This window comes from Methylobacterium sp. 285MFTsu5.1, from assembly GCF_000383455.1.
Taxonomy (GTDB): domain Bacteria; phylum Pseudomonadota; class Alphaproteobacteria; order Rhizobiales; family Beijerinckiaceae; genus Methylobacterium.
Map to the genome: position 1 here is coordinate 1 of NZ_KB911278.1, position 109,504 is coordinate 109,504.

Genomic DNA, 109,504 nt, shown 5'->3' on the forward strand with positions numbered 1-109,504 from the left:
GCGGGACTTCGCGGTGGTGGCGGAGGCCGAGACGGTGACGCGGGCGATCGCCGACCGGGCGCTGCAGCTCTTGGACGTGGACGGGGCGGGTCTCGACGTGATGGACCGCAAGTACCTGAGCCTGATCGCGCGCGCGTTCGGGGGCGGGCCCGTGGGCATCGAGACGATCGGGGCGGCGCTGTCGGAGCCGCGGGACGCGATCGAGGACATCATCGAGCCCTACCTGATCCAGCGCGGCTTCGTGCAGCGCACACCCCGCGGACGCGTCCTCACCCGACACGCCTACCGGCACATGCAGATGCCGGAACCGAAGCGCGAGACGCCCGGGCAGTTCGGCTTCTTCGGTGACGGAGAGCCCTGAGGACCGATCAACGCGTCTCCATGCATTGAATTCGGACCAGCATTTCACCGGGCACATGCGCGGGACGCACAGTGCTGCGCGCGGCAGCCGGGTGAGTTCCGCGTCGCGATCTCGGCAAGTCGCTGCGGTAACAGCCGTTTTGTCGATCGTCTCGGAACAATATTGCCAAGCTTAGGCGGGGATCTTGTCGATCACGTAAGTGTAAAAACTGCCGGATCGCGTGGAACAGCGCCGAAACGCGACAGTTGGGGAGGCGACCGCGCCGGGTCCGCTCGGCGCCGGCAAGGCTGTCCCGATCAGGGTCCTGCCCTCCGATCGCGGCAGATCTTCGCGATCTCAAGAACAACGTCAGGGATAAACTTCCGCCATGAAGAAACTCACGCTCGCCGCGCTCGGCCTGTCCGTCGCCGCCATCTCGGCGCCCGCCTTCGCGCAGGACGCCCTGCCGATCCGCGTGCTGCCCTTCGCCAATCAGGACGGCGTCGGCGTCGCCGCGACCGAGACGCCCGCTTTCCGGGCCGAGGCGCTGCGTTCGGACGCCGCCAGCATCGAGGCGAGCCGGATCGCCCTCCAGCGGTCGCGCAACCCCCGGGTCCGCAACTACGCCAACCGCGTCCTCGTCGAGCGCAAGGCGACCACCGACGCGCTGCTGCCGCCGAACACCTCCCTCACCCGCAACGGCTCGGTGGTCTCCGACAACCAGGGCATCCGCACCGACCTGAGCAACCCGGTCGGCCTGGTGCTCGCGCCGGTGACGGTGGCCGCCAACATCGGCACCGGCATCGTCGGCGGCGCCCTCGGCGCGGTCGGCATCGTCGACAACAGCCCGGCCGAGCCGGGCCGCCGCGTGGCCCTCGGCGAGCGCGGCCAGGCGCGTCTGGCGCAGCTCCAGGCGGCCCCGAACGGCCGGGCCTTCGACCGGACCTACATCGACCAGCAGGCCCGCTCGGACGCCCGCACCCTGGCGCTCTACGACGCCTACGCCAAGCAGGGCGACAACGCCCAGGGCCGCAAGTTCGCCACCGAGGCCCTGCCCTACATCGCCGACGAGCACGCCCACTCGGCGAGCCTCGCGGCCCGCATCGGCGGCTGAGCGCCGCGCATGGCGTGATCTGCACGAGGGCCGCCCCAGGGCGGCCCTCGTCGTGTTGCGCCGTCGCACCGCCCGTCGCTAAAGGGGCGCATGAGCGCGATCGAGCCCGCCAGTGACGGACCCGCGGAGGACGGTGCCCCGCCCCACCGGATGGGCGTGCGCGTCTACTACGAGGACACAGATTTCTCCGGCTTCGTCTACCACGCCAGCTACCTGCGCTTCCTCGAGCGCGGCCGCACCGAATTGCTGCGGGAACTCGCCGGCGACCAGTCGGACCTGCACCGCGATGCACGCGGCCTCGTCTTCGTGGTGCGGCGCATGAGCCTCGATTTCCTCCGGCCGGCCCGGATGGACGACCTGCTCACCGTCGTGACCCGCACGCGCGCCCTGCGCGGCGCGTCGATGCAGCTCGCCCAGGACGTCCGACGGGGCGACGAAGTGCTGGTCTCCGCGGAGGTCACGGTCGCCTGCGTGCGGGACGGCCGCGCCGTCCGCCTCCCGGACGCGCTGCGGCGGCGGCTCGCGCCCGGCGAGACCGCCTAGACCTCAGCCGGCCCGCGCCGGGTCGGCCTCGCAGAGCACCCGCGCGAAGGCGTTGACGATGGTCAGCGCGTCGTACTCGACCGAGACCAGCTGGTAGCCCATCCCGACCATCTCCCGGGCGCGCGCCGGCGACGGCGCGAAGGCGCAGGGAATCTTGCCCGCCGCCCGGGTCTTGCGCGCGATCTCCCCGAGGGCCGCCGTGACCGCCGATCCCAGCGGGTCGATGGCCGCCCCCTTGGACAGGGCGATCGACAGGTCGGCGGGGCCGACAAGGACGCCGTCGATGCCCGGCACGGCGAGGATCGCCTCCAGGTCGGCGATCCCCGCCTCGGTCTCGCACATGGCGATCGTGAGCGCCCGATCGTTGGCGCCCGCGAGGTAGTCCGCGCCGTTCCGGAGCCCCGAGAGCCACATGGCCCGGTCCGGTCCCCAGCTCCGCTGGCCGACCGGCGGGAATTTCGCGGCCGCCGCCAGGGCCTCGGCATCCGCGACGGTGTTGATCATCGGCGCCACGACGCCGGCGGCGCCCGCGTCGAGCATCCGCGAGACCATGGCGAAGTCGCCCACCGGCACGCGCACCAGGGTCGATTTGCCGGCCAGGGCGACCTCGGTGATGGCCGCACACGACGTCTTGTAGTCGTAGGTGCCGTGCTGCTGATCCAGCAGGACGGCGTCGAATCCGGCGCGCGCCAGGAAGCCGGCCAGCATCGGGTCGGCGATCATGGACCAGCCCAGGAACCGGGCCGGGCCGGTGGGCAGCAGATCGGGCAGGCTGGGAACGGGGAGGGTCATGCGCGTCCTGCGTATCTCAGGGCTGTCGACTCGGCGCCGTGGGCCGCGACCATACGGGAGGCGCTTTCGGCAGGTCCAGCCCGGACGGCCCGTCGGACGGCGGCACATGCCTCAGGATCGCCCGGATCGAAACCGATCCTTAACCCTGCCGCGCCCTTAACGGAGGCGATGCCACGGCGGGGCGCGGGGGCCGTCGACGGCCCTTACTTTCGACAGATTCGCGGGCGACAGCGTTGATATCGCTCACGGATCCGGCGGACGCGGGCCTCGCCCGGCGCATCGCGATCCGGAGCAGGAGACCTCGACGGATGAACCCAGCCGACGCGATGCAGGCCGCGCCTGTCGCCGACATGACGCTGCTCGGCCTGTTCCTGCAGGCCCACTTCGTCGTGAAGATCGTGATGATCGGGCTGCTCAGCGCCTCGATCTGGTGCTGGTCGATCATCGTCGACAAGACGCTGCTGTTCCGCCGGACCAAGGCCGAGATGGACGCGTTCGAGGACGCCTTCTGGTCCGGCCGCTCCCTGGAGGAGCTGTTCCGCTCGTTCAACGACCGGCCGGCCACGGGCCTCGCCGCCGTCTTCGTCGCCGCCATGCGCGAGTGGAAGCGCTCGTTCGAGGGCTCCGGCCGGCAGATCCAGTCGCTGTCGCAGCGCATCGAGAAGCAGCTCGACGTCACCATCCACCGCGAGGTCGAGCGGCTGGAGTCGCGCCTGCTGTTCCTCGCCTCGATCGGCTCGGCCGGCCCGTATATCGGCCTGTTCGGCACCGTCTGGGGCATCATGACCGCGTTCACCTCGATCGCGGCCTCGAAGAACACCTCGCTCGCGGTCGTCGCCCCCGGCATCGCCGAGGCGCTGTTCGCCACCGCCATCGGCCTGTTCGCCGCGATCCCGGCGGTGCTCGCCTACAACAAGCTCCAGGCCGAGGTCTCCAAGGCGCAGTCGCGGCTGGAGAGCTTCGCCGACGAGTTCTCCGCCATCCTCTCCCGCCAGATCGACGAGCGCCTGCCGCTCGCCGCCTGAACCGGCTGATCCAGAGGAGACCGATCCATGGGCATGGCAGCGGGCGCATCGCAGGGCGGCAAGCGCCGCCGGCGCCGGGGCCGCCGCGGCGGACCCATCAACGAGATCAACATGACGCCGTTCATCGACGTCGTGCTCGTGCTCCTGATCATCTTCATGGTCGCGGCGCCGATGATGACCGTTGGCGTCCCCCTCGACCTGCCGCAATCCAAGGCCTCGCCGCTCAATTCCGACGTGAAGCCGATCACCCTGTCGATCCGCCAGACCGGCCAGGTCTTCCTCGGCGAGGACGAGCTCACCGACGACTCGATCGTGCCGAAGCTCATGGAGACCGCCAAGACCGGGACCGAGGAGCGCGTCTTCGTGCGCGGCGACAAGCGGGTCGATTACGGCCGCGTGGCGCAGGTGATGGCGATCGTGACCGGCGGCGGCTTCAAGAAGGTCGCCCTCGTCACCGAGCCTGAGCATCAGTAGGGCCGTCCCGTGGAGTTCCGCTTCGACCGCAAGGAACCGGGTGTCTGGATCTCCGCCGGCACCCACGTCGCGCTCCTCGCGCTGGCGCTGGTCAGCGTCGCGGCCCCGGCCCTGCCGGAGGCCCAGGAGGGCGTGCCCGTCGAGGTGATCACCGAGAACCAGTTCTCCGAGATCACCAAGGGCGAGCGGCAGGCCGACAAGCCGATGCCGAACGCCACGTCGCGGGCCGACCGCAAGGCCGAGAAGTTCGAGGACCGCGAGCCCGAGAATTCCAAGCAGGACGCGCCCACCGCGCCGACGCGCACGGCCGAGATGAAGCTCGCCAACGCGGACGAGATGCCGCTGCGCGGCGAGCCCGACCCGCAGGAGGCCGCCCAGGCAGCCAAGGCGGCGGAGAAGGCCGCGCAGGAGAAGCGCGACGCCGAGAAGGCGGCCGAGAAGGCAGCAGAGAAGGCGGCCGAGAAGGCCGCCGCGGAGAAGGCTGCCGCCAAGGCCGAGGCGAAGGCCAAGGCCGAGGCGGTCGCGAAGGCCGAGGCCGAGAAGCGCGAGCAGCTCGAGAAGCTGATCGAGAAGCAGGAAGCCGAGGCCGCGGCGGCCGCCCAGAAGGCCGCCGCGAAGAAGGCCGAAGCCGCCAAGGAGGCGGCCAAGGAAGCGGCCAAGAAGGCCGCCGACGCGAAGGCCAAGGCCGAGGCCGAAGCCGAGCGTCAGAAGGAGATCGCCGAGGCCAAGGCCGAAGCCGAGCGCGAGAAGGCGGAGGCCGCCGCCAAGGCGAAAGCCGAGGCCGCGAAGGCCGAGGCGGCCGCCAAAGCCGAGGCCGCCGCCAAGGCGAAGGCGAAGGCCATGGCGGACGCGAAGGCCAAGGCCGATGCCGAGGCCAAGGCGCGCAAGCAGGCCGAGCTCGCCGACAAGTTCAACGCCGGCGACATCCGCTCGATGCTCGCCTCGAAGGCGCCGTCGCAGTCGACCGGCGCCACAGGCCACGCGGTGCAGAAGGTGGCGGCGCTCGGCGCCGCGACCGGCAACGCGCAGCGCCTCTCGCCGTCGCTGCGCGACGCCCTGGTCGGCCTGCTCCAGCAGCAGATCGAGCGGTGCTACTCGGCGCCGCCCGGCGCGGCCCAGGGCGTGGTCCTGCCGGTGCTCGACATCCGCCTGAACCCGAACGGCTCGCTCAGCACGGAGCCGCGGATCATGCGCGGCGGGGCTAGCGCGGTCGACCAGTCGATCGCGCAGGCCGCGCTCCGGGCGGTCCGCCGCTGCGCGCCGTACAACATTCCGGCCACCTACGCGCCGTACTACAACGACTGGAAGGCCATCAACGCGGAGTTCGAGTTCACGGCGACCTGAGGTCTTCCAGCCAGTGTCCCGCCGTCCCCGCGTTCCCGTCTGATCGTCACTCGGATCCGACCCACCATGCTGCACCTCCCCTCCGTCGGGCGCCTCCCGACGTCCTATGCCGCGCGCCTGCTCGCGCTCCTCGTGATGCTGACGGGCTTCCTGGCGGGGCCGGCCCAGGCGCAGCTGCAGCTGCGCATCGGCGGCGGCAACTTCCAGCCGATGCCCATCGCCATCGCGGATTTCGGCGGCGACCCGAGCCTCGCGGGCCTCGTCTCCGGCGTGGTCACCAACGACCTGCGTCGCTCCGGCTACTTCACGCCGCTCGACCACGCCCGCTTCCCCGAGCAGCCGAACTTCGACGCCGCGCCGAACTTCGAGAAGTGGCGCGCCACCGGCGTGCAGGGCCTCGTCACCGGCCGAGTCGTCCGCGAGGGCGGCCGGGTCAAGGTCGAGTTCCGGCTCTGGGACGTGACCAACGGCCAGCAGATGACCGGCCAGCAATACGGCACCGACGCCGCCAACGTCCGGCGCACCGGCCACCTGATCGCCGACGGGGTCTACACCAAGATCACCGGCCTCGGACCCTGGTTCGATAGCCGCATCGCCTTCGTGGACGAGACCGGCCCCAAGGAGAACCGCCGCAAGCGCCTGATGGTCATGGACCAGGACGGCGCCAATGTCCGGGCGATCACCACCGGCGAGATGTCGATCGTGGCGCCGCGCTACTCGCCGGCCACGCAGGACATCGCCTTCATGGCCCAGGCCACCGGCCACCAGCCGCGGGTGCAGATGATCAACCTGGAGACCGGATCCCGCCAAGCGCTCGGCAACGTCGATTCGATGAGCGCGAGCCCGCGCTTCTCGCCGGACGGCCGGAAGATCGTGATGAGCGTCCAGCAGGGCGGCAACGCCGACATCGTCACGATGGACCTCGCCTCGAAGGCCCAGCGCTCGATCACCAACGGCATGGCGATCGACACCTCGCCGACCTACTCGCCGGACGGATCACAGATCGCCTTCGAGTCCGACCGCGGCGGCTCCCAGCAGGTCTACGTGATGGGGGCGGACGGCTCGAACCCGCACCGGATCACCTTCGGCCCTGGCTCGGCCTCGCAGCCGGCCTTCTCGCCCCGAGGCGACCTGATCGCCTACACCCGCCAGCGCAACGGCGGCTTCGCCATCTGCGTCTCGAAGCCCGATGGCTCCGGCGAGCGCGTGCTCACCGAGGGCTTCCACAACGAGGGCCCGACCTTCGCGCCGAACGGCCAGTACGTGCTGTTCTTCCGCGATCCGGGCGGCCAGGGCGGCGGCAAGCTGTTCATGGTCGACATCACCGGCAAGGTGGAGCAGCCGGTCCCGACGCCCGCCTACGCGTCCGACCCGACCTGGTCTCCGCTGCTGTCGGGCCGCTGAGCGCGTCGCGGAGCCCGGCTCACGGGGCGGGCTCCGGGGCCGTTCCCGATTCTGGTGCAACGGTTCGGCAGGACGGCAGCTCCGGTCGAGAGAGCTGCGCCTTACCCCTCTCCCCCACACGGGAGAGGGCACCCGCGTTTCGTGCGGCGCCGGCTCGCGGGGCCACGATCGCCACGGCCGTCATCCGGGACGCGTCGCGTCCCGAGCCGCGCGATGGCGCGCTATCCCTGCACCATCAGCCGGTCGCGGGCCCTCAGCGCCGGGAAGAGCCTGCCCCAGAGCAGTGCGACCCCGACCGTCGCGGCGCCGCCGACCACCACCGCCGGGACCGCGCCGATCGCGGCGGCGAGCAGCCCCGATTCGAACTCGCCGAGCTCGTTCGAGGCGCCGATGAACACCGTGTTCACCGCCGAGACGCGGCCGCGCATCGCGTCCGGCGTCTCGCCCTGCACGAAGGTCTGGCGCACGTAGACCGAGATCATGTCGGCGGCGCCCGTGACGAACAGGCAGGCCATCGATAGCGGCAGCGACGTCGACAGCCCGAACGCGACCGTGGCGGCACCGAACACCGCGGCGGCGCGGAGCATGCGAACGCCCGCGTGGCGCCGCAGGGGGTAGTTCGCCAGCAGCACCGCCATGGCGACAGCTCCGAAGGCCGGCATGCTCCGGAGCGCGCCGAGGCCGAGCGGGCCGACGTGCAAGACCTCCGCGGCGTAGATCGGCAGCAGCGCCGTGGCGCCGCCGAGCAGCACCGTGAACAGGTCGAGGCTGATCGCCCCGAGCACCACCGGCTGGGAGCGGATGTAGTCGATCCCGGCCGAGAGCGCCGCCCAGGTGATCGGCGGCCGCTCGCTCACCGCCGCCGGCCGGTAGCGGATCAGCAGGGTCAGGGCGCTGGCCAGGGCGAAGCTGCCCCCTGCCCCGCCGAACACGACGGCGGGTCCGAGGGCGTAGAGGAAGCCGCCGAGCGCCGGCCCCATCACCGACGCGCTCTGCCAGAGGGACGCGTTCCACGCGATCGCCGAGCCGAAGAGCGGCCCGGGCACCAGGGTCGGGAGCAGCGCCTGCAGGGCCGGGTTGGCGAAGGCCCGGGCCGTGCCGACGACGATGACCAGGGCGTAGATCGGCCAGACGGAGTGCACGCCCGCGAGGGCGCAGGCGAGGAGGCCGAGGCTCGCCGCGCTCTGGAGCGCGAAGGCGGCGGCGCCGACGAGGCGCCGGTCGTAGGCGTCGGCGACGTGGCCGGTGATCAGCGCGCACAGCACCGCCGGCAGGAAGCCCGCGAGGCCCACGAGGCCCAGTGCCAGGGCGGAATGGGTCAGGTCGTAGACGTACCAGCCGATCGCCACCGCCTGCATCTGGTAGGCGAGGCCCGTGAGGAACCGGGCCGAGCCGAACAGGCGGAAGTCGCCGATGCCGAAGACGGCCCAGCCGGAACGATCATGCGCGGACATGCCTCCTGCTGCGCGGGACCGGCCGCGGAATCAAGCGCTACGGTGACGTTCGCCGGTCGGATGTCGGCGGCTCCGGCCTGCTCGACTGCAGTGTCAGGGTCGGCTTGCGCGGCGGCGGCGGCGGCGGAGGAGGAGGCGGCGACAGGACGGGCGGCTCGGGTTCGAGCGGCGGCGCGCGCCGGCCCTCGCCCGCGAGGTCGGTGGGAAACGTGCAGGTGACGCGGGTGCCGCTGCCCGGCGCGGTCTCCAGCTGCACCCGTCCCCCGTGCAGCTCGACGAAGGAGCGCACGATCGACAGGCCGAGGCCGACGCCCCGGTGGCGGGTTCCGAGGGTGTGGCTCTCGAAGCGGTTGAACACCGAATCGGCGATCTCGGGGGGCATGCCCCGGCCGTGGTCGCGCACGCTGAGGAGAAGCTCCTGCGCGGTCCGGCGGGCATGGACCTCCACGCGCTGGCCGGCATCCGAGAAGCCGACGGCGTTCGAGAGCAGGTTGAACAGGATCTGGCGCACCCGCTTCCCGTCGGCGTGGACGCTGCCGATATCCTCCGGCACGTCGAGGGCGAGGGTGATGTGCGATTCGGCGAGCCGGTCCTCGATGCCGCGGACGGCGGCCTCGACGGTGGCCTGGACGTCAACCTCCTCCCGCTGCAGCTCCAGCGAGCCGGCGTCGATCGAGGCAAGGTCGAGGATGTCATTGATGATGACGAGCAGCGCCGCCGAGGAGCGCATGATGTGGTCGGAATACTCGCGCTGGCGCTCGTTGAGCGCGCCGACGGTCTCGTCGCCGAGAAGCTGGGTGAAGCCGATGATGTTGGTGAGCGGGGAGCGCAGCTCGTAGGAGACGTGGTGCACGAAGGTGTCGCGCAGCTGCGCGGCCTTCTCCAGGGCATCATTCTTCTCGGTGAGCGCCCGCTCGACGTTCACACTCGCCGTGACGTCGATCAGGGTCAGGAGCGTCGCGCCCTCCGGGAGCGGCTGCGCGGCGCAGTCGAGCACGGTGCCGTCGACCACCTCGAGACGGCACGTCCGGGCCGTGCGCGATTCGAGGCCGACCACCGCGTCGCGGATGTCGAGCCACGGCTCCTCGACGGGGGCGAGCGCCCGGCAGGCGGCGATCACCGCGTCCACGTGCGGGCGCTCCTCGATCATCTCCGGGTCGAGCCGCCACACGGTGAAGAAGGCGCGGTTGGCGAGGGACAGGCGCCCGTCCGCGCCGAACACGGCCACCGGCTCGGCCAGCGTGTCCAGGGTCTCGGCCTGCAGGCGGCGCAGGGCGTTGTAGCGGGACTCGGCGTTCAGGCGGTCGGAGACGTCGTCGAACAGGTAGGTCAGGCCGCCTTGCGGGTTCGGGTCCGCGACCACGCGCAGGGTCCGGCCGTCGGGCAGGTACCACCAGGTCTGGTTCGCCTCCGCGGCCCGGTAGGCGGACAGCACGCCCTGCTTCCAGCCGCGGAAATCCGCGTGCTCCTCGAGCTTCCGCTCCGCCCGCAGGTGGTCGAGGATCTCGCCGTCGGAGGGCCGGCCGTCGAGGAAGGCCTGATCGAGGTCCCAGAGCTGCCGGTAGGCGGCGTTGTGGAAGATCAGCCGCTGCGACACGTCGAACATCGCGACCGCGGTCGGCAGCTGGTCCAGGGTCCGCACGTTGGCGTTCATCTGCCGCTGCAGGTCGGCGCGGACGCTCTCGAGTTCCGACACGTCGATGGCGATGCCGACGCGGCCGGTCTCCAGCCCGGTCTCGAACACGTCGAGCATCCGCCGGTTCCCGGCCACGATGGCGGAGAGGCGCGGGACGCTCCGGGTCAGGCCGGCGAACCGGGCCGCCTCCTCGCGGGCGATCGTCTCGCGGGCCGGCCGGTCGAACAGCTCCAGGCCGGCATCGAGGGCGGCCTCGCGGCTCTCCGCCTCGACCGCCGCCACGTAGGCGGCGTTGATCCAGCTCAGGCCACCGTCGCGGTTGCGCCGCCAGACCGGCTGGGGGATCGCGTCGAGGAGCCCCGACAGGGCCGAGAGTCCCCGGCGGGTCTCGTCCAGGGTCGCGCGCAGGTCGGCGATCTCGCAGCGCTCCTGGCTGGTCTCGCGCAGGCGCAGGAGCGCCCGCCCCGCCACGGCCTGCCCGTGGGCCTCGATGTTGCGGCCGGTCTGGGTCCGCAGGCTCAGCGCGAAGCTGGTGCCGCGCGCCCGCAGGGTCTCCACGGCGGTCTCGACGGCGGCCGCGTCCGCGGCGACGAGCCACGTGCCGAAGGCCAAGACGCGGCGGGCATAGCCGGAGGTCGGCCGCTCGCCGTGGATCGCGAGGCTGATGTCGCCCTCGACCACCGGCTCGCTGCGATGATCCCAGGTGACGATGATCTGCCGCTCGGCGTTGAGGAGCATCTCGGCCCGGTCATGGGCGCCGCGCAGGACGTCGAGGGTCGCGGCGAGCTCGCGCTCGCGGCGGGTCCACCGGCCGCGCTCGTAGAGGTGCAGGAGCGACAGGATCACCGCGAAGGCGACGAGGCCGCCGAAGATCGCCAGGGCGGCCACGCTGTGGATCTCCCGCGCGGGATGCGCGGCGGCAGCCTCCGGCAGCTCGGCGAAGGCCGCGCTCGCCGTCGTCAGCGCGAGCGCGCCCACGCCGATCCGAACGTGTGTCGCACGACCGACACCCATGGTTTGCCCCGCCCCCGTACCCGATGGCTGTCCGACCGGCGCGCGTCGCCGCGCGGCGCAGAAGGCACCGTTCCCGCGGCGATTCTCCCGAACCGCCGCAGCCCCATCGATCTAAGATTCGCCCGCACTCTAGGTGCGGCGGAATCGCCCCGGAAGGGGAACGAAGCGTGGCTTTGGGCAAAGTCGGCATAATCAGCCGTTAACGACACACAGAAGACACAGTTCGATTCGGCCGTCTGCGCTTGACAAACGAGAAGGCCCGGCGCAGCGCGCCGGGCCTCCAAATCTCTCCACCGGGCCGCGTCGCCGGATCGCGGCGGCGCGGTGCCGGCCCCGGGAACGAGGCCGTCCGCGCCAGCGATGATGCAGGCTCAGTAGCGGTAGTGCTCGGGCTTGAACGGGCCGCTCTCGGAGACGCCGATATAGGCGGCCTGATCGGGGCGGAGCTTCGAGAGCTTCACGCCGATCTTCTCCAGATGCAGGGCGGCGACCTTCTCGTCGAGGGTCTTCGGCAGGGTGTAGACCTGCTTCTGGTACTTGCCCGGGTTGGACCAGAGCTCGATCTGGGCCAGCGTCTGGTTGGTGAACGAGGCCGACATCACGAAGGACGGGTGACCGGTGGCGTTGCCGAGGTTCACCAGGCGGCCCTCCGACAGGAGGATGATGCGGTGGCCGTCCGCGAAGGTGATCTCGTCCACCTGCGGCTTGATGTTCGACCACTTGAGGTTCTTCAGGCCGGCGACCTGGATCTCATTGTCGAAGTGGCCGATGTTGCAGACGATCGCCCGGTCCTTCATCGCCCGCATGTGGTCGATGGTGATGATGTCCTTGTTGCCCGTGGCGGTGACGAAGATGTCGGCGCGCGGGGCCGCATCCTCCATGGTCACGACCTCGTAGCCCTCCATCGCGGCCTGGAGCGCGCAGATCGGGTCGATCTCCGACACGAGCACGCGGCAGCCGGCGTTGCGCAGAGACGCGGCCGAACCCTTGCCCACGTCGCCGAAGCCCGCGACCATCGCGACCTTGCCGGCCATCATCACGTCGGTGCCGCGGCGGATGCCGTCGACCAGCGACTCCTTGCAGCCGTACAGGTTGTCGAACTTCGACTTGGTGACCGAGTCGTTCACGTTGATCGCCGGGAAGAGCAGCTTGCCCTCCTTGGCCAGCACGTAGAGGCGGTGGACGCCCGTGGTGGTCTCCTCGGAGACGCCCTTGATGCTGTCGGCGAGGCCGGCGAACCATCCCTTCGGCTTCTCGGCGAGCTTGCGCTTGAGGAGCGCGAAGAAGACTTCCTCCTCCTCGCTGGCCGGCTTGTCGAGGAACGCGGTGTCGCCGTTCTCGGCGCGCAGGCCGAGATGGACGAACATGGTCGCGTCGCCGCCGTCGTCGAGGATCATGTTCGGCATGCCGCCGTCGTGCCAGTCGAACAGGCGCGAGGTGTAGTCCCAGTACTCCTCCAGGGTCTCGCCCTTCACGGCGAAGACCGGGATGCCGGCAGCCGCGATGGCGGCGGCGGCGTGGTCCTGGGTCGAGTAGATGTTGCACGAGACCCAGCGGATGTCGGCGCCGAGCGCCTTCAGGGTCTCGATCAGCACGGCGGTCTGGATCGTCATGTGGAGCGAGCCGGCGATCTTCGCGCCCTTCAGGGGCTGCGCCGCGCCGTACTCCTCGCGGACCGCCATCAGGCCCGGCATCTCCGTCTCGGCGATCGAGATCTCCTTCCGGCCGTAATCGGCCAGCCCGATATCCTTGACGATGTAATCCTTGGCCATGAGTCGATGGCTCCGTGTTCGCGTTGCGGGTCGGGGCAACCCCCTACCACCGCGCGGCCTACGAAGCAATCAAGACATAAAGATGTCTTTATGCGTTCTGATCGGCGGGGCGGCCGCGCGAACGCCCGCCCCGCTCCGGATCAGGTCCCGCCCGCCGCTCAGCGGGTCGGCCGCGCCAGCCACCCGAGGCCGAACGCGACGGCGGCCACCAGGGCGAGGGTCGTGCCGCGGTTCTCGTCCGCGCGCGCCGCGAGGGTGCGCCCGTGGCGCACGGCGCGGTCGCGGTAGTGCTGGCCGCGCTCGAGCGCCTCGTCCGCCAGGGCGTGCCCGCGCTCGCTGGCGTCGCGGAACCGGGCGCGCCCCTCCTCGACGAGGTGCTCGCCGCCGTGGCGCAGGTCGCGGACCGTATCCCGGGCCTCGCCGTAGGCGTACTGGGCAGCGCCGGCGGCCTGATCGTAGGCGCCGTCGAGCTGGTCGACGGCCCGGCCGCGCACCGCGCCCGCCGCCGTCTTGATCCGGCCGCGCAGATGGCGGACGCCGCCCTCGAGATGATCCCTGTTCATGCTGTCTCTCCATTCCGGCGCGCGCCCCGGGGGCCACGACGCCTGCGTCGGGGCGGAACGACGGCGGAAGGCTACGGTTCCCTGAGGGGCGGCGGAACGGCCTCAAGTTTCCGTGCATCGGCGAGCCGGCGCTGGAAACAGGTCCGGACCGGCGCAGCGTCCAGGGGCGCCGCGGCGCCAATCGCCGGGACCAGATCGAGGCACATCGCGGCCGGGCGGGTGCTCCGATCTCTGCGCACGACTCGGCCTGTTCTGGACCGCGCCGCCGCGGTGACTTGCCGGGCGGCGGGAATGTCTCGGGCCGAGGCCTAGATCTCGATCTCGGTGCCGACCTCGACGACCTGCCGCGTCGGTACCCCGAAGAAGGCGCCGGTGCGCTCGGCGTTGCGCTGCATGAAGGCGAACAGGTTCTCCCGCCAGGGGGCCATGCCGCGCTTGTCCCGTCGCGGGATGATCGTCTCGTGCCCGACGAAGACGGTCATGTCGTCGAGGACGTGCGGCGGCAGGTGGCGCGATTCCACCGCGCAGGCCAGCCCCTCGGGGATCGAGGCCTCCTCCATGAAGCCGTAGCGGAGGATCACCCGGTAGAAATCCGGCGCCAGGATCGTCACGTGGGCGCGCCGGTCCCGCGGGACGTTGGGTGTCTCCTCGTAGAGCGCCGTGATGATCAGGATCCGCTCCATCAGGGCGTGGTTGCGCTCCACGAAGCGCGAGAGATGCAGCGGGATGCCGTGCTCGGCCGCCGAGAGGAACGCGGCCGTGCCCGGCAGCCGCAGCAGGTCACGGTGCTGGAGACCGCCGAGGAAGACGTCCTCCGGCAGGCGCAGGGCGGCCCTCGCCTCCTCGACCAGCTCGTTTCCCTTCTTCCAGGTCAGCATCATCGCGGCGACGAGCCCGGCGAGCACCAGGGGAAACCAGCCGCCCTCGAGGATCTTCACGCTGTTGGCGGCGAAGAACACGAGGTCGATGGCGAGGAAGAAGCCGTTGACCGCGAAGACCAGGATCGGGTTGTAGCCCCAGCGGAGCGCGATCAGCGCGGCGAGCAGCGTGGTGATGCCCATCAGCATCGAGACCGCGATGCCGTAGGCGCCGGCCAGGGCGTCGGAGGAGCCGAACACCACCACGGCCGTCAGGGTCGCCACGGCGAGCAGCCAGTTCACCGCCGGCACGTAGATCTGGCCGCGCTCCTCGTGCGCCGTCTGGACGATGCGCATGGCCGGCAGGAAGCCGAGCTGGACCGATTGCTGGGTCAGGGAGAACACGCCCGAGATGATCGCCTGCGAGGCGATGATGGTCGCCATCGTGGCGAGCGCGACCAGGGGCAGATGGCCCCAGTCGGGGCTGAGGCGGAAGAACGGGTTCTCCAGGGCGTCGGGCGCGGCGATCAGCAGGGCGCCCTGGCCGAAATAGTTGAGCACCAGCGCCGGCAGGACCAGCGCGAACCACGCGATGCGGATCGGCAGGGCGCCGAAATGGCCGAGATCGGCGTACATCGCCTCGCCGCCGGTCACCGCCAGGAAGGCCGCGCCGAGCATCGCGAAGCTGACGTGCCAGCCGGCATGGAGCATGAAATCGACGGCCCGGAACGGGTTGGCCGCCGCCAGGATCTCGGGCTTGGCGACGATCCCGGCGATCCCGAGGAGCCCGAGGACGACGAACCAGACGAGCATGACCGGTCCGAACACCCGGCCGATGGCGGCGACGCCCTTGTGCTGGACCAGGAACAGACCGACCAGGATCACCAGCGTGATCGGCACGACGTACGGCCCGAGTGACGGCGCGTCGACCTTCAGGCCCTCGATCGCCGACAGCACCGAGATCGCCGGCGTGATCGCGCCGTCACCGTAGAGCAGCGCCGCGCCCACCAGCCCGACCACCAGGAGCAGCGCCTTCCACGTGCCAGGCCGGGCCTGACGGGCGCCGAGCAGCGCCAGCATGGCGACGATGCCGCCCTCACCCCGGTTGTCGGCGCGCAGGATCAGCACCGCGTATTTCAGCGACACGATCAGGATCAGCGACCACAGGATCAGCGACACCGCGCCGGTGGCCGCCGCAGCAACCGAGGCGCCGCCGGCGGTCGCGGCCTTCACCGCCTCCTTGAACGCGTAGAGCGGGCTCGTGCCGATGTCGCCGTACACGACGCCCAGCGCGCCGAACACGAGGGCCGGCCGGAGCCTGTCGCGCGCCGCTTCCGCGTCGACCGCGCCGGTCTCGGATCGGGGACTCGCCGCCGGGGCAAGGGTCTGGCTCACCGCAGGATTCCCCCACGGCGCCACCCGGCCTCGACCATCCGGGCGCCGGGCGCGACGCCGTGGCGGTAAAGCTAGGGGCCACGGCCGCGCCGTCCAGCGACGCTGTCGCGGCGCTCAGATCGAGCCGGTCAGCTCCTCCGGGCAGGCGTCGCCACGGCGCAGACAGAATACGGGCGCGCCGGCATGACGGGCGATGGCCGCGGCCACGGTCGCGGCGGGCGCCGGCGCGCCCAGGCTCTCGCTGACCACCACCGCGCGCAGCGGCACATCGTGGAGCCGCAGGGTCTCGCAGGCCGTGAGCGCGTGGCTGATCGCCCCGAGATAGCTCCCCGAGACGAGGAGCGCCGGGACGCCGAGCGCGCGGAGCCAGTCCAGGCCGGTGGCGGCCTCCGTGACCGGGCTCATGAGCCCGCCGACACCCTCGATCAGCAGCGTGTCCTGGGTGCAGGCGATCTCAGCCCGGCACCAGCCGACAAGGTCGGCGAGGTCCAGGGTGCGCCCCTCCAGCACGGCGGCCTGATCCGGCGAGAGCGGTGCCGAGAACCGCCAGGGCGAGCAGGCCTCCACGGCCTCCTCGTCCAGGGCGAGCCCCTGCGCGTCCAGCAGCCGGGCGGTGTCGCTCTCGACGAAGCCGGGATCGCTCAGCGGCGGGACGCCGCTCGCGAGCGGCTTCACCGTCCGCACCGTCCGGCCCTGAGCCCGCAGGCGGCGCGTCAGGGCGGCGGTGACGTAGGTCTTGCCGATCTCGGTCCCGGCCCCGGCGATGAACAGCGCCCGCGCGGGCATCCCCGCCTCAGGCCTGGAGGCTGCCGTGGCAGTGCTTGTACTTCTTGCCCGAGCCGCACGGGCACGGCTCGTTGCGGCCGACGCGGCCCCAGGTGGCGGCGTCGGTCGGGTCGCGCTCCAGCACGGCGCCGTCCGCCGCGAGGCCCTGCGCCGCGAAGCCGTAGGCCGGTCCCCCGCCGCCGTCGCTGCCAGAGCCGAGACCGGCGTAGTCCATCTCGTTCTCGCCGGTGACCGGGTCGAGATGCTGGGCGAACATCGGCGGCAGCGCCGGACCGCCGGGCGGGTACTCCTCCTGCGGCTCCTGCATCATGATCTCGACCCGCGAGAGCTGCGCGGTCACCTGCTCGCGCAGGGCGGTCACGAGACCGTTGAACAGGTCGAAGGCCTCGGACTTGTACTCGTTCAGCGGGTCTCGCTGGGCGAAGCCGCGCCAGCCGATCACCTGCCGGAGGTGGTCCAGCGTCACGAGGTGCTCGCGCCAGAGATGGTCGAGCGTCTGCAGGAGGACCTGCTTCTCGATATAGGCCGTGACCTCGGCGCCGTTCTTCTCGGTCCGCTCGGCGTAGGCGGTCTCGGCCGCCTTGAGCAGGCGCTCGCGCATCTCCTCGTCGGCGATGCCCTCTTCCTTGGCCCAGTCCTCGACCGGCACGTCGAGGTTGAGGATCTCCTTCACCTGCTCGCGCAGACCGGCGACGTCCCACTGCTCGGCGTAGGCGTTTTCCGGGATGTGGCGGGCGACGAGGTCGTCGATCACGCCCTCGCGCATCTCGTCCACGGTCTCGCGGACGCTGTCCTGGCCCATGAAGTCGCGGCGCTGCTCGAACACGACCTTGCGCTGGTCGTTCATGACGTTGTCGTACTTGAGCACGTTCTTGCGCATGTCGAAGTTGCGCGCCTCGACCTTCTGCTGCGCCTTCTCGATCGCCTTGTTGATCCAGGGGTGGATGATCGCCTCGCCCTGCTCCAGGCCGAGCTTCTGCAGCATCCCGTCCATGCGGTCGGAGCCGAAGATGCGCATCAGGTCGTCCTGAAGCGACAGGTAGAACTTCGAGCGGCCGGGATCGCCCTGGCGGCCGGAGCGGCCGCGGAGCTGGTTGTCGATGCGCCGCGATTCGTGGCGCTCGGTGCCGATGATGTAGAGGCCGCCGGGCAGCGCCTTCTTGCGGCCCGCCTCCGGATCGGCCGGCTCGCCCGAGGCCAGCACCTTGGTGCGGTTCTCGGCGATCTCCGCCTTGATCGCCGCGATGGCGGCGTCGCGCTCCGGACCGTCGGCGAGGTGGCCCAGCTCCTTCTCGATCCGCATCTCGAGGTTGCCGCCGAGTTTGATGTCGGTGCCGCGGCCGGCCATGTTGGTGGCGATGGTGATCGCGCCCGGCACGCCGGCCTCGGCCACGATGTAGGCCTCCTGCTCGTGGAAGCGGGCGTTGAGCACGGCGAAGCGCTTGGTCACCCGGCCCTCGCGGGCGGCGGCGTAGACGTCGGTCAGCGCGTTCGGGTCGGAGTAGTCGAGCAGGCTGTAGCCGGCCTTCTTGAGCATCTCGGCGAGGTGCTCCGACTTCTCGATCGAGCCGGTGCCGACCAGGATCGGCTGGTGGCGCGCATGCGCCTTGTCGATCTCGGCGATGATGCCCTCGTACTTCTCGCCGACGGTCCGGTAGACCTCGTCGTCCTCGTCGACGCGCTCGACCTCCTTGTTGGTCGGGATGTCGACCACGTCGAGTTTGTAGATCTCGGCGAACTCGTCGGCCTCGGTCGAGGCGGTTCCGGTCATGCCGGCGAGCTTCTTGTAGAGGCGGAAGTAGTTCTGGAAGGTGATCGAGGCGAGCGTCTGGTTCTCGGGCTGGATCGTGACCCGCTCCTTGGCCTCGAGCGCCTGGTGCAGGCCTTCCGAGTAGCGCCGGCCCTGCATCATGCGGCCGGTGAACTCGTCGATGATCACCACCTCGTCGTTCTTGACGATGTAGTCCTTGTCGCGGGTGAACAGCGTGTGGGCGCGCAGGGCCTGGTTCACGTGGTGGACCAGCGTGACGTTGTGGGCGTCGTAGAGGTCGCCCTCCTTCAGGAGGCCCGCCTCGCGCATCGCCTCCTCGATGAATTCGTTGCCCTCCTCGGTCAGCGAGACGGTGCGCTGCTTCTCGTCGAGGTCGTAGAACTCCTTGCGCAGGCGCGGCATCAGCGCGTCGACCGCCACGTAGAGTTCCGACCGGTCATCCACCGGCCCTGAGATGATCAGCGGCGTGCGCGCCTCGTCGATCAGGATCGAATCGACCTCGTCGACGATCGCGAAGTTGTGCCCGCGCTGTGCCAGCTGGGACAGCTCGTACTTCATGTTGTCGCGCAGGTAGTCGAAGCCGTACTCGTTGTTGGTGCCGTAGGTGATGTCGCAGGCGTAGGCCTCCTTGCGCTGCGCGTCGTCGAGCCCGTGCACGATCGTGCCGACGGAGAGGCCCAGGAACCGGTAGACCTGACCCATCCACTCGGCGTCGCGCGAGGCGAGGTAGTCGTTCACGGTGACGACGTGGACGCCCTTGCCCTCCAGGGCGTTGAGGTAGACCGGCAGCGTCGCCACCAGGGTCTTGCCCTCGCCGGTCTTCATCTCGGCGATGCCGCCCTCGTGGAGCACCATGCCGCCGATGAGCTGCACGTCGAAGTGGCGCTGGCCGAAGACGCGCTTGGCCGCCTCGCGCACCGTAGCGAAGGCCGGCACGAGGATGTCGTCGAGGCTCTTGCCGTTGGCGAGTTCGGCCTTCAGCATGTCGGTGCGGGCGCGCAGGGCCTCGTCCGAGAGGGCCTGGATCTCCGGTTCCAGCGCGTTGATCTGCGCGACGCGCGGGCGGTAGCCCTTGACGCGGCGGTCGTTCGAGGAGCCGAAAATCTTCTTGGCGATGGAGCCGAGCATCATAGACCTGCGGACGCGCGAGCCCGCCCACGGGTGAGCGTGGCGGGCCGGCCTGGACGGAGTTGGCCGGGCTTATAGAGGTAAACATCGCCCGGCGCACCTGGAAGGGGCAGCCCTCAACGCATGCCGGTACGGTCACGGTTCCGGCACCGGTGAAATGGCCGCGCTTGCCTTCTCGCCCGACGCGGGCCACCTGTGCCGCGGCGCGACGCCCGGCCGATCCGGCGCGGCGCCGAGACGTGAGCCGAGGACTTCGCCCGTATGCCGAACACCGCCCTTCTCCGGCGCGTCAGCGCGCTCGCCGTCATGGTCGCGATGCCGGGACTGGCGCTGGCCCAGGCACCCCAGAAGGCCCCCACGCCGGCCGCCAACACGCCGGCCGCCGCCTCGCCCGCCGCGCCGGCCGCGGCGCCGAGCGCCGACGCGGTCGTGGCGAGCGTGAACGGCAAGCCGATCACGCAGGGCGACCTCGCCATCGCGGCCGATGACCCGGCCCTGTCACTGCCCGGCGTCGACGAGGCCCAGAAGAAGAGCCTGCTCGTCGACTACATGGTCGACCTCCGCGTCGGCGCGCAGGCCGCCGAGGCCGCCAAGGTCGGCGACACGCCCGAGTTCAAGCGCAAGCTCGCCTACTTCCGCGACAAGCTCCTGCTCGACGACTACCTGGAGCAGGAGGCCAAGCGCGCGGTCACGCCCGAGGCGGAGCACGCGATCTACGATCAGACCGTCAAGCTGATGAAGCCCGAGGAGGAGGTGCACGCGCGCCACATCCTGGTCGACAACGAGGCCGAGGCGAAGAAGATCGCCGCGCGCATCAAGGGCGGCGAGGACTTCGCCAAGGTCGCCGCCGAGGCGTCCAAGGACCCGGGCTCGAAGGCCGAGGGCGGCGATCTCGGCTGGTTCACCAAGGAGCGGATGGTGCCCGACTTCGCCAACGCCGCCTTCGCGATGAAGCCCGGCCAGGTCTCCGACCCGATCAAGACCCAGTTCGGCTGGCACGTGATCAAGGTCGAGGAGAAGCGGACCAAGCCGCAGCCGACCTTCGACGAGCTCAAGGAGCAGATCGACCAGCACCTGATCCGCAAGGCGCAGCAGGACATGATCCTGAAGCTCCGCTCGGAGGCCAAGATCGACCGCGCCGACGCGCCGCCGGCGGCTCAGACCGCGCCCGAACCGAAGAAGTGACGGTTCAAGGCTGACAGGCGCGGCCCCGCGGGGCCGCGCCCCGTCGTCAGTACGGCCGATCCGGGACGAGGTAGCTGGATCGCGCCGGGGCCGGCTGGGGCGTGATGCCGAGGGCCGAGAGTTCGGCGCCGCGGCGCCCCTCGGCGATCCTGTCGAGCACCGCGATCAGCAGCCACGGACACGCGATGCCGATGAAGAACGCCATGTGATCCTCCCGCGCCGAACCGATGGGCCCGTTCGGCTTAGGAAAATAATAGGCGGGCCGGGCCGCGCCGCAAGCGGCATCCCGGCCGGGATCTCAGATCCAGCCCTGGAGCTCGCGGCGCACGACGTGCTCGATCACCCGCATGCCGAGGTCGCTGTCGTTCAGGCAGGGGATGTAGGCGAAGCGCTCGCCGCCGTTCTCCTCGAAATAGTGCCGGTTCTCGCCGTCGAGCTCCTCGAGGGTTTCCAGGCAGTCCGCCGTGAAGCCCGGGGCGACGATCGCCATCCGCTTCACGCCCGACTTCGCGAGTTCCATCACCGTCTCGTCGGTGTAGGGCTTCAGCCACTCCTCGTTGCCGAAGCGCGACTGGAAGGTGACCCGCATCTTCTCCGGAGACAGGCCGAGCGCCTCGCGGATCAGGCGCCCGGTCTTGTGGCACTGACAATGGTACGGGTCGCCCTTGAGCAGGTAGCTCCGCGGCACGCCGTGGAACGAGGTGAGGATCACCTCCGGCTCGAAGTCGAGCTTGGCCAGGCCCTCGCGGATCGAATCGGCCATGGCGGCGATGTAGACCGGGTCGTCGTGATAGGGCGGCGAGACCCGCACCGTGGGCTGCCAGCGCATGTCCATCAGCGCCCGGAAGGCCTGATCGCAGGCCGTGGCCGAGGTCGCGGCGGCGTATTGCGGGTAGAGCGGCACCAGCAGGATCCGGTCGCAGCCCTGGTCGAGCAGCGCCTGGATCCGGCCGGCGACCTCGGGCTTGCCGTAGCGCATCGCCCAGTCGACGACCACCGACTCGCCCATGGCCGCCTGGAGGCGCTCGCTCTGGCCGCGCGTGATCGTCTTCAGCGGCCCCTCGTTGAGCGCGTTGTTCCAGACGCTGGCGTAGTCGCGGCCCTTCGGCCCGGGGCGCTTCGTCAGGATGATCAGGTTGAGGAGCGGCCACCAGATCAGCCGCGGCACCTCGATCACCCGGCGGTCCGACAGGAACTCCTTGAGATACCGGCGCATCGGCCAGTAGGACGTGCCCTCGGGTGTCCCGAGATTCATCAGGAGCACGCCGACGCGGCCCCAGGCCACCTTCGGGTGGTCGGCCGGAAGGGTGTTCGCCGCGGGCTGCAGCGGTGCGAGGGGCCGGCCATTCGCCAGCGCGGCGGGTTCGACGCGTTCGTTCATGGCAGCGTTCCGGCGCCGCGCGCCGAGATCCTTCCTCTGGCTTCCGATATCCGGCGGCCGGCGCGTACGCCCTGGTACGCCTCGGCTTGGCCGGCGCTTAAACCCCGTCGGGTGCGCTTCCATGTAGGGTGCGAAGCCGCCCGGCGAAGGGCGGACGCGACATGCCGCACCGCGACAGGCCGCGCGCTCGACCCCCGTCCCTAAACACGGGCGGCTCCCGGCCGCAACCGCCGCGCCGATGACGGTGCGCGTCCGCCTCCTATCTCGGCGTGGAAACCGATCGCGAGAGACCATGGCCACCACACCCGTCGCCGACGCCCTCACGGCCTTCCGCGCCTCCGGTTCGCCCTGGCTGAGCCTGCCGTTCTTCGCCGGCGGGGAGGCCGACGCCGTGGCGGCGCGGGTCGATGCCCGAATCGCCGCGGGCGCCCGCGTCCTGCCGGCACCGGACCGGATCTTCCGCGCCTTGGCCGAGACCCCGCTGCAGGACGTGCGGGCCGTGATTCTCGGGCAGGACCCCTACCCGACACCGGGCGACGCCAACGGCCTCGCCTTCTCGTTCGTCGGCTCCGGTCGCCTGCCCGCCTCGCTGAAGGTGATCCTGGCGGAGGCGGGATCCGACCGCGCCGCCGGCGGCGACCTGACGCCCTGGGCGCGGCAGGGCGTGCTCCTGCTCAATAGCGCGCTCACCGTCGAGTCCGGCAAGGCCGGGGCGCACCTGCGCTACGGCTGGGCCGCGCTGACCGATCAGGCCGTGAGCGCCGTCTCAGCCCGCGCGGAGCCCGCCGTGTTCCTGCTCTGGGGCGCCCAGGCGCGGGCCAGGGCCGCGCTCATCGACGCGACCCGCCACGGCGTGTTCGAGAGCGGACACCCGTCGCCGCTCAACCGGGCGCGAGATTTCCCCGGCTCCGACCCGTTCGGCCGGGCCAACCGGTGGCTCGCCGCGCACGGGCGCCCGCCGATCGACTGGCGCCTCGGCTGAGGCCGGCGGCGATCCCGCGAATGGGCTATTGCGGCTTGGCGGGCTCGGCGGGCTTCGCCGGCGCGGCGGGGTCCTGGCCGGCGGGCAGGAGCACGTTCTTGGCCACCGTGCCCTCGGGCCCGTACTCGCCGGCCACCGCGAGGCAGGCCTGGTCGCGGTTCTGCGCCATCTGGTTCGACATCAGCGTGAACATGGTCTGCACCCGGTTGCCGAACGGTCCGCGCGGCTGGACGTCGCCGATCTGCACGTTCTGCTTCGCCAGCAGGGCCTCGAACTGGTCGCTGCCGATCCGGTAGCCGCAGACGTTCGAGGCCGCGAAGATGTAGGCGGCGAATTCCAGGGCCCGCGGCGACGGGGCGTTCCGGATCTGCGCCTGCGCCGGCAGGGCCGCGAGCGTGACGGCGGCGAGGAGTGTGATCCGGGTCGTAGTGGGGCGCATGCGCGGCGGTTCCTCGATCGGGGGCGGCCTCTCGCGGGCCGCCTCTGGCGGGCGGGACATAGGCCGGACCCGCGCGCGCGCCAATGCGACCGAAGATGCGACCCGAGATGTCGGCAATTCACCCGTCCCGGTTCACGGCCCGTTCGCCATAGGTCCAGTCGCCGGCCCGCGCGCCGACGAAAAGACGGTCGTTTTTCGACGGAACGCCCGGGTGAGAGAGAGTGTTAACCTGCTCGCGTCACGCCAGGACCTGCAGTGTGTCCAGATTCAGGCGGTCCGCATCGCATGTACGGCGTCCATCACCCGGCGGCCTCCATCCCACTCCCGGCTCGCGACGCCGACCGGCGCGCCCGGCCGGGTGCGCAAGGAGCCGCCAGCGCGGAGCGGCGCGGCGCGCCGGCGATGCCGGTCGCGGCGGTCTGTCCGCACCGCGTCTCGCGCTGGGCCTGGGGCGAGGGGCTGCGGGCCGGGCAGGCCGTGGCGCTCCTGGTGCAGGATCTCGGGCAGGTCGAGGCCATGCGCCTCGGCCTCACCCGCCTCGGCCTGCGCGTCGTCTGCCTCGACTGCGCCGGCCGCGACGCGGCGCTGGCGGAAAGCCTCGCGCAGTCGGGCGCCGTGCTGGTCGTCGTCGATACCGCGCTCGCCGACGCCTATGCCGGCGTGATGGGCCGGCTCACCGCCTATCCGGCGGTGTGGTGGAACGGTCCGGGCGCCGACTACGCGAGCCTCGACCTCGCCCTGGCCGAGCACGCCTGACAACCGCCGCATCGCGGATCGCGAGTCGCGGCACCGTCGCGGACCTGAACCCTGCGTGCTACCGTCCGGCGACGCGACCGGCCCCGTGCCAGGGAGGCCGGCGCCGGGAGACGCCGCCATGACCGCAGCCCTTGCCACGGCCCACGCCGCCAGCCCGGAGGCGCCGGTGCTGTTGCGCAGCGATGCCGACGGGGTCGCGACGCTGACGCTGAACCGGCCGCAGGCCCGCAACGCCCTGTCGATGGCCCTGATGGGCGCGCTCCAGGAGCAGCTCGACGCGATCCGCGCGGATCCGTCCGTGCGGGTGGTGATCCTGGAGGGGGCCGGCCCCGCCTTCTGCGCCGGGCACGATCTCAAGGAGATGCGCGCCGATCCGTCCCGCGAGGCGACCGAGGCGGTGTTCCGCACCTGCGCCCGGCTGATGCTGAGCCTCACGCGCCTGCCGCAGCCGGTGATCGCTCGCGTCCACGGGATCGCCACCGCCGCCGGCTGCCAGCTCGTGGCCACATGCGATCTCGCCGTGTGCGCCGAGACCGCCCGCTTCGCCACGCCGGGGGTGCAGATCGGCCTGTTCTGCTCGACCCCGATGGTCGCCCTGTCGCGCGCCGTATCGCGCAAGGCCGCCCTGGAGATGCTGCTGGTCGGTGAGCCGATCGACGCCGCGGAGGCCCTGCGGATCGGGCTGGTCAACCGCGTGGTGCCGGAGGCGGAGCTCGACGCGGCGGCGGGCGCCCTGGCGGCCCGGATCGCCGGGAAGGCCCGGCGCGTCCTGGCGATCGGCAAGGAGGCGTTCGGCCGGCAGATCGAGATGGGCCTGGAGGACGCCTACGGCTACACCGCCGAGGTCATGACCCGGAACATGATGATGGCCGACGCGCAGGAGGGGATCGACGCGTTCCTGGGCAAGCGGCCGCCCCGCTGGGAGCCGTGAGCCGGCGTCCCGGTCCGCGCACTGGCGCGATACGACGCAGGCCCTCCAGCGCGACGCGCATAGGTGATGGCGCCGCCCTGCCCTAGGATGAGGGGCCTGTCCGACCCTGCCGGACTCGGCGCCGCCACGCGGAACGGCTGATGAGCACCCTCGACCTGCTCGGTCTGACGCTGTCCTTCTACGGCACGATGCCGCCGCCGCGGCCCCCGCGGCCCAATCGCAACGGCGCGACCTGGGCGGCCGCCGTGATTTTCGGCGGCGTCTGCCTCGCGACGATCGGGCCGATGATCACCATCTGGAGCTTCCACCGGCCCTATGCCGAGGCCAAGGCGCGCTGCATCGCCTCCGGCGGCCGGGTCCTGTACGGGGCCCTCGACGGCAGCGGACCCTATCGCTGCGAGCGGCCCGCGGCCGCCGCGGCCGCCGCGCCCATTGCGCATCCGGCCAAGCCGGCGGATTAATCCGCCCGCCGCATGCGCTTCAGGTCGATCCGGCGCCTCCCGACGCGAACCCGGATAGCCTCACCTTGGAAAACGCGATCACCCGCTGGGTCCAGTCGACCGCCCTGATGCGGTCGGATGTCGAGGCCCTGATCGGCTTCGCGCTGGCGATCGGCGTCACCCTGCACGCCCTGCTGCGCAAGCGCCGGGTCAGCGTGGCGGTGGGCTGGATCGGGCTCGCGTGGCTGTCGCCGATCTTCGGCACCGCCCTGTACCTGACCTTCGGCATCAACCGGGTCTCGCGCCGCGCGCGGCGGCTGCGGACCAAGCCGTCCGACGCGACGCAGCTGCCCGACACCGACGACGCCGTGGTGCCGGAGGCGCTCTGGCCCCTCGACCGGGCGATCCGGCGGATCACGAGCCTGCCGGCCTTCGCGGGCAACACCGTGCAGATGTTCCGCAACGGCGACGCCGGCTATCCGCAGATGCTGGCGGCGATTCGCGAGGCGCGGTCCAGCATCGGCCTGTCGAGCTACATCTTCCGGGACGACGCCACCGGCCGCGAATTCTGCGACGCCCTCGTGGAGGCGAAGGCCCGGGGCGTGCAGGTCCGCGTCATCATCGACGGGATCGGCGGCGGCTATTTCCGCGCGCCGGTCTACCACCGCCTGACGGCCGCCGGGGTGCCGGCCGCCCTGTTCATGCACTCCGCCCTCCCCTGGCGGATGCCGTTCCTCAATCTGCGCTCGCACAAGAAGCTGCTGATCGTCGACGGGCGGATCGCCTTCACGGGCGGTCTCAACATCTCGCACCCGAACCGCGTCGCCCTGAAGCCCGAGCACCCGATCCGGGACACACATTTCCGCCTGACCGGCCCCGTGGTCGAGCAGCTCGCCGCCGCGTTCGCGGCCGACTGGGCCTTCGTGGACGGCGAGATCCTCGACGGCCCCCCGTGGTTCGTCGACCTCGAGCCCTGCGGACCGAGCGTCGCCCGGGCGGTGACCTCCGGCCCGGACGCGGACGTCGAGAAGATCGAGCAGGTCATCCTCCAGGCGCTCGCCTGCGCGCGCCGGTCGGTGCGCTTCGTGACGCCCTACTTCCTTCCCGACGAGCTGGTGACCGGCGCGCTCGCCCAGGCCGCGACCCGGGGCATCACCGTCGACGTGATCATCCCGCGGGTCAGCGACCATCCCTACATCGACTGGGCGACCCGGGCGCATCTCGACCCGCTGCTGCGGGCCGGCGTGAACGTCTGGCTCGACGAGCCGCCCTTCGACCATTCCAAGGCGATGGTGGTCGACGACATCTGGTGCTTCGTCGGCAGCGCCAACTGGGACATGCGCAGCTTCCGACTCAATTTCGAGCTGAACGTCGAGATCATCGACGCCGACCTCGCCGCCGACCTCGACCGGTTCATGCGCGGCAAGATGGAGGCGCGGCTCAGCCGGGAGGATCTCGCCGCGCGCGGCCTGCCGATCCGTCTGCGCGACGCAGGCGTGCGACTGCTGCTGCCATACCTTTGAACCGGGCGGGGGCGTGCGCCTCCGGCGCCGGGCCGAGATGGACGACGATCGGCCGGTGATCGGAGCGTCCCCGCGGCAGCACCGCGTGCGCGTGGCAGACGAGCCCGCGGGCGAGGCAGCGGTCGAGCCGCAGCGGCAGCACCTCGACCATCGCGTGGGTCGATTGCCGCGGTCCGACGTCGCGGAAGCCCGGGATCAGCGCCGGGCCGACGATATTGTAGTCGCCGAGCACGGCCGCCCGCGGCGGCAGCTCGCTGACGATGCGCCGCAGCTGGCGCCGGTTCAGCATCTGTCCGTGCGACAGGTGGACGTTGGCCACGCCGAACTCGCCGAGATCGAGGATCTGGCAGACCCGGTGCACGAGGGCGCCGGAGGGGAGCGCGATGACCCGGGGCGGCGCCGCCCAGGGCTTCGGGCTCCACATGGCGAGCCCGTGGATCCGGCCCGGCAGGGGCGCCCAGGCGTAGTGGCCGCCGATCCGGTCCAGCAGGAAGCCGATGGCGCGGGTCGCCTCCTGCATCAGCAGCAGGTCGGGCTTCTCCTGCGCGACGAGGGCGGCGACGTCGTCCACCGCCGCGCCGGTGCGCCGCAGCAGGTTCCAGCTCACGATCTTGAAGGGCTGGTGCGGCCGCTCGGCGGGGCGGATCGGCGTGACGGGCAACGGTGCGGGGGTGGAGCGGGCCGGGCGTGCAGCAGGATTCATCGGGCCGGTCTCGTACCTCAACGCGCGGCGCTCCCGCCACCGCCACGCTCTAACGCGCCCGGAGCCGGGACGTTCGACCGCTTTCGCGCCGGGCCCGGGCGCGGTCCGACCTGGGCGCCCCACAGCCCATCGCCGGGCGCCGCTTGAGGCGGACCCGGTCGGCGGCCTAAGAGCCGGCATGGCGACGCCGGCCGCTCCGCGGATCGCCGCGCACCGCCATCCCACCGATCCCGTCCGGAGGCCATGACGGCGTTCAGCTTCATCCATGCCGCCGACCTGCATCTCGGCAGCCCGTTGTCGGGCCTCGCCGCGCGCGACGCGGAACTGGCCCGGCGCCTCGCCGCGGCGAGCCGGCAGGCCTTCGAGGATCTGGTGAGCCAGGCGATCGAGCGGTCGGTCGCCTTCGTCGTTGTCGCGGGCGACGTCTACGACGGCGACTGGGCCGACACCACGATCGGCCTGTTCTTCGCCCGGCAGGTCGCGCGCCTCGACCGCGCCGGCATCCGGACGATCCTCGTGCGCGGCAACCACGACGCCGAGAGCGTCATCACGCGCTCGATCACGCTGCCGGCCTCCGTCCACGTCTTCCCGACCGCCCGCGCCGGCACCCTGCGCCTCGACGCGCTCCGCGTCGCGGTCCACGGCCGCAGCTTCCAGGGCCGGGCGGTGGAGGAGAACCTCTCGCTCACTTACCCGGCCGCCGTGCCGGGCTGGTTCAACCTCGGGGTCCTACACACCTCCTGCACCGGCCACGCTGCCCACGAGACCTACGCCCCCTGCTCGGTCGCCGACCTCGCGGCCCGGGGCTACGAGTACTGGGCGCTGGGCCACATCCACGAGTACGCGGAGCTGTCCCGGGATCCCTGGATCGTGTTCCCCGGCAATCTCCAGGGCCGGAGCGTGCGCGAGTGCGGCGAGAAGGGCGCCGTCGTGGTCGACGTCTCCGACGGTCGGGTGACCGGCGTCAGCCGCCTGCCCCTCGACCGGGCGCGATTCGAGCAGATCACGGTCGACCTCGCGGCGGTGGCCGACGCGCGCGGCGCCGTCGAGGCCGTCGAGGCGGCGCTGAGGCCCCTGGCCGGGATCGCGGCGCGCCGGCTGCTCTTGGTCCGCGTCCACCTCGCCGGGACGACCCGGGCCCACGACGCCCTCGCGGCCGATCGCGAGTCCCTGACGGCCGAGATCCAGGCGGCCGCGCACCGGCTGCACGAGGACATCTGGCTGGAGCGCCTGAAGATCGAGACCCGCCGCCCGCGCGCCGCGGCGGAGCCGACCGGCGCCGCCATCGACCCCGCGGCCCTGCTCGCCGACCTCGACCGCGACCCCGAGTTCCGCGCCCGGGCGAAGGCGGCGCTGGCCGAGATCGGCGGCCGGATGCCGGGGACGGCCGCCGCCGAGGCCGACCTCGACGCGGAGTTCGACGCGCTCTGCGCCGAGGCCGAGGCCCTCGTCCTCGGACGCCTCGGCGGCCGGCACTGCTGAGGCGCGCGCCCATGGACCCCCGATGCGCCTGATCCGCCTCGCCTTGGAGCGCTACGGCGCCTTCACGGACCGCACCGTCGCGTTCCGGCCAGACGCGCGCCTGCACGTCGTGCTGGGCGCCAACGAGGCCGGCAAGAGCACCGCGCTGGCGGCGGTCACCGACCTGTTGTTCGGCTTCGGGAAGACGACGCCCTACGCCTTCCTGCACGACATGCCGCAGCTGCGCCTCGGCGCGGAGATCGCCGCCGCCGACGGCCGCCGGCTGTCCTTCCGCCGCCGGAAGGGCAACAGCCGCACCCTCATCGACGCCGACGACGCGCCGCTCGCCGACGACGCGCTAGCCCCGTTCCTCGGCGGCCTGTCCCGGACGGTGTTCTGCCGGGCCTTCGGACTCGACGCGGCGAGCCTCCGGGCCGGGGGCCGCGAGATGGTCGACGTGGAGGGCGAGGTCGGCGCGAGCCTGTTCGCGGCGGGCTCGGGCCTGCGCGGCCTCACGGAGCTGCAGACGACGCTCGACGCGGAGGCCGACGCCATCTTCGCCCCGCGCCAGGCCAAGCACCGGACCTTCTACCAGGCGCTGGAGCGCCACGAGACGGCCCGGCGGGCGATCCGCGAGCGGGGCCTGCGCGCCGGCGACTGGCGCGCCCTGAACGACGAGATCGCCGCGGCGGCCGCGCAGCTCGAGGCGCTCCGGTCCGAGCAGAAGGCCGGGGCGGTCGCGCGCGCCCGGCTGGAACGGTTCAAGCGCGTCCGCCCGATCATCGCCGAGATCGACGCGCTGGAGCGGCGCATCGCCGCCGAGACCGACCTCGTCGACGCGGATCCCGCCTGGATCGCCCGCCTCGGGGCGGCCCTGGACGCGTGCCGCGCCGCGGACGCCGAGGCGGAGCGGGCCGAAACCGCGCGCGACCGGGCCCGCGGCGAGGCCGAATCGGTGCCGGTCGAGCCGGGGCTGACCCATCGGGCGGACGAGATCCTGGCGGCGTTCAGCGGCACAAGGGAGTTCGAGAAGGGCGGCACCGACCTGCCCCGCATCGAGGGCGACGCCCACAAGGTCGGGCTGGATCTGGAGCGGCTGCGCGCCCGGATCGGCGTGCCCGACCTCGCCGCGCTCGAGGCCCGACAGCCCCCGGACGCCGCGCGGGCGCGGACCGAGCGGCTGATCCGCGACGGTCGGACCCTGGCGGCCGCCGAGGAGCAGATCGCCCGCGAACTCGCCGCCGCCCGCGCCGAGCGGGAACGCCTCGCCCGCGAGGTGGAGGCGGCCGACGCGGCCCGGGACCCGACCCCGCTCCGGGAGGCGCTGAAGCCCCTCGCCCGACTGCACGAGTGGATCGCCGCCCGCGACACCCTCGACGGCGCGATCCGCCGGGAGGCGGCGCTGCTGCGCAACCAGGCCGAGCGGCTGTCGCCGCCGGTGCCCGACCTCGCCGCCCTCGTGCGGACGCCCCTGCCCGCCCCCGACACGGTGGCGCGCTACCGTCAGGGCCTCGAGGCGAAGACCCGCGAGCACGAACGGGCCGCCGACCGGTGCGACGCGGCCCGCCGGCAGGTCGCGGTCACCCGGGCACGGCTGCGCGAGCGCGAGGCCGGCCGGCCCGTCGCCACCCGGGAGCGGCTCGACGCCCTGCGGTCAACCCGCGACGCGGCGTTCGCGCCGCTGCGCGACGCCCTCGCGGCCGGCCGGGCGGCCGCCGTCGCCGAGGTCGCGGCCTTCGAGCGCGCGCTCCTCGAGGCCGACCGCGTCGCGGACGAGCGCGCCTCCGACGCCGCCCGGGTCGCCGCCCACGCGGCCGACCTGGAACGGCTCGCCGCCGAGGAGGCGGAGGCCGCGCGAGCCGACGACGTCCTCGCCGGTCTCGCCGCGGAGATCGCGGCGGGCGAGGCGGCGTGGCGCGAGGCGTGGCGGCCCGCCGGGCTCGTGCCCGGTCCTCCGGCCGAGATGGCGGCCTGGCTCGCCGAGGTGGAGAGCCTGATCGAGGCCGAGCAGCGCCTCGCCGCGCAGCGGATCGAGGCCGACCGGCTCCTGGCACGGATCGAGGCCGCGCGGGGGCCCCTGGCCGACCTGCGCAGCCGCGCCGGCCTCGACGCCGCGCCGGACCTCGAGATCGCCGCCGCGCTGGACGGTCTCGAAGTGCGGATCGCCGCCCTGGCGAGCCGCTGGGAGGCCAACCTGCAGACCGCCGGCCTGCTGCGCGCGGCCGGACTGTCCGTCGCGCGGCTGGAGGCGAGCCTCGCGGAGACCGCCGCCCGCCGGGCCGCCTGGCGGGCCGACTGGGAGGCGGCGCTGCTGCCCCTCGGCCTCGACGGCACGGCCGGTCCGGAGGAGGCCGAGGGCGCGCTGGAGGCGTGGCGCAGCGTGCCCGACCGGCTGGCGGAGCGGGCCGCCCTACAGCGCCGCTCGGCGGGGATCCGCCGGGACATGGATGCGTTCCGAGCCAACGCCGCCGCCCTGGTCGAGGCCCTGGCGCCCGACCTCGCGGAGGTGTCGCCCGCCGGCGCGGTCCGATCGCTCCACGGCCGCCTCGTCGCCGCGCAGGCCCGCGAGGCGCGCCGCGCCGAGCTCGACCGCCGCCGCGACGAGGCCGAGGCCGCCCATCGCGGCGCCTGCGACTCGCGCGACGCGGCGCGGGCGACGCTCGCCCGGCAGGTGGCCGAGGTGATGCCGGACCTCGCTGCGGCACCGACGCCGGAGATCGACCGGCTGTTCGGCCGCCTCAGCGCGCGGGAGGCGCTGCGCGCCGAGCGCCTGCGGCTCCGCGTCACGCTCGCGGGCGCGGCCGACGGGCTTCCGGAGGCCGAGCTGCGCGCCGGCCTGGAGACCGTGTCGCCGGAGGCGATCGAGGCGGAGCTGGCGCGGCTGTCGCTCGAGGCCGACGAGCAGGCCGAGCGCGGGCAGGTCATCTTCGCGGACCGCGACCGGGCGGAGCGGCGGCGGGCGGAGCTCGAGGGCGGCACCGGCGCCGAGCTGGCCCTCGCGGAGCGCAAGGCCGCTGAGGCGGATCTCCAGGCGGCTTCCCGCTCCTGGGCCGTCTTGCGGCTCGCCGGGCTGATGCTCGGGCAGGCGGTCGCCCGCCACCGCGCGGGGCAGCAGGACCCGCTCGTCACCCGGGCGGGCGCGCTGTTCCAGGCTCTCACCGGCGGCGCGTTCTCCGGTCTGGCGCAGATCTACGACGAGGCCGACACGCCGAAGCTCGCCGGGCAGCGCGCCGGCGGCGGCACGGTCGCCATCGAGGGCATGAGCGAGGGCACCCGCGACCAGCTCTATCTCGCCCTGCGGCTGGCCTATCTGGAGGATTACGCCGGCCGCGCCGAGCCGGCCCCGTTCATCGGCGACGACCTGTTCTCGACCTTCGACGAGACCCGGACCGGCTACGGCCTCGATGCGCTGGCGGCGATCGGCGCCCGGGTCCAGCCGATCCTGTTCACGCACCACCGCCACGTCGCGGACATCGCTCGCGACCGGCTCGGCGACGCCGTCGACGTGGTGACGCTCTAGGCGTCGCCGGCGGAGGGGTCGTTCGTCCCCTCCCCGGCCACCGCGTCTCAGCCGCCCGCGCCCCCGAGGTAGCGCGCCTCCAGATGGGCCCGGAACGCCGCCGTGCCCAGCCTCGTCCCGGTGGCGCGGGTGAGGAGGTCGTCGGTGTCGAGCAGGCTCCCCACCGCGTGGACATGCGTGCGGAGCCAGTCCCGCAGGGGCCCGAAATCGCCCTGCGCGAGGCAGCCCGGCAGCGCCGGCTCGGCCGCGCGGGCCGCCCGGAACAGCTGCGCGGCCGCCAGGGCGCCGAGCGTGTAGGTCGGGAAATACCCGAAGGCCCCGCTCGGCCAGTGGATGTCCTGGAGGCAGCCGACCCGGTCGTCGGGCACCGTGAGCCCGAGGAGATCGCGCAGGCCGTCGTTGAATGCCCCCGGCAGGTCGCGCACCGCGAGGTCGCCCGCGATCATCGCGGTCTCCAGCCGGTAGCGCAGGAGGATGTGGGCCGGATAGGTCGCCTCGTCGGCATCCACGCGGATGAAGCCCGGCGCGACCCGGGTGTTGAGCGCGTGCAGGTTCTCCGGCGACCATTCCGGCCCGGACCGCCCGAACGCCGCCTGCAGGAGCGGCGCCAGGAAGCTGAAGAACTCCCGGCTCCGGCAGGCCTGCATCTCCACGATGAGCGACTGGCTCTCGTGCAGGCTCATCCCCCGCGCCGCGCCGACCGGCTGGTTGCGCCACGCCGCCGGCCGGCCCTGCTCGTAGAGGGCGTGCCCGGTCTCGTGGAGAACGCCCATCAGCGCCCGGCCGAAATCGGCCGCGTCGTAGCGCGTCGTGATCCGCACGTCGTCGGTGGCGCCGCCGCAGAACGGGTGCAGGCTGATGTCGAGCCGGCCGCGGGTGAAGTCGAAGCCGACCGCCTCCATCAGCTTCAGGCCGAGGTCCCGCTGCACCGCCACGTCGAACGGGCCGGCGAGCGGGAGCGGCGCCGGCCGGGACGCCTGGATCTCCCGGGCACGGGCGATCAGGGCCGGCAGCCAGCCGGTCAGGTCCGCGAAGAGCGGGTCGATCGTCGCCCGGCGCATGCCGGGATCGTAGCTGTCGAGGAGCGCGTCGTAGGGATCGAGGCCGAGGGCCGCGCCCTTCGCCTGGCCGATCTCCCGCTGGAGCCGCAGCACCTCGGCGAGGTGGGGTTCGAGGCGGGCGAAATCGGCGTCGCGCCGCGCCTCGCGCCAGACCATCTCCGAGCGGGACACGGCGCGGGAGCTGGCCTCGACGAGGTCGCGGGGGACCGCCGTGGCGTGGGCCTGTGCGCGGCGCATCTCCCGCAGGTTGGCGGCGGGCCAGGGCTCGAGGCCCCCGCCCTGCTCGGCCGCCGCGAGCTCCTCGGCGGCCTCGGGGGCGGTGAGCATCCCGTGGGCGAGCCCGCGCAGGATCGCGAGCTGGTCCCCGCGGGCCTCGGCGGCGCCGTCCGGCATCAGGGTCTGCGCGTCCCATCCGAGGATCCCGGCCGCGCCCTCCAGGGCGGCGAGCCGGGCGAAGCGCTGTTCGAGGGTCTGATAGGCGGTCATGCGGTCTCCGGTCGGGTACGTCTCGCGGCGCGATGCGGCGGGTCTCATCCCGCCTGAAGCATCTCCAGTTCCAGCCAGCGGTCCTCCGCCTGCGACAGCTCGGTCTCGGCCTGGGCCAGCATGGTCGAGGCCTTGTCGAACCGGGCCGGGTCGCGGGCGTAGAGCTCGGGGTCGGCGAGGATCGTGCGGAGCTGGGCGATCGCCGCCTCCAGCTTCTCGATGCGGGCCGGCAGGGTCTTCAATTCGTGCTGGTCCTTGAAGCCGAGCTTGGGCTTGCCCGACGGCTGGGCGGCCGGCGCGGCGGCGCGCTCGCGCGACTCCTTCGCCTTCGGCGCGACGGTCCGCGCCTCGACGCCCTGGCCGCGCTGGACCAGCATGTCGCTGTAGCCGCCGGCATACTCGACCCAGCGGCCGGCGCCCTCCGAGACCAGCACGCTGCCGGCCACGCGGTCGAGGAAGTCGCGGTCGTGGCTCACCAGGATCAGCGTGCCCTGGTAGTCGCCCAGCATCTCCTGGAGCAGGTCGAGGGTCTCGAGGTCGAGGTCGTTGGTGGGCTCGTCGAGGACGAGGAGGTTGGCCGGCTGGGCCAGGGCGCGGGCGATCAGCAGCCGGTTGCGCTCGCCGCCGGAGAGAACCGAGACCGGCGTGCGCGCCTGCTCGGGCGTGAACAGGAAGTCCTTGAGGTAGCCGATCACGTGGCGGCTCTGGCCGTTCACCGTGACGCTGTCGCCGCGGCCGCCGGTCAGCACGTCGGGGACGGTCATCCCGGGCTCCAGCACGGCGCGGGCCTGATCGAGCACCACCGGCAGCAGGTTGGTGCCGAGCACCACCTGCCCGGCATCCGGCGCGAGCCGGCCCATCAGCAGGTTGATCAGGGTACTCTTGCCCGCGCCGTTCGCCCCGACGATGCCGAGCCGGTCGCCCCGCATCACCCGCAGGGACAGCCCGTCGACGATCCTGCGCTCGCCGTAGCTCTTCGCGATGTCGCGGGCCTCGACGACGAGGCTCCCCGAAGATTCCGCGTCTGAGGCCTGCATGCTGACGCTGCCCACCGGGCGACGCACCTCGCGGCGGTTCTGCCGGAGTTCGTGCAGGTTGCCGAGGCGGCGGACGTTGCGCTTGCGCCGCGCGGTGACGCCGTAGCGCAGCCAGTGCTCCTCGGCGGCGATCTTGCGGTCGAGCTTGTGCTGGTCCCGCTCCTCTTCCTCGAAGAAGGCGTCGCGCCACGCCTCGAAGCTGGAGAAGCCCTGGTCGATCCGGCGGGTCTCGCCGCGGTCGAGCCAGATCGTGGCCCGCGACAGGGCCGAGAGGAAGCGCCGATCGTGGCTGATCAGCACGAGGGCCGCGCGGGTGCCCTTCAACTCCGTCTCGAGCCACTCGATCGCAGGCAGGTCGAGATGGTTGGTGGGCTCGTCGAGGAGCAGCACGTCGGGCTCGGGGGCGAGCGCCTGCGCCAGCGCGGTGCGGCGCCCCTCGCCGCCGGAGAGCTTGCTCGGATCCTCCGCGCCGGTCAGGCCGAGGCTCTCCAGCAGGTAGCGGGCGCGGTGGGTCGATTCGCCCGGCGGCAGGCCGGCCTCGACGAAATCCAGGGTGGTGGCGAAGCCCGTGAAATCCGGCTCCTGTGCGAGGTAGCGGATCGTCGTGCCGGGCTGGACGAAGCGCCGGCCCCGGTCGGGCTCCGTGAGGCCCGCGGCGATCTTCATGAGCGTCGACTTCCCCGACCCGTTCCGGCCGACGAGGCAGGTGCGCTCGCCCGGCGCGATGGCGAGGCTCGCGCCCGTGATCAGCGGCGTGCCGCCGAAGGTGAGCGCGACGTCCTGGAGGGTGAGGAGCGGGGGAGCGGCCATGGGCCGGCTTATGGCAGCGCGGGGCGGCCTGTTCAAACAGAGCCGCCCCCGTCGGTCGGCGCCCGGTCAGGCGATCGGGTTGGCCGGTCCCGTCGGCGGGCTGATCTCGGGCACGCCCGGATCGTTGACGGGGATCTCGGGCGGCTGGATGCCCGGCGCCTCCGCCGGGGTGTTCCCGGGGATCTCCGGCCCGGGCGGCTGGGTCGGCGCCTGCGGCGGATCGTAGGGGCGGTCCGGCACCGGCGTCGGCTGCGGCGGCACCTCGGGGACCTGCCCCGGGTCGGCGAGCGTGAAATCGGGCACCGTCATCCTCCGCGAGACCGGTGGTGCACAGCGGCACCGGTCCCGCGGAAACAGAGTGCGGCGGATCCGGTTCCGGAGGGCTACTTCTTCGTCAGCAGGAGGTTGCCCTCCTTGCTCGCCACCTTCTGGATCTTCTCGGCGAACAGGGCGAGGAGGAACGGCAGCTTCACCTCGAGGCGCACGCTCTCCGCGCCCACGTCGATCGTGCCGGCGATCTTCTGCGCCACCGCGGACACGCCGAAATCGAGCCGGTCGCCCGTCCAGGCGAGCTGGTCCACCGTGATTCCGCTCTTGGCCAGGAGGGCCCGCGCCTGATCCGTGCCGTGCTCCAGGCGCCGCTTGGCCTCGTCGCGGCCGAGGTCGTGCGGGATGTCGACGATGAGGGGCTTGGGCATGGGCGGGTGATCCGAGCTGAACCCGGCAGCAGATGGTGCGTCCGGGTCCGACAGACAACGCCCCGGAGGCCGCCCCGCCCGCGCGGGGCGGAGGCGCGCCGGGGCGCTCGATGCCCGTGAAGGGTCAGTGCACGACCTGCAGCGACACGTAGCTGACGCCGCCCATGCCGAGGGCGCGGGCGGAGCCGCGCGACAGGTCGATGATGCGGCCGCGCACGAACGGACCGCGGTCGTTGATGCGCACGACGATCGAGCGGCCGGTCCGCTTGTTCTCGACGCGGACCCGGGTGCCGAACGGCAGGCTGCGATGGGCGGCGGTCAGTCCGTTGGGGTTGAAACGCTCACCGTTGGCGGTGCGATGGCCGCTCCCGTACCAGGAGGCCGCTCCGCTCTGGGCGGCGGCCGGGAGGCTGGTTCCGACGACGGTGGACAGCATTCCAAGCGAGACAACGAGCTTACCGAAACCGAACGACATTCTCGACGCATTCCCATTGTTTTTGTCGGGGCGGCGCCAGTCGTGCCCGAAACGGGCCGGAATATGGCAGGCTTTTTCGGGCTGTCGGGATCACATTTTGGCCGATTTCGCGCTGGTCATCTCCATTACATGGCGGCTTATTTCGGTTTATTTCCGCTCTTGTTGCGGGTGATGCATTGGCGTGTGGTTCTGCGTATTCAGCAAGAACTGCTCGCCTCCGTCGGGGAGGGTGCAAAATAGGACATCATTCTTAAGCCTTGCGCGGAGCGTGACCCTGCGTCCCGCTGAGGTGGAAGCGCGACCCGCCCGGCGCCCCTGGCACGACGATGATTGTCGTGCGCGGCTGTTTCCCAAGCACAGGCTGCCGCGGCCGCGCGCGACCCGCAGGGATAGAGTGTTGTCGCCCGATCCCGGCGGCGCGGCGCGGCCGGGTAACGGTTGCTTAATCTGTCGGAGGATTGTCCGGGCGCCCGGTCGGCAAAATCTGCAGCCCCAGAACGGGACGCGCCGGACGCGAAATCGACAACGTGACCTTTACCGTACCCGGCGCATGGTCTGCCGGTCAGTCGCGTAACCGGTGTTTGCCATGGCTTCCCCGCGTACCGTGGCTGCCGACGCCGTCGCCCGGAAACAGGTCTCGCGTGCCGGGCGGCCCGCGTCGGCGCCACGGATGGGTCTCGTACCCGCCCAGCGTTCTCTGCCCCTCGACCAGGTACTCGTCGGGGACTGCATCGCGGCCATGAACGCCTTGCCGGCGTCGAGCGTCGACTGCGTGTTCGCCGATCCGCCCTACAACCTTCAGCTCGGTGACGCCGGCCTCCTGCGCCCGGACCAGAGCCGCGTCGACGCGGTCGACGACGACTGGGACAAGTTCGCGACCTTCGAGGCCTACGACACCTTCACCCGGGACTGGCTCGCCGCCTGCCGCCGCGTGATGAAGCCGAACGCGACCCTCTGGGTGATCGGGTCGTACCACAACATCTTCCGGGTCGGGAGCGCGTTGCAGGATCTCGGTTACTGGATCCTCAACGACATCGTCTGGCGCAAGGCCAACCCGATGCCGAACTTCCGCGGCAAGCGCTTCACCAACGCCCACGAGACCCTGATCTGGGCCTCGCGCTCGGCCGACTCGAAGGGCTACACCTTCCATTACGAGGCGCTGAAAGGGGGCAACGAGGACCTCCAGATGCGCTCGGACTGGTTCATCCCCCTCTGCACCGGCGAGGAGCGGCTGAAGGATGCGGAGGGCCGCAAGGTCCACCCGACCCAGAAGCCCGAGGCTCTGCTCGCCCGGACGCTGCTCGCGGCGACCAATCCCGGCGACGTGGTGCTCGACCCGTTCTTCGGCACCGGCACGACCGGCGCCGTCGCCAAGCGCCTCGGCCGCCGCTTCATCGGCATCGAGCGCGAGGCGATCTACGCCGAGGCGGCCCGGGAGCGGATCGCCGCCGTGGAGACCCTGTCGAGGGCCGCCCTCATGGTGGCGCCGACCAAGCGCGCCGAGCCGCGGGTCCCGTTCCTGTCGGTGATCGAGGCGGGCCATATCCGGCCGGGCGAGACCGTGACCGACGAGCGCCGCCGGTTCCGCGCCACGGTGCGCCCGGACGGCCAGCTCGACAACGGCCTCGTCATCGGCTCGATCCACAAGATCGGCGCGCTCGTGCAGGGCCTGCCGGCCTGCAACGGCTGGACCTTCTGGCACGTGGAGCGCGGCGGCAAGCCGGTGGTGATCGACAGCTACCGGGCCGGGCTCCGGCAGGCGATGGCCAACGGCTGAGCCAGCACACCGTCTCTGCGAGCGGAGCGAAGCAGACCAGCAGCGGCACGCAGACAGATGTCGCGCTGCCCTGGGTCGCTTCGCTGCGCTCGCGATGACGGTCGGCTACCGCTTCCGGGCCGGCCCCGGCCGCCGCGGCGATGACCGGGCCCGCGCCGGTGCGGGCGATGGCTCGACCTCGCCTTCGAACAGTTCGTCCGTCTCCTGCGGCGGCACCGGCGCCGGCTTCGGCTGGGGCTTCGGGACGGCCCGCACGCGCGGTCGGGGCTCGGGATCCGGCATCGAGACCGGTGGCTCCATCGCCGCCAGCAGCGGCATCGGCGGCGGCTCCTTCCGCGGGCGCCCGCGCGGCTTCTTCTCGGGTTCCGGCTTCGGGTCGAAGGCGTGCGTCAGGACCTTGCGCATGAGGCCGGGCAGCGGTTCGTCCGCGAGGGCGCCGCGCGGCGTGAAGCGCATGCCGGCCGGAGCCGGCGTCGCCAGCGCGACGCGGGCCACGAACACCGTCAGCTCCAGGGGAAAATGCGTGAAGCCGTGGCGGACGAGGCCCGGGAGCCGCTTCCACCGCGCGTCGAGGGGCGCGTCCAGCAGGGCGGCGGCCACGTCGTAATCCGGCTCCCAGGCGCTCCCCGGCGGCTCGGCCATGTTGCCGAGCAGCCCCTCGGGGGCGCGGGTCCGCAGCAGCACCGCCTCGTCGCCGCTGCGGATCGCCACGAAGGCGGCGCCGCGGCGGAGCGCCCCCTTGGCGACCCTGATCTTGCGCGGGAAGGTCTCCTGCGTGCCGAGCGACCGCGCCCGGCAGGGCCGCATCCACGGGCAGAGCGCGCAGGCGGGGCGCTTGGGCGTGCAGATCGTCGCGCCGAGATCCATGAGCGCCTGGGCGAAGTCGCCCGGCCGCTCCTGCGGGACGAGCGCCTGCGTCAGGCGGCGGATCTCCGGCCGGCTGCCCGGGAGCGGCGCCTCCACCGCGTAGGCCCGGCTCAGGACCCGCTCGACATTGCCGTCGACGGCGGCCTCCGGCCGGTCGAACGCGATCGCGGCGATCGCGCCGGCCGTGTAGGCGCCGATTCCCGGGAGCTTGCGCAGGCCCTCGGCGGTGTCGGGGAAGCGGCCGCCGGCCGCCGCGACCGCCTTCGCGCAGGCGTGCAGATTGCGCGCGCGGGAGTAGTAGCCGAGGCCGGCCCAGGCCGACATCACCGCCTCCTCGGGGGCCTCGGCCAGGGCGAAGATGTCGGGGAAGCGCGTCAGGAAGCGCTCGAAATACGGCCGCACCGCCGCGATGGTGGTCTGCTGCAGCATCACCTCGGACAGCCAGACCCGGTAGGGATCGGGGACCGCGCCGGCAAGCGCCCGCCAGGGCAGCACCCGCCGATGCCGGTCGTACCAGGCGAGCAGGTCGTCGGCGCGCGGTCCGGGACCGGCTTCAGGATCCGTGGCTGTGCGAGGCGGCATGGGCGGGTCGACAGGGGTCGCGCTGCATAGCCGGAGCGCCGCGGCGATCATAGGGCGGCGAAAGCGCCGGCGCGTGCTCCCTTCGTCAACCATCCTGCGCTAACCTTCGCGGATCCACGGGGCCGGAACCACCATGGCGCGCGTCAAACCGCTGGCCGAACTGATCGAGAGTTGCATCGGGCCGGCCTTCGCGGCGCAGGGTTTCGCCTCGACCGACATCCTGGCCGCGTGGCCGGAGATCGTCGGCGAGCGGCTGGCCCGCTACTGCCGCCCGTCCAAGCTGGAATGGCCGAAGCGCCGCCGGAGCGAGTCCGCCGCGCCCGAATCCGGCACGCTGGTCGTGCGCGTCGAGGGCGTCTTCGCGCTCGAGTTGCAGCATCTCGCGCCGGTGGTGATCCAGCGGATCAACGCCCATTACGGCTGGGCCTGCGTCTCCCGGATCGTGCTGCAGCAGGACCGGGTCGGGCGCGCCGGCCGGGCGCCCGCCCGGGCGCGGGTCGATCCGGCCGCCGCCGTCGAGGTCCAGCGCGCCGTGGCGGGAATCGCCGATGACGGCCTGCGCGCGGCCCTCGACCGCCTCGGCACCGCCGCCGTGGCGACGCGCCCGGAGCGGTGAACGGTCGATTCGGTCACCTTGCCAGGACGGTCGCGCCCGAGTACCGGCATCCGGACGCCACGACTGATCAATCCGGCGGAGCCTGCCCGATGACGACGCGACGCGACGCTCTCAAATTCTCCGGCCTCGCCCTCGGCGCCGGCCTCGCCCTGCCGTATCTCGGACGTCCCGCCCGGGCGCAGAATTCCGAGATGGCGGCCCTGCTGCAGCCGGGACCCCTCGGCGATGTCTGGCTCGGCCCGGCGGACGCCAAGTGCACGATCATCGAGTACGCCTCGATGACCTGCTCACACTGCGCGGCCTTCCACCGGACCACGTGGCCGACCCTGAAGGAGCGCTACATCGACACCGGCAAGGTGCGGTTCACGCTGCGCGAATTCCCCCTCGACCCGCTGGCCACCGCGGCCTTCATGCTGGCGCGCTGCCAGGGCGATGCCAAGTACTACCCGATCACCGACCTGCTGTTCGATCAGCAGGCGGCCTGGGCCTTCACGCCGAAGCCCGTGGACGCGCTGGAGCAGATGCTCCGACAGGCGGGCTACAACAAGCAGACCTTCGAGGCCTGCCTGAAGGACCAGAAGATCTACAGCGCGGTCAACGCCGTGAAGCAGCGCGGCCTCGACGTCTTCAAGGTGGATTCGACCCCGACCTTCTTCATCAACGGCGAGCGCTACACCGGCGAGATGACCGTCGAGGGTATGGAGAAGGTGATCAAGCCGATCATCGGCGCCTGATCGACCCGCCGGGGCCTCGCGCGCGGCGCGGCTCCGGCGCATCGCACAAAGTTGGAATACCAAACTAAAATCAATTACTTACGGTGTATGGGGTTCGCCTTGACACTCAAGATAGGCGAAACTATGGTGCGCCCCGCTTGCTGGGGGTGTCCAGCCGGTTCCACAGCCTCCCGCCCGACGAGTTTTGAGCCGTGAACGGCGACGATCCGAGGGACGGGAGAGGGACCGAGCAGACGCCGACGGACAGCGAACTCTCCGCGAGGCTCAGACGTCTCGAGACGCAGATCGAACGGAAGCGGCCGCAGGCTGCTCCCGGTCATTCCACGCGCCCTCGGAACGGCGGGCCATCCTCGCTGGGCCAGGCCATGACGCTCTCCACGGAGTTCGTCGCGGGCGTGATCGCGGGGGGCATACTCGGCTGGATCGTCGATCATGTCTTCGGGACGAAGCCCTGGGGCCTGATCGTCCTCCTGATGCTGGGGTTCGTCGCGGGGGTCTACAACGTGATGCGGGCGTCGGGTTTCGCCGGCGCGCGTCCGGGACGGCGCGATCGGCAGGAGCCATAAGGCGCGCCGGTCAGTGGGGAATGTGGGGCGGCCGACACCCGTCGGCGCGCCGGACAAGAAGGGCGGAAGCGGGAATGGCGGTCACGATCGACCCGATCCATCAGTTCGAGCTGAAGCCGCTCGTGTCGCTGGGCCATATCGGCCACCAGCAGCTCGCGTTCACGCAGTCGGCCCTCTACATGTTCGCCGCCGTCGGCGTGATCGCGCTCATCACCATCGTGGCGACCGCGTCCCGCTCGGTCGTTCCGGGCCGCATGCAGTCGCTGGCCGAGATCTTCTACGAATTCATCGCCGACACAGTGCACCAGGCGACGGGCGACGGCGGCAAGCGGTTCATGCCGCTCGTGTTCTCGCTGTTCATGTTCGTGCTCGTCCTGAACCTGTTCGGGATGATCCCCTACGCTTTCGCGGTGACCAGCCACCTGATCATCACCTTCGGCCTCGCCGCGCTGGTGATCTCCACCGTGGTGATCTTCGGCGTGATGAAGCACGGCACCCACTTCTTCGGCCTGTTCGTGCCGTCGGGCGTGCCGAAGCCGCTCCTCGCGATCCTGGTCCCGATCGAGGTGATCTCGTTCATCTCGCGCCCGATCAGCCTGTCGGTCCGTCTGTTCGCCAACATGCTGGCCGGCCACATCGCGATGAAGATCTTCGCGTTCTTCGTGGTCCAGCTCCTTCTCGCGGGCGCCTGGAGCGTGCTATCGCCGCTCCCGCTGTTCCTGACGATCGCGCTGACCGCTCTCGAGTTCCTCGTTGCGGCGCTTCAGGCCTACGTCTTCGCGACGCTGACGGCGATCTACCTCAACGACGCCCTTCACCCCGGCCACTGATCGGCCGGCTCCACCCGCCGCAAACGTCACCGCACGTTTCGATCTGAAGAGACCTCAGGAGTTACCATGGATCCCGTCGCTGCGAAGTACATCGGCGCCGGCCTCGCCTGCCTCGGCATGGCGGGTGCGGGCATCGGCCTCGGCAACCTGTTCGGTCAGTTCCTCGCCGGCGCCCTTCGCAACCCGTCCGCGGCCGACGGCCAGCGCGCCACCCTGCTCCTGGGCTTCGCCCTCACCGAGGCGCTCGGCATCTTCTCGCTGCTGATCGCGCTGCTGCTGCTCTTCGCCGTCTGATCGGCGCCGGAGACCGCGGTCCCCGCGGTCTCCTCACGGGCCCCGGCCCGATGAACGGGTGGACGCTCCCGCGACGGGGCGTCCGCCTTCGTCCGTCACCGCGCCGGCGGTGGCCTCAGCGAACGGTGTCAGTGTAGCGGTCTCATGGCGCAGCCCAATCCCCTCACCACGCCGCCCCCGGGCGCCGACACGCAGGTCGTGCCGGGCCATGTCGAGCATACGGAAGCGCATTCCGGCGCCTTCCCGCCCTTCGAGACCTCGGGCTTCCTGGCGCAGCTGATCTGGCTCGCCCTGGCCTTCGGCCTCCTCTACTACCTGATGGACAAGATCGCGCTGCCGCGGATCCAGTCGATCCTGCACGCCCGCGCCGAGCGCCTGCGTGCCGACCTGGACCAGGCGCAGGCGATGAAGGCCGAGGCGGATGCCGCCGGCGTGGCCTTCGAGACCGCCCTCCGGGACGCCCAGGGCAAGGCGCGCGACATCGCGCAGACCACCCGGAACGAACTGGCCGCGGAAGCCGAGACCAAGCGCAAGGCGCTGGAGGACGAGCTGAACGCCAAGCTCTCTGCCTCCGAGGCGACGATCCGCACGCGGACCGAGGCCGCCATGGGCAACGTCCGCTCGATCGCGGGTGAGGCCGCGTCGGCCATCGTCGAGCGTCTGACCGGGCAGGCCCCGGACCGGACGAGCCTCGACCGCGCCCTCGACGCCACCGCACACTGACGGGATCCCACGATGCTGCTCGAAGCCGAATTCTGGGTCGCCGTCGCGTTCGTCATCTTCATGGGCATCGCCTGGAAGGCCGGCGCCTTCTCGACGATGCTCAAGGGCCTGGACGGGCGCGCCAACCGCGTCCGCCACGAGCTCGACGAGGCCAAGCGCCTGCGCGAGGAGGCCGCCGCCGTGCTGGCCGACTACAAGCGCCGCCGCGCCGAGGCCGAGAAGGAGGCCGAGTCGATCGTCGCCGGTGCCCGCGAGGAGGCCCAGCGCGCCGCCGAGGAAGGCCACCGCAAGCTGGACGATTTCCTGGCCCGCCGCACCAAGGCCGCCGAGACGAAGATCGCCCAGGCGGAAGCCCAGGCCGAGGCTCAGGTCCGCGCCGCCGCCGCGGAGGCCGCCGTGAAGGTCTCGGAGACGATCCTGCGCGAGCGGATGCAGGGCGACGCCGCCCAGAACCTGATCCGCGCGAGCCTCGGCGAGGTGCGGACCCGCATGCGTTCCTGATCCGGACGCAGCAGCGCGACGTTCACGAAAGCCGCCTCCGGGCGGCTTTTTTCATGGTCGACGGCCCCCGTCGGCCGACGCGATCCCGCCCGGCGCGGGATCGGGGGACGGGCCGCGCAGGACGCGCTTCCGACGCCGGGCGGAATCGGCGCGCGCCGCGGCGAACATCGAGGCCGTGACCGGCGTTCCCGACCCGTGAGGATGCGGAGACGTCATGGCGGAGAGACCACGGATCGTGATCGTCGGCGGCGGCGTCGCCGGGATCGAGGTGGCGACCAGCCTCGGACGCGGCGGCCGGGCCGACGTCACCCTCGCCGATCGCAGCCTCTCGCACGTCTGGAAGCCGATGCTGCACACCTTCGCGGCGGGTACGGCCCGGGCCGACCGGCAGAAGGTGGATCTCTTCGCCCAGGCGCGCCGCAACGGCTTCCGGTTCCAGCCCGGCGCCCTCGTGGGCATCGACCGGGCGGCCAGGCGCGTCCGGCTCGCGGTCGAGGCCGCGGAGGGGGTTCCGGAAGTGGAGCGCGCCTACGACCTGCTGGTGCTCGCCATCGGCAGCCGCGCCAACGATTTCGGCACGCCGGGCGTGGCCGAGCATTGCCTGACCATCGACGACCTGACCGAGGCCGAGCACTTCCACGAACAGCTGCGGTGCCATCTCCTGGCCCGGCTCGACGGCGGCGGCCTGCTGGAGATCGCCATCGTGGGCGGCGGTGCGACCGGCGTCGAGCTGGCCGCCGAGCTCAAGCACGCCATCAACCTCTTCGCGGCCTACGGCTCGCCCGACCTGCCGGGGCGCCTGCGCCTGACGCTGATCGAGAGCGGGCCGCGCCTGTTGCCGGCCTTCCCCGAGAAGGTGTCGCGCGCCGCCGCCCGCACCCTGTCGGATCTCGACGTCGAGGTCCGGACCGGCGCGACGGTGACGGCCGCGGACGCGGACGGGTTCATCCTGAAGGACGGCCGCCGCATCCCGGCCGGGCTGAAGGTTTGGGCCGCCGGCGTCAAGGCGCCGGACGTGCTCGCCGGCCTCGACGGCCTGGAGCGCTCGCGGGCCGGGCAACTCGTCGTCTGCCCGGACCTGCGCACGACCCGGGATCCGGCCATCATCGCCCTCGGCGACTGCGCCAGCCTCACCGACTGCCGGACCGGCCACCCCGTTCCGGCAACCGCGCAGGCCGCACGCCAGCAGGCGCAGCATCTCGCGCGCCATCTCGGCCGCGCGCTGGCCCGCGGGGATTCGCCCGACGCGGACCTGCCTCCGTTCCACTATGCCGAGAAGGGCGCGATCGTCTCGCTCGCGGATTTCAACGGCTGGGGCACGCTCGGCCGCTACACGTTCGGCGGCGGGCGCCTGAACGGGCTCTCGGCGCGGCTGACGCACGACCTCCTCTACCGGCAGCACCAGATCGGGCTCTACGGGCCGCTGCGCGGGACGATGACCTGGGTCCTCGACGATCTCGACCACCTGATCAGCCCGCCGGTGCGGCTCGACTGAGGCGGTCGGCGCGGATCCGTCGTCGCGGGCGACGCGCGGTGCCGCCCGGCTGCCCGGTCCTCGGCCCAAGTTCTCGGTCTCAGTCCGGACGTTCGCCCTCGACCGCCTTGGTCTCCTCGACCTCGGGGGCGACCTGCCCGTAGTTCAGCACCGCCACCAGCGCCACGCCGCCGAACGTGTTGCCGAGCAGCGTCGGAAGGAAGAACTTCACCGCGTAATCGTGCAGCGAGGCGGCGCCCGTGACCACGAGGTAGAAGGCCTCGACGGAGCCGGCCACGATGTGGGCGAGGCTGCAGAGCGCCACCAGCCACGTCATCAGGAGGATCACGAACGGCGCCGCGCTGGCGGTGGCCGGCAGGAACCAGACCATCAGGGCGATCATCCATCCGGCGAAGACGGCCTTGATGAAGGTCGCCCAGAAGCCGTGCGCGATGGCGTCGTGGCTGATCTCCGCGAAGGCCCGGAGGACCGGAGGCTCGAAGGCGCCGGAATAGGCCAGCAGCGTCGCGATCGCGAGCGTTCCCAGGATGTTGCCCGACAGCACGATCATCCAGAGCCTGACGACGCGGAGCGCCGTCTTCACGGAGCGGTCGTGCAGGAGCGGCAGGATCGGCGTGATGGTGTTCTCGGTGAAGAGCTGCTGGCGCCCGAGGACGACGACCAGGAACCCGACCGCGTAGCCCATCGAGCTGACGATCTTGGCCCAGTCGGTCTCCGGGAGATGGCTTCGCAGCACGCCCGGCACGATCAGCGACAGGGCGATGCTGAGCCCGGCCGCGAAGGCGGAGAGGAACAGCGCGAGGCCGTGGCGGCGCAGCTCCTCGTCGCCCTCGAGCCGGATGACCTCGTGCAGGACGTAGGCGTCGGGCCGGCCGATCTCGGAGACTTCCTTCAGCAGTTCGTCCCGGCGCGTCTCGGGGTCGGCCCGCTTGTCCTTGTCCCGCACCATCCGACAGCTCCGCTACGCAACACGATCGATCGGACGGGACAGGTCAGGCCGAGAGCCGCGCCAGCAGGGCCTCGACGGCGCCGCGCGCCTCGGCGAGGGCCTCCGGGTCCCGGCTGCGCACGACGATCCGGTTGCGGAAGCCCTCCGGCGTGATCGCCGGGTACGAGCCGATGGAGACGGCTTGCCGCGCCCTCGCGATCTCGCCGAGGCCGCCCGCGTAGCTGCCCTCCGGGAGGCCGGCCGCCTCGATCGTCTCGGACAGCATCGCGGCGCCGCCCGTCAGCGTCGGGGCGATCGAGTCCAGCATGGCCTGCATGATGCTGGGCACGCCGGCCATCACGTGGACGTTGCCGATGCGGAAGCCCGGCGCCTTCGAGACGGGATTGGCGATCAGGTCGGCCCCGAACGGGATCCGCGCCATGCGCAGGCGGGCCTCGTTGAGATCCTCGGGTTTGTGCCGCTCCAGCAGCATCGCCCGGGCGCGCTCGTCGACGTCGATGCCGACCCCGAAGGCCTCGGCCACGCAGTCGGCGGTGATGTCGTCGTGGGTCGGGCCGATCCCGCCGGTGGTGAACAGGTAGGTGTAGCGGGCGCGCAGGGCGTTGACCGCCTCGACGATCATGGCCGCCTCGTCGGGCACGATCCGCACCTCGCGCAGGTCGATCCCGGCGGCGGTGAGGAAGTCGGCGATGGTGCCGATATTCTTGTCCTTGGTGCGACCCGAGAGGATCTCGTCGCCGATGACGAGGATCGCGGCGGTGACGGATTCGGAAGGCTGGCTCATGGAACTCTGGCGTCGGGCGGGTCCTGCAGGCAGATAGCGCGACCGCGGCCCGCGACTACGTGAACCCCGGAGACCCCATGCAGTTCGCCGCGCCGCTGGTGCCGGGACGGCTCGTGCAGCGCTACAAGCGCTTCCTCGCCGATATCGACACCGATGACGGCCGCGTCACCGTTCACTGCCCCAATCCCGGAGCCATGCTCGGGCTCAACACGCCGGGTGCGCGCGTGCTGCTGTCGCGCTCGAGCAACCCCGCGCGCAAGCTGCCGCTCACCTGGGAGCTGGTGGAGGCCGACCTCCCCGGCGGGGCGCAGTGGGTCGGCATCAACACGATGCGGCCGAACGCGCTCGTGGCCGAGGCCTTCCGGGCCGGCGCGATCGCGGCGCTCGACGGCCACAACGCGCTGAGGCCCGAGGTGCGCTACGCGGCGGCCAGCCGGGTCGACTTCCTCGCGAGCGGCGCGGCTACGGGGCCATGCCACGTCGAGGTCAAGAACTGCCACCTGATGCGGCGGGCGGGCCTGGCCGAGTTCCCGGACTGCAAGGCGGCCCGCAGCGCCCGGCACATGCGCGACCTGGCGCAGGTCGTGGCCGAGGGCGGTCGCGCGCTGGTGGTCATCGTCGTGCAGATGCGGGCCGAGGCCTTCGACGTCGCCCGGGACATCGATCCCGCCTTCGACCGGGCGTTCCGCGAGGCGCGCGCGGCGGGCGTGGCGGTCCGCGCCTATCGCTGCGCCGTCGCGCCGGAGGGCGTCGCCATCGCCGAGGAGATCCCGGTGATCACGCCGGCCTGACGGCGCCGCGCTCGAACATCAGGTTGAGACGCGAGCGCGCGATCTCGCGGTAGCCGTAGCGCCCCAGATGCCGCAGCAGGTCGAGCTGCCACTGGCCGGTGCCGTTCTCGACCAGCAGGATCCGCGGCAGGAGCGCGTCCGGCGCCTCGCGGAGGAACGGCTCGAGGATCAGGTCCTCGGCGCCCTCGACGTCGAGCTTGATGGCGTCGACGCGGTCGAGGCCCTCGCTGCGCAGCAGGTCGAGGAGCGTCACCGCCGGCACGGTGATCCGCGCGCCCTCGTTGGTGCCGACGATGCGCAGGCTCGACTCGCCGCGGTTGCGCGGATCGATGAACAGGGTCAGCTCGCCGGCCTTGTCGGCCACCGCGCAGGCGACCGCCTTGACGGTGTGGAACGGGTTCTGGGCGATGTTGTAGGTCAGGCGGTCGAACACGTCCGGCTGCGGCTCGACGGCGACGATCCGCGCCCCCGGCCCCGAGAACGCGGCCACGCAGAGGGCGTAGGCGCCGACATTGGCGCCGATGTCGAGGAACACGCAGTCCCGCGGCAGGCGCTCCTGCAGCAGCGCCCGCTCCTCCGGGTCGAAGAACTGCGGGGTGAAGAGCACCTTCTTCTCGCAGTTGTTGTTGTACGGGTGCAGCCGCATCCGCGCGCCGTAGCGGGTCACGTCGAGGGGCTTGCCCCCGAGGCGCGCGATCGCGATCCGGCGCAGGAACAGCGCGAGGCGCCGCCCGTACCAGGACTCGGCCGGGATCCGGTTCGTGCGGCGGGTGATCGCCGCCACGAGGCCGGACGGTTCGTAGGTGCCGTAGGGCTGCGTGTCCGTCATGACCGGGGCGGTTTGCCAGCCGGCGCTCCGACCCGCAAGCGGATCGATCCGCGTTGCTCCCGCGCGTCCGGGTGGTCTAAGCCGTGGCCGAGCTTGATGAACACAGGTTGCGTGGCATGGAGACCTTCAATTCCGACGGCGTGCGGATCGCCTATATCGACGTCCCGCCGGCGGACGGTCCGGGCAAGCCGATCCTGCTGATCCACGGATTCGCGTCGAACCACGCGGTCAACTGGGTCAACACCCAGTGGGTGAAGGCCCTGACCCAGGCCGGCTACCGCGCGATCGCGCTGGACAACCGCGGCCACGGCGAGAGCGAGAAGCTCTACGACCCGGCCGCCTACAGCTCCGAGGCGATGGCCGGCGACGCGATCCGGCTCCTCGACCATCTCGGCATCGCGCGCGCCCATGTCATGGGCTACTCGATGGGCGGCCGGATCACCGCGCATCTCGCGCTCGACCACGCGGACCGGGTGCGCTCGGCCCTGATCGGCGGCCTCGGGATGCACCTGATCGAGGGCAAGGGCCTGCCCTCCGGCATCGCCGAGGCCCTGGAGGCGCCCGCCGGGACGCCCGCGCCCAACCCCACGGCGGCGGCCTTCCGGATGTTCGCCGAGCAGACCCGGAGCGACCTGCGGGCGCTCGCCGCCTGCATGCGCGGCTCGCGCCAGACGCTCAGCCGGGGCGAGCTCGCGCAGATCGAGGTGCCGGTCCTGGTCTCGGTCGGGACCCTCGACACGGTCGCGGGCTCGGGGCCGGCCCTCGCCGCCCTGATCCCGGACGCCCGGGCCCTCGAGATCGAGGGCAAGGACCACTCCACGGCGGTCGGCGCCAAGCCGCACCGGGACGGGGTGCTGGCCTTCCTGGCCGCGCAGCCCTGAGGCCTCAGCTCTTCAGCCGGTAGCCCGTGCGGAAGATGTAGGTCACGAGGCCGAGGCAGATCACCAGGAACAGCGCGGTCATGCCGAGGCTGACCGCGATGTTCACGTCCGCCTTGCCGAAGAACGCCCAGCGGAACCCGCTGATCAGGTACACGACCGGGTTCAGCAGGCTCACCGCGTGCCAGAACGGCGGCAGCATGCTGATCGCGTAGAAGCTGCCGCCCAGGAAGGTGAGCGGGGTCACGACGAGGAGCGGGACCAGCTGCAGCTTCTCGAACCCGTCCGCCCACAGGCCGATGACGAAGCCGAACAGGCTGAACGTCACCGCGGTGAGCAGCAGGAAGCCGATCATCCAGAGCGGGTGGTCGATCCGCAGCGGCACGAACAGGGCCGAGGTCGCCAGGATGATCAGCCCGATCAGGATCGACTTCGAGGCCGCGGCGCCGACGAAGCCCAGCACCACCTCCAGCGGCGAGATCGGCGCCGACAGGATCTCGTAGATCGTGCCGGCGAAGCGCGGGAAGTAGATGCCGAACGAGGCGTTGGAGATGCTCTGCGTCAGCAGCGAGAGCATGATCAGGCCGGGCACGATGAACAGCCCGTAGGGCACGTCGTCGACCGCCGAGACCCGGGAGCCGATCGCCGCGCCGAACACCACGAAGTACAGGGTCGTCGAGATGACCGGGGCCAGGATGCTCTGCCCGGCGGTGCGCCAGAAGCGTCCCATCTCGAACAGGTAGATGGCCCGGATCGCCGGCCAGTTCATGCTGAACGCCGCGCTCATGCCTGTGCCCTCTCCTCGCGCACGAGGCCGACGAAGATGTCCTCCAGCGAGCTCTGCTCGGTGTGGAGGTCGTTGAAGCGGATGCCCGCCGCCGCGAGGCCGGTCAGGAGCCCGGTGATGCCGGTGCGCTCGGCGCGGGTGTCGTAGGTGTAGACCAGCTCGGTCCCCTCCCCGCCGAGCGCCAGGCCGTAATCGGCGAGTTCCGGCGGTACGGCGGCGATCGGCTGCTGGAGGTGGAGCGTCAGCTGCTTGCGCCCGAGCTTGCGCATCAGCGCGGCCTTCTCCTCCACGAGGATGATCTCGCCCCGGCGGATCACGCCGATGCGGTCGGCCATCTCCTCGGCCTCCTCGATATAGTGGGTGGTGAGGATGACGGTGACACCCTGCTGGCGCAGGTCGCGCACGAGGCGCCACATGTCCTGGCGCAGCTCCACGTCGACGCCCGCCGTGGGCTCGTCGAGGAACAGCACCCGGGGCTCGTGCGACAGCGCCTTGGCGATAAGCACCCGCCGCTTCATGCCGCCCGACAGGGTCATCAGCCGGCTGTCGCGCTTGTCCCAGAGGGACAGCGCCCGGAGGATCCGCTCGATATGCCCGGGATCCGGCCGCAGCCCGAACAGGCCGCGGGAGAAGCTCACGGTGTTCAGCACCGTCTCGAAGGCGTCGGTGGTGAGTTCCTGCGGGACGAGCCCGATGGCCCGGCGCGCGGCGCGGTAATCCGCCGCGATATCGTGGCCGTCGACCAGGACGGTCCCCGCACTCGCGGTGACGATCCCGCAGACGATGTTGATGAGCGTGGATTTGCCCGCTCCGTTCGGACCGAGCAGCGCGAAGATCTCACCGCGCTCGATGGCGAGGTCGATGTCACGCAGGGCTGTGAAGCCGGACGTGTAGGTCTTCGACAGCTTCGAGATGGAGATAATCGGCATCAGAGCCTGGTGCGAGCGGGAGCGTGCACGGGTCCGGCAGCCATGCTCAGGCACCGGACACGCGAGGGGCCGGCCGAGCGGGACGCCTCCGGCGGCGGGCGCCCCTATAGCATGGTGAATGACCGGCGCTGACCGAGCCCGTGTGCGCCACCGCACCGCGAGGGCGCCCGCGGCTCACCGGCGGCCGAGGCGCTCCGCCAGCGCGAGGCACTCCTTGCGGAGATCCGGATCCTCGATGCGCGAGAACGCGGTCAGCAGGGCGGCGCATTCCGCGGCGCTCGGGCCGCCGGCTGCCGGGGACCCCGGCGGCCCGCGGAAGATCGAGACCGGGACGTTCAGCGCGTGGGCGATCTGGCGAAGCAGCACTTCCCGCTCGTGAGCGGAGTTCGCCGTGCCGTCGAGATCGAATCCGCCCGCGTCCGTCATGATCTCTTCGAAACCAGTCCTTCGGCCGAGCTCGGATGCACGGGATGCCCACAGACGCTGCTCACGCGGCGCGCGGCACGACCATCCACACTTTCTCGGCGGGTGCAACCTACCGTTATGGTATCAGCTTGGCAGGGCCGCACTGTCCAGAACGCGCGGACAGCCACCCCGGACCGAGATCTTGTGCCGCTCATCTGTAATCGGCGAAGTCGGTTCAGCCTCCGTTCCGAATCAACATCCAGAAATACAATTGCCGGTAGCATGGTTCCGGCATTAGGCCGCTCGCCGAAGCGTGATCAGCGCGGCCAGGCCGATCAGGGTCGCTGCACCGAGGATCCGGCGCCAGGGATTCACGCCGCGCAGGAGCTCGTCGATCGCCCACCATGTCAGCGCGATATCGGCCCCGAAGGACAGAGAGGAGGCCGGCAGCCAGGGGGCCAGCTCTCCCCTGTCCCGGGCCAGCCAGGCCGCGAGGCTCAGGCCCGCGAAGAGCCAGAGCGGCAGGTTCGGCCACTGCGCCACGGTGATCGCGCCGGTGGTCCTGTCGCGAAACATCCAGTCGACGGCCCGCCCGAATGTTGTGCGCGGACGTGGAGACATGGCTCGAACCTTCGTGAGTTCCGGCCGGCGCAGATCGTGCCGCCCCGCCGGACCAGAATGAGCCGACGGCTCCGGAAGAGGCGTTAACACATCGGTAACGTTAGCGAACGGAAACCGTCGGTAAATCCCTAACGGATCCTGAAAGGACTCGCGAAAAATTCGTTAATCTGGTGATCATCGGTCATCGGAACGGCGGCCAACCAGCCGAACATCGAGAATCGATCATGAGCGCCCGTCTCGAAGACCTGAAGTTCATGCTGACGCTCAGCGCCGTGGTCCTGCTCGGCAGCGGCCTCGACGTCATCCTGCGCTGATTGCGCCGGTCAACCCGGCGCGCGGCACCGCGCCCCCGGACGTGAAGGCGCGTCCGAGCGCCGCGCGGGCGGCCGACGGCCGAGCCTCCGGAGCACCGCCCCGGCCGGTCGTGTACGGGACGGCGATCAGCCGCGCGGCAGCGTCCGCGGGACGGCGCATTCCCCCGGTCTCGACAATCGGGATCTGTCCGGAGCGAAGGAAGCTCCGCAAGTCCGCGGCCCGCGCCCGCCGCTCCGTCCGCATCTTGAGCACGGCGATCACGAGGCCGGCCAGCCCGGCCGCCTCCAAGAACGCCGCGACCACGTAGCCCGCAGCCATCCGCTTCCACCAACTGTATCGAGGAGAGGCCGCCCTCGCGGCGGTCGCCACCGATCTGCGGGGTCATGGTTAGCGGGGCCTTAACGGCTGCGTAGAAGTCCGCAGATCGCGCCGGCGTCGACACTCGCCGCCCGCGACCGGGGCGCGGTGCGAGCCTTTCCCGTGCCACGACGATCGGGCGCCGCGCAGGGTCCGCGCGTCGCGCCCGGGAGTCCCTTCGGGAAGCCGTGACGCTCCGCGGGGGCGCTACCACATGTCGAGGGCGACGCGGGCCTCGTCGGACATGCGGCTCTGGTCCCACGGCGGGTCGAAGACCATGGTCACCGCGCAGGACTGGACCCCCGGCACGGCGGACACCGCGTTCTCAACCCAGCCGGGCATCTCGCCCGCGACCGGGCAGCCGGGCGCCGTGAGGGTCATGTCGATCGCGACGACGCGATCGTCGCCGATATCGACCTTGTAGATCAGCCCGAGCTCGTAGATGTCGGCCGGGATCTCGGGATCGTAGACCGTCTTCAGCGCCGCGACGATGTCGTCGGTCAGGCGGTCCAGTTCCGCCTGCGGGATCGTCGAGTCGCCGGCGACGTCGGGGGCGTTCTTGCCGCCCGTGATGGTGGCGTCGGTGCTCATCGCTTCACTCTCCCCGGGCCCGCGCGGGCGGGACCAGCCTCATCCCAGTATCAGGTGAACAGCATTTCTGCTCTGCCGAGCGCCTCGGCAAGGGCATCGATCTCGGCGGTCGTGTTGTAAAGCCCGAACGAGGCGCGGCAGGTCGAGGTGACGCCGAAGCGGTTGAGCAGCGGCATCGCGCAGTGGGTCCCGGCCCGCACCGCCACGCCCTGCCGGTCGATCACCGTGGCGATGTCGTGGGCGTGCGCACCCTTCATCTCGAAGGCGATCACGCCGCCCTTGCCCGGTGCGGTGCCGATGAGGCGCAGGGAATTCATCGCGCCGAGGCGCTCCTGCGCGTAGGCCGTGAGCTTCGCCTCGTGGGCGGCGATCGCGTCGCGCCCGAGATTCATCATGTACTCGAGCGCGGCGCCGAGACCGACCGCCTCGATGATTGCCGGGGTGCCGGCCTCGAACCGGTGGGGCGGATCGTTGTAGGTGATCGCGTCCTCGCTGACCGTCCGGATCATCTCGCCGCCGCCCTGGTAGGGCGGCAGGCGCTCCAGCCATTCCTTCTTGCCGTAGAGCACGCCGATTCCGGTCGGGCCGTAGACCTTGTGGCCGGTGAAGACGAAGAAGTCGCAATCGACCGCCCGCACGTCGACCGGCTGGTGCACCGCGCTCTGGGCCCCGTCGAGCAGGACCGGCACGCCGTGGGCGTGGGCGATGCGCACGATCTCGGCGGCCGGCGTCACCGTGCCGAGCACGTTCGACATGTGGGTGATCGCCACCATCTTGGTGCGCGGCGAGAACAGCTTCTCGTACTCCTCGATAAGGAAATTGCCCTGGTCGTCGACCGGGGCCCACTTGATCACGGCGCCCCGGCGCTCGCGCAGGAAGTGCCAGGGCACGATGTTGGAGTGGTGCTCCATGATCGAGAGGATGATCTCGTCCCCCTCCCCGATCAGGCCGGCCCAGCCCATCGACGAGGCCACGAGGTTGTAGGCCTCGGTGGCGTTGCGGGTGAAGATGATCTCGTCCGTCGAGGCGGCGTTGAGGAACTGGCGCGTGGTCTCGCGCGCGCCCTCGAAGCCCTCGGTGGCGGCGTTCGCCATGTAGTGCAGGCCGCGATGGACGTTGGCGTAGCCGGTCTCCATGCAGGAGACCATCGCGTCGATCACCTGCCGGGGCTTCTGCGCCGAGGCGGCGTTGTCGAGGTAGACGAGCGGCTTGCCGTAGACCTGCTGCGACAGGATCGGGAAATCCTTCCGGATCGCCTCGACGTCGTAGGCGGGGGTGAGGACGGGTGCGTTCATGGTCGCGACCTTCCGAAGACTTCGCCGATCCCGGGAACAGCCCTCATCCTGAGGTGCCGGAGCGAAGCGGAGGCCTCGAAGGAGGCCTCCAGCTAGCGTTGCGATCCCCGGATCCCGCCTGTAGGGCCCGCTGCCGCGGTGACCTCAGGACGGGATCAGGTCTCGAGAAGGGCCGGTCCGCGGAGCGGAACCGGCCGGGACGATCAGCCGCGCGCCTTCAGCCAGGCCTCGATCTCGCCGATCAGCGCCGTGCGGGCGCCCTCGTGCGTGACCGCCTCCACGGCCTCGCCCACGAAGGCCTGCACGAGCAGGCTCTCGGCGGTCGCGCGCGGAAGGCCGCGGGCCATCAGGTAGAACAGCAGATCCTCGTCCGGGGCGCCGCAGGTGGCCCCGTGGCCGCAGGCCACGTCGTCGGCGAAGATCTCCAGCTCCGGCTTGTTCATCATCTGCCCCTCGTCGGTGAGGAGGAGGCAGTCGGACTTCATCTTGCCGTCGGTCTGCTGGGCGGCCTGACGGACGATGATCTTGCCCTGGAACACGCCGGTGGCGTCGCCGTCGATGATCCACTTGAACTGCTCGCGGCCGACGCCGCCGACCGCGGCATGGTCGGCGAGCAGCGTCGAGTCGGCGAGCTGGCCCTTGCGCAGCATGGCGGCGCCGTTGACCACGACGTTGGTGTCGTCGCCCGCGACGTGGACGAAGATCTGGTGGCGCGACAGGACCGCTCCGGTCACGAGGTTCACGGTCTCGACCTGACCCTCGGCCTCGACCTTGAGCGACAGGGTCGAGAGCGCGATGGCGGCGTCGCCCTGCTTGTTCAGGCGGGTGTGCCGGAAGGCGGCCTTGGGGCCGACCACCACGTCGAGGGCGTCGTTCGGCTGGCAGGTGAGCCCGTCCGGGCCCTCGTGGCTCTCCAGGAGACCGAACTCCGCGCCCTCGCCGATCTGGACGAGCACGCGGGTCGCCGTCGAGAACGGCGTGTTCCCGGCGCCCACGAAGCGCAGGTGCAGCGGCCGCGCCGGCTTCGCCCCGGGCGAGACCTTGATCAGCGCGCCGTCCGCCAGGAAGGCGGTGTTGAGCTGGTAGACCGGGTTCTCCCGGGCCTGCGCCACCGGGGCGAGCTGCTTCAGGTCGACATGCGCCTCGGTCAGCGCCTCGGACATCGGGACGACCGTGACCCCCTCGGGGATCCGGTCGAGATCCGACAGCTCGCGGACGAGATGGCCGTTCACGAAGGTCAGGCGCGCGGCCTCGATGCCGGCGAAGCCCTTCGCCCCGGCGACGGCCGCCTGGGCGACGTCGAGGCTCGGCGCCTCGGCCGGGGGCGCGGCCTCCGTGATGGCGGCGCGCAGGTCCGTGTACTTGAAGGCCTCGACCCGCCGGCTCGGCAGGCCGGTCGCCTCGAAGAAGCGGAACGCCTCCTCGCGGGCGATCGCCTTCTCGCTGGCGAAGCTCTGGCGGGCCGACTCGAACAGCTTCGACAGGCCGGCCTCGGCGGGGGAGCGGAGGTTCGTGACGTCGGCCATGGCTCAGGCCGCCTCCCCGGTGCGGTACTCGGCGTAGCCGGAGGCCTCGAGCTCGAGGGCGAGCTCCTTGCCGCCGGTCTTCACGATCTGACCCTTCGACATGACGTGCACGGTGTCGGGCACGATGTGGTTGAGCAGGCGCTGGTAGTGGGTGATCACCAGGAACGAGCGGCCCTGGTCGCGGAGCGCGTTCACGCCCTCGGAGACGATCCGCAGGGCGTCGATGTCGAGGCCGGAATCGGTCTCATCGAGCACGCAGAACTTCGGCTGCAGCAGCGCCATCTGGAGGATCTCCATGCGCTTCTTCTCGCCGCCGGAGAAGCCGACGTTGAGGGCGCGCTTGAGCATCTCCTTGTTGATCTCGAGCTTGTCGGCCGCGCCGTTCACCGCCCGGATGAAGTCGGGGGTCGACAGCTCGGCCTCGCCGCGCGCCTTGCGCTGCGCGTTCAGGCAGGCCTTGAGGAAGGTCATGGTGCCGACGCCGGGGATCTCCAGCGGGTACTGGAAGGCCAGGAAGATGCCGGCCGCGGCGCGCTCGTCGGCGGCCATCTCCAGAACGTTCTGCCCGTCGAGCAGGATCTCGCCGTCGAGAACCTCGTAATCCTCCTTGCCGGCGATGACGTAGGAGAGGGTCGACTTGCCCGAGCCGTTCGGGCCCATGATCGCCGCGACCTCGCCGTCGTTCACGGTCAGGTTGAGGCCGTTCAGGATGCGGTTGTCCTCGATCTGCACGACGAGGTTCTTGATTTCCAGCATGTCAGTCCAAGTCCTTCAAAACCATTCGTCCCGCATCGCCCGCAGGAACGCGGCGCTCCCGGCCGGGTAGCCGGAGAGGTCGCCGATCACCGCGTCGATGCCGCACCGGGGACAGAGGGCGGTGCCCTCATCGGCGATCCAGCCCGCGATCTCGTCCGGCGCGAAAACCTCGAGGCAGAAGAAGCATCCGCACAGGACGCTGCTCCTGACCTCGTCGGCGTGCCGCGCGCTGTGCCGATGGGCCGCGCGCAGCACGTCGTCGTCGTATCCGCCCAGGCGGTCAGCCCACCGAGCCTTCCAGGCTGATCGAGATCAGCTTTTGGGCCTCGACGGCGAACTCCATCGGCAGCTGCTGCAGCACGTCCCGCACGAAGCCGTTGACGATGAGCGCGGTCGCCTCCTCCTCGGAGAGGCCGCGCTGCTGGCAGTAGAACTTCTGCTCCTCGGAGATCTTCGAGGTCGTCGCCTCGTGCTCGAAGACGGCCGAGGCGTTCTTCGACTCGATGTAGGGCACGGTGTGCGCGCCGCACTGATCGCCGATCAGCAGGGAGTCGCAGTTCGTGAAGTTGCGCGCGCCCTTGGCCTTCCGGTGCGCCGAGACGAGGCCCCGGTAGGTGTTCTGCGACCGGCCGGCCGAGATGCCCTTCGAGATGATCCGGCTCGTCGTGTTCTTGCCGAGATGGATCATCTTGGTGCCGGAATCGACCTGCTGCATGCCGTTCGACACCGCGATCGAGTAGAACTCGCCGCGGGAATCGTCGCCGCGCAGGATGCAGGACGGGTACTTCCAGGTGATCGCCGAGCCGGTCTCGACCTGGGTCCACGAGATCTTCGAGCGGGCGCCGCGGCAGTCGCCGCGCTTCGTCACGAAGTTGTAGATGCCGCCCTTGCCCTCGTTGTCGCCCGGGTACCAGTTCTGAACGGTCGAGTACTTGATCTCGGCATCATCCAGGGCGACGAGCTCGACCACCGCGGCGTGGAGCTGGTTGTCGTCGCGCTTCGGGGCGGTGCAGCCCTCGAGATACGAGACGTAGGAGCCCTTGTCGGCGATGATCAGCGTGCGCTCGAACTGGCCGGTGTCGCGCTCGTTGATGCGGAAGTAGGTCGACAGCTCCATCGGGCAGCGCACGCCCGGCGGGATGTAGACGAACGACCCGTCGGAGAAGACGGCCGAGTTCAGCGTCGCGAAGAAGTTGTCGGTCACCGGCACGACCGAGCCGAGGTACTTCTGCACGAGCTCGGGATGCTCGCGCACCGCCTCGGAGATCGGCATGAAGATCACGCCGGCCTTCTCCAGCTCCTTCTTGAAGGTGGTGGCGACCGAGACCGAGTCGAACACGGCGTCGACCGCGACGCGGCGCTCCGGCGCGATGCCTTCCAGCACCTCGACCTCGCGCAGCGGGATGCCGAGCTTCTCGTAGGTCTTCAGGATCTCGGGATCGATCTCATCGAGCGATTCCGGGCCCTGCCGCTTCGGGGCGGCGTAGTAGTAGATGTCGTTATAGTCGACCTTGTCGTAGGAGACGCGGGCCCACTCCGGCTCCTTCATGGTCAGCCAGCGCCGGTAGGCGTCGAGGCGCCACTCCAGCAGCCACGCGGGCTCGTTCTTCTTGGCCGAGATGAAGCGGACGACGTCCTCGGAGATGCCCTTCTCGGACTTCTCCATCTCGATCGTGGTCTCGAACCCGTACTTGTACTGGTCGAGGTCGATCGAGCGGACCCGATCAATGGTTTCCTGCACAGCAGGCATCAGCGTCTCCTAGGCATCTCCGGCGTCAAGGACCGGGAAGCGTCTGTCGGAAAGCGGGGGGGCGGCGCTCAGGCCGCCTGGCCTCGCCGTCTATATAGGGTCTCCAAGACCCGTTCGAAGGCGTCGAGGAAGCATGCCACCTCCTCGTCCACCGTGTTCCAGCCGAGGCTGACGCGCAGCGCCCCCCCGGCGAGGTCGGAACCGACGCCCATCGCGGCGAGCGTCGCCGAGCGCGCGACCTTGCCCGACGAGCAGGCCGAGCCCGACGACACCGCCACGCCGGCGAGGTCGAGGGCGATCAGGGCCGAGGGCGCGTCGAGCCCCGGGACCGAGAAACTCAGGGTGTTGGGCAGGCGCGGCGCCCCGGCGGCGAACACCACCGCGTCCGGCGCCATGGTGCGCACGCCGGCCTCGACCCGGTCCCGGAGCGCGGAGAGGCGCGCGGCCTCCGCGTCGAGCGCCGCGCGGGCGATCCGGGCAGCCTCACCCATGCCGACGATGGCCGGCAGGCACTCGGTGCCGCAGCGCAGCCGCCGCTCCTGGCCGCCCCCGCGCAGGAAGGCGCTCTCCAGGCTGACGCCCTCGGCCAGGACCAGCGCGCCGACCCCCTTGGGCGCCGCGAACTTGTGGCCCGAGAGGGTCAGCGCGTCGAGGCCGAGCGCCGCCATGTCGAGGGGGATCTTGCCGACGGCCTGCACGGCGTCGCTGTGAACCAGGGTCCGGCCGTGCGCCCGCGCCAGGCCGACGATCTCGGCCAGCGGCTGCACCGCGCCGGTCTCGTTGTTGGCGGCGTGGACCGAGAGGAGCAGGGTCTCGTCGGCGAGAGCACCCAGGCGCGCCTCCAGGGCGGCGAGATCGACCACGCCCTCGGCGGTGACCGGGACTTCCTCGACGGCCGCGTCCGGGAACCGGTGACCGGCCGCGACGCAGGGATGCTCCGTGGCGGAGTGGAGCAGCCGCCTCGGGGCCGCCGCGCCGCCGCGACGGAGGGCGCCCGACAGGACCGCGTTTGCCGCCTCGGTTCCGCCGCTGGTGAAGACGACCTGCTCGGGCTGGGCGTTCACGAGCGCCGCCACCTGGGTGCGGGCCGCTTCGAGGGCGGCCCGGGCCGCCCGCCCCTCCGCGTGGATCGAGGACGGGTTCCCGGGGAGCGTGAGCGCGCGCGCGACCGCCTCCGCGACGTCCGGGCGGACCGGCGCGGTGGCGTTGTAGTCGAGATAGGCGCGTGCCCGGCTCATCCGCGTTCCGTTAAGCCCTCTGCTGCGGCGCGTCACAATTCCTTGCCCGCGCGCCGGCTCGCCGTGCTAAGGCGCGCCGAGACAATGAGATCCCGCCGACCCGGCACGGTCGGCGTGGCAGCCAACGCGGTGCTTCGGACGGGTTGTTTAGAACAGTTCTAATCGCCTAGAACTGTTCTAAGACTGCTTTTATGGTGCGCGCGCGACGAGTCAAGGCTGCTGCGCCGCCGGGCTGATAGCCCGGCGGGCGATCTCCGGAGCGAGAGACGAGCGATGCCCGAAGTGATCTTCACCGGCCCGGCCGGCCGCCTGGAAGGCCGTTACCAAGCCCCCAAGAAGCGCGGCGCGCCGATCGCCATCATCCTGCACCCGCACCCCCAGTTCGGGGGCACGATGAACAATCAGATCGTGTACAACCTGTTTTACACGTTCGCCAATCGCGGTTTCGCGGCCCTGCGCTTCAATTTCCGCGGAGTCGGGCGCAGCCAGGGCTCGTTCGACCACGGCTCGGGCGAGCTGTCGGACGCCGCGGCCGCCCTCGACTGGGTGCAGTCGGTCAACCCGGAGGCGAAGTCCTGCTGGATCGCGGGCGTGTCCTTCGGCTCGTGGATCGGGATGCAGCTCCTGATGCGCCGCCCCGAGATCGAAGGCTTCATCTCCATCGCCGCCATGGCGAACCGCTACGACTTCACCTTCCTGGCCCCCTGCCCCTCCTCCGGCCTGTTCGTGCACGGCTCCGAGGATCGCGTGGCGCCCGCCCGCGAGGTCATGCCGGTGATCGAGAAGGTGAAGACCCAGAAGGGCGTCATCATCGAGCACCAGATGGTCGAGGGGGCCAACCATTTCTTCGACGGCAAGGTCGAGGAACTGACCCAGACGGTCGACACCTACCTCGACAAGCGCCTCGGCAAGCGCGAGGAGGCGGCCTGACGGATCCGGCCCCGCGCCTTGACGGGGGGAGCCCCGGAGGAATAGGGCGCGGGTTTCGGAATTGAGACGCACCTTCGCAGGTCTGATGTCAGATAGCCCGTCCGACCACCCCGTCGTTCTCCTCGTGGAAGATGACGGCCTCCTTCTGATGGAGGCCTCGGACACCCTCGCGGATGCGGGCTTCACCGTCGTCGAGGCGACGCATGCCGACAAGGCGCTGAAGGTTCTGGAGAACCGCGACGACGTCGGGGTCCTGATGACCGACGTCGACATGCCGCAGGGGTCGATGGACGGCTTCGCCCTGGCGCGCCTCGTCGCGCATCGCTGGCCGTCGATTCCCGTGCTGGTGGTGTCGGGCATGGGCACGCCCGGTCCCAACGACATGCCGGAGGGCGCGCGGTTCATCCCGAAGCCCTACGAGCCGACCACCCTGGTCCGGACCCTGCAGGCCTTCATCCGCCGCGCGGCTTGACGCACGGATCCGCTCGGGCTGACACCCGGTCCGGGCCCTGAACACCCGACCGAGAGCCATGACGGACCAGAACCGACCGCACCGCTTCGCGACCCGGGCCATCCACGCCGGCGCGGCGCCCGATCCCGCAACGGGCGCCCGGGTCCAGCCGATCTACTTCACCAACGGCTTCGTCTTCGACTCGACTGAGCAGGCCGCCGACATCTTCGCGGGCCGCCGGACCGGCTTCTCCTACTCGCGCGGATCCAATCCGACCGTCGCCGCGCTGGAGCGCCGGATCGCCGACCTCGAGGGCGCGAAGGCGGGCGTGGCGGTGTCCTCCGGACAGTCGGCCATGCAGTTGATTCTCATGACGCTGCTGAAGAGCGGCGACGCCTACGTCGCGTCCCCGCGCCTGTTCGGCGGGTCGCTGGGCCTGATGCGCCGGCTCGACGGGCGCTACGACCTGAAGCCGCGCTTCGCGCGCGGTATGGCCCCGGAGGATTTCGAGGCCGCGATCACCCCGGACTGCCGGGCCATCTTCTGCGAATCGATCGTGAACCCCTGCGCTTCGGTGGTAGACCTCGACGGCATCGCCGCGGTGGCCCGCCGCCACAACCTGCCGCTCGTCGTCGACAACACCCTCGCCTCGCCGGCCCTGATCCGGCCGATCGAGCACGGCGCCGACATCGTCTGGCACTCCACCTCGAAGTTCCTGAGCGGCTCCGGCCAGACCATCGGCGGCGTGATCTGCGACGCCGGCCGCTTCGACTGGGCGAAGGCCGGCGGCTACAACCTGATCACCGAGCCCTGGCCGGACTATGACGGGCTGGTGCTCACCGAGGCCTTCCCGGCGACCCCCTTCGCGGCGGCGTGCCGGTTCTTCGGCCTGCGGGACCTCGGGCCCGGCCTGTCGCCGATGAACGCGTTCCTGACGCTCATGGGGATCGAGACCCTGCCGCTGCGTATGGAGCGGCATTGCGCCAACGCGCGGGCGGTGGCGGCCTTCCTGAAGGATCACCCGGCCGTGGCCTGGGTGAGCTACCCGATGTTGCCGGGCCAGACCGGCGAGGACCTCGCCTGCCGCTACACCCCGGACGGGCCGGGCTCGATCTTCACTTTCGCGCTGAAGGGCGGCGAGCCGGCGGCGCTGCGGTTCATCGCCGGCCTGGAGCTGATCTCCCACTTGGTGAACATCGGCGAGATCAAGTCGCTGGCGATCCACCCGTCCTCGACCACGCACCGGCAGCTGCCGGAGCACGAGAAGGCCGCCGCGCAGGTCGGGCCCGAGACCGTGCGGTTGTCGATCGGGCTGGAGAACGAGGCCGACCTGATCGCCGATCTCCAGCAGGCGCTGGATCGCCTCTAGTCGTCATCGCGAGCACGGCGAAGCGACCCAGAGCCGCGCGATCTCGACGATCCTGACACCGCTGGATTGCGTCGCGCCGCCCGCGAGGACGGCCACGGCGGGCAGGGATTGGCCGCAACCGGGATGGCCTCAGCGCCGCCGCTCCAGGATCGACACGTAGTTGGCCACCGCCGCGCCGCCCATGTTGAAGATCCCGGCGAGCTCCGCCCCGGGCACCTGCATCTCCCCGGCCTCGCCCATGAGCTGGAGGCACGCCATGACGTGCATCGACACGCCGGTCGCCCCCACGGGGTGACCCTTGGCCTTCAACCCGCCGGACGGGTTGATCGGCAGCCGGCCCCCCTTCTCGGCGAGCCCCTCGCGCACCACGCGGTAGCCCTCGCCCGGCGCGGCGAGGCCCATCGCCTCGTACTCGATCAGCTCGGCGATCGTGAAGCAGTCGTGGGTCTCCACGAAGGAGAGGTCCTCGTTGGCGATCCCGGCCTGGGCCCGCGCCCTCTCCCAGGCCATTCGCGCGCCCTTGAACTCCACCGGGTCGCGGCGGGACAGGGGCAGGATGTCATTGACGTGCGCCCGGGCGCGGAAGCCGATCGCCCGCTCCAGGCCCTCGACGGTCTCGGCATCGGCCACCACAAGCGCCGCCGCCCCGTCCGAGATCAGCGAGCAGTCCGTGCGCCGCAGGGGGGCGGCCACGTAGGGGTTCTTCTCCGAGACCCGGTTGCAGAAGTCGAAGCCGAGGTCCTTGCGCAACTGCGCGTAGGGGTTGCCGACGCCGTTGCTGTGGTTCTTGGCGGCGATGCGGGCCAGCTCCTCGCTGCGGTCGCCGTAGCGCTGGAAGTAGCCCGCCGCGATCCGCCCGAACACGCCCGCGAAGCCGCCCTCGATGTCGGCCTCCTCCTTACGGTAGGAGGCGCCCAGCAGGATGTCGCCGGTCTCAGCGACGGTCTTGGCGGTCATCTTCTCGGCGCCGATCACCAGGGCCACGCGGCCGCGGCCGCTGTCGACGAAGTCGAGGGCCGCGTAGAGCGCCGCCGACCCGGTGGCGCAGGCGTTCTCCAGGTGGGTCGCCGGCGCGTGGGCGAGGCCCGGCCGGTTCACCGCCACCAGCGAGCCCTCGAAGCCCTGCTTCGAGAAGCCGGTGTTCATCGAGCCCACGTAGATGCCGTCGACCTGCGACTCCTCGACGCCGGCATGGGCCAGCGCCTCGCCCGAGACCCGGGCGATCAGCCCCTCGACATCGGGCTCCTCGAGCTTGCCGAAGGGGGTGTGGGCCCAGCCCACGATGCAGGCGCGCGTCATCCGGTGACCTCCCGTGTGTGGACAGGACGATGGGCCCGCCGCGGCCGGCGATCAAGACAGGGCGCGGGTTCTTCGACGCGCCGGACCCGTCCGGAGGAGGGCCGCTCGGGCCCGCTCAGCGCAGGTGGAAGGCGACCCACGCGACGCCGACCAGCACCAGCGCGGTCAGCAGCGCGCGGCCGAGCGCGCGGCGGCCTCTCACGGGGCGAACACCTCGGGATGGCGTGCGCGGAGCGCCAGGATCAGGGCCAGCGTCTTCAGGTCGGTGATCGCGGCGCGGTCGGCGCGTGCGGCGAGCTCGGCCAGCGGCATCTCGACCACCCGGATGTTCTCGTGCTCGCCCTCGGCTCCGCCACCCGCCTCCGCGCGATCCGCCCGGCCGTAGGGCGCGAGGTAGAGATGGATCTTCTCGGTGGTCAGGCTGGCGCAGGAATAGGTGGCGCCGACGAACTCGAGCGCCCGCAGGCGAAGGCCCACCTCCTCCAGCGCCTCCCGGCGGGCGTTCTCCTCCGGGCTGCCGCCGTCGATCAGGCCCGCCGGTGCCTCCAGCTGGACCTGCTCGCCGGCCGCGAAAAGCGGCGGCACCCGCAGCTCGCGCACGAGCGTCGCGACCTTCCGCTCCGGGTCGTAGGGCAGGATCCCGACCGAGTCGCCGTGGTCCTCGATCTCGCGCTCGACGACGGCCCCATCGGCGAGGCGCACCCGCGCGATCCCGAAGCGGCTCCAGCCCTCGTGGACGAAGCGGATAGTGAGGATCTCGGCTTTCATGTGCACGCCCACTCCTCATCGCCCTACACGGAACCGTGTCCCCGGGTTCCGGGAACGCCGACGACCGCGGCCACGTTTGGTCGGACACGCACATGGTCACGCTTCCGCGGGGCGCGCCGGTCAGGATCGATGCGGGCAGGATCGACGCAGGCAGGACCGATCGGCGGGATCCGGAAGCGTTCGCGGCGCGACGGCGCAGCGATCTGGGTCGTCCTCGCCCTCACCTACATGGTCTTCGCCGGCTCGGTGAGCCTGAACGAGGGGATGGCCGCCGTCGGATGCGCCAGTCTCGGCACGCTCTGGTGGTGGGGCGTCGGACGGCGCGGCGGGCTGCGCTTCCGCTTCGACCGGGCGTCGCTCCACCCGCTCGGCCCGGCCGTCCGCGACATGCCGCGCCAGACCGCCCGCGTCGGGCTGCACCTCCTGCGCGCGATCCTCGGTCGCGCCGGCGGCGGCGCGACCCGCGAGCGGAGCGCCGCCGAGATCGCCTGGGCCACGCCGGAGGGCGACGCGGCGCCGGCCGCTCGGGCGGTCGGGCTTCTGGCCGCGTCGCTCGCCCCCGACAGCTACGTGCTCACCCTCGACCGCGCGCACGGAACCGTGGTGACGCACGGCCTGGAGGAGGCGCGATGAGCGTCTGGACGGTCGCCATCCTGGCGCTGCTGCCGCCGCTCGCGGTGGCCGCGGTGCTCGCGTGGCGGGGCAGACCCGGTCAGCGTTTCGCCGCCTACCAGCTCGCCGGCAGCGTCACGGTCCTGATCCTGACGCTCATGGCTTTCGCCACCGATCAGGCGTCGATCACCGATCTCGCCCTCACCCTGGTCCTGCTCAACCTGCCCGGCACGATGCTGCTCGCGGTCTTCCTGGAGCGCTGGATATGAGCGTCGCGATCGGCTCGGTCCTGGCTCTCGCCGTGGCGTCCGCGTGGCTCGCGGCCCTCGCCCTCTGGCGCCTGCCCCGGGCGCTCGACCGGATTCACGCCCTCGCGTTCCTGAACGTGGCGGCCTCGATCCTCGTGACGGTGGCGGCCTTCCTCGCGGACGGCGTCTCCGGGCGCTCGCTCAAGATCCTGGTGATGATGGTGGTGTTCCTCGCCTGGGCGGCGGTCCTGTCGCACGTCTCGGGCCGGGCCGTGCTGATGCGCGAGGGCCGCTCGGCATGACGGTCATCCTGCCGCTGCTCTTCCTGCTCACCGCGGTCTCCGGCACCGCCGTGGTCCTCGTGCGCGACCCCGCGCGGCAGGTCTTCGCCATCGCGGTCAACGGGCTCGTCCTGGCGATCCTGTTCGACGCCCTCCAGGCCCCCGACGTCGCGCTCTCGGAGCTGGCGGTCGGTTCGGCGGCGGTGCCGCTCCTCTTCCTCGTGGCCCTGATGGCCGTGCGGACGCAGCCGCCCGAGGAGGAATCGTGAGCCCGCGCGCCCGCGTCGCGCTCCTGGCCGTCGCGGGCCTCGTCCTCCTCCCGGGCGCGGCCGCGGTGATCGCCGGCCTGCCGCCCTTCGGATCGACGATCGCCCAGTACGGCGCGCGCATCAACGCGATTGTCCCGGAGGCCCGGCACGTCGCCAACATGGTGAGTGCCATCAACTTCGACCTGCGCGGCCTCGACACCCTCGGCGAGGAATTCATGCTGCTCGCCGCCATCACCGGGACGGTGGTGCTGCTGCGCGGGCGGCGCGGCGAAGGCAGCTCCGAGCGCGCCATGCGCCGGCCCGGCCGGGCCGTGATCCCGCGCTCCGAGGCGGTGGTGCTGGCGTGCCGCGTCGCCGGCCCGCTCACCGCGCTGTTCGGCCTCTACGTCGTGCTGCACGCGACCGTCACGCCCGGCGGCGGCTTCCAGGGCGGCGTCATCCTCGCCTCCGGAACCCTGCTGATCTACCTCGGCGAGGGCTATGCCGGCTGGCGCGACGCCATCCGCAGCCACTGGCTCGACGCGCTGGAGGGGGGCGGCGCGCTGCTCTTCGCGCTGTGCGGGCTGGTGCCGATGCTCACCGGCGCCGCCTTCATGCAGAACATCCTGCCGCTCGGCACCTTCCGCGACCTGTTCTCGGGCGGCCTGATGCTGGTCGAGAATCTCGGCGTCGCCCTCGCGGTGACGGGCGGCTTCACGCAGCTCTTCCTGGAATTCATGGAGGAGACCCGCGCGGCCGACGCGCCCGAGGAGCCGGGGGAGGAATCCGCGTGAGTGCGGTCACCAGTGTCCTGCCCTACGGTGTCGCCGCGTGGCTGTTCGGGATCGGCCTCTACGGCATCGCCACGAGCCGCAACTTCATCCACCTCGTGGGCTGCCTCGGCGTGTGCCAATCGGCGACCTACGTGCTGCTGCTCGGCCTCGGCTATCGCTGGGGCAGCATCGCGCCGATCTTCTACGACCATCCGCCGGGGACGCCCGCCGTGGACCCGGTGATGCAGGCGCTGGTGCTCACCGACATCGTGGTCGGCGCGACGCTCACCGCCCTCCTCCTCGTCCTGACCATCCAGGCCTACAAGCGCGGCGGCAGCCTGGACCCGGAGAAGCTCCGGCCGATGCGCGCGGGCGGCAAGTCCGGGCGCGATGCGGGATCCGGCCGCGTGCGCGACGCGGAGCGGAACGCCCCGTGACCGCCTTCCCGGCCGCCCTCCTGCCCCTGCCCGTCGCCGTCCCGCTCGTGGTCTGCGCCGCGATGCTGGCGACCGCGCACGTCCTGCCCGGCCGCCTGCCCGACATCCTGGCGACGCTGGCGGCGCTCACCGTCGCGGTGCTCTGCGGCGTCATCGCCACACACGCCGCCGACGGGCCGCTGGTCTACTGGTTCGGCGGCTGGGAGCCGCGCGACGGCGTCCATCTCGGGATCGGCTTCTCGGTGGACGAGGCCAGCGGCTGGGTCGCGGCCTTCATCGGGCTGCTCTACGCGCTGACCTTCGTGTTCGCCTGGGGCTTCTTCGACCGCACCCACGGCCACTTCCACATCCTGATGCTGCTGTTCCTGGCCGCCATGGTCGGGTTCTGCTTCACCCGCGACATGTTCAACCTGTTCGTGTGGTTCGAGGTGATGAGCGTCGCGGCCTTCGCGCTCACGGCCTACCACCTGGCGGAGTCGTCGCTGGCGGGCGCCATCAACTTCACGGTGGTGAACAGCCTCGCGGGCTTCCTGATGCTCGGCGGCATCGGGCTGATCTACGCCCAGACCGGCACGCTCGACTTCGAGGGCATCGCGGCGGCGGTGGCGCGGGGCGGCCGGGATCCGGTGGTGGCCGGGGCGTTCTGCCTCGTCGCGGCCGCCCTGATGATCAAAGGCGCGATCGTGCCGTTCCAGTTCTGGCTCGCCGACGCGCACGCGGTCGCGCCGAGCCCGGTCTCGGTGATCTTCTCCGGATCGATGGTCTCGCTCGGCCTGTTCGGCCTCGCGAAGGTGAGCGCCGTCGCGTTCGGCGGCTCCGATCAGGTCCAGCACGCCCTGCCGGGGCTCCTCATCGGCCTGGGCAGCTTCACCGCCCTCCTGGGCGGCTGGATGGCGCTGCTGCAGCGGCACCTCAAGCGGCTGCTCGCCTTCTCGACCATCTCGCATGCCGGCATCATGCTCACCGGCCTCGGCGCCCTCTCGGTCGACGGGACCGGCGGGATGCTCGTCTATGTGGTCGGGCACGGGCTGGTGAAGGGCGCCCTGTTCATGATCGCCGGCATCCTGCTCGCCACCCAGGCCAGCATCGACGAGATCGCCCTGCGCGGCCTCGGACGGGGGATCTGGCCCGCCGGCATCGCCATGGCCCTGGCCGGGCTGCTGCTCTGCGGCCTGCCCCTCGGCGTGCTCGACCAGGGCACGCGCCTCGTCCAGGGCGCGCTCTGGCAGCAGGGGTACGGGGTGGCGCTGGCGGCCGGTGCCATCGGCGCGGCGCTGACCGGGGCCGCGGTGCTGCGGGCCGCGGGCCGGATCTTCCTCGGGCTCGGGTCCGATCCCGGCGACGAAGCCGGCGCCCCGAGCGCGGACGAGCGCGAGAAGGCCCACCGGCCGCTCTGGCTGATGCTGGCGCCGTGCTGCCTTCTCCTCGCGCTCGATATCGGTCTGCCGGCGGCTCTCATCGAGCACGCCCTCCCGCGGGCGGCGTCGGCCTTCATGCACCGGCCGACCGTGCACGCGCTGGCGGAGGGGCCCGGCTGGCTCCCCTGGGCCTCGGTCGCCGCCGCCCTGGCCGGCGCGGGCTACGGGCTGTTCCGCAGACACCTGCCTGCGTTCGTGGTCCGGCCGGTCAGCGCGACGCAATCGGCGCCGACCCGCGTGCTGGAAATGCTCCATAGCGGCTTGATCGGCGATTACGCCGCCTGGCTCGCCGTGGGCGTGGCGGCGATCGCGGCCGTGCTGGCCATAGCCTGAGCGCGCCGGTCGCCGCGCGCCTCAGCCGAGGGGCTCACGCGGGCTCGAGCCGGCACAGGCCATCGGCCAGCGGCTCGCTCGAGTATGCTTTCGGGAAACGCCTGGGGGAAATGGTGCCGCAAGAGGGATTCGAACCCCCGACCCCCTCATTACGAATGAGGTGCTCTACCAGCTGAGCTATTGCGGCCCTGGCCCCGACGGGACCGTCGGCGGCGCGCGGTGACCGGCGCCGGACGTGGCAGGCTCATAGCGGCCCGGCCTGCGTTAGGCAAGGCCACAGCCGGCGCTCGCGGGCGTCAGGCGGCTTGGTCCGACGCCAATTCATCCTGCAGGAACGCCGCCACCTCCGCCCGGTCCACGCCGGGGGCGATGAAGCTCTGGCCGATCCCCCGAGCGAGGATGAAGGTCAGCGCGCCGTCGCGGACCTTCTTGTCCTGGGTCATCGCGTCGAGGAGCGCCTCGGCGTCGCCGCACCCGCCTGGAACGGCCTGCAGACGGGTCGGCAGGCCGGCGAGCGCGAGATGGTTGGCGACCCGGCCCGCATCCTGTCCCGCGCAGAGCCCGAGGCGTGCCGAGAAGCGGAAGGCGAGCGCCATCCCGATCGCGACGCCCTCGCCATGGACCAGGCGGGCGGAATCGTAGCCGGTCAGGCGCTCCAGGGCGTGGCCGAAGGTGTGACCGAGATTGAGCAGCGCACGCTCGCCGTCCTCCCGCTCGTCGCGGGTGACCACCGCGGCCTTGGCCCGGCAGCAGGCGGCGACCGCCTGCTCGCGCTCCGGGCCGCCGGCGAAGATCCCGCGCCAGTTCGCCTCGCACCAGTCGAAGAAGCCCGGATCGGCGATCAGCCCGTACTTGGCGACCTCGGCGTAGCCGGCGCGCATCTCGCGCTCGGACAGGGTGTCGAGGGCGGCCGTGTCGGCCAGGACGAGGCGCGGCTGGTGGAAGGCGCCGATCAGGTTCTTGCCCAGCGGCGCGTTGATGCCGGTCTTGCCGCCGACCGAGGAATCGACCTGCGCGAGCAGGCTCGTCGGCACCTGCACGAAGCGCACGCCGCGCCGCAGGGTGGCAGCCGCGAAGCCCGCGAGGTCGCCGACCACGCCGCCGCCCAGCGCCACGACGAGGTCGCCGCGCTCGACCTTGAGGGCGAGCAGACCGTCGCAGACCTCCGCGTAGCCCGCGTAGGATTTGGAGGCCTCGCCCGGCGCCACCGTCACCACGCCCGCCTGGAGGCCGGCGCGCTCCAGGCTGGTCCGCAGCCGCGCGGCGTAGAGCGCGCCGACCGTCGCGTCCGTCACGATCGCCGCCCGGCGGGCCCCGAGCGCGGCGACCGCGGTGCCGGCGGTGTCGATCAGCCCGCGCCCGATCTGGATGTCGTAGGCGCGGCCGGCGTCGAGGGGCACGTGGACGGTCAGGAGGTCCGGACGGGGCTCGGTCATGGATCGGTTCGCTCGGGTCTCACTGGGCGGCCACGGGGATGGATCCTTCGCCGCTGAGATGGGCATCCAGCGCCTCCAGCACGTCCTGGACGACCCGGTCGTGCGAGACCTCCCGCGAGATGACCATCACGTCGGCGGCGGCGTAGACCGGGTGGCGCACGGCCATCAGGTCGCGCATCGTCGCCTCGGGATCCTCGGTCTGCAGCAGCGGGCGGTTGCCGCGCTTGCGGACCCGCCGCATCAGCACGTCCAGATCGGCCTTCAGCCAGACGGAGACCGCCGATTCAGCGATGCGCGCGCGGGTCGCCTCGCGCAGGTAGGCGCCGCCGCCCGTCGCCAGGACCAGCGGGCCGGCCCGCAGCAGGCGCGAGATCACCCGCTCCTCGCCGTCGCGGAAGCTCGGCTCGCCGTAGATCGCGAAGATGTCGGGGATCGTCAGGCCGGCCGCGGCCTCGATCTCGATGTCGGCATCCTTGAAGATCAGCCCGAGGCGGCTCGCCAGACGTCGGCCGACGGTGCTCTTGCCCGCTCCCATGAGGCCCACGAGCACGATCGAGCGCAGGCCGAGCGCGCGGCGCAGACGCGCCTCGATCGGTTCCCCCGCCTCCTCCCCGCTCATGGCCTCCTGCATCGACTCCTGCATCGCATCCGTGCGGCGTCCCCGCCTCTCCACCGGCCCCCGCGCGCCTGTCGCCCGGGCAGCCTCACATCCTGCGGCAGGCTCTTAGCGCGATTCAAGCGGCCTGCGAAACGCATCCCTGTGTCGTCGTGGGCCTTGTCAGCGCCTCGTTCACGTGGTCGAACCCGGGCATCGGCGGCGGCTCGGAGAAGGCCTTCGCCCGCCCCCTCCCCGCCGCCAGCGCCCGTCTGCCCGAGGTTCGACCGACGTGCCGACCCTGTTCCGTTTCTTTGCCACCCTCGCGATCCTGGCGGGTCTGGTCTACGCGGCCATGTTCGCGCTCGCGCATTTCGTCCAGCCGACGCCGCGGGAGATGAGCGTGACCATCCCCGCCTCGAAGCTGCAGCCGGGCAACCGTTGAGCGGGCCGGAGGGCAGCGGCGACGCCGCCCGGGCGCCCCGCCCCGAGGTCGCCGAGTACCTCGACATGCTGGCCGCCGAGCGCGGTGCCGGGCTGAACACCCTGAGCGCCTACCGCCGGGACCTGGACGATTACCTCGACTATCTCGCGCGCTCGGGCACGGCGCTCGGCGACGTGGAGGCCGGCACGCTGCGGGCCTTCCTGATCGACCTCGAGACCCGGGGCCTGAAGGCGTCCTCGGCGGCGCGGCGCCTGTCCTGCGTGCGCGGTTTCCACAAGTTCCTCTACGCCGAAGGCGGCGCCGAGAGCGATCCGAGCGTCGCGGTGTCCGGTCCGCGCCGCGGGCGCGCGCTCCCCAAGGTCCTGTCCATCGCGGAGGTCGACCGGCTGCTCGCCACGGCGCAGGCGGCCGCCAGCGCCGATCAGGCCCCCGGCCCAGCCCGGCGGGCACGCCGGATGGCGTGCCTGCTCGAGCTGCTCTACGCCACGGGCCTGCGCGTCTCGGAACTGGTCGCCCTGCCCCGCGCGGCGGGCGCGACGCGCGAGCGCTACCTCATCGTCAAGGGCAAGGGCGGCCGCGAGCGCCTCGTGCCCCTGACCGATGCGGCCCGCACCGCGATGGCGGCGCATCTTCCGGCCGTGCCGGAGGACAACCCGTGGCTGTTTCCCGCCGACAGCGACAGCGGCTATCTCACCCGTCAGGCCTTCGCCCGCGATCTCAAGGTGCTGGCCCCGGCGGCGGGGCTCCACCCGGATCGGGTGAGCCCCCACGTGCTCCGCCACGCCTTCGCGAGTCACCTCCTGCAGAACGGCGCCGACCTGCGCATCGTCCAGGAGCTGCTCGGCCACGCCGACATCTCGACGACGCAGATCTACACGCACGTCCTCGACGAGCGCCTGAAGGCGATGGTCCGCGATCTGCATCCGCTGATGGATGGCTGAGCGCTGGCGGGCGGATGGTGTGGCAACTCTCGGTCGGTCGCCCCAATTGTATACGTTTAGCGAACTGCCTAGAAGTAGCCCCTCGCCATACCGGTACGCGAGCCAGCCTTTACCAGAGAGAGTTTTCCTATGTCAGGCCCCACGGCCTCGCAGATCGGCATCGAGCCGGATCGAGCGGGGCACACGCGTGCCGACCAGCTTTCGCAGCGGGAGCGGCAGCGCCTCGACAACCAGCTGTGCTTCGCGGTCTACGCCGCCGCGCACGCCTTCGGCCGCGCCTACCGCAACCTCCTGGGTCGCCACGAACTGACCTATCCGCAATACCTCGTCCTGCTGGTCTTGTGGGAGCAGGACGGATTGTCGGTCAAGGAGATCGGGAACCGCCTGTTCCTGGATTCGGGTACGCTGACGCCGCTCCTGAAGCGCCTGGAAGCCTCCGGGCGCGTGCGCCGCGCCCGCGACCGGGTCGACGAGCGTCAGGTCAGCATCTTCCTCACCGCCGCCGGCGAGGCCCTGCGCGAGGAACTCGCCTGCCTGCCCGACGAGGCGGGGGGCATGACCGGTCTCGATATCCAGGGCCGCAAGGACCTGCTTCAGGATCTCGTCACGCTCAGGCTGAGCCTGCAGGCCGGCCTCACGCCCGACTAGGACGCGGCCGGAGCCCCGGGAGCGGCCGGGCGGCCGCTCCCGGTTCGTGCCGATCTTCGCCTCTCAGGACTGCGTCTTGAGGTAGGCGATGACGTCGTTGATCTTCTTGTCGTCGGGGTAGCCCTGGAAGATCATCTTGGTGCCGGGCACCTTCGCCTTCGGGTTCTTCAGCCACTCGTGCAGGTTGGCCTCGTCCCAGGTGATGCCGGAGTTCTTCAGGGCGGCGGAGTAGTTGTAGCCCTCGTAGGTGCCCGCCTTGCGGCCGACGACGCCCTTCAGGTCGGGACCCACGCCGTTCTTCTGGAAGTTGTGGCACGCCTTGCAGGGGGCGAACGCCTTCTCGCCGGCCGCGGCGTCGCCGGCGTCCTGGGCCTGCGCGGCGAGAGGCATCACGACGGCAAGGACGGCGCCGAAAACGAGTGAACGCATGGATTTCCTCCTGTTGGCCGCCGCTTGGGCAGCGATGCGGGCAGAGCTTGCCTGCCTGGAACAGCTCTAAATGAATGTGCCCGGCGCGCGCAACGGCCCAGTCTGGGATAGCCGTCATCCGGGGCCGGTTGGCGGCTGCTGCGGGCCGCCGCCCCACTCAACACCGCGTGAACGGATTGGCTCCGTGCGACGGCGCGCGGCGCCGTTCCCTCAGATCCCGTGATAGGTCCGATACCAGTCGACGAAGCGCCCGATCCCGGTCTTCAGGGGCGTGGCGGGCCGGAAGCCGGCGTCCCGCACGAGGTCGTCGATGTCGGCGTAGGTCGCCGGGACGTCCCCGGGCTGCATCGGCAGGAGGATCTTCTCCGCCTTGCGGCCCAGGGCGTCCTCGAGGAGCGCGATCATATCCAGGAGCGCCACCGGCTCGTTGTTGCCGATGTTGTAGATCCTGTAGGGGGCGGAGCTGGTCCCGGGATCCGGCGCCGCGCCGCTCCACGCGGGGTCGGGCGCGGCCGGCCGGTCGGCCAGGGCCCGGATCCCCGCGACGATGTCGTCGATGTAGGTGAAGTCCCGGAGCATCCGCCCTTCGTTGAACACGCGGATCGGTTCGCCCGCCAGGATCGCGCGGGTGAACAGGTACAGCGCCATGTCGGGCCGGCCCCAGGGGCCGTAGACGGTGAAGAAGCGCAGGCCCGTCGTCGGCAGGCCGTAGAGATGGCTGTAGCTGTGCGCCATCAGCTCGTTCGCCTTCTTGGTCGCGGCGTAGAGGCTGAGCGGATGGTCGACGTTCTGGTGCACCGAGAACGGCATCGCGGTGACGCCGCCGTAGACGGAGCTGGAGGACGCGTAGAGGAGGTGTCCCACGCCGCCGTGGCGGCAGGCCTCGAGGATGTTCAGGAAGCCGACGAGGTTGCTCGCCGCGTAGGCGTGCGGATCGGTGAGCGAGTAGCGCACGCCGGCCTGGGCCGCGAGGTGGATCACCGTGCGGAACGCGTGGCGGCGGAACAGCGCGTCGAGGCCGTCGCGGTCGGCGAGGTCGAGGCGCGCGAAGCTGTAGCCCGGGAAATCCGCGAGGCGTTGCAGCCGGGCTTCCTTGAGGCGCACGTCGTAATAGGCGTTGACGCTGTCCAGCCCGACGACCTGCCGGCCGTCCTCGAGGAGGCGCAGGGCGAGCTGGTTCCCGATGAAGCCGGCCACGCCGGTGATCAGAACAGGTGGCAGGGACATGCGCGCGGACCGACGGGCTGACTGGCCGCCCGGGGGGCGAGCTGTAGCATGGGGTATGGGCGCGACAAATCGGTGCCCGACATGAGCCTGCCGACATGAGCCTGCCGACGCTCCGAGCGGCCTGTCGTGCGGGCGCGTGACGCGCTAGGCTCGCGGCTGCCGTGCAGCCCGATCCGAGACCGCTCCCCGACAGCCTGACCCGCCTGCTCACCGTGCCGGAGCAGCGCCCGGTCCGGGCGCGTCCCGAGCCTTCGCGGAGGGAGCGGGCTTCGGAGCCGCGCTCCGCACACGCGGCGCTGGAAGCGGCGATCCTCCGCGGCTTCGTGTTCGGTCTCTCGGGGCTCGTCTGGCTCGTCGTGCTGGCGCTGTCGGTCCGGCATATCGCGCACTGACCGTGCCCCGAGTCCCCCGCAGTCCCGGCGTGACGCTGTGGATATCGGTGGTGCGCCTGTTCGCCCGCGTCCTCAATCAGTACGCGAACAGCCAAGTTCGCTATTGAGGCGGCCAGACCGGGGGCGGCTCGACGGCGAGGATGGGACGATGTCTCTGACAGGGCGTTTCTGGTTCCGGAAGACCTGGACAGGGCGGCTGGTGCTCCTGGTCGAGGAGGAGCGCCCCCGCTGGTTCGGCCGCGGCTCCGGCAAGCCGCGCTGGCGCAACGCCAAGCTCCTCGATTTCGCCGAGCCCGAGCTGCGGCCGCTCATGGCGATGGAGAAGCAGCACCGCGCGGGCGGTTCCACCGGCCAGGTGCGGGCGCTGCGCCCGGTCCCGACCGCGCCGGCCGCGCGCGCCGCGCACGGCTGAGGGCCGAGGCAGGGGGGCGCGCCGCATCTGGTCCGACGCGCGGCCATCACCACCTGTCGTGGGTCGCTCCGCCCGGGGCGGCACCCCTGCAATCGGTGAAGACCATGCCGCGCTACTTCTTCCACACGCAGATCGGCGAGGACGTCATCTCCGACCCGACCGGGATCGAGCTTCGGGATCCGGACGCGGCCTGGGAGGCGGCGCGGGAGACGATCCGCGCCGCCCTGCGCCAGCCGCAGGATCAGGCCCGGCTGATGACGGCGTGCCTCGTGGTCACGGACGACGACGGCGAGGTCGTGCTGGAATTCCCGTTCAGCGAGGCCGTGGCGCTGCCCGCCGACGCGGACCCGACGCGTCACTGAGATCGGCGACGCGCGCGCTCCGCGCCCTACATCGCGCCGCAGCCCACCGGAACGGAGCTGCGCCCGTATGGATACGCCACCGAACGACCTCGATGCCCGCGCCCTCGGCCGGGCCGCGCCCGCCAAAGGGCTCGCCCGGGAAGCCTGCCCCTACGCGGAGGGGACGGAGGCGCGCGCGCTCTGGCTGGCCGGTTACGACGCGGCCCTGGCGGAGGGCGAGACGCCCGTGACCGGCGGTCTCGCCAAGCACCCGGTCGACGGGTCGGCCCGCTGATGGACGCCCGGACCGCACCGCATCCCGGCGCGCATCATTCGACTCTCGACCGCAAGTCGGTCGGGGCCGTCGTCCTGGGCAACGCCCTCGAATTCTACGACTTCACCGTCTACGCCTTCTTCGCCAAGCCGATCGGCGAGGCCTTCTTCCCGGCGAACGACCCGACCCACAGCCTGCTGGCATCGCTCGCCCTGTTCGGCATCGGCTACGTCATGCGGCCCATCGGCGGTGTGCTGATCGGCGCCTTCGCGGACCGGGCCGGCCGCAAGCCCGCGATGCTGATCACCATCGCGCTGATGGCCGTCGGCATGCTCATGCTGGCCGCCTGCCCCTCCTACGCGACGATCGGCGGCTGGGCGCAGGTCATCGTCATCGCCGGACGCCTCGTGCAGGGCCTCGCCCTCGGCGGCGAGGTCGGTCCCTCGACCGCCTTCCTGCTGGAGGCCGCGCCCCCGGACCGGCGCGGCTTCGTGACGAGCTGGCAGATCGCCAGCCAGGGCTGCGCCGCCCTGTTCGCCGGGATCATCGCGACCGCCCTGGCGCTCGCGGTCGGCGACCAAGCGATGGCGCAGTGGGGCTGGCGGCTGATGTTCGCCCTCGGCCTGTGCGTCGTACCGGTCGGCCTCATCATCCGCAGCCACCTGCCCGAGACCGCCGGCGCCGAGGAGGATCCGCACGCGGCGGCCTCGACGATGGCGGTGGTCGGCCGGCTCCTGCGCGAGCACGGCCGCCTGCTGGGCCTGACCTTCCTGGTCATCGCGGCCTCGACCGTGTCGAACGCGGTCGGCACCAACATGCCGGTCTTCGCAGGCGCGACCCTCGGCCTGAGCGAGACCGCCGCCACGGCGGTGCCGATCGCCCTCGGGCTCGCCTCGGTGATCTTCCCGCTGCTCGGCGGCTGGCTGGCCGACCGGTACGGGCGGCGACCGGTGATGATCTGGCCGCGGGCGCTGATCCTGATCCTGGCGGTCCCGGCCTTCGCCTGGGTGGTGCGGGCGCCGAGCGCTGCCAGCGTCTACGCGGTCACCTTCCTGCTCTCGGCGCTGTCGTCCATCAACGCGGCGGCCGTGATCGTCGGCATTCCCGAGGCCCTGCCGCGGGCGGTGCGCAGCGCCGGGTTGTCGATCGTCTACGCGGTCTCCGTCTCGGTGTTCGGCGGCAGCACGAACTACGTGGTGAACTGGCTGATCGCCGCGACCGGCGACCGGCTCGCGCCGGCCTACTACCTCGCCGCGTTCAGCCTCGTCGGGACGATCGCCGCGTTCCTGCTGCCCGAGACCCGCGGAAGGGACCTCGACGCCGACGCGGAGGCCTGAGTCGGTCGCGCCGGGGCGTTCCGCATTATGTATGCACGTGCTGCATCAGGGCGGGTCATCCATGCGCCCATCGCGGGGCCGACACCGAGCGGATGTGCGCCCGCGCACGGATCTCGCCGCGGAGAGGCCGGTTGCCCGAGCCAACGCTAGGTGTGCAGGCGCGGCGGGCCTAGATCGGCCCGATGCCCAAGTCCCTCGAGACGCGCCGCCCGCTGGTCCTCGCCGCGGTGATGGCGTCGATGTTCATGATCGCCATCGAGGCGACGATCGTCTCGACGGCGATGCCGCAGATCGCCGGTCATCTCGGCGACCTTCACCTCTACGCCTGGGTGTTCGCGTCCTTCCTGCTGACGCAGACGGCCACCACGGTGGTGTTCGGCAAGCTCTCGGACCTCTACGGACGCCGGCCAGTCCTGCTGTTCGGCATCGCGGTGTTCCTGGCGGGCTCCCTCCTGTGCGGGCTCGCGTGGTCGATGCCCTCGCTGATCCTGTTCCGCCTCATCCAGGGCGTCGGCGCCGGGGCGATCCAGCCGGTGAGCCTGACCGTCATCGGCGACCTTTACGCGGTGCGGGAACGCGGCAAGGTCCAGGGCTACCTCGCGAGTGTCTGGGGGATCTCGTCGGTGGCCGGCCCGCTGGTCGGCGGCCTGATCATCGGCCACCTGAGCTGGCCCTGGATCTTTTGGATCAACCTGCCGATCGGCGTGATCGCGGCCGGCCTGTTCCTGTGCTTCCTCCACGAGGGCGTCGAGCGCCGCCCGCGCCAGATCGACGCGATCGGTGCGGCCCTGTTCACCGCCGCCATCGCGGCGCTGATGATCGCGCTGACCGAGGCGGGCGAGTCGGCCGAAGCCGCCCTGTGGCCGGCGGTGGCCTTCGTGGTGGCCGCGACTCTGTTCGTCGTCCAGGAGCGGCGCGCGCCGGACCCGATGCTCGACATTCGCCTGTGGTTGCAGCGCCCCATCGCGACCGCCAACACCGCGACGCTGCTCTCCGGCATGACGGTGATCGGGCTCACGGCGTTCCTGCCGATGTACGTGCAGGGCGTCATGCGGCAGTCGCCCCTGATCGCCGGACTGACCCTGACCCTGATGGTGCTCGGCTGGCCGATCGGCGCCACGACGGCGGCGCGCAGCTTCGTGCGGTTCGGCCTGCGCCCGATCCTGCTGGTCGGCGCGACGCTCCTGCCCCTCGGCGCGGTCGCCTTCGTGGCTCTCGGGCCCGATACCTCCCCGGCGGTGGCGGCCTGCGGCTCGGTCGTGATGGGGCTCGGCATGGGCTTCCTGTCCACGGCCGCCATCGTGATCATCCAGGACAGCGTCGCCTGGGCGCAGCGCGGGGCGGCGACGGCCTCCAACATCTTCTCGCGCAACCTCGGCTCGACCCTCGGCGCGACCGTCCTCGGGGCGGTGCTGAATTACCGGCTCGCGAACCCGTCGAGCGGCCCGGCGGTGAACTCCGATCAGCTGCGGCGCCTGCTCGACGATCCGGCAAGTCTCGGGGCCGGCGGCGAGGCGATCCGGGCCGGCTTGGAGCACGCCCTGCACGGCACGTTCTGGACGGTGTTCGCCGTGGCGGGGCTGACCCTGCTCCTGTCGCTGCTGGTCCCGCCGGTGGCGATCTCCGACCGGCCGCGCGAGCTCGCCGTCGAGTAGGGGGCGGCATTCGCCGAGGGAGAGGCGCCGCAGGCGCGGCGCCGGCCGAGCGATCCCGTCTCCACAGCGGGCCTTTGACTGTCCCGCCGGAGGCCCCTAGCGTCGGCTCATGCCCCTCGTGCCGCCCCCGCGCCCCGCAGCCCAGCAAGCGGCGGACATCCCGCCGACCAGCGTGCTCAACGCCAACCAGCCGGAATGGTCGGTCGGCGAGCTCGCGGGCGCCCTGAAGCGCACCCTCGAGGACGCCTTCGGGCACGTCCGGCTGCGCGGGGAGATCTCGGGGTATCGCGGCCAGCACGGCTCGGGCCACGCCTATTTCTCCCTGAAGGACGGGCAGGCGCGGATCGACGCGGTGGTCTGGAAGGGCGTGTTCGGACGCCTGCGCCAGCGGCCGCAGGAGGGGTTGGAAGTCGTCGCCACCGGCCGCATCACGACCTTCGCGGGCAAGTCCTCGTACCAGATCGTCATCGAGAGCCTGGAGCCCGCGGGGCTCGGCGCCTGGATGGCGCTCCTGGAGGAGCGCAAGAAGCAGCTCGCGGCCGAGGGCCTCTTCGCGCCGGACCACAAGCGGCCGATCCCCTACCTGCCGCGGGTCGTCGGCGTCGTCACCTCGCCGACCGGCGCGGTGATCCGCGACATCCTCCACCGGCTGGAGGACCGCTTTCCCCGTCCGGTCCTCGTCTGGCCGGTGCGGGTCCAGGGCGACGGCGCGGCCGAGGAGGTCGCGGCCGCGATCCGCGGCTTCAACGCCCTCCCGGCCGGGGGGCCGATCCCGCGCCCGGACGTGCTCATCGTGGCCCGCGGCGGCGGCTCGATCGAGGATCTCTGGGCCTTCAACGAGGAATGCGTCGTCCGCGCCGCCTTCGCGAGCGCGATCCCGCTGATCTCGGCGGTGGGGCACGAGACCGACACCACGCTGATCGACTACGTCTCGGACCGCCGCGCGCCGACCCCGACGGGCGCCGCCGAGATGGCGGTGCCGGTCCGCGCCGACCTGATCGCCACGGTGGCGGACCTGTCGGCCCGCGGCCGGGGGGCGGTCGGGCGCCGGATCGACCGCGACCGGTCGGACCTGCGCGCCCTCGGACGCGCCCTTCCGAGCGCCGACGCCCTGCTGGCGGCCAAGCGCCAGCGGCTCGACCTCGCCGAGGCGCGCCTCGCCCCGGCGCTGGCGGCGGGCGCGAGCCGCCACCGCGCGCGGCTCCAGCTGCTCCTCGACCGGATGGCCCGCCGCTCGCCCGACGTGGCCCTCGCCAACGCCCGCGCCCGGCTGGCGCGGATCGACCACCGGCCGCTCCACGCCCTGCGCAACGACGTCCAGCGCAAGGGCGAGGCCCTGGTCCAGCTCGGGCGCCGCCTCGTCGTCGCACGCGAGGCCAGCCTGGAACGGGCCCGGGCGCTGCAGGCGCGCCGCACCGACCGGCTCCTCGCCTTGTCGGAGCGCCTCGCCCAGGCGGGCGCGCGCGGGATCGAGCGTCGTCGCGACCGGCTCGACGGTCTGGCGGGCCTGCTCGGCTCACTCAGCTACCGCGCGGTGCTCGACCGGGGCTACGTGCTGGTACGCGACGCCGCGGGGCTGCCCGTCCGCCGCGCCGCGGAGGCGGCGGCCGCCCAGCGCCTCAGCCTGCAATTCGCCGACGGGACCGTGACGGCCGTGCCCGATGGGACTGCCGATCCGTCCCTGTCGGCCGCTCCATCCCCGTCCGCGAAGCCCGCCCGGCGCGGCGGCGCGGCCGCGCCGGCGACGGCCGGCAAACGGACCGGCGCGAGCCCCGCCCCGACGCGGCAGGGCTCGCTGTTCGACGCCTGAAACGGTCGCCGCGGCCGGATGTAAGGGCCGGCCCGCGACCCCCCGCGTCTCAGCCGGGCTCCGGTCCGACCCGGTAGTGATAGCGGTACAGTTCGCGCTCGAATCCGAGTGCTCTGTAGAGCGCCCGCGCCGGCGTGTTCGCGGCCACGACCTGCAGGCAGGCGGCCCGGGCGCCCTCCCCGCGGCCCCAACGCAGCAGCGCGCCGACCGCGCGCCGGGCATGGCCGCGGCCGCGCAGGGGTTCGGGCGTCGCCACCGCCTCGATGACCATCAGCTCCCGGTCGAGCACCCCGAAGGCGATGGCGCCGATGCCCCCCGCGGCCGCTGCCGCCGCGAAGGCCCGCGGCAGGGCCAGGGCGGCGACGGTGTCGCGGAACACCCGCGCGGCCGCTTCATCCGCGCGGTTCACCGCGTCGCGCAGGGCCAGCCAGTCCGGCCCGGGCGCCGCGGCGACCGCCACGGCCGGATCGGGCGCAATCGGCAGGTCGTCGAGACTGCGGATCAGCGTGCAGGTCTCGTCGACCACATCGTAATCGCCGCCGGCGAGGAGCGGCTCCATCTGCGGGGCGATGGCCGGCACGCGGAAGATCGGGCGCTGCCCCAGGCGGCCGTAGATCGCGCGCGCCGCCGCGATGGCCGGTCCGGGCGCGCCGCTCCCGCGCATGGGGTTCACGGAATTCTGCCGCTTCGAGCGGCCGCCGGCGGCGCGCAGCAGGTAGCCGTGGACCAGGAGCTCGCGCGGGCTCGGCCAGGCGTTGAGGCAGGCCTCCTCCACGCGCCAGGCCTGTTCGAGATCCGCCATCGCCGCCTCCTCCGATGCTCCTGATCGCACGCGGCCACGACTCGGCCAATGAGTCCGAGACAAGACTTCGGCCATGCGGCGTCGCGTACGCTTGAAGCATTCCGGCGCCGCGCGATGTCTCGCCGATGTCCGAGCCCGAAGTCCTGTTCTGCCTGCACTTTCTGGGCGGAAGTGCCCGAAGCTGGGAGCGTCTCGCGCGCGCCCTCGACGGGACGCCGTTGACTTGCGTGCCCGTAGACTTGCCGGGCTTCGGCGATGCCGCCGGCACGCCGGGCTACTCCGTCGCCGCCATGGCCGATCACGTGGCCGAGGCCATCCGCGCGCGGGCTCCGGCGCGCTACGCGATTGCCGGCCACAGCATGGGGGCCAAGGTTGCGCTGGCGCTCGCGCGCCGGGCCGAGGATGGCGAGGCGGGGCTGGCGGGGCTCACCGACCTCGTCCTGGTCTCCGGTTCGCCGCCGAGCCCGGAGCCGATCCCGGAGGACCGGCGCGCCGACATGCTCGCTTGGATCGACGCGGATCCCGAGACCCGGCGCCGCGAGGCCGAGGCCTTCGTGCGCGCCAACGTGGGCGACGGCCTGGATCCCGAGAGCGAGGCGCGGGCGGTGGCCGATGTCCTGCGGGCCGAGCCGGCCGCCTGGAAAGCCTGGCTCGAGGAGGGCGCCAACGAGGATTGGTGCCGCCGGGTCGGCGTCCTGCGCACCCCGGCGCTGGTCCTCGCGGGGTCCGAGGATGCCGACCTCGGGCCTGACGCGCAGCGGGCCCTCACGGCGCCCCACCTCGCGCACCATCGTCTCGTCACCGTGGACGGCGTCGGCCACCTCCTGCCGCTGGAGCGGCCCGCGGCCCTGGCCGACCACCTGCGCGCCCATCTCGGTGACCGGCCCCGGCCGCCCGTCGAGGCCGGCCCGGCGGTGCCGCCGGACTACGCGGCGCTGATCGCCTCCGAGCGCGTGAACAGCCGCCTCCGTGAGGCGCTCGCGGAACGCGCCGCGCCGGGCGATCCCGCCTATCGGCCGGCGGCCCTCGACCCGGTGGAACTCGCGATCCTGCGGGCCGCCCTCGCCCGCGTCGTGCCGGTGCCGCACCTCGATCTGGCCGGCCGCCTCGACCGGCGGCTTTCCTCCGGCGACGGGGACGGCTGGCGCTTCTCGGCCCTGCCGCCGGACGCGGAGGCCTACCGCGCCGCCCTTCGGACGCTCGACGCCGCCGCCCGCATCGCCCGCAACCGCCCGTTCGTGACCCTCGACGCGGCCGAGCAGGACGGGCTGCTCACCCTGTGCGCGCGCGCCGCGCTGCAGGTTCCGGAGAGCCTCGGCGGCCGCCTCGACGCCGACCGGATGCGGTTCTGGTTCGAGGATCTCCGCGCCGACGCGGTCCGCCTCTGGCTCGGCCATCCGGCGGCCCTGGCGCGGATCGGCTTCTCGGGAATCGGTGCCGGCGGCGACCGGCCGGGCGAGATCGCGGACGGCCTGCCGGGCTTCCACGCCGTCGGACTCGACGCGCCGGAACCCTGGGAGCCGCGGGCGCTGCGGACGGAGGCGGGACGATGAACCTCGCGGGGATGCGGACCTACCGCGCGGACGAGGCCGTCGACGCGGTCGTGGTGGGGACGGGCGCCGGCGGCGCGCCGCTCATCGCGCGCCTCGCCGCGGCGGGGCTGAAGGTCGTGGCCTTGGAGGCCGGACCGAACTTCACCCCGGAGCGCTTCGCCTTCGACGAGACGCTGGCCGACGAGATCTACTGGACCGAGGAGCGGCTGAGCGGCGGCTCGACCCCGGAGGCCTTCGGGGCGAACAACAGCGGGACCGGCGTCGGCGGCTCGACGCTGCACTGGGGCGCCTTCGTGCCCCGGGCCGACGCCCGCGACCTCCGATTACACACGGAGAGCGGCGAAGGGGTCGACTGGCCACTGTCCTACGAGGACCTGCTCCCGTTCTACGAGCGGGTCGAGCGCTTCCTCGGCGTCTCCGGCGCGCAGAGCTATCCGTGGGATGCCGGCCGCCGTTATCCCCTGCCCCCCGTCCCGCGGAACGGGCCGGCGCAGATCATGGCGCGGGCCTGCGAGGCCCGCGGCATCCGGTGGGCGGACGCGCCCGCCGCCGTGGTCTCGCGGGACTTCCAGTCCGAGGACGGGCCCCGCCGCAACGCCTGCATCAATTGCGGCTTCTGCCACCAGGGCTGCCGCACGGGCGCCAAGGCCAGCATGGACGTGACCTACCTACCCTACGCGGTCGCCCGCGGCGCCGAGATCCGGGCCGAGGCCTTCGTCCACGGCCTGGAGCGGGGCGCCGACGGCCGGATCACCGGCGTGGTCTACCGGCAGGACGGCGCGGAGCGGCGGCAGCGCTGCGGCGCCGTCTTCCTCTGCGCCGGAGCGGTCGAGACGCCGCGCCTGCTGCTCCATCTCGGCCTGGCCAATTCCAGCGGCCAGATCGGGCGCAACTACATGGGGCACGTGGCGACCCAGGTCTGGGGCACCTTCGACTACGAGGTGCGCATGAACCGGGGCTATCCGTCCTCGCTGATCACCGAGGACTTCATCCGCGCCGGCGCCGACTTCGCCGGCGGCTACCTGATCCAGAGCCTCGGCGTGGTGCCGTTGACCTTCGGCAACTCGGCGGCGCGGGGGCGCGGCCTGTGGGGGCAGCCGCTGCTCGACTACCTCGACCGCTACAACCACTTCGCCGGCATCGGCATCAACGGCGAGACGCTGCCCTGCGACGCAAACGTGCTGACCCTCGCCGACGAGACCGACGCGCACGGGATGCGCAAGGCCCATATCAGCTTCGGCTACAGCACCAACGAGAACCGCCTCAACGCGCACGCCACCAAGGTCATGCGCGATCTCTGGGAGGAGGCGGGGGCCGACGACGTCTGGGTGCTGGAGCGCGTCGCCCACACGCTCGGGACCTGCCGGATGGGCCGCGACGGGACGAGCGCCGTCGTCGACCCGCACGGCCGCAGCTTCGACATCGACAACCTGTGGATTTGCGACGGCTCGACCTTCCCGAGCTCGCTCGCGGCGAACCCGGCCCTGACCATCATGGCGCTCAGCCTGCGCAGCGCGGAGGCGTTCCTGGCCGGCGGCCCCTGAGCCGGCTCAGCCCGCGGCGGCGCGCAGGTCCGCGAGCCCGCGCCGCTGCCGGCCCGCCCCGTCGAAGTTCGACGGGTCCAGCCACGCCGCGAAGCCGGCGCGCACCCGCGGCCACTCGGTATCGGTGATGGAGAACCATGCCGTGTCGCGGGAGCGGCCCTTCACCACCACGGCGTTGCGGAAGATGCCCTCGAAGGTGAAGCCGAGCCGCAGCGCCGCCGCCCGGGACGGGGCATTGAGGCTGTCGCATTTCCACTCGTAGCGCCGGTAGCCGAGCTCGTCGAAGGCCCGGGCCATCATCAGCGCCATGGCCTCCGTGGCGGCGGGCGCCCGCTGCAGCCGGGGGCCGAAGTGGAGGTGGCCGATCTCGATCACGCCGTTGGCGGGATCGATCCGGAGATACGAGGCGATCCCGAGGGCGTCGCCGCTCGCGTGATCCAGGATCGCGTGGAACAGCGGGTCCTCGCTCGTCTGCTGCCGCGCGAGGCGCGCCAGGTAGGCCTCCGCGCTCTCCGGCATTTCGTCGCCGAGATAGGTCCAACCGCGCGTGTCGGGGGCGGCCCTGTAGGTGGCGTAGAGTGCGTCCGCGTGCGCCGCGGCGTCGAGCGGCACGAGCCGGCAGAAGCGGCCCTCCAGGGGCGTGCGCGGCGGCCGCGGGCGCGGGCTCCAGTCCGGCAGCGCCGGGCCGACGGGCTGGCCGAAGCCGTTGAGGCGCGCGCTCACAGCCCGCTCCGCTCGGCGACCAGCCCGGCGAGACCCGCCTCGCCCTCGGCGCGCAGCCCCGCGATGACCCCGTGCCGGTCGGCCTCGGGCCTGTTCTGGCTCATCTTCCACTTCCCCTCGACCCGCGTGATCGGAATCTCGATGCCGATGATGCCCCGAACCTGCGCGGCGACGAACGGCGCCGGCGCGTCCGCGACCGCCCACGGCTCGGCCCGGGACGCCTCGCGCAGGGCGGTGAGGTCGGCGATCTGGCGCCCGAGCCAGTCGGCATCCTCGATCATCCGCGGCCGGCCCCAGGCATGGACGGTGGCGTAGTTCCACGTCGGGACCACCCGGCCGTGCTCGCGCTTGCTCGCGTACCAGCTCGGCGTGACGTAGCCCTGCGGCCCCTGGAACACGATCAGGCACTCCTCCGCCGCGGCGAGATCCTGACCCTGCGGGTTGGCGCGGGCGAGATGCGCCCGCAGCACCCCGTGGGGACCGTCGTCGTCCAAGAGGAACGGGATCGGGTTGGCGGTCAGGCCACCCGCGCCGGCGGTCACCAGCAGGCCGAGGGGGTTGGCGCGGATCAGCGCGTGCTGCGCGGCGCGTGAATCGTCCCGGAAATGGGGCGGCTGGTACATGGGCCTGTCCTGCGGCGATGTTGCGGATCCGGGCTTGACCGTTCGGCGGTCCAGGCGAAAGGTCCAATTCTCGCGCTGTGACTGGACCAGTTTTCCGCATGGCCCGGGCTCCCCTGCCCCTGACGCTCACCCTCGACACCGCGGCCGCGGCGCCGCTGCACGCGCAGCTCCGAGAGGGCCTGCGCGCCGCGATCCTCGAGCGCCGGCTGCCGCGCGGGGCCCGGCTCCCGGCCTCGCGGGTCCTGGCCGCCGACCTCGGCTGCGCGCGCGGGACCGTCGTCCTGGCGCTGGAGCAGCTGACCGCGGAGGGCTACCTGACGGCGCGGCCGGGCTCCGCGACGCGCGTCGCCGCGACCCTGCCGGACGACGCGCTGCCCGCGCCCGGCCTGCTCCGACGCCCGGGGGACGAGCCGGCCCCGACCCTGTCCCGTCGGGGCACCCGCCTCGTGTCCGCGCCGCCGCGGCGCTACATGGCGGGTGCGGGCGTGCCCGACGCCTTCGCGCTGGGCCGGCCGGCGCAGGACGCTTTCCCCTTCGAGGTCTGGGGTCGCCTGCTCCAGGCCGAGTGGCGCCACGGCCCGACCGAGCGGCCGGACCCGCGCGGCTCGCCGGCCCTGCGCGCCGCCATCGCCGCCTACCTGGCCCAGGCGCGCGGCGTCGCCTGCGAGGCCGACGACGTCATCGTCACCGCGGGTATCCGACAGAGCCTGCGCCTGCTCGCCGAACTGCTCCTCGATCCCGGCGAGACCGCCCTGGTCGAGGAGCCCGGCTTCCCGGGCATCGCGCAGGCCCTCGCCGGCGCCGGCCTGAACCCGATTCCCGTCCCGGTCGGTCCCGGGGGCCTGTCGGTGGCCCTGGCCGCCGCGGGGGCGCCCGGCGCGCGGCTCGCGGTGGTGACGCCGGCCCACCATTACCCCCTCGGGCACGCCATGAGCCTGGAGAACCGCCTGGACCTCCTGGCCTGGGCCGAGGCGGGCTCGGGCTGGATAGTGGAGGACGATTACGACGGTGCCTACCGCTATGCCGGGCGCCCGCTCGCGCCGCTGCGCGCCCTCGATCGCGGCGGCCGGGTGATCTACGTCGGCAGCTTCTCGAAGCTGCTGCTGCCCGCCCTCGGCCTGAGCTACCTTGTGCTGCCCCGCGGCCTCGTCGCGCCGGTCAATCAGGCGCTGGCCGAGACCGGTCCCGCCCCGCCCGGGATCGGCCAGTGGGCGCTGGCGCGCTTCATCGAGGACGGCCACCTCGCCGGCCATCTGCGCCGGACGCGCCGCCTCTACGCCCTGCGCCAGGAGGCGCTGATCGAGGCCGCGCGCCGCCACGCCGGGGACGTCGCGGCGATCGCCGCCATGGAGGGCGGGATGCACGTCATCGCCCGGCCGGGGCCGGCCTGGGGCCCGGCCCTCACCGACGTGGCCGCCGCGGCGGCGCTCGGCCGCGCGGGGATCTCGGCGGTCGCGCTCTCGGCCTACCACGCCGGACCGGCGGAGCCGGGCCTGCTCCTCGGCTACGCCGCCGTGCCCGAGCGGGCGATCGAGCCGGCGGTGCGGCGCATGGCGGAGGTCCTGCGGGCGGCGGTCAGTGGAGGATCGCGCCCGTCTCCATGAACCGGTTCAGCCGCTCGATCAGCGGCGCGACCATCACCCGCTCGTACTGCGGCAGCAATCCGCGCCGCGCGTGGGCCACGTTGGCCTCGGCCTGCTCGCGGGCGAGGCGGTGCCAGCGCGCCCGGTCGTCCCGGCACGCGGCCCAGGCGCGCTCGATCGACCGGAACACGAGCGGCAGCCGCTCGGCCGGGTCGGACACGAGGTCGTAGTGGTGGTCGATCAGGCCGCCGAAGGTCTCGAAGCCCAGCTCGGACAGCCGCGCGACGGCGCGCGGCGCGCCCACCGTCACGAAGGGCAGGCCCGTCGCCGCCGCCTTGATCGACTTCTCGGTGATCCGCTCGACGCCCGGCTCGAAGAAGTCGGTCTCCGAGATGACGGTCAGGTCGCACGCCGCGTAGGCCTGCGTGTCGAGGGTCATGACCATGTCGGTGCCCTGATCGGCATCGATCCGCCGCGCCCGGCGCGGGATCCAGCTGCCGACATCGGCGAGCAGCGGCCCGAAGGCCGCCTCGATCTCCGGCGGGGCGTGGAAGACGTCGATGCCGCCCGCCTTCGGGTTGTCCTCGCCGATGCCGTGGAAGGAGATCAGCCCGTCGCGGTCCAGCCCGCTGAGCTGGAACCAGCGGTAGAGCAGCACCCGGTGCCAGCGCAGGGCCGCGTTCTGGCAGAGGAACCGGGCCGGGCCGGCGGCGCGGGCGAAGGGCGCGTAGCCGGTGCGGTCGAGGGGGTGCTGTGGGAAGAGCCGCGGACCCTCGGCGTCGTCCAGCCAGAGGGCGACCTGGAGCGGGAAGAACTCGAAGGTCCAGAACCGCAGGCCCTCGCCGTAGAGCCGCTCGTAGTCGAGCCGCAGCAGCCGGTTCTGCGTGACCAGGATCACCCGCTCGCGCGGGATCCCGCGTTCTTCGAGGTTCCGGTGCAGCGCTTCGAAGGTCGGCGCGTGCAGGCCCGGCCCCTCGTTCGAGAGGTCGAGGAGCAGCGCGGCGCGCCCGGCGCGGAGGTTCTCGGCGTCCCCCGGTTCGAGGAGGTCGAGGCGCCCGTTCGCCTCCGGGAAGCCCAGACGCACGAAATCGAGGACCGGCAGGCAGAGGACGTGGTTCGCCGGGCCGGGTTGGGCGGTCACGGTGACCCGCTTGCCCAGCCAGCCGAGGGCCGCCGGCAGGAAGTGCCCGGCCTCGCCCCGGGGCACGAGCAGGATCTCGGACGGGACTGGCCCGGATAGGACTGGCCCGGATTGGACTTGGCTCATCGTGACGCCCGCGCGGCCGGTTCGGACGCGGTCCGCCGCCGCGGGACCGCGCCGAGCCGGATAAAGCCTCGGCGCGGGGGCGTCGAGGTCAGGCCGGGACCGGCTCGGCGGCGCGCACCGGGGTCGGGCCGGCCCGGTAGGCCGCCGAGGCCTCCTCGGTCCGCCAGCAGGCGACGCGGTGGCCGGGGACGATCTCGGCGACCGGCGGCATCTCCCGGCGGCAGCTTTCCTCGGCCAGGAAGCAGCGCGGCGCGAACGGGCAGCCCGGCGGGCGGTTGGCGAGGTCGGGCGGGCTGCCGGGGATGGTCTGGAGCCGGGAGCCCTTGGCGAGCGCCCCCTCGGCCCGGCTGCGCAGCAGGCCGATCGTGTAGGGGTGGTGCGGGTTCAGCACCACCTGATGCGCCGTGCCGGTCTCGACGATCTTGCCCGCGTACATCACGGCGATCCGGTCGGCGACCTCGACCGCCGCGCCGAGATCGTGGGTGACGATCACGATCGACAGGCCGAGGTCGCGCTGCAGCTCGCGGAGCAGCAGCAGGACCTGGATCTGCACCGTGGCGTCGAGCGCCGTGGTCGGCTCGTCGGCGAGCAGGACCTGCGGCCGGCAGGCCAGCGCCAGCGCGATCATGGCGCGCTGGCGCATGCCGCCCGACATCTCGTGCGGGTAGTTGTCGAGCCGCCGCTCCGGGCTCGGGATCCGCACCCGCTCGAACAGGGCGAGCGCCCGCTTCCGCGCCGCGTCCTTGGAGATCGTCTCGTGGCGCAGAATCGCCTCGGTGATCTGCCGGCCGACCGTGTAGACCGGGTCGAAGGCGAGCAGCGGCTCCTGGAAGATCATCGAGACGTCGCCGCCGCGGAAATCGGCGAGCTGGCGCCGGGTCAGCGCCTGCACGTCCTTGCCGGCGGCCCGGATGCCGCCCTCGATCCGGCTGCGCCCCTCCGGGAACAGCCGCAGGATCGCCCGCAGGGTCACGCTCTTGCCGGAGCCGGATTCGCCGATGAGCGCCAGCGCCTGACCGCGCTCCAGGCTCAGGTCGACGCCGTCGACGACCTGCACCTTGCCGAAGGCGACGCGCAGGTTCTCGAGGGCGACCGCGGGTTCTGAACCGGACATCGGGGTGCTCATGCTGCCAGCGCGCCCGCGGGCGCCGCGGAATGGCCGGAACCCGGCTGGCGGGCGAGGCAGGCGACGCGGTGCAGCGGCCGGATCGTGTCGAGGGGCGGCTTCGTCCGGCCGCAGACGTCCTCCGCCAGGGCGCAGCGCGGGTGGAAGCGGCAGCCCGGGGGCGGGTCGATCGGGTTCGGCGGGTCGCCCGCGAGTAGCGCCGCCTGGGTGCGGTTGTCGGGATCGAGCGACGGCATCGAGGCGAGCAGCGCCTCGGTGTAGGGGTGCGCCGGCGCGTCGAGCACCGTGTCGGACGGGCCGATCTCGGAGACCCGGCCGAGATACATCACCATCACCCGGTCGGAGATGAAGCGCACGACGTTCAGGTCGTGGCTGATGAAGATGTAGGTCAGGCCGAACTCGGCCTTGAGGTCGAGGAGAAGGTTCAGGACCTGCGCCTCGACCGACTTGTCGAGCGCCGAGACCGCCTCGTCGAGGAGCACCAGCCGCGGCTCCAGGGCGAGCGAGCGGGCGATGTTCACCCGCTGGCGCTGGCCGCCGGAGATCTCGTGCGGGTAGCGGCCGGCGAAGCGCTTCGGCTCCAGCCCGACCCGGGCGAGCAGCCCGCGGGCGCGCTCCACCGCCTCGCGGGCGGGCACGCCGTTGACCTTCGGGCCGAAGGCGATCGACTGCTCGACGGTCATGCGCGGGTTGAGGGACGCGTAGCTGTCCTGGAACACCATCTGGGCCTGGCGGCGGTAGGACCGCCAGGGCATGGCGCGCTCGCCGACCGGCTGGCCGTCGTACAGCATCGTGCCGGAATCGCGCTCGATCAGGCCCATGAGCAGCTTGGCGGTCGTCGACTTCCCGCAGCCGGATTCGCCGACGATGCCGAGCGTCTCGCCCTTCAGGACATCGAAGTCGACGCCGTCGACCGCGCGGACGACCTGCTTCTTGCCCCCGGCCTTGCGGACCGGGAAGTGCTTGACGAGGCCCGAGACCGACAGGAGCGGCTGAGCGGGTCCGCCGCGGTCGCGGGCGAACGGGTCGGGGGCGTCCGGGATGACGCTCACTGGCGAATCTCCATGGCGGACCGGAGCCCGTCCGAGAACAGGTTGAAGGCGATCGAGACGATGAAGATGCAGACGCCCGGGAGGGCGGCCACGACCGGATTGACGTAGATCGCGGTGCGCAGGGTGTTGAGCATCAGGCCCCATTCGGGCTCGGGCGGGCGCACGCCGAGGCCGAGGAACGAGAGGCCGGAGGCCAGGATCATCGAGACCGAGATCAGGCTGGTCGCGTAGACGAAGATCGGCCCGACGACGTTGCCGAGCACCTGCACGCGCATGATCGTCAGGGCCGAGGCGCCCGACAGCTTGGCGGCGTCGATGTAGTCGCGCTTGCGGATGCCCGTGGTGACGCTCTCGGCGACGCGCGCGATCTGGGGCACGAACACGCAGGTCAGCGACACGATCGAGTTGAAGATGCCGGCGCCGAGCGCCCCGGACAGCGCGATCGCCAGCAGCACCGACGGGAAGGCGAAGAACACGTCGATGGTGCGCATCAGGATCGTGTTGGTCCAGCCGCCGACGTAGCCGGCGAGGATCCCGATCGCGGAGCCGATCACGAAGGCGATCAGCACCGGCGTGACGCCGATGAACAGCGACAGCCGCGAGCCCAGCATCAGCCGGCTGATCATGTCGCGGCCGAGCTCGTCGGATCCGAGCCAGTAGGTGGCGTCGCCGACGTGCCTGAGGCGGCGCAGCATGGAGCCCTTGTAGGGGTCCATCGGGGTGATCCAGGGCGAGAGGATCGCGATCAGCACGACGATCAGGATCACGGCGCCCGCGCCCATGGCGACGGGGTCGCGCACGAGCCGGTGGCCGACATGGCCCCAGAAGCCCCGCGACGGGGCGAAGGCGGCCTCGGGCCCGTGGGTCACGTCCTCGGCGGCGAGGACGCCGCCGTCGAGGGCCACGGAGGCCGCGGTGACGGGAACGGTCATCGTCGGGCTCCGGCTCAAGCGCGCTCGATGCGCGGGTCGAGGGCGGTCTGCATCACGTCCACCAGCAGGTTGAGGAGCACGAAGAACATCGCCAGCACGAGGATCGAGCCCTGGAGCAGGGGCAGGTCGCGCTGGAAGATCGCGGCGTTGAGAAGGAAGCCGGTGCCCGGCCACGCGAACACGGTCTCGACCAGGATCGAGCCGCCGAGCAGGTAGCCGAGCTGCAGGCCCATGATGGCGAGCGCGGTCGGGGCGGCGTTGCGCACGACGTGGCGGAACACGCCGCGCTCGTCCATGCCCTTGGCGCGCAGGGCCTCGACGAAGTCCTGGGACAGGATGTCGGCCACCAGCGCCCGGACCGTGCGGGCGATGATGCCCATCGGGATCACCGACATCGTGATCGCCGGCAGGATCAGGTAGCGCAGGTGCTCGAAGTCGGGCCGCCAGTTTCCGGAGCCGTCGGGCCCGGCCCCGGTGGGCGGCAGCCAGCCGAGATTGGCCGAGAACACGATCACCAGGACCATGCCGAGCCAGTAGTGCGGCACGCTCACGCCGAAGACCGACACGGCCGAGGCGGCCCGGTCGGCCAGCGAGTTGCGGTGATAGCCCGCCACGAAGCCGAACAGGGTGCCGAAGGTGAAGCCGATCACGGTCGCCACCGAGGCGAGGATCAGGGAGTTCACCACGGCGCGGCTGACCTCGCCGAGCACCGGGCGGCCGGTGGCGATGGAGGTGCCGAGATCGCCGTGCAGCACGTGCCAGAGCCAGATCAGGTACTGGACCGGCAGCGGCTTATCGAAGCCGTAGGCCGACCGCATCTCGTCGATGGTGGCCTGGGTGGCGTCGGCGGGCAGGACCGCGCTCAGGGGATCGCCCGGTGCGAGGTGGACGAGGAGGAAGCAGACGACGCTGACCCCGAACGCCACGGGCGTCACGTAGACCAGTCGTTTGAGGATGTAGAGCAGCATTCAAGGGCCTGTTGTCTACTCAGCCGAGACTATTCCCCTCCCCCTTGTGGGGAGGGGTCAGGGGTGGGGGTGGTTCAGGAGGCACCGCAACGCCCTATCCTGCACCACCCCCACCTCCGGCTCCTCCCCACGAGGGGGAGGAGAGAGGCGCCCCGTTACGCTACCGCCCCGCGGTCGCCATCGTAATCTTCGAGAAGTCCTGGAACCAGTTCTGCGCCTGGACGAAGCCCTTCACCTTGGGGCTCATCGCGCGCGGATTGACGTCGTGCGTGATCATGATGAACAGCGCGTCGTCGACGTACTTCTCGTGGACCTTCTCCAGGACCTTCGTCTGCTCGGCCTTGTCGAAGGTGTTGCGGACCTGATCGAACAGCTTGTCCATCGCCGGATCGCAGTAATAGCCCCAGTTCGTGCCGTTCGGCGGGGCGAAGTTGCACTGCAGGTGGCGGATGAAGCCGGTGAAGGGGTCCTGGATGAAGTACGAGTAGTTGATCGCCGAGACGCCGCGGGAGATGTCGGCCTTGGCCCCGGCCCGCCAGATGTTGATCAGCGTGTTCCACTCCACGACCTCGTAATCGACCTGGATGCCCACGTCGGCGAGGTTCTGCTGGACGAACTCGTTCATCGGCAGCGGCTGCATCTGGCCTGAGCCCGAGGCCGAGATCGCGACCTTGAGCTTCAGTGGCTTGGCCGCGCTGTAACCCGCCTCGGCCAGCAGCTTCTTGGCGGCCTCCGGGTCGTACTTGATGTCGAAGGTCGGGTGGCCGAACCACTGGTGACCGGGCGGCATGAAGCCCTTGGCGGGGATCGCGAGGCCGCCGAGCAGCTCCTTCAGACCCTCGCGGTCGATGGCGAGGTTCGCGGCCTTGCGCACGCGGATGTCGTTCCAGGGCGAGCCCTCGACCCGCGACAGGTGCCACGTCCAGTTATGCGGGTAGGCGTTGGTGACGATGGTGAAGCCGGCGCTCTTCAGCGAGGCCACGGAATCCGGCGCGGGCGCCTCGATCCAGTCGACCTGTCCGGAGCGGAGGGCGGCGGTCCGGGCGTTGGCCTCCGGCAGCGGGATCAGCACGAGCTTGTCGAGCTTCGGCACGCGGTCCTTGTCCCAGTACTCCTTGAACGGGACCATCTCGGCGCGCTCGCGCGGGGCGAACAGGGTCAGCTTCCACGGGCCGGTGCCCGAGGGCTGCTTGGCGAAGGCGTCCCAGGACTTGCCGAGCTTCTCCCACTGGGCCGGCGACGACATCATGATCCAGGCGATCTGGTAGGGCAGCGTCGCGTCGGGGGCCTTGGTGGTGATCTCGACGGTCAGCGGGTCGACCGCCCGGTAGCTCGCGACCGCCGGGATGCGGGTCTTGCCCTGCGCGGACTGGCGCGGGTCGTATTGCGGCGCGTCGGCCTTCAGGAGCTTGTCGAGGTTCCAGACTACCGCGTCGGCGGTGAAGTCCGAGCCGTCGTGGAATTTCACGCCCGGCCGGAGCTTGAAGGTCCACTTGGTCTTGTCGGTGGCGTCGACGCCCCAGCTGGTCGCGAGTCCCGGCACGAGGTCGGAGGCCAGCTCGGCGCTCGACAGGTCCCAGTTGATGAGGCCGTCATAGACCGTGTAGCCCATGAACCGCATGCCCTCGCCGCCGTTGTCGGTCTGGCCGGTGGTCAGCGGGATGTCGGAGGCGGTCATGCCGATCCGCAGCGTCCCCTGCGCGAGGGCAGCGGTGCTCGCGGAGAGCGCCAGGGCACCGGCCAGCGCGCCACGGGCGCCGAGTTTTCTCAGACGGGACAGCATCTTGGGTCGGGTACTCGCGTTGGTCCGCGCCAGACGGCGCGGAATACGCTCGACCGTATGCAAGCCCGCGGCCACACGCCCCCGCCGGGGCGCGGGCCGCTCCGCGGCTAGTCCGCGTCGATCAGGCTCACGTGGGCTGCGACCACCCGCCAGCCCTCCGGGAAGCGCGCCCAGGTCTGGCTCTGGCGACCGATCTTCCCCGGTGCGCTGGCGCGGGTGAACAGCGTCATCGCGGTGGCGAAGTCGCGCCCGTAGGTGGTGATCTGCGTCCGCGCCAGGGTCCGCTCCAGGCCCACCGGGGAGCGGGCCCGGCGGAAGGCGCGGATCGCGTCCATGCCGTAGAGGTTCTCGCCGATCCCGTAGCGGATGGTCAGCGGATCGTCCCGGAACAGCGCCTCCAGGGTCGGGACGTCGTTGGTGGTGAGCGCCGTCTCGTAGGCCCGGAACGCGGCCGCGACCTCGGCCTTCACGGCGGGATCGTCGATGATCATCGGGCAAGCTCCGCGATGGGCGCCGTGCTGACGCCGGTCCGTTCGAGATAGCGCGCCGCGCGCAGGACGAGATCCTCGCGCCAGGGTGCGGCGATGATCTGGACGCCGAGCGGCAGACCGGCGTCGAGCCGGACCGGCGCCGCCACGACCGGGAGGCCGATGAAGCTGACCGGCTGCGTGAACACGCCGATATTGGCGCGCACCGGCAGCGTCACGCCGTCGAGGACGAAGTGGGTCTGGCCGCCCCTCGGCGCGCGGCAGGGCGTGGCCGGGGCCAGGATCACGTCGACGGTCTCGAACAGCTTCAGCACCCGCGCCCGGTACCAGCGGCGGAACCGCTGCGCCCGCTCCACGTGGGGCGCCGGGATCATTGCCCCGGCGATCAGCCGGTCGCGCACCGCCGGGTCGAAATCCTGCGGCCGGGTGCGGAGACGGTCGAGGTGGAGCGTGGCGCCCTCCGCGGCGGTGATCAGGTAGGCGGCCGCGCGGGCGCGGTGCGCCTCCGGCAGCTCGACGGTGCGCCGCGCGCCGAGCGCCTCGGCGGCGCGCGCCACCGCCGCGAAGGCTTCCGGATCGCCGTTGCGGGCGAAATGGCCGCCGGCCACCGCGACGCGCAGGCCGTCGATCCCCGCCTCGAGCCGCGGCAGGACCGGCTCCGCCGGGCGGAGCGTCGCCACCGGATCGTCCGGATCGGGGCCCTGCATGGCGTCGTAGGCGAGCGCGAGATCGGTCACGCTCCGGGCCATCGGGCCGAGATGGTCGAGGCTGCCCACGAAGGGGAAGCTCCCCGCGCGGGTCAGCCGGCCGTAGGTCGGCTTGAGACCGTAGCAGCCGCAGAACGCGGCGGGGACGCGGATCGAGCCGTTCGTGTCCGAGCCCAGCGTGAGCGGCACCATCCCGGCGGCGATGGCCGCGCCCGAGCCGCCCGACGAGCCGCCGGTCATGTGATCCAGGGCGTGCGGGTTGTGGGCGTCGCCGTCGTGGATGTTCTCGCCGGTGAAGTCGTAGGCGTACTCACCCATGTTGAGGGCGCCGACGAGGATCGCCCCCGCGGCCTCCAGGCGCCGGACCAGGGCGCCGTCCCGCTCGGCCGGCGGCCGCTCCCGGTTGATCTTCGATCCGGCGCGGGTCGGCAGGCCGTCGATGTCGATCAGGTTCTTCACCGCGAACGGCACGCCGGCCAGCGGGCCCGGCAACGCCCCCTCGCGGCGCGCCGCGTCCTGCGCGTCGGCCCGGGCCAGGGCGCGGGCGGACAGCACGTCGGTGAAGGCGCCGACCCGGTCGTCGAGGCGCCCGATCCGGTCGAGCGCCGCCGTGACGGCCTGCCGCGCGGTGGTCCGGCCATCGGCGATCGCTGCGGCGATCGCCGTTGCCGTCGAGGGATCGCTCGCGCTCACGCTTCGAACCTCGGGGCCGCGTCGATCTCGTCGGCGAGCGGGAAAGCCTCCACCAGCTCGGCCGCCGCGGCCAGGACGCGCAGATTCGCGGTCACCGGGGCGATCCACGCGGGGTCGAGGGTGAGGCCGAGCAGGGCCGCCGCGGCCGCGGCGTAGCTCTCGGGATCGTACGGGGGGCGGGTCTCGGACATGGAACTCCTCAGGCCGATCGCGCGGGACGCGATCGATCGCGGCAAGCAGGCCCTGTGCCGCGAGCCCGCGCGCAGTGCCGCGAACCGGCGCGCCTGCGTGCCTAGATCATAGGCAGACAGGGACGTGCTGGCGATGGATTCGATGCGCTCCGATCCGCATGCACAAGAATTAGGCGGCGGCGGGAGGACCTTTTCTGGGCACGCCCGTGCGCCGGAGCGGAATCGCGACCCTTTGCGGGATCGAAGGTTCGGCAACGGATACGCTGTCGATTTTGCAGGTCTGCCTTGTGATGGAAGTATAGGTCCGTCCAGCGGACAGCTGCGCGACGGGCGCCGGGCGAACACGAATCTTGTCTTCGCCCGGCGCGCGACCCATCTAGGGCTGGCAGGCAAGTCCAGGGGATGGATGCGCGCCCACCTGTCGAGCACCAAAGCCTCTGCCGGCCGCCGGCCTGAGGTATTTCCGCACCGCGGGTCGAAACTCTTACAGAGTGGGCCGGGATTGTCGCCGGACCGGCCGCCTGCGCAGGTCTCGCCGATTGCATCTCGTGTGAAGCTCTGTTTAAGGGCTCTGCGATCTTCGAACAATGGTCCGACCCGAGCGTTCAGACGCAGGCCGAACGCTCGGGTCGGACCATCGGTACAGCCGGTGGATCGGTGCGGTTCCGGGGCGCGGGGATGGCGTCGGAACCTGCAGACTCCGTACGTGCCCGGCCCCGCCGGATGTCCCCGCGACACGCGAGACGTACCCAACTGAGAAAGGTCAGATGAGCGCATTCGACTACAGGAATTTCGACGACCGTCGCCAGAACTCGCAGAACGCCAAGGCCGCCCTGCTGGCCAAGTTCAAGGCGCGCCCCCCGTCCGACGACCCCGAGGTGATCGCCAAGGCGAAGGCCCGCGCCGAGGTCGCCAAGGCCCGCGAGGAGCGCTCCCGCGAGCGCGAGGCCGCCCGGATCGCCGCCGAGCGGAAGGCCGCCGAGGAGAAGCGTCAGCGGGAGGAGGCGGAACTCGCCGCCCAGATCGCCCGCGAGGCCGCCGAGCTGGCCGCCGCGCAGGAGCGCAAGTCGGCCGACCTGGCCGCCAAGAAGGCCCAGCGCGACGCGCGCTACGCGGCCCGCAAGGCGAAGGTCAAGACCAAGCGCTGAGCGCAGGCCGTCGGCTCACCCGAGCTTCGGACGCCCAAGACGCCCGCCCGCAAGGCGGGCGTCGTCGCGTTCGGGGGGGCGTGTCCGCACCCGGCAACCAACGCGCGCGGCAACGCGTTGAGGGCGGCCGAACCGCGACGCGCCCGTCCGGCGCGGGCAGCCGAGGCCGCGATGCTTTCCCGATCCCGACTGGTTCTCCCCGCGGTCCTCGTCCTCGCCGCGCTGCCCTTCGCCGTCGCGCCCCGGACGGCCCGCGCGCAGGGGGCGGACTCGGTGATGGCCTGCGAGACGCTGATCGCCGCCCGGCGGATCGACGCGGCCTCGGGCAGCGGTGGCCCTGCCCCCACGGAGGCCGGCTGTCGGCGGATCCCGCGCAGCGCCATCGGCACCGTGGAGCAGCGGGCCCTGATCGGCGGGGCGCCCTACGAGTGCCTGACCGTCGCCGGCGGGGGGCCGTGCCGCTGGATCGTGCCCTGACGCGAAGGCTGTCGATTATTGCCGGAGCCCGCACTCTGACCAAGCTTCACGGGTGATCGAGACGCTCTATCTGTGTCTCGAGCGAGTGAGGTCCGAACGTCAGTATGCCGAGTACCCTGGCAAGCACGCGCGTATCGATCGTGGCAGCGACTTGGATCGTCTCGGCCCTGGCCGGCGGGGCCGCCCGCGCGGAGCCGCCGATCCGGAGCCCGGAGGACGCGGCCTGCCGCAACGAGGCCCGCGCGAAGGTGTTCTCGGCGCCCAACCCGCAGGGTCTCGAACTTGAGGAGATCGGGCGCCGGATCTACTTCGCCTGCATGGACCGCGTCGCGAAGGCGGCCGCACCGGCGGCGAAGCGGGGTGGCCGGCGCCATCGGCACCGGCGGCATTGACCCGCGACGCGGGGTCAGGCGTCGAGCGGCGCGCCGATCCGGGCGCGGAGCCGCAGCCGCAGGGCCTCGTTACCGCCTTCGGCGTCGAGGGCGGCCATCAGGCGGAGCAGCTGGCTGAGCGGGGTCGACCGGCTCTCGACCGCGTCGGCGATCTGCTCCGGCAGCGACTTGGCGACCGGTACGAAGCGCGGTGCCGGGCTGGCCTGGTGAGTCTGGGGCATGCGAGGCGCTCGTCCTTCGAAGGAGTCCAGATTGGCGGGCGGGTCGCTACGCCTTTCGATCGACGGGCACCAGTCCTTTTCGCGTGAATACGTAGCCGGCATCGCTCCGCGTCACCGCGCTGCAACAGCGCGGCGGGAATGTGTGGATGATGCCGGACCCGCCGCGGAATCCGCTTGCCGGGCCGGCGCTCAGCCGCCCGTCAGCGGCGACTCCGCGAATCGGTCGAGCAGATCCTCGGGGTCCCGGTAGATCGCCGCGCAGCCGGCCGCCCTCAGGTCCGCCTCCGGAAAGCCGCCGCAGAGGAGGCCGACGGTGCGCAGGCCCGCCTTCGCGGCGGCCTCGGCGTCGTAGGGGGTGTCGCCGACGACGATGATCGCGTCGGGCGGGACGCCGTCGAGCTTCGCCAGGGCGGCCTCGAAGATGTCGGGGTGCGGCTTGGACCGGTCCGCGTCGTCCGAGCTCGTGGCGACGTCGACGAGGTCGCCGATCTCCAGGATCTCGGTGTAGTGCTCGACCTCGGAGCGCTTGCCCGACGAGGCGAGCGCGATCTTCAGCCCGGCGGAGCGGATGTGCTCGAACAGCGGCCGGACACCCGGGAACGGCCGGACCTCGGACAGGTAGCGCCGTTTGAACAGGTCGGAGCGGTAGGCCTCGATGGTCTCGCCCTCCCGCGCGATCCGCTCCTCCGACAGGAAGACCGGCATCAGCTCGTCGCCGCCCTTGCCGATCTGCCGGCGGACTTCGGCGAAGCCGGTTTCCACGCCGAAATGCGCGAAGGCCTCCACCCAGGCGCGGGCATGCAGGTCGACGCTGTCGAGCAGCGTCCCGTCGATGTCGAAGATCACCGCGCGCATCGCAGCCCCGTCGCGGAGCCCTGCGCCCGCATCAGGCCGGACAACCTACCGGCGCCCGGCCTGTTCCGCGCCGGGCCCACGAACGACGGAAGCCCGCCCCTGCGCGAGGGGCGGGCTCCGGGAGAGGCCGTGGTGGCGCCGCGGCGCCGACCCTTCAGTGCATCGAGGCCGGGGTCCGGGCGGGCTTCGCCTTGGCGGCGAGGCCGGCGGTCACCGCGGCCTTGGAGGCGCGGGCGGGCTTCGGGGCCGCCGGCTTCGCGGCGGCCTTCACGGCCGCGGGCTTGGCAGCGGCGGTCTTCGACGCGGCGGTCTTGGCGGCGGGCTTGGCAGCGGCGGTCTTGGTGGCAGCGGTCTTGGCGACCGGCTTGGCGGCGGTCTTCACCGGCGCGGCCTTCGCGGAGGCCTCGACGGGCTTGGCGGCCTCGACCGTCTCGGACGCGGCGGCGGCGAGCATTGCGTTCGCGCGCAGCTCGGACTCGGCGCGGATCCAGTGGGCCGCAGCGTGCCCGTGAATCCGGCCCTCGTTCTCCCAGATGTAGTAGGCGCACTCGCGCACGTGGTGCTCGCTGATCAGCATGCGGTCGATCTCCTGTCCGTCCCGGGGACGACGATGGGAGAGCCGGGTTAAGCGTCGGTTAACCCTGCCGCCGGCGACCGGTCGCGGTGCGCGCGCGCTTCGGGCCGCCCTACTGGGCGATCCCCAGCACCCGCCGCGCCTCGGTCAGCAGCACGGCGTGCCGGGCCGCGCCCGGACCCTGATCCGGCGCCTCGCGGCCGGCCCGGGCGATCAGGTCCTGGAAGCGCCGCCGGTCGAGGGCCCGGTGCCCGATGCTGGCGAGGACCGCGCCCAGGACGATCCGGACCGCCTCGGTGCGCTCGTCGGCCATCGCAGCGGCTTCGGACGCGGCCGCGTTCGCCTGCGCGTCCACCTGCGTCTCGGCCCGCGCGGTCGCGGCCGCCTCCGCGCGGGTCTGCGCCTCCGCGAGCGCCGCGGCGAAGCGCTGCCCCTCCTGCCAGGCCTGGTCGTGCTGATGCGTGCGCAGCGCGAGCAGCACCTTGAGCGAGGCCGCTTCCGCGCGCGCCGCGTCCAGCTTGGCTTGGGCCTCGCGCAGATCCTTCAGCAAGTCCTGCGCGAGGGTCTGGTCCGCGGTCATGTCCACTGCCGGCTCCTCTGGCGTTCGACGGCGTTCGTCCTGTCGCGCCGTCGGCCGAATGTCCACTCTCGCGCGCCGGCGGGACCGGACGACAGGTTGAGAAAATCCGATCGCCGGTCCACATGGGAGGCGGCGCCTCGCGGCGCCTGTCCCGGCCGGCCTTGAACCGGCGCAGCGGAGTATCGCCACCATGTTCATCCAGACCGAAGCCACGCCGAACCCGGCCACCCTGAAGTTCCTGCCCGGCCGCGTCGTGCTGGCGGAATCGACCTTCGAGGCGCGGGACGCCGAGGCCGCCGCCCGCTCGCCCCTGGCCGCGGCGCTGTTCACCGTCCCGGGCGTGGCGGGCGTCTATTTCGGCCACGATTTCATCTCGGTGACCAAGGCCGAGGACGGCTCGGACTGGGCGCAGGTCAAGCCGGCGGTGCTCGGCGCGATCATGGAGCACTTCCAGTCCGGCGCGCCCGTGATGGCCGAGGGCGGCCACGGCGAGATCGAGCCGGGCGACGAGTTCTACGACGAGGCGGACCACGACACCGTCGTGACCATCAAGGACCTGCTCGAGACCCGGGTGCGCCCGGCGGTGGCGGGCGATGGCGGCGACATCACCTTCCGCGGCTACAAGGAGGGCGTGGTCTATCTGGAGATGAAGGGGGCCTGCTCGGGCTGCCCGTCCTCCACGGCGACCCTGCGGCATGGCGTGCAGAACCTGTTCCGGCACTTCCTGCCGGAGATCCGCGAGGTCCAGGCGATCTGAGGATTTGCGCCCGCGCCGCGGTGCGGGCGGCACGCCGGAGGGCCGGAACGGCACTCGGCTGCCCCCCGGCTCCCGCCTTCGCGGCGGAGCCGGGGGCCGGTGCGCCGGACCCGTCCGAGGCCGCGGGCGCGCACCGGCGCAAGCCGGCAACACTCCACCGGTGATCCGCCCGGTGCGGGCGCCCCGCCGCTGACGAGGCGGCGGTTTTGCTCTAACGCTGGAGGCTCTTCGCGCCCGTCGCGGCGCAGGGAGGCAACCGTCGGCGCGGACCGGCCTGTGGGAGTGAGCGTGCGTATCCTGGCCATCGACACAGCGCTGGACACCTGCGCCGCCTGCGTCATGGCGGAGGAGTCCGAGGCGCCCCTCGCCGCCGAGTCGCTGCCCATGGCGCGCGGCCACGCGGAATCCCTGCTGCCGCTGATCGAGCGGGTGATCGCCCGGGTCGAGGGCGGATTTGAGGCGATCGACCGGGTCGCCGTGACGGTCGGACCCGGCAGCTACACCGGGCTGCGGGTCGGCCTGTCGGCGGCCCGCGCCATCGGCCTCTCGACCGGCAAGCCCGTCGTCGGCGTCGGCACCCTCTCAGCGCTCCTCGCGCCGCTCCTGGCCGACACCGTCGCGGGCACGATCGCCGCGGTGATCGACGCCCGCCACGGCGCCGTCTACGTGCAGGCCCTCGGGCCGGGCGATGGCCTCGCGCCCGCGCATCTCGCCGTCGAGGCGGCGGCCGAGCAGCTGGGCGACGGCCCGGTGGTGCTGACCGGCTCCGGCGCGCCGATGCTGGCCGCCGCGCTCGCCGCACGCGGCGTCGCGGCGCGCGTCGCCCATGTCGGCGGTCCCGATATCGCGGCGGTGGCCTCCCTCGGCCTCGTCGCCGACCCGGCGCAGGCCCTGGCGCGGCCCCTCTACCTGCGGGGGCCGGATGCCCGGCCGCAGGACCACGCGCGGATCGCACGGCGATGACGCGCCCGCTGCCCTTCTGGCCCTTCGACTGGTGGTTCGCGTGGTGGGACGCGCTGACCCCGGAGCCCTACGTCGCGCCGCTCCGCGACGCCGCGCAGGCCCCTGCCCTCGCCCGCCTCCACGCGACCGCCTTCGCGCGGCCCTGGGACGCGCACGAGTTCGAGCGGATGCTCTGCGAGCGCTCGACCCACGCGCACGCCCTCTGGCGCGCGGGCGTCCTCCAGGGCTTCGTGCTCTCGCGCCGGGCCGCCGACGAGGCCGAGATCCTGACGGTCGTGCTGTCCCCGGCTCTGCGCGGCGGCGGCCACAGCCGCAAGCTGCTCCGCGAGCACCTGGCGAGCCTCGCCCTCGACGGCGTCGCCCGGGTGCATCTGGAGGTCGACGAGGGCAACGCTCCCGCGCTGCGGCTCTACGCCCGGCACGGCTTCCGGCAGGTCGGTTCGCGCACCGGCTACTATCTCAAGGCCGACGGCAGCCGGGCGACCGCGCTGACGATGAGCGCCGACCTGTGACGCCGTGAGCCGCCTCGGCATCGCCTGGCGCGTCGCGGCCCTCGCCCTCGCCTTCGCTGTGCTGGGACCGCCCCACTGGATCGCCCTGCGCCTCCTCGGCCGCCGCGCGACCCTGGCGCCGATCCTGTTCCACCGCGTCTTCCTGTGGCTGTTCGGGGTGCGGGTCACGCAGAGCGGGACGCCCCCGGCCCCCGGCGAGGCGGCTCTGGTGCTCGCCAACCACGTCTCGTGGCTCGACATCATCGCGGTGGGCTCGCTGCGGCCGCTCTCCTTCGTGGCGAAGTCCGAGATCGCCGGCTGGCCGCTGATCGGCGTCCTCGCGGGGCTCCAGCGGACGATCTACATCGACCGGCAGCGCCGCGGCGCGACCGCGAGCGTCAGCACCGCCATGGGCCACCGCCTGGCCGAGGGGGAGCTGGTCGTCCTGTTCGCGGAGGGGACCACCGGCGACGGGACCCGGCTCCTGCCGTTCCGCTCCTCCCTCGTCGGCGCCGCCCGCGCGGCGCTGCAGGCCGAGGCCGGGCGCGGACGGGTGCGCCTCCAGCCGCTCGCCATCGCCTATCCACGGCGCAACGGCCTGCCGGTCACGCGCGCCGAGCGCGCGGAGATCGCGTGGTACGGCGACATGGAGCTGGTGCCGCACCTCGCGACCTTCGTGCAGGGCGGCCCCATCGACGTGCACGTGGTCTGGGGCGCGCCGATCCCCTTCGAGGCGACCACCGACCGGAAGGTCGCCACCGCGGCCGCCGAAGCCGAGGTGCGCGCGGCCCTGCGGGGCGCCGGCACGGGCGCCGGCACCGCCCCGGCACCCGACACGCGGCCGGCCGCCCCGGGGATCGGTCTCCAGGGGCCGGAGATCGCGCCGGTCTGAACCCTCGGCGCTGCGCCGGACGCTGCTCCCGCGTCGGGATCCGGAGCCGGCGCGCCCGCGACCCCGGCACCGTGGGAGGCGCGCGCGGCCTGCTTTTCCACGCCTAAGCTCCTGGACGCGAACGGAATCCTGTCTCAGATCCAGATTTTACGCCTGGTCCGGACGGGTCTGATCCTTTCGAGACCAGCTCGTCGCTGTTCGACCGGGCGGATCCGCCGATCCGCGCGAGAGTAAGCCGGTGGAATCACCGTCAGAATACATGATTCAACGCATTGAGCGGCCGGAACACGTCTGCTAGCTAGGCCGCAATCCGGAACAGACGGAAATTATTGGAGGACGCCCGGTGCAAACCTGGAACCAGGTTTACGACCCGTTCGGGAGCCCGTGGCTCTCGACGCTCGCCGCTTCAGTGCCGGTCATCGCACTGCTCGCCATGATCGCCAGCGGGCGCGTGAAGGCCCATATCGCGGCGGTCATCGCCCTCGGCCTCGCCATGCTGGTGGCCATCGTCGGCTTCGGCATGCCGACCGATCTCGCCACCCGCGCCGCCATCCTCGGGATGGTCACGGGCTTCTTCCCGATCGGCTGGATCATCCTCAACGTCATCTTCCTCTACCGGCTCACGGTGGAGAAGGGCTGGTTCGCGATCCTGCAACAGTCGGTGGCGGGCATCACCGCGGACCGACGCCTCCAGCTGCTCCTGGTGGCCTTCGCGTTCGGCGCCTTCTTCGAGGGCGCGGGCGGCTTCGGCACGCCGGTCGCCGTCACGGGCGCGATCCTGATCGGCCTCGGCTTCTCGCCGCTCGCCGCGTCCGGCCTGTCGCTGATCGCCAACACCGCGCCGGTGGCCTTCGGGGCGCTCGGCGCGCCGATCCAGGGCCTCGCCTCGGTCACCGGCTACCCGCCCGAGATCCTCGGCGCGATGATCGGCCGGCAGCTGCCGCTGTTCTCGCTGATCGTGCCGTTCTGGCTGATCTGGGTGTTCGCGGGCTTCCGCGGCATGATCCGGGTGTGGCCGCCGATCCTGGTCTGCGGCGCCTCCTTCGCGGTCGCGCAGTTCCTGATCTCGAACTACGTCAACCCGTGGATCGTCGATATCGGCGCCTCGCTCGCCTCGATGCTCGCGCTGGTGCTGTTCCTGAAGGTCTGGCAGCCCAAGGAGATCTGGTCGTCGCCGGCCCTGCGCGGCCACGATCCGTCGCTCGCCGTCGCCGGTCCGCGGCCCGTGGCGCTCGGCGCCGGCGTGCCCGGCACGCCCCCGGTCCATACCGGCGCCCGCACCGCCTCGCAGGGCGAGATCCTGATGGCCTGGGTGCCGTGGATCATCCTGTCGATCGTCGTGGCCGTCTGGGGGACCGGCTGGTTCAAGGGCATCGTCAACCCGCTCTTCACCTGGAAATACGAGGTGCCGGGCCTGCACAACGTGATCATGAAGGTGCCGCCGGTGGTGGCCAAGCCGGTGCCGGAGGGCGCGGTCTTCCTGTTCACCTACATGTCGTACACCGGCACCGGCGTGCTGATCGCGGCGATCATCTCCGGCCTGATCATGCGGTTCTCGCCGCTGCGCCTCGTCACCGCCTACTTCGAGACCATCTGGGCCCTGCGCTACTCGCTCATCACCATCGCGGCGATGCTCGCGCTCGGCGTCCTCACCCGCTACGCGGGCGTCGACGCCACGCTCGGGCTGGCCTTCGCGGGCACCGGCATCCTGTACCCGTTCTTCGGGACGCTGCTCGGCTGGCTCGGCGTGGCGCTCACAGGTTCCGACACGGCCTCGAACGTCCTGTTCGGCGGCCTGCAGCGGATCACCTCCGAGCAGCTCGGCCTCTCGGGCGTGCTGATGGCGGCGGCGAACTCGTCGGGCGGCGTGATGGGCAAGATGGTCGACGCCCAGTCGATCGTCGTCGCCTCCACGGCCACCGGCTATTTCGGCCAGGAAGGCAAGATCCTGCGCTTCGTGTTCTGGCACTCGATCGCGCTGGCCTGCCTCGTCGGGCTGTTCGTGATGCTGCAGGCCTACGTGCCGTTCTTCCAGCAGATGGTCATCGACCTGCCCGCGGCGGCGCCGGCCGCCCACTGAGGCCGGTTCGACCGCGACAGCCTCTGACCGGCCGCCCTCGGGCGGCCGGTCGCGTTTCGGGCGCCGCGACGGCCCCCGCGATCCGTGCTACAGGCCGCGTGCCGGGCCCCGCGGGGCGGGTGCAAGGATCATCGGACGGTTCGGGACGGCGCGCGTTGAAGAAGGCTTTCGTCAAATCCTACGGTTGCCAGATGAACGCCTACGACGCGGCCCGCATGGCCGACGTCCTCGGCGCCGAGGGCTACACGGCGACCGACACGGTCGAGGACGCGGACGTCGTCGTCCTCAACACCTGCCACATCCGCGAGAAGGCCGCCGAGAAGGTCTATTCCGAACTCGGCCGCCTGCGCGTGCTCAAGGGTGAGCGGAAGGCGCAGGGCCTCGACACGCGCATCGTGGTCGCGGGCTGCGTCGCCCAGGCCGAGGGCGCCGAGATCCAGGCGCGCCAGCCCGCCGTCGACGTGGTCGTCGGCCCGCAGAGCTATCACCGGCTGCCGGACCTGCTGGCGCGCTCCCGCGAGCGCCGCGTCGTCGACACCGAGTTCCCGGTCGAGGACAAGTTCGACCACCTGCCCCGCCGGCGGACGCTGGGTTCGTCGGCCTTCCTCACCGTTCAGGAGGGCTGCGACAAGTTCTGCGCCTTCTGCGTGGTGCCCTACACGCGGGGCGCGGAGGTCTCGCGCTCCGTGGCGGCGGTGCTCGCCGAGGCCGAGAAGCTCGCCGACGGGGGCGTCCGCGAGATCACGCTGATCGGCCAGAACGTCAACGCCTATCACGGCGACGGCCCCGACGGCGCGCCCGCGGGCCTCGCCGACCTGGTGCGCGCGGTGGCGAAGATCCCCGGCATCGCGCGGATCCGCTACACGACGAGCCACCCGAACGACTTCGACGACGCCCTGATCCGGGCGCACGCCGAGGTGCCGGCCCTGATGCCCTACCTGCACCTCCCGGTGCAGTCGGGCTCCGACCGGATCCTCGCCGCGATGAACCGCAAGCACACCGGCGACCAGTACCGCCGGCTGATGGACCGGATCCGCGCGGCGCGGCCCGACATCGCCCTGTCCTCCGACTTCATCGTCGGCTTCCCCGGCGAGACCGACGCGGACTTCGCCGAGACCCTGCGGCTCGTGCGCGACGTCGGCTTCGAGAGCGCCTTCTCGTTCAAGTACAGCCCGCGCCCCGGCACGCCGGCCGCCGACCGCACCGATCAGGTGCCGGAGGCCGTGATGGCGGCCCGGCTCGCCGAGCTGCAGGCGCTCCTCGACGGCCAGCGCCACGCCTATCAGCGGGCGGCCGTCGGCCGGGTCTTCGACGTTCTGGTCGAGAAGCCCGGGCGGCACCCCGGTCAGGTCGCGGGCAAGACGCCGCACCTGCTGGCCGTCCAGTTCGACGCCGCGCCTCACCATATCGGACAGGTCGTGCCCGTGCGGATCACCGAGGCAGGGTCCAACAGCTTGTTCGGGGAACTCGTCTCCGCGGCTGCGGCGGCGTGAGGAGCGGAGCGGTCGGGATGATGGCGAGGATGGCGGCTTGAGCGCGTCGGACGGTGCGGGCGCGCGCGGCGCGCTCAAGGGGCGCGGCCCGGCGGCGCGGCCGGCCGGATCGGACGAGGCGGTCGAGGTGCCGCTGACCTTCGACGACAACCGCCTCGCGAGCCTCGTCTTCGGCCAGTACGACCAGAACGTCGCCCATATCGAGCGCCGGCTGGAGGTCACCGCCACCGCGCTCGGCAACCACCTCGTCATCAAGGGACCGGCCGACGCCGCCGAGACGGCGCGGCGGGTGTTCCAGAAGCTCTACGCCCGGGTGCGGACCGGCGGCAGCACGCTGACCCTCGGCGACGT

114 protein-coding genes and 1 tRNA gene (1 of these 115 cut by a window edge) are annotated in these 109,504 nt (G+C 72.0%); 59 read left to right on the forward strand and 56 right to left on the reverse strand.

Going from position 1 to position 109,504, the window contains the following annotated elements; genetic code table 11:
• The 3 genes from H288_RS0114795 to ybgC form a co-directional block, all read left to right on the forward strand.
• Positions 1-361, forward strand: a 361-nt coding sequence (locus tag H288_RS0114795) for a Holliday junction DNA helicase RuvB C-terminal domain-containing protein (RefSeq protein WP_020093359.1), incomplete at its 5' end; no start/stop codon positions are given.
• 367 nt (positions 362-728) lie between these two features.
• Positions 729-1,454, forward strand: a complete 726-nt coding sequence (locus tag H288_RS0114800; protein WP_020093360.1) for a DUF4142 domain-containing protein — start codon at positions 729-731, stop codon at positions 1,452-1,454.
• Positions 1,455-1,544: 90 nt separating this feature from the next.
• Positions 1,545-1,997 carry a tol-pal system-associated acyl-CoA thioesterase gene (gene ybgC / locus H288_RS0114805; RefSeq protein WP_051123752.1) on the forward strand — a complete coding sequence of 151 codons (453 nt, stop codon included), beginning with the start codon at positions 1,545-1,547 and terminating at the stop codon, positions 1,995-1,997.
• Positions 1,998-2,000: 3 nt separating this feature from the next.
• Here ybgC and H288_RS0114810 read toward each other — a convergent pair whose 3' ends face one another.
• Positions 2,001-2,789 (reverse strand): aldolase/citrate lyase family protein, encoded by a 789-nt coding sequence (locus tag H288_RS0114810; RefSeq protein ID WP_020093362.1) that lies wholly within the window; start codon positions 2,787-2,789, stop codon positions 2,001-2,003.
• Positions 2,790-3,097: 308 nt separating this feature from the next.
• Here H288_RS0114810 and tolQ point away from each other — a divergent pair, with 308 nt between their 5' ends.
• The 4 genes from tolQ to tolB all read left to right on the forward strand — a co-directional run bounded on the left by tolQ (position 3,098) and on the right by tolB (position 7,036).
• Entirely contained in the window at positions 3,098-3,814 is a 717-nt protein-coding gene (gene tolQ, locus H288_RS0114815) for a protein TolQ (protein ID WP_012317751.1), read from the forward strand.
• 27 nt (positions 3,815-3,841) lie between these two features.
• A complete protein-coding gene (locus H288_RS0114820) occupies positions 3,842-4,288 on the forward strand; it encodes an ExbD/TolR family protein (protein WP_020093363.1) in 447 nt (148 codons plus the stop codon).
• 9 nt (positions 4,289-4,297) lie between these two features.
• A complete protein-coding gene (tolA, locus tag H288_RS0114825; protein WP_020093364.1) occupies positions 4,298-5,632 on the forward strand; it encodes a cell envelope integrity protein TolA in 1,335 nt (444 codons plus the stop codon).
• A 66-nt stretch (positions 5,633-5,698) separates the two neighbouring features.
• Positions 5,699-7,036, forward strand: coding sequence for a Tol-Pal system beta propeller repeat protein TolB (gene tolB, locus H288_RS0114830; protein WP_020093365.1), 1,338 nt, complete (start codon positions 5,699-5,701; stop codon positions 7,034-7,036).
• Positions 7,037-7,257: 221 nt separating this feature from the next.
• Here the strand turns inward: tolB and H288_RS0114835 are convergent, their stop codons facing one another.
• The 7 genes from H288_RS0114835 to secA form a co-directional block, all read right to left on the reverse strand.
• Positions 7,258-8,490 (reverse strand): MFS transporter, encoded by a 1,233-nt coding sequence (locus H288_RS0114835; RefSeq protein WP_020093366.1) that lies wholly within the window; start codon positions 8,488-8,490, stop codon positions 7,258-7,260.
• 37 nt (positions 8,491-8,527) lie between these two features.
• A complete protein-coding gene (locus tag H288_RS0114840) occupies positions 8,528-11,140 on the reverse strand; it encodes a PAS domain-containing sensor histidine kinase (RefSeq protein ID WP_026604962.1) in 2,613 nt (870 codons plus the stop codon).
• 371 nt (positions 11,141-11,511) lie between these two features.
• Positions 11,512-12,912: an adenosylhomocysteinase gene (gene ahcY / locus H288_RS0114845; RefSeq protein ID WP_012317745.1), complete on the reverse strand. Its 1,401-nt coding sequence runs from the start codon at positions 12,910-12,912 to the stop codon at positions 11,512-11,514.
• Between the two features lie 158 nt (positions 12,913-13,070).
• A complete protein-coding gene (locus H288_RS0114850) occupies positions 13,071-13,475 on the reverse strand; it encodes a hypothetical protein (RefSeq protein ID WP_020093368.1) in 405 nt (134 codons plus the stop codon).
• A gap of 308 nt (positions 13,476-13,783) precedes the next feature.
• The gene (locus tag H288_RS0114855) at positions 13,784-15,727 is read right to left on the reverse strand and encodes a KUP/HAK/KT family potassium transporter (RefSeq protein ID WP_020093369.1); all 1,944 of its coding nucleotides are present in this window, start codon (positions 15,725-15,727) and stop codon (positions 13,784-13,786) included.
• A 114-nt stretch (positions 15,728-15,841) separates the two neighbouring features.
• On the reverse strand, positions 15,842-16,513 hold the full coding sequence (gene bioD / locus H288_RS0114860) for a dethiobiotin synthase (RefSeq protein WP_020093370.1): 672 nt from the start codon (positions 16,511-16,513) through the stop codon (positions 15,842-15,844).
• 7 nt (positions 16,514-16,520) lie between these two features.
• On the reverse strand, positions 16,521-19,412 hold the full coding sequence (gene secA, locus H288_RS0114865) for a preprotein translocase subunit SecA (protein ID WP_026604963.1): 2,892 nt from the start codon (positions 19,410-19,412) through the stop codon (positions 16,521-16,523).
• Between the two features lie 261 nt (positions 19,413-19,673).
• On the opposite strand from secA, the gene H288_RS0114870 reads away from it, so the two are divergent.
• Positions 19,674-20,597, forward strand: coding sequence for a peptidylprolyl isomerase (locus tag H288_RS0114870; RefSeq protein WP_020093372.1), 924 nt, complete (start codon positions 19,674-19,676; stop codon positions 20,595-20,597).
• 46 nt (positions 20,598-20,643) lie between these two features.
• On the opposite strand, the gene H288_RS35645 is transcribed toward H288_RS0114870, so the two are convergent.
• Positions 20,644-20,802 carry a hypothetical protein gene (locus H288_RS35645; protein WP_020093373.1) on the reverse strand — a complete coding sequence of 53 codons (159 nt, stop codon included), beginning with the start codon at positions 20,800-20,802 and terminating at the stop codon, positions 20,644-20,646.
• 93 nt (positions 20,803-20,895) lie between these two features.
• Entirely contained in the window at positions 20,896-21,978 is a 1,083-nt protein-coding gene (gene hemH, locus H288_RS0114880) for a ferrochelatase (RefSeq protein ID WP_020093374.1), read from the reverse strand.
• Between the two features lie 292 nt (positions 21,979-22,270).
• Here hemH and H288_RS0114885 point away from each other — a divergent pair, with 292 nt between their 5' ends.
• A complete protein-coding gene (locus tag H288_RS0114885; protein ID WP_020093375.1) occupies positions 22,271-22,960 on the forward strand; it encodes a uracil-DNA glycosylase in 690 nt (229 codons plus the stop codon).
• A 25-nt stretch (positions 22,961-22,985) separates the two neighbouring features.
• Here the strand turns inward: H288_RS0114885 and H288_RS0114890 are convergent, their stop codons facing one another.
• Positions 22,986-23,399, reverse strand: a complete 414-nt coding sequence (locus H288_RS0114890) for a hypothetical protein (protein ID WP_020093376.1) — start codon at positions 23,397-23,399, stop codon at positions 22,986-22,988.
• A 285-nt stretch (positions 23,400-23,684) separates the two neighbouring features.
• On the opposite strand from H288_RS0114890, the gene H288_RS0114895 reads away from it, so the two are divergent.
• The 4 genes from H288_RS0114895 to H288_RS0114910 all read left to right on the forward strand — a co-directional run bounded on the left by H288_RS0114895 (position 23,685) and on the right by H288_RS0114910 (position 27,049).
• A complete protein-coding gene (locus H288_RS0114895) occupies positions 23,685-24,155 on the forward strand; it encodes an AMP-dependent synthetase and ligase (protein WP_020093377.1) in 471 nt (156 codons plus the stop codon).
• Between the two features lie 118 nt (positions 24,156-24,273).
• Entirely contained in the window at positions 24,274-25,086 is an 813-nt protein-coding gene (locus H288_RS0114900) for an enoyl-CoA hydratase (protein WP_020093378.1), read from the forward strand.
• A 140-nt stretch (positions 25,087-25,226) separates the two neighbouring features.
• Entirely contained in the window at positions 25,227-25,547 is a 321-nt protein-coding gene (locus H288_RS0114905) for a hypothetical protein (protein WP_020093379.1), read from the forward strand.
• A gap of 65 nt (positions 25,548-25,612) precedes the next feature.
• Positions 25,613-27,049: a phospholipase D-like domain-containing protein gene (locus H288_RS0114910; protein WP_020093380.1), complete on the forward strand. Its 1,437-nt coding sequence runs from the start codon at positions 25,613-25,615 to the stop codon at positions 27,047-27,049.
• Here H288_RS0114910 and H288_RS0114915 read toward each other — a convergent pair.
• Positions 26,967-27,752 (reverse strand): endonuclease/exonuclease/phosphatase family protein, encoded by a 786-nt coding sequence (locus H288_RS0114915; protein WP_026604964.1) that lies wholly within the window; start codon positions 27,750-27,752, stop codon positions 26,967-26,969. The genes H288_RS0114910 and H288_RS0114915 overlap by 83 nt on opposite strands.
• Positions 27,753-27,995: 243 nt before the next feature.
• Between H288_RS0114915 and H288_RS0114920 the strand changes: the two genes are divergently transcribed.
• Together H288_RS0114920 and H288_RS0114925 are read left to right on the forward strand one after the other, a co-directional pair.
• Positions 27,996-29,234, forward strand: a complete 1,239-nt coding sequence (locus H288_RS0114920; RefSeq protein ID WP_020093382.1) for a DNA repair exonuclease — start codon at positions 27,996-27,998, stop codon at positions 29,232-29,234.
• A 22-nt stretch (positions 29,235-29,256) separates the two neighbouring features.
• Positions 29,257-32,733, forward strand: coding sequence for a YhaN family protein (locus tag H288_RS0114925; protein WP_020093383.1), 3,477 nt, complete (start codon positions 29,257-29,259; stop codon positions 32,731-32,733).
• Between the two features lie 47 nt (positions 32,734-32,780).
• Here the strand turns inward: H288_RS0114925 and H288_RS0114930 are convergent, their stop codons facing one another.
• From H288_RS0114930 to H288_RS0114950, 5 genes are all read right to left on the reverse strand, one after another.
• The gene (locus H288_RS0114930) at positions 32,781-34,280 is read right to left on the reverse strand and encodes a carboxypeptidase M32 (RefSeq protein WP_020093384.1); all 1,500 of its coding nucleotides are present in this window, start codon (positions 34,278-34,280) and stop codon (positions 32,781-32,783) included.
• Positions 34,281-34,324: 44 nt separating this feature from the next.
• A complete protein-coding gene (locus H288_RS0114935; RefSeq protein WP_020093385.1) occupies positions 34,325-36,127 on the reverse strand; it encodes an ATP-binding cassette domain-containing protein in 1,803 nt (600 codons plus the stop codon).
• 66 nt (positions 36,128-36,193) lie between these two features.
• Positions 36,194-36,430, reverse strand: coding sequence for a hypothetical protein (locus tag H288_RS0114940; RefSeq protein WP_026604965.1), 237 nt, complete (start codon positions 36,428-36,430; stop codon positions 36,194-36,196).
• A gap of 80 nt (positions 36,431-36,510) precedes the next feature.
• Entirely contained in the window at positions 36,511-36,825 is a 315-nt protein-coding gene (locus tag H288_RS0114945) for a polyhydroxyalkanoic acid system family protein (protein ID WP_020093387.1), read from the reverse strand.
• 124 nt (positions 36,826-36,949) lie between these two features.
• Positions 36,950-37,300, reverse strand: coding sequence for a septal ring lytic transglycosylase RlpA family protein (locus H288_RS0114950; protein WP_020093388.1), 351 nt, complete (start codon positions 37,298-37,300; stop codon positions 36,950-36,952).
• A gap of 586 nt (positions 37,301-37,886) precedes the next feature.
• Here H288_RS0114950 and H288_RS0114955 point away from each other — a divergent pair.
• Positions 37,887-39,077 (forward strand): site-specific DNA-methyltransferase, encoded by a 1,191-nt coding sequence (locus tag H288_RS0114955; protein WP_026604966.1) that lies wholly within the window; start codon positions 37,887-37,889, stop codon positions 39,075-39,077.
• Positions 39,078-39,182: 105 nt separating this feature from the next.
• Here the strand turns inward: H288_RS0114955 and mutY are convergent, their stop codons facing one another.
• Positions 39,183-40,526, reverse strand: a complete 1,344-nt coding sequence (mutY, locus tag H288_RS0114960) for an A/G-specific adenine glycosylase (protein ID WP_043712675.1) — start codon at positions 40,524-40,526, stop codon at positions 39,183-39,185.
• Between the two features lie 133 nt (positions 40,527-40,659).
• Between mutY and H288_RS0114965 the strand changes: the two genes are divergently transcribed.
• The 8 genes from H288_RS0114965 to H288_RS0115000 all read left to right on the forward strand — a co-directional run bounded on the left by H288_RS0114965 (position 40,660) and on the right by H288_RS0115000 (position 46,285).
• Positions 40,660-41,142, forward strand: a complete 483-nt coding sequence (locus H288_RS0114965) for a DciA family protein (protein WP_020093391.1) — start codon at positions 40,660-40,662, stop codon at positions 41,140-41,142.
• Positions 41,143-41,231: 89 nt separating this feature from the next.
• Complete coding sequence (locus H288_RS0114970; protein ID WP_020093392.1) at positions 41,232-41,876, forward strand: DsbA family protein; 645 nt, start codon at positions 41,232-41,234, stop codon at positions 41,874-41,876.
• A gap of 191 nt (positions 41,877-42,067) precedes the next feature.
• Complete coding sequence (locus H288_RS0114975; RefSeq protein ID WP_026604967.1) at positions 42,068-42,442, forward strand: AtpZ/AtpI family protein; 375 nt, start codon at positions 42,068-42,070, stop codon at positions 42,440-42,442.
• Positions 42,443-42,516: 74 nt separating this feature from the next.
• Positions 42,517-43,272 (forward strand): F0F1 ATP synthase subunit A, encoded by a 756-nt coding sequence (locus tag H288_RS0114980; protein WP_020093394.1) that lies wholly within the window; start codon positions 42,517-42,519, stop codon positions 43,270-43,272.
• Positions 43,273-43,338: 66 nt separating this feature from the next.
• A complete protein-coding gene (locus tag H288_RS0114985; RefSeq protein WP_007566773.1) occupies positions 43,339-43,566 on the forward strand; it encodes a F0F1 ATP synthase subunit C in 228 nt (75 codons plus the stop codon).
• A 144-nt stretch (positions 43,567-43,710) separates the two neighbouring features.
• On the forward strand, positions 43,711-44,289 hold the full coding sequence (locus tag H288_RS0114990; RefSeq protein WP_020093395.1) for an ATP synthase subunit b 2: 579 nt from the start codon (positions 43,711-43,713) through the stop codon (positions 44,287-44,289).
• Positions 44,290-44,304: 15 nt separating this feature from the next.
• Positions 44,305-44,790 carry an ATP F0F1 synthase subunit B gene (locus H288_RS0114995; protein WP_170855147.1) on the forward strand — a complete coding sequence of 162 codons (486 nt, stop codon included), beginning with the start codon at positions 44,305-44,307 and terminating at the stop codon, positions 44,788-44,790.
• A 214-nt stretch (positions 44,791-45,004) separates the two neighbouring features.
• The gene (locus H288_RS0115000; RefSeq protein WP_020093397.1) at positions 45,005-46,285 is read left to right on the forward strand and encodes an NAD(P)/FAD-dependent oxidoreductase; all 1,281 of its coding nucleotides are present in this window, start codon (positions 45,005-45,007) and stop codon (positions 46,283-46,285) included.
• Positions 46,286-46,364: 79 nt separating this feature from the next.
• Here H288_RS0115000 and H288_RS0115005 read toward each other — a convergent pair whose 3' ends face one another.
• Together H288_RS0115005 and H288_RS0115010 are read right to left on the reverse strand one after the other, a co-directional pair.
• Positions 46,365-47,234 carry a formate/nitrite transporter family protein gene (locus tag H288_RS0115005; RefSeq protein WP_020093398.1) on the reverse strand — a complete coding sequence of 290 codons (870 nt, stop codon included), beginning with the start codon at positions 47,232-47,234 and terminating at the stop codon, positions 46,365-46,367.
• 43 nt (positions 47,235-47,277) lie between these two features.
• Entirely contained in the window at positions 47,278-48,018 is a 741-nt protein-coding gene (locus H288_RS0115010; RefSeq protein ID WP_020093399.1) for a molybdopterin-binding protein, read from the reverse strand.
• 77 nt (positions 48,019-48,095) lie between these two features.
• On the opposite strand from H288_RS0115010, the gene sfsA reads away from it, so the two are divergent.
• On the forward strand, positions 48,096-48,809 hold the full coding sequence (gene sfsA / locus H288_RS0115015; protein ID WP_020093400.1) for a DNA/RNA nuclease SfsA: 714 nt from the start codon (positions 48,096-48,098) through the stop codon (positions 48,807-48,809).
• Here sfsA and H288_RS0115020 read toward each other — a convergent pair.
• Positions 48,796-49,638 carry an FkbM family methyltransferase gene (locus H288_RS0115020; RefSeq protein ID WP_020093401.1) on the reverse strand — a complete coding sequence of 281 codons (843 nt, stop codon included), beginning with the start codon at positions 49,636-49,638 and terminating at the stop codon, positions 48,796-48,798. The genes sfsA and H288_RS0115020 overlap by 14 nt on opposite strands.
• Positions 49,639-49,754: 116 nt before the next feature.
• Here H288_RS0115020 and H288_RS0115025 point away from each other — a divergent pair, with 116 nt between their 5' ends.
• Positions 49,755-50,519 carry an alpha/beta fold hydrolase gene (locus H288_RS0115025; RefSeq protein ID WP_020093402.1) on the forward strand — a complete coding sequence of 255 codons (765 nt, stop codon included), beginning with the start codon at positions 49,755-49,757 and terminating at the stop codon, positions 50,517-50,519.
• A gap of 4 nt (positions 50,520-50,523) precedes the next feature.
• Here H288_RS0115025 and H288_RS0115030 read toward each other — a convergent pair whose 3' ends face one another.
• The 12 genes from H288_RS0115030 to H288_RS0115090 form a co-directional block, all read right to left on the reverse strand.
• Positions 50,524-51,285, reverse strand: coding sequence for an ABC transporter permease (locus H288_RS0115030; protein ID WP_042673785.1), 762 nt, complete (start codon positions 51,283-51,285; stop codon positions 50,524-50,526).
• A 14-nt stretch (positions 51,286-51,299) separates the two neighbouring features.
• Positions 51,300-52,235, reverse strand: coding sequence for an ABC transporter ATP-binding protein (locus H288_RS0115035; protein WP_026604968.1), 936 nt, complete (start codon positions 52,233-52,235; stop codon positions 51,300-51,302).
• A gap of 171 nt (positions 52,236-52,406) precedes the next feature.
• Positions 52,407-52,658, reverse strand: a complete 252-nt coding sequence (locus H288_RS0115040; RefSeq protein WP_020093405.1) for a hypothetical protein — start codon at positions 52,656-52,658, stop codon at positions 52,407-52,409.
• Positions 52,659-52,931: 273 nt separating this feature from the next.
• Positions 52,932-53,258 (reverse strand): hypothetical protein, encoded by a 327-nt coding sequence (locus tag H288_RS0115045; protein WP_042673770.1) that lies wholly within the window; start codon positions 53,256-53,258, stop codon positions 52,932-52,934.
• A gap of 300 nt (positions 53,259-53,558) precedes the next feature.
• Positions 53,559-53,876, reverse strand: coding sequence for a hypothetical protein (locus H288_RS0115055; protein WP_234081021.1), 318 nt, complete (start codon positions 53,874-53,876; stop codon positions 53,559-53,561).
• Between the two features lie 261 nt (positions 53,877-54,137).
• A complete protein-coding gene (locus H288_RS0115060) occupies positions 54,138-54,521 on the reverse strand; it encodes an SUF system Fe-S cluster assembly protein (RefSeq protein ID WP_020093409.1) in 384 nt (127 codons plus the stop codon).
• A 50-nt stretch (positions 54,522-54,571) separates the two neighbouring features.
• On the reverse strand, positions 54,572-55,816 hold the full coding sequence (locus H288_RS0115065) for a cysteine desulfurase (protein WP_020093410.1): 1,245 nt from the start codon (positions 55,814-55,816) through the stop codon (positions 54,572-54,574).
• Between the two features lie 203 nt (positions 55,817-56,019).
• Positions 56,020-57,342 (reverse strand): SufD family Fe-S cluster assembly protein, encoded by a 1,323-nt coding sequence (locus H288_RS0115070; RefSeq protein WP_020093411.1) that lies wholly within the window; start codon positions 57,340-57,342, stop codon positions 56,020-56,022.
• 3 nt (positions 57,343-57,345) lie between these two features.
• A complete protein-coding gene (gene sufC / locus H288_RS0115075) occupies positions 57,346-58,098 on the reverse strand; it encodes a Fe-S cluster assembly ATPase SufC (protein ID WP_020093412.1) in 753 nt (250 codons plus the stop codon).
• A gap of 15 nt (positions 58,099-58,113) precedes the next feature.
• Entirely contained in the window at positions 58,114-58,353 is a 240-nt protein-coding gene (locus tag H288_RS0115080) for a hypothetical protein (protein ID WP_020093413.1), read from the reverse strand.
• A gap of 25 nt (positions 58,354-58,378) precedes the next feature.
• Positions 58,379-59,848: a Fe-S cluster assembly protein SufB gene (gene sufB / locus H288_RS0115085; protein ID WP_026604969.1), complete on the reverse strand. Its 1,470-nt coding sequence runs from the start codon at positions 59,846-59,848 to the stop codon at positions 58,379-58,381.
• 68 nt (positions 59,849-59,916) lie between these two features.
• The gene (locus tag H288_RS0115090) at positions 59,917-61,086 is read right to left on the reverse strand and encodes a cysteine desulfurase family protein (RefSeq protein WP_020093415.1); all 1,170 of its coding nucleotides are present in this window, start codon (positions 61,084-61,086) and stop codon (positions 59,917-59,919) included.
• A 273-nt stretch (positions 61,087-61,359) separates the two neighbouring features.
• On the opposite strand from H288_RS0115090, the gene H288_RS0115095 reads away from it, so the two are divergent.
• The 3 genes from H288_RS0115095 (at position 61,360) to H288_RS0115105 (ending at position 63,836) form a co-directional block, all read left to right on the forward strand.
• Positions 61,360-62,016, forward strand: coding sequence for an alpha/beta hydrolase (locus H288_RS0115095; protein WP_010686946.1), 657 nt, complete (start codon positions 61,360-61,362; stop codon positions 62,014-62,016).
• Between the two features lie 85 nt (positions 62,017-62,101).
• A complete protein-coding gene (locus H288_RS0115100; RefSeq protein ID WP_026604970.1) occupies positions 62,102-62,488 on the forward strand; it encodes a response regulator in 387 nt (128 codons plus the stop codon).
• Between the two features lie 58 nt (positions 62,489-62,546).
• A complete protein-coding gene (locus H288_RS0115105) occupies positions 62,547-63,836 on the forward strand; it encodes an O-acetylhomoserine aminocarboxypropyltransferase/cysteine synthase family protein (protein WP_020093417.1) in 1,290 nt (429 codons plus the stop codon).
• Between the two features lie 129 nt (positions 63,837-63,965).
• Here the strand turns inward: H288_RS0115105 and H288_RS0115110 are convergent, their stop codons facing one another.
• Both H288_RS0115110 and H288_RS0115120 read right to left on the reverse strand, forming a co-directional pair.
• The gene (locus tag H288_RS0115110) at positions 63,966-65,135 is read right to left on the reverse strand and encodes an acetyl-CoA acetyltransferase (protein WP_020093418.1); all 1,170 of its coding nucleotides are present in this window, start codon (positions 65,133-65,135) and stop codon (positions 63,966-63,968) included.
• Positions 65,136-65,333: 198 nt separating this feature from the next.
• Positions 65,334-65,903, reverse strand: coding sequence for an NUDIX hydrolase (locus H288_RS0115120; RefSeq protein WP_020093419.1), 570 nt, complete (start codon positions 65,901-65,903; stop codon positions 65,334-65,336).
• Between the two features lie 129 nt (positions 65,904-66,032).
• Between H288_RS0115120 and H288_RS0115125 the strand changes: the two genes are divergently transcribed.
• From H288_RS0115125 to H288_RS0115155, 7 genes are read left to right on the forward strand one after another with little or no spacing between them, the layout of a single operon-like run.
• Entirely contained in the window at positions 66,033-66,536 is a 504-nt protein-coding gene (locus tag H288_RS0115125) for a hypothetical protein (protein ID WP_020093420.1), read from the forward strand.
• Positions 66,533-66,784, forward strand: coding sequence for a monovalent cation/H+ antiporter complex subunit F (locus H288_RS0115130; protein ID WP_020093421.1), 252 nt, complete (start codon positions 66,533-66,535; stop codon positions 66,782-66,784). Before H288_RS0115125 ends, H288_RS0115130 begins: the two co-directional genes overlap by 4 nt.
• A complete protein-coding gene (locus H288_RS0115135) occupies positions 66,781-67,065 on the forward strand; it encodes a monovalent cation/H(+) antiporter subunit G (RefSeq protein WP_020093422.1) in 285 nt (94 codons plus the stop codon). Before H288_RS0115130 ends, H288_RS0115135 begins: the two co-directional genes overlap by 4 nt.
• Entirely contained in the window at positions 67,062-67,313 is a 252-nt protein-coding gene (locus tag H288_RS0115140; RefSeq protein WP_020093423.1) for a DUF4040 domain-containing protein, read from the forward strand. The genes H288_RS0115135 and H288_RS0115140 overlap by 4 nt, the downstream gene beginning before the upstream one ends.
• Complete coding sequence (locus H288_RS0115145; protein ID WP_020093424.1) at positions 67,310-68,086, forward strand: MnhB domain-containing protein; 777 nt, start codon at positions 67,310-67,312, stop codon at positions 68,084-68,086. The genes H288_RS0115140 and H288_RS0115145 overlap by 4 nt, the downstream gene beginning before the upstream one ends.
• Complete coding sequence (locus H288_RS32420; RefSeq protein ID WP_020093425.1) at positions 68,083-68,502, forward strand: cation:proton antiporter subunit C; 420 nt, start codon at positions 68,083-68,085, stop codon at positions 68,500-68,502. The genes H288_RS0115145 and H288_RS32420 overlap by 4 nt, the downstream gene beginning before the upstream one ends.
• Entirely contained in the window at positions 68,499-70,253 is a 1,755-nt protein-coding gene (locus tag H288_RS0115155; protein WP_020093426.1) for a proton-conducting transporter membrane subunit, read from the forward strand. The genes H288_RS32420 and H288_RS0115155 overlap by 4 nt, the downstream gene beginning before the upstream one ends.
• 111 nt (positions 70,254-70,364) lie before the next feature.
• Here the strand turns inward: H288_RS0115155 and H288_RS0115160 are convergent.
• From H288_RS0115160 to H288_RS0115170, 3 genes are all read right to left on the reverse strand, one after another.
• Positions 70,365-70,440 (reverse strand) — tRNA-Thr (locus H288_RS0115160).
• A 109-nt stretch (positions 70,441-70,549) separates the two neighbouring features.
• Complete coding sequence (gene aroB, locus H288_RS0115165; RefSeq protein ID WP_020093427.1) at positions 70,550-71,689, reverse strand: 3-dehydroquinate synthase; 1,140 nt, start codon at positions 71,687-71,689, stop codon at positions 70,550-70,552.
• A gap of 19 nt (positions 71,690-71,708) precedes the next feature.
• A complete protein-coding gene (locus H288_RS0115170) occupies positions 71,709-72,332 on the reverse strand; it encodes a shikimate kinase (protein WP_020093428.1) in 624 nt (207 codons plus the stop codon).
• A 244-nt stretch (positions 72,333-72,576) separates the two neighbouring features.
• Between H288_RS0115170 and H288_RS0115175 the strand changes: the two genes are divergently transcribed.
• From H288_RS0115175 to H288_RS0115185, 3 genes are all read left to right on the forward strand, one after another.
• Positions 72,577-72,729 (forward strand): hypothetical protein, encoded by a 153-nt coding sequence (locus H288_RS0115175; RefSeq protein ID WP_012317685.1) that lies wholly within the window; start codon positions 72,577-72,579, stop codon positions 72,727-72,729.
• On the forward strand, positions 72,726-73,670 hold the full coding sequence (locus H288_RS0115180) for a site-specific tyrosine recombinase XerD (RefSeq protein ID WP_020093429.1): 945 nt from the start codon (positions 72,726-72,728) through the stop codon (positions 73,668-73,670). The genes H288_RS0115175 and H288_RS0115180 overlap by 4 nt, the downstream gene beginning before the upstream one ends.
• 129 nt (positions 73,671-73,799) lie before the next feature.
• Positions 73,800-74,318 (forward strand): MarR family transcriptional regulator, encoded by a 519-nt coding sequence (locus H288_RS0115185; RefSeq protein WP_020093430.1) that lies wholly within the window; start codon positions 73,800-73,802, stop codon positions 74,316-74,318.
• Between the two features lie 63 nt (positions 74,319-74,381).
• Here the strand turns inward: H288_RS0115185 and H288_RS0115190 are convergent, their stop codons facing one another.
• Complete coding sequence (locus H288_RS0115190) at positions 74,382-74,747, reverse strand: cytochrome c family protein (RefSeq protein WP_020093431.1); 366 nt, start codon at positions 74,745-74,747, stop codon at positions 74,382-74,384.
• A gap of 210 nt (positions 74,748-74,957) precedes the next feature.
• A complete protein-coding gene (locus tag H288_RS0115195; RefSeq protein WP_026604971.1) occupies positions 74,958-75,974 on the reverse strand; it encodes an NAD-dependent epimerase in 1,017 nt (338 codons plus the stop codon).
• A 161-nt stretch (positions 75,975-76,135) separates the two neighbouring features.
• Between H288_RS0115195 and H288_RS0115200 the strand changes: the two genes are divergently transcribed.
• The 7 genes from H288_RS0115200 to xseA all read left to right on the forward strand — a co-directional run bounded on the left by H288_RS0115200 (position 76,136) and on the right by xseA (position 82,195).
• A complete protein-coding gene (locus tag H288_RS0115200) occupies positions 76,136-76,366 on the forward strand; it encodes a hypothetical protein (RefSeq protein ID WP_020093433.1) in 231 nt (76 codons plus the stop codon).
• Between the two features lie 148 nt (positions 76,367-76,514).
• On the forward strand, positions 76,515-76,778 hold the full coding sequence (locus tag H288_RS0115205) for a hypothetical protein (protein WP_020093434.1): 264 nt from the start codon (positions 76,515-76,517) through the stop codon (positions 76,776-76,778).
• Positions 76,779-76,882: 104 nt separating this feature from the next.
• Complete coding sequence (locus H288_RS0115210; protein WP_020093435.1) at positions 76,883-77,140, forward strand: catalase; 258 nt, start codon at positions 76,883-76,885, stop codon at positions 77,138-77,140.
• Between the two features lie 67 nt (positions 77,141-77,207).
• Complete coding sequence (locus tag H288_RS0115215) at positions 77,208-77,414, forward strand: Rmf/CrpP family protein (RefSeq protein ID WP_020093436.1); 207 nt, start codon at positions 77,208-77,210, stop codon at positions 77,412-77,414.
• Entirely contained in the window at positions 77,414-78,730 is a 1,317-nt protein-coding gene (locus tag H288_RS0115220; protein ID WP_020093437.1) for an MFS transporter, read from the forward strand. The genes H288_RS0115215 and H288_RS0115220 overlap by 1 nt, the downstream gene beginning before the upstream one ends.
• Positions 78,731-78,912: 182 nt before the next feature.
• Complete coding sequence (locus tag H288_RS0115225; protein ID WP_020093438.1) at positions 78,913-80,385, forward strand: MDR family MFS transporter; 1,473 nt, start codon at positions 78,913-78,915, stop codon at positions 80,383-80,385.
• A 109-nt stretch (positions 80,386-80,494) separates the two neighbouring features.
• Complete coding sequence (xseA, locus tag H288_RS0115230) at positions 80,495-82,195, forward strand: exodeoxyribonuclease VII large subunit (RefSeq protein ID WP_020093439.1); 1,701 nt, start codon at positions 80,495-80,497, stop codon at positions 82,193-82,195.
• Between the two features lie 49 nt (positions 82,196-82,244).
• Here xseA and H288_RS0115235 read toward each other — a convergent pair whose 3' ends face one another.
• Positions 82,245-82,997: a GNAT family N-acetyltransferase gene (locus H288_RS0115235; protein ID WP_020093440.1), complete on the reverse strand. Its 753-nt coding sequence runs from the start codon at positions 82,995-82,997 to the stop codon at positions 82,245-82,247.
• Positions 82,998-83,122: 125 nt separating this feature from the next.
• Between H288_RS0115235 and H288_RS0115240 the strand changes: the two genes are divergently transcribed.
• On the forward strand, positions 83,123-84,550 hold the full coding sequence (locus H288_RS0115240; protein WP_026604972.1) for an alpha/beta hydrolase: 1,428 nt from the start codon (positions 83,123-83,125) through the stop codon (positions 84,548-84,550).
• Complete coding sequence (locus H288_RS0115245) at positions 84,547-86,094, forward strand: GMC family oxidoreductase (RefSeq protein ID WP_020093442.1); 1,548 nt, start codon at positions 84,547-84,549, stop codon at positions 86,092-86,094. Before H288_RS0115240 ends, H288_RS0115245 begins: the two co-directional genes overlap by 4 nt.
• A gap of 6 nt (positions 86,095-86,100) precedes the next feature.
• Here the strand turns inward: H288_RS0115245 and H288_RS0115250 are convergent, their stop codons facing one another.
• Positions 86,101-86,817 (reverse strand): GNAT family protein, encoded by a 717-nt coding sequence (locus H288_RS0115250; protein WP_020093443.1) that lies wholly within the window; start codon positions 86,815-86,817, stop codon positions 86,101-86,103.
• Entirely contained in the window at positions 86,814-87,440 is a 627-nt protein-coding gene (locus tag H288_RS0115255; protein WP_020093444.1) for an FMN-binding negative transcriptional regulator, read from the reverse strand. The genes H288_RS0115250 and H288_RS0115255 overlap by 4 nt, the downstream gene beginning before the upstream one ends.
• Positions 87,441-87,538: 98 nt before the next feature.
• On the opposite strand from H288_RS0115255, the gene H288_RS0115260 reads away from it, so the two are divergent.
• On the forward strand, positions 87,539-89,044 hold the full coding sequence (locus H288_RS0115260) for a PLP-dependent aminotransferase family protein (RefSeq protein ID WP_020093445.1): 1,506 nt from the start codon (positions 87,539-87,541) through the stop codon (positions 89,042-89,044).
• On the opposite strand, the gene H288_RS0115265 is transcribed toward H288_RS0115260, so the two are convergent.
• The 9 genes from H288_RS0115265 to H288_RS0115305 form a co-directional block, all read right to left on the reverse strand.
• Positions 89,016-90,290 carry a hypothetical protein gene (locus H288_RS0115265; RefSeq protein ID WP_026604973.1) on the reverse strand — a complete coding sequence of 425 codons (1,275 nt, stop codon included), beginning with the start codon at positions 90,288-90,290 and terminating at the stop codon, positions 89,016-89,018. The two genes, H288_RS0115260 and H288_RS0115265, sit on opposite strands and share 29 nt — an antisense overlap.
• An 88-nt stretch (positions 90,291-90,378) precedes the next feature.
• On the reverse strand, positions 90,379-91,404 hold the full coding sequence (locus tag H288_RS0115270) for an ABC transporter ATP-binding protein (protein WP_020093447.1): 1,026 nt from the start codon (positions 91,402-91,404) through the stop codon (positions 90,379-90,381).
• An 8-nt stretch (positions 91,405-91,412) separates the two neighbouring features.
• A complete protein-coding gene (locus H288_RS0115275; RefSeq protein ID WP_020093448.1) occupies positions 91,413-92,468 on the reverse strand; it encodes an ABC transporter ATP-binding protein in 1,056 nt (351 codons plus the stop codon).
• Positions 92,465-93,400: an ABC transporter permease gene (locus tag H288_RS0115280; protein WP_020093449.1), complete on the reverse strand. Its 936-nt coding sequence runs from the start codon at positions 93,398-93,400 to the stop codon at positions 92,465-92,467. The genes H288_RS0115275 and H288_RS0115280 overlap by 4 nt, the downstream gene beginning before the upstream one ends.
• Positions 93,401-93,414: 14 nt before the next feature.
• Positions 93,415-94,368, reverse strand: a complete 954-nt coding sequence (locus tag H288_RS0115285; RefSeq protein WP_020093450.1) for an ABC transporter permease — start codon at positions 94,366-94,368, stop codon at positions 93,415-93,417.
• Between the two features lie 160 nt (positions 94,369-94,528).
• Complete coding sequence (locus tag H288_RS0115290; protein WP_020093451.1) at positions 94,529-96,151, reverse strand: ABC transporter substrate-binding protein; 1,623 nt, start codon at positions 96,149-96,151, stop codon at positions 94,529-94,531.
• A 107-nt stretch (positions 96,152-96,258) separates the two neighbouring features.
• Positions 96,259-96,642, reverse strand: coding sequence for an oxalurate catabolism protein HpxZ (gene hpxZ / locus H288_RS0115295; protein WP_020093452.1), 384 nt, complete (start codon positions 96,640-96,642; stop codon positions 96,259-96,261).
• Positions 96,639-98,039: an AtzE family amidohydrolase gene (locus H288_RS0115300; protein ID WP_020093453.1), complete on the reverse strand. Its 1,401-nt coding sequence runs from the start codon at positions 98,037-98,039 to the stop codon at positions 96,639-96,641. The genes hpxZ and H288_RS0115300 overlap by 4 nt, the downstream gene beginning before the upstream one ends.
• Positions 98,036-98,230, reverse strand: coding sequence for a DUF4089 domain-containing protein (locus tag H288_RS0115305; protein WP_020093454.1), 195 nt, complete (start codon positions 98,228-98,230; stop codon positions 98,036-98,038). Before H288_RS0115305 ends, H288_RS0115300 begins: the two co-directional genes overlap by 4 nt.
• Positions 98,231-98,997: 767 nt before the next feature.
• Between H288_RS0115305 and H288_RS0115310 the strand changes: the two genes are divergently transcribed.
• The 3 genes from H288_RS0115310 to H288_RS0115320 all read left to right on the forward strand — a co-directional run bounded on the left by H288_RS0115310 (position 98,998) and on the right by H288_RS0115320 (position 100,247).
• Positions 98,998-99,378, forward strand: a complete 381-nt coding sequence (locus H288_RS0115310) for a DUF6481 family protein (RefSeq protein WP_020093455.1) — start codon at positions 98,998-99,000, stop codon at positions 99,376-99,378.
• A gap of 171 nt (positions 99,379-99,549) precedes the next feature.
• Complete coding sequence (locus tag H288_RS0115315) at positions 99,550-99,855, forward strand: hypothetical protein (RefSeq protein ID WP_020093456.1); 306 nt, start codon at positions 99,550-99,552, stop codon at positions 99,853-99,855.
• 104 nt (positions 99,856-99,959) lie between these two features.
• Positions 99,960-100,247, forward strand: a complete 288-nt coding sequence (locus H288_RS0115320) for a hypothetical protein (protein WP_020093457.1) — start codon at positions 99,960-99,962, stop codon at positions 100,245-100,247.
• A 14-nt stretch (positions 100,248-100,261) separates the two neighbouring features.
• On the opposite strand, the gene H288_RS0115325 is transcribed toward H288_RS0115320, so the two are convergent.
• The 4 genes from H288_RS0115325 to H288_RS0115340 all read right to left on the reverse strand — a co-directional run bounded on the left by H288_RS0115325 (position 100,262) and on the right by H288_RS0115340 (position 102,477).
• A complete protein-coding gene (locus H288_RS0115325; protein ID WP_020093458.1) occupies positions 100,262-100,468 on the reverse strand; it encodes a hypothetical protein in 207 nt (68 codons plus the stop codon).
• 189 nt (positions 100,469-100,657) lie between these two features.
• Positions 100,658-101,323 (reverse strand): HAD family hydrolase, encoded by a 666-nt coding sequence (locus H288_RS0115330; RefSeq protein ID WP_020093459.1) that lies wholly within the window; start codon positions 101,321-101,323, stop codon positions 100,658-100,660.
• A gap of 154 nt (positions 101,324-101,477) precedes the next feature.
• Entirely contained in the window at positions 101,478-101,900 is a 423-nt protein-coding gene (locus H288_RS0115335; RefSeq protein WP_020093460.1) for a DUF2934 domain-containing protein, read from the reverse strand.
• A 109-nt stretch (positions 101,901-102,009) separates the two neighbouring features.
• The gene (locus tag H288_RS0115340) at positions 102,010-102,477 is read right to left on the reverse strand and encodes a hypothetical protein (RefSeq protein ID WP_042675064.1); all 468 of its coding nucleotides are present in this window, start codon (positions 102,475-102,477) and stop codon (positions 102,010-102,012) included.
• Between the two features lie 190 nt (positions 102,478-102,667).
• Here H288_RS0115340 and H288_RS0115345 point away from each other — a divergent pair, with 190 nt between their 5' ends.
• The 7 genes from H288_RS0115345 to H288_RS0115375 form a co-directional block, all read left to right on the forward strand.
• Positions 102,668-103,234, forward strand: coding sequence for a NifU family protein (locus H288_RS0115345; RefSeq protein WP_020093462.1), 567 nt, complete (start codon positions 102,668-102,670; stop codon positions 103,232-103,234).
• A gap of 288 nt (positions 103,235-103,522) precedes the next feature.
• Positions 103,523-104,197: a tRNA (adenosine(37)-N6)-threonylcarbamoyltransferase complex dimerization subunit type 1 TsaB gene (gene tsaB, locus H288_RS0115350; RefSeq protein ID WP_026604975.1), complete on the forward strand. Its 675-nt coding sequence runs from the start codon at positions 103,523-103,525 to the stop codon at positions 104,195-104,197.
• Complete coding sequence (locus H288_RS0115355) at positions 104,194-104,709, forward strand: GNAT family N-acetyltransferase (protein WP_012317649.1); 516 nt, start codon at positions 104,194-104,196, stop codon at positions 104,707-104,709. The genes tsaB and H288_RS0115355 overlap by 4 nt, the downstream gene beginning before the upstream one ends.
• Positions 104,710-104,713: 4 nt before the next feature.
• Positions 104,714-105,580, forward strand: coding sequence for a lysophospholipid acyltransferase family protein (locus tag H288_RS0115360; protein WP_020093464.1), 867 nt, complete (start codon positions 104,714-104,716; stop codon positions 105,578-105,580).
• A gap of 343 nt (positions 105,581-105,923) precedes the next feature.
• Positions 105,924-107,660: an L-lactate permease gene (locus tag H288_RS0115365; RefSeq protein WP_026604976.1), complete on the forward strand. Its 1,737-nt coding sequence runs from the start codon at positions 105,924-105,926 to the stop codon at positions 107,658-107,660.
• Between the two features lie 155 nt (positions 107,661-107,815).
• Positions 107,816-109,153 carry a tRNA (N6-isopentenyl adenosine(37)-C2)-methylthiotransferase MiaB gene (gene miaB / locus H288_RS0115370; RefSeq protein WP_020093466.1) on the forward strand — a complete coding sequence of 446 codons (1,338 nt, stop codon included), beginning with the start codon at positions 107,816-107,818 and terminating at the stop codon, positions 109,151-109,153.
• A gap of 127 nt (positions 109,154-109,280) precedes the next feature.
• Positions 109,281-109,504, forward strand: the beginning of a protein-coding gene (locus tag H288_RS0115375; RefSeq protein WP_244435166.1) for a PhoH family protein. Its footprint extends 793 nt past the window's final position; only the first 224 of its 1,017 coding nucleotides appear in the window; the start codon lies at positions 109,281-109,283; the stop codon falls past the right edge of the window.

What these genes read in the sequence shown, in the direction of transcription:
- H288_RS0115110 (WP_020093418.1), bottom strand. Translation starts at nt 65,135, where the DNA reads ATGACGCGCGCCTGCATCGTGGGCTGGGCCCACACCCCCTTCGGCAAG.
- ahcY (WP_012317745.1), bottom strand. Translation starts at nt 12,912, where the DNA reads ATGGCCAAGGATTACATCGTCAAGGATATCGGGCTGGCCGATTACGGC.
- H288_RS0115105 (WP_020093417.1), top strand. Translation starts at nt 62,547, where the DNA reads ATGACGGACCAGAACCGACCGCACCGCTTCGCGACCCGGGCCATCCAC.
- aroB (WP_020093427.1), bottom strand. Translation starts at nt 71,689, where the DNA reads ATGACCGAGCCCCGTCCGGACCTCCTGACCGTCCACGTGCCCCTCGAC.
- H288_RS0115325 (WP_020093458.1), bottom strand. Translation starts at nt 100,468, where the DNA reads ATGCCCCAGACTCACCAGGCCAGCCCGGCACCGCGCTTCGTACCGGTC.
- H288_RS0115185 (WP_020093430.1), top strand. Translation starts at nt 73,800, where the DNA reads ATGTCAGGCCCCACGGCCTCGCAGATCGGCATCGAGCCGGATCGAGCG.
- H288_RS0115220 (WP_020093437.1), top strand. Translation starts at nt 77,414, where the DNA reads ATGGACGCCCGGACCGCACCGCATCCCGGCGCGCATCATTCGACTCTC.
- H288_RS0115280 (WP_020093449.1), bottom strand. Translation starts at nt 93,400, where the DNA reads ATGACCGTTCCCGTCACCGCGGCCTCCGTGGCCCTCGACGGCGGCGTC.
- H288_RS0115340 (WP_042675064.1), bottom strand. Translation starts at nt 102,477, where the DNA reads ATGACCGCGGACCAGACCCTCGCGCAGGACTTGCTGAAGGATCTGCGC.
- H288_RS0115290 (WP_020093451.1), bottom strand. Translation starts at nt 96,151, where the DNA reads ATGCTGTCCCGTCTGAGAAAACTCGGCGCCCGTGGCGCGCTGGCCGGT.
- H288_RS0114965 (WP_020093391.1), top strand. Translation starts at nt 40,660, where the DNA reads ATGGCGCGCGTCAAACCGCTGGCCGAACTGATCGAGAGTTGCATCGGG.
- hemH (WP_020093374.1), bottom strand. Translation starts at nt 21,978, where the DNA reads ATGAACGAACGCGTCGAACCCGCCGCGCTGGCGAATGGCCGGCCCCTC.
- H288_RS0114935 (WP_020093385.1), bottom strand. Translation starts at nt 36,127, where the DNA reads ATGGCCGCTCCCCCGCTCCTCACCCTCCAGGACGTCGCGCTCACCTTC.
- H288_RS0114925 (WP_020093383.1), top strand. Translation starts at nt 29,257, where the DNA reads ATGCGCCTGATCCGCCTCGCCTTGGAGCGCTACGGCGCCTTCACGGAC.
- H288_RS0114895 (WP_020093377.1), top strand. Translation starts at nt 23,685, where the DNA reads ATGTACGGCGTCCATCACCCGGCGGCCTCCATCCCACTCCCGGCTCGC.
- H288_RS0115330 (WP_020093459.1), bottom strand. Translation starts at nt 101,323, where the DNA reads ATGCGCGCGGTGATCTTCGACATCGACGGGACGCTGCTCGACAGCGTC.
- H288_RS0115140 (WP_020093423.1), top strand. Translation starts at nt 67,062, where the DNA reads ATGACGGTCATCCTGCCGCTGCTCTTCCTGCTCACCGCGGTCTCCGGC.
- H288_RS0115310 (WP_020093455.1), top strand. Translation starts at nt 98,998, where the DNA reads ATGAGCGCATTCGACTACAGGAATTTCGACGACCGTCGCCAGAACTCG.
- H288_RS0115265 (WP_026604973.1), bottom strand. Translation starts at nt 90,290, where the DNA reads ATGAGCCAAGTCCAATCCGGGCCAGTCCTATCCGGGCCAGTCCCGTCC.
- H288_RS0115355 (WP_012317649.1), top strand. Translation starts at nt 104,194, where the DNA reads ATGACGCGCCCGCTGCCCTTCTGGCCCTTCGACTGGTGGTTCGCGTGG.
- H288_RS0115135 (WP_020093422.1), top strand. Translation starts at nt 66,781, where the DNA reads ATGAGCGTCGCGATCGGCTCGGTCCTGGCTCTCGCCGTGGCGTCCGCG.
- H288_RS0115305 (WP_020093454.1), bottom strand. Translation starts at nt 98,230, where the DNA reads ATGTCCGAGACCCGCCCCCCGTACGATCCCGAGAGCTACGCCGCGGCC.
- H288_RS0115090 (WP_020093415.1), bottom strand. Translation starts at nt 61,086, where the DNA reads ATGAGCCGGGCACGCGCCTATCTCGACTACAACGCCACCGCGCCGGTC.
- H288_RS0115120 (WP_020093419.1), bottom strand. Translation starts at nt 65,903, where the DNA reads ATGAAAGCCGAGATCCTCACTATCCGCTTCGTCCACGAGGGCTGGAGC.
- H288_RS0115095 (WP_010686946.1), top strand. Translation starts at nt 61,360, where the DNA reads ATGCCCGAAGTGATCTTCACCGGCCCGGCCGGCCGCCTGGAAGGCCGT.
- H288_RS0114835 (WP_020093366.1), bottom strand. Translation starts at nt 8,490, where the DNA reads ATGTCCGCGCATGATCGTTCCGGCTGGGCCGTCTTCGGCATCGGCGAC.
- sufC (WP_020093412.1), bottom strand. Translation starts at nt 58,098, where the DNA reads ATGCTGGAAATCAAGAACCTCGTCGTGCAGATCGAGGACAACCGCATC.
- H288_RS0115030 (WP_042673785.1), bottom strand. Translation starts at nt 51,285, where the DNA reads ATGAACTGGCCGGCGATCCGGGCCATCTACCTGTTCGAGATGGGACGC.
- H288_RS0115210 (WP_020093435.1), top strand. Translation starts at nt 76,883, where the DNA reads ATGCCGCGCTACTTCTTCCACACGCAGATCGGCGAGGACGTCATCTCC.
- H288_RS0114800 (WP_020093360.1), top strand. Translation starts at nt 729, where the DNA reads ATGAAGAAACTCACGCTCGCCGCGCTCGGCCTGTCCGTCGCCGCCATC.
- hpxZ (WP_020093452.1), bottom strand. Translation starts at nt 96,642, where the DNA reads ATGATCATCGACGATCCCGCCGTGAAGGCCGAGGTCGCGGCCGCGTTC.
- H288_RS0115100 (WP_026604970.1), top strand. Translation starts at nt 62,102, where the DNA reads ATGTCAGATAGCCCGTCCGACCACCCCGTCGTTCTCCTCGTGGAAGAT.
- sufB (WP_026604969.1), bottom strand. Translation starts at nt 59,848, where the DNA reads ATGCCTGCTGTGCAGGAAACCATTGATCGGGTCCGCTCGATCGACCTC.
- H288_RS0114915 (WP_026604964.1), bottom strand. Translation starts at nt 27,752, where the DNA reads ATGAATCCTGCTGCACGCCCGGCCCGCTCCACCCCCGCACCGTTGCCC.
- H288_RS0114970 (WP_020093392.1), top strand. Translation starts at nt 41,232, where the DNA reads ATGACGACGCGACGCGACGCTCTCAAATTCTCCGGCCTCGCCCTCGGC.
- H288_RS0114820 (WP_020093363.1), top strand. Translation starts at nt 3,842, where the DNA reads ATGGGCATGGCAGCGGGCGCATCGCAGGGCGGCAAGCGCCGCCGGCGC.
- tolQ (WP_012317751.1), top strand. Translation starts at nt 3,098, where the DNA reads ATGAACCCAGCCGACGCGATGCAGGCCGCGCCTGTCGCCGACATGACG.
- H288_RS0115070 (WP_020093411.1), bottom strand. Translation starts at nt 57,342, where the DNA reads ATGGCCGACGTCACGAACCTCCGCTCCCCCGCCGAGGCCGGCCTGTCG.
- H288_RS0114955 (WP_026604966.1), top strand. Translation starts at nt 37,887, where the DNA reads ATGGCTTCCCCGCGTACCGTGGCTGCCGACGCCGTCGCCCGGAAACAG.
- mutY (WP_043712675.1), bottom strand. Translation starts at nt 40,526, where the DNA reads ATGCCGCCTCGCACAGCCACGGATCCTGAAGCCGGTCCCGGACCGCGC.
- H288_RS0115005 (WP_020093398.1), bottom strand. Translation starts at nt 47,234, where the DNA reads ATGGTGCGGGACAAGGACAAGCGGGCCGACCCCGAGACGCGCCGGGAC.
- H288_RS0115255 (WP_020093444.1), bottom strand. Translation starts at nt 87,440, where the DNA reads ATGTACCAGCCGCCCCATTTCCGGGACGATTCACGCGCCGCGCAGCAC.
- H288_RS0115130 (WP_020093421.1), top strand. Translation starts at nt 66,533, where the DNA reads ATGAGCGTCTGGACGGTCGCCATCCTGGCGCTGCTGCCGCCGCTCGCG.
- H288_RS0114840 (WP_026604962.1), bottom strand. Translation starts at nt 11,140, where the DNA reads ATGGGTGTCGGTCGTGCGACACACGTTCGGATCGGCGTGGGCGCGCTC.
- H288_RS0115170 (WP_020093428.1), bottom strand. Translation starts at nt 72,332, where the DNA reads ATGCAGGAGTCGATGCAGGAGGCCATGAGCGGGGAGGAGGCGGGGGAA.
- tolB (WP_020093365.1), top strand. Translation starts at nt 5,699, where the DNA reads ATGCTGCACCTCCCCTCCGTCGGGCGCCTCCCGACGTCCTATGCCGCG.
- H288_RS0114885 (WP_020093375.1), top strand. Translation starts at nt 22,271, where the DNA reads ATGGCCACCACACCCGTCGCCGACGCCCTCACGGCCTTCCGCGCCTCC.
- H288_RS0115125 (WP_020093420.1), top strand. Translation starts at nt 66,033, where the DNA reads ATGCGGGCAGGATCGACGCAGGCAGGACCGATCGGCGGGATCCGGAAG.
- H288_RS0114945 (WP_020093387.1), bottom strand. Translation starts at nt 36,825, where the DNA reads ATGCCCAAGCCCCTCATCGTCGACATCCCGCACGACCTCGGCCGCGAC.
- H288_RS0115240 (WP_026604972.1), top strand. Translation starts at nt 83,123, where the DNA reads ATGTCCGAGCCCGAAGTCCTGTTCTGCCTGCACTTTCTGGGCGGAAGT.
- H288_RS0114990 (WP_020093395.1), top strand. Translation starts at nt 43,711, where the DNA reads ATGGCGCAGCCCAATCCCCTCACCACGCCGCCCCCGGGCGCCGACACG.
- H288_RS0115045 (WP_042673770.1), bottom strand. Translation starts at nt 53,258, where the DNA reads ATGTCTCCACGTCCGCGCACAACATTCGGGCGGGCCGTCGACTGGATG.
- H288_RS0115245 (WP_020093442.1), top strand. Translation starts at nt 84,547, where the DNA reads ATGAACCTCGCGGGGATGCGGACCTACCGCGCGGACGAGGCCGTCGAC.
- H288_RS0114900 (WP_020093378.1), top strand. Translation starts at nt 24,274, where the DNA reads ATGACCGCAGCCCTTGCCACGGCCCACGCCGCCAGCCCGGAGGCGCCG.
- H288_RS0114870 (WP_020093372.1), top strand. Translation starts at nt 19,674, where the DNA reads ATGCCGAACACCGCCCTTCTCCGGCGCGTCAGCGCGCTCGCCGTCATG.
- H288_RS0115065 (WP_020093410.1), bottom strand. Translation starts at nt 55,816, where the DNA reads ATGAACGCACCCGTCCTCACCCCCGCCTACGACGTCGAGGCGATCCGG.
- H288_RS0114850 (WP_020093368.1), bottom strand. Translation starts at nt 13,475, where the DNA reads ATGAACAGGGATCATCTCGAGGGCGGCGTCCGCCATCTGCGCGGCCGG.
- H288_RS0114980 (WP_020093394.1), top strand. Translation starts at nt 42,517, where the DNA reads ATGGCGGTCACGATCGACCCGATCCATCAGTTCGAGCTGAAGCCGCTC.
- H288_RS0115025 (WP_020093402.1), top strand. Translation starts at nt 49,755, where the DNA reads ATGGAGACCTTCAATTCCGACGGCGTGCGGATCGCCTATATCGACGTC.
- H288_RS0115010 (WP_020093399.1), bottom strand. Translation starts at nt 48,018, where the DNA reads ATGAGCCAGCCTTCCGAATCCGTCACCGCCGCGATCCTCGTCATCGGC.
- H288_RS0115270 (WP_020093447.1), bottom strand. Translation starts at nt 91,404, where the DNA reads ATGTCCGGTTCAGAACCCGCGGTCGCCCTCGAGAACCTGCGCGTCGCC.
- H288_RS0115345 (WP_020093462.1), top strand. Translation starts at nt 102,668, where the DNA reads ATGTTCATCCAGACCGAAGCCACGCCGAACCCGGCCACCCTGAAGTTC.
- H288_RS0115195 (WP_026604971.1), bottom strand. Translation starts at nt 75,974, where the DNA reads ATGTCCCTGCCACCTGTTCTGATCACCGGCGTGGCCGGCTTCATCGGG.
- H288_RS0115020 (WP_020093401.1), bottom strand. Translation starts at nt 49,638, where the DNA reads ATGACGGACACGCAGCCCTACGGCACCTACGAACCGTCCGGCCTCGTG.
- H288_RS0114905 (WP_020093379.1), top strand. Translation starts at nt 25,227, where the DNA reads ATGAGCACCCTCGACCTGCTCGGTCTGACGCTGTCCTTCTACGGCACG.
- H288_RS0115315 (WP_020093456.1), top strand. Translation starts at nt 99,550, where the DNA reads ATGCTTTCCCGATCCCGACTGGTTCTCCCCGCGGTCCTCGTCCTCGCC.
- sfsA (WP_020093400.1), top strand. Translation starts at nt 48,096, where the DNA reads ATGCAGTTCGCCGCGCCGCTGGTGCCGGGACGGCTCGTGCAGCGCTAC.
- H288_RS0115260 (WP_020093445.1), top strand. Translation starts at nt 87,539, where the DNA reads ATGGCCCGGGCTCCCCTGCCCCTGACGCTCACCCTCGACACCGCGGCC.
- H288_RS0115285 (WP_020093450.1), bottom strand. Translation starts at nt 94,368, where the DNA reads ATGCTGCTCTACATCCTCAAACGACTGGTCTACGTGACGCCCGTGGCG.
- H288_RS0114890 (WP_020093376.1), bottom strand. Translation starts at nt 23,399, where the DNA reads ATGCGCCCCACTACGACCCGGATCACACTCCTCGCCGCCGTCACGCTC.
- H288_RS0115040 (WP_020093405.1), bottom strand. Translation starts at nt 52,658, where the DNA reads ATGACGGACGCGGGCGGATTCGATCTCGACGGCACGGCGAACTCCGCT.
- H288_RS0114985 (WP_007566773.1), top strand. Translation starts at nt 43,339, where the DNA reads ATGGATCCCGTCGCTGCGAAGTACATCGGCGCCGGCCTCGCCTGCCTC.
- H288_RS0115000 (WP_020093397.1), top strand. Translation starts at nt 45,005, where the DNA reads ATGGCGGAGAGACCACGGATCGTGATCGTCGGCGGCGGCGTCGCCGGG.
- bioD (WP_020093370.1), bottom strand. Translation starts at nt 16,513, where the DNA reads ATGCCCGCGCGGGCGCTGTTCATCGCCGGGGCCGGGACCGAGATCGGC.
- ybgC (WP_051123752.1), top strand. Translation starts at nt 1,545, where the DNA reads ATGAGCGCGATCGAGCCCGCCAGTGACGGACCCGCGGAGGACGGTGCC.
- H288_RS0115320 (WP_020093457.1), top strand. Translation starts at nt 99,960, where the DNA reads ATGCCGAGTACCCTGGCAAGCACGCGCGTATCGATCGTGGCAGCGACT.
- H288_RS0115215 (WP_020093436.1), top strand. Translation starts at nt 77,208, where the DNA reads ATGGATACGCCACCGAACGACCTCGATGCCCGCGCCCTCGGCCGGGCC.
- H288_RS35645 (WP_020093373.1), bottom strand. Translation starts at nt 20,802, where the DNA reads ATGGCGTTCTTCATCGGCATCGCGTGTCCGTGGCTGCTGATCGCGGTG.
- H288_RS0115235 (WP_020093440.1), bottom strand. Translation starts at nt 82,997, where the DNA reads ATGGCGGATCTCGAACAGGCCTGGCGCGTGGAGGAGGCCTGCCTCAAC.
- H288_RS0114950 (WP_020093388.1), bottom strand. Translation starts at nt 37,300, where the DNA reads ATGTCGTTCGGTTTCGGTAAGCTCGTTGTCTCGCTTGGAATGCTGTCC.
- H288_RS0114810 (WP_020093362.1), bottom strand. Translation starts at nt 2,789, where the DNA reads ATGACCCTCCCCGTTCCCAGCCTGCCCGATCTGCTGCCCACCGGCCCG.
- secA (WP_026604963.1), bottom strand. Translation starts at nt 19,412, where the DNA reads ATGCTCGGCTCCATCGCCAAGAAGATTTTCGGCTCCTCGAACGACCGC.
- H288_RS0115060 (WP_020093409.1), bottom strand. Translation starts at nt 54,521, where the DNA reads ATGAGCACCGACGCCACCATCACGGGCGGCAAGAACGCCCCCGACGTC.
- H288_RS0115205 (WP_020093434.1), top strand. Translation starts at nt 76,515, where the DNA reads ATGTCTCTGACAGGGCGTTTCTGGTTCCGGAAGACCTGGACAGGGCGG.
- H288_RS0115335 (WP_020093460.1), bottom strand. Translation starts at nt 101,900, where the DNA reads ATGCTGATCAGCGAGCACCACGTGCGCGAGTGCGCCTACTACATCTGG.
- xseA (WP_020093439.1), top strand. Translation starts at nt 80,495, where the DNA reads ATGCCCCTCGTGCCGCCCCCGCGCCCCGCAGCCCAGCAAGCGGCGGAC.
- H288_RS0114920 (WP_020093382.1), top strand. Translation starts at nt 27,996, where the DNA reads ATGACGGCGTTCAGCTTCATCCATGCCGCCGACCTGCATCTCGGCAGC.
- H288_RS0115225 (WP_020093438.1), top strand. Translation starts at nt 78,913, where the DNA reads ATGCCCAAGTCCCTCGAGACGCGCCGCCCGCTGGTCCTCGCCGCGGTG.
- H288_RS0114930 (WP_020093384.1), bottom strand. Translation starts at nt 34,280, where the DNA reads ATGACCGCCTATCAGACCCTCGAACAGCGCTTCGCCCGGCTCGCCGCC.
- H288_RS0115190 (WP_020093431.1), bottom strand. Translation starts at nt 74,747, where the DNA reads ATGCGTTCACTCGTTTTCGGCGCCGTCCTTGCCGTCGTGATGCCTCTC.